This is a genomic window from Selenomonas sp. FC4001 (assembly GCF_000701565.1).
Classification (GTDB): domain Bacteria; phylum Bacillota; class Negativicutes; order Selenomonadales; family Selenomonadaceae; genus Selenomonas_A; species Selenomonas_A ruminantium_B.
This window is the reverse complement of the sequence record NZ_JNJF01000005.1, coordinates 1-115,343: the sequence shown is the minus strand read 5'-3', so window position 1 is coordinate 115,343 and position 115,343 is coordinate 1. Positions and strand designations below refer to the sequence as shown.

Here is a 115,343-nt window from a genome sequence, read left to right as displayed (position 1 = left end):
TTGCCAGGGCTGCTTATTATATGACTAATGGCGAAAGTGGTGTATTGCCTGTTGAGCTGTATGGTGAAAAATACATGCTGGCGTTTGCGCCACTTCCTACGATGAAATGGAGTCTGGGGATTCTGGTGTCACAGGACGAACTCTCATCTTCCTTGCAGGAAAGCCACAACTATTTCATGGGGCAGATGGAATCATTCAGTGATAATTTGCAGCGTGAGTCGCTGTTGCTTTTGCAGGTGGCTGTGCTGGCATTCATCACCATGGTGGTTATTATGATATTTACGTCGAAGGCGCTTTCTGACCGGTTTGTAAAGCCGATAAAGCAAATGACTGATGGCGTGCGTGAAATTGCCAGTGGCAATCTTGACAAGAAACTTGATATAACTACCGGCGACGAAATCGAACATTTAGCCATATGCTTTAATTCTATGACTGATGAGCTGAAAGCCTATATTGATAATTTGTCTAAGGCAACAGCTGAGAGGGAAAAGGCGGCAGCGGAGCTTTCGGTGGCCCGTAATATTCAGCTGGGCGCATTGCCGCAGGATTTTTTGACCGCTTATCAGGAATTTCAAATAAATGCGGCCATGGATGCAGCCAAAGGGGTAGGCGGCGATTTTTATGATTTTTATATGACGGATGAAAATCATCTGGTGATAACGATTGCTGACGTGTCAGGGAAAGGGATTCCGGCAGCCCTTTATATGATGCGCGCCAAAACTACGTTAAAGAATATGGTCTTAAGGGCGAAAAATGCTGCTGATTTTGCCGATTGTATGAAGATGGCGAATCGAGAACTTTGCCGGGAAAATGAAGAAATGATGTTTGTGACGGTGTTTATGGCCAGGCTGGATTTAACAACAGGAGAACTTGTTTATGTAAATGGCGGTCATAATCCACCGCTGGTGCAGGCGGATGGCAAGTTCTGTTATTTGCAGCAGGCCAGAAAACATATGATGCTGGGCATAAATGAGGACGAAATGTATGAGGCGCATAGTTTGGCTATGCAGCCGGGGGATATTATTTTCCTGTATACAGATGGCGTGACAGAGGCTATGAATGAGGCTGAAGAACTATATTCCGAAGAGCGTTTGCAGGCGACATTAAATAGGCAGACTTCAAAAGATGTAAAGGAAATACTCGCAGCTGTTCGTCAGGATGTTAATACCTATGCGGGGGACGCGGAGCAATCCGATGACATAACCATGTTGGGGCTGAAATTTTGTGGCAGCTTGGATGATGTGTAGAACTGCTTAGTAAAATGTCCGGTAATGAAAGCACGGGAGCTGCCAAATGATATGTAAAAGAGTTCCATGCATGGAGTGCTACCGTTATGGACATCACCATTCAAATCTCAGCGTGAATATGCAGCCTACAATATATGGAGAAGATAAATATATGCGAACACCAATATATACTGTTTCTGAAGAAAATTATCATCAATTAGTAGAGTGGCTAGAAAAAACTTTTTCCGAACTGGGACTATCCCGAGAAGAAATATATAATGGCGAATTATTGCTAGAGGAGAATTTTTTTCACTTTGCCACAGCTTCTGGTGATGAAAATAAATTTCAAGCAAAAGTAGAGGTTACAAAGCACTTTGGTGAGGTCAGCCTTCGACTGATTGCCCCAGGAAAAGCCTATAATCCACTTAATGACATAGAGGAAATTCCAGACGATGAGCAAAAACAATACAGCTTGGGTATATTAAAAGCGCATAAGGATGACATAAGTTATGCACGAAAAAATGATGTAAATATTATTTCTATCCGTGTACATCGTTCAGGCAATAAAATTGCCATTTATACACTTATTGGCCTCGTGGTGGGCATCGTTGTAGGGATAGGAGCTAAAAGTGTACTTGCTCCGGATATACTTATATGGTTAGTTGACAACATATTTGATACGGTTGAAAAATTGTTCATGAGTGCGTTGATGATGGTCATAGCACCATTGGTTTTTTTCTCGGTTATCGAGGGCATAACGAGCATGTCGGATGCAGCAGATATCGGGCGTATGGGTGGAAAACTTATACTTTTATCTATTGTTAAACTATCTGTAATTCTGGTCATGTCAATAGGATTAGGATTTTGGTTAGGCGCTATGCCTGACCTTATTTCAATGCTGAATGAGGAAAGCAATTCCGCAGTAATCATGTCTTTAAAGGACGTAATGATAAGCATTGTTCCACCCAATATTATTGCTCCTTTTTTTAACAATAATCTTCTACAAGTATTGTTCCTAGCTTGCTTTTTGGGCTTTATTTTAGCTAAGTCAGGTGACAGAGGGCTGCCTGTTCGTGAGGTAATCGTATTTGGTAAGCGCTTTGCTATGGATGCTGTGAGGGCAATTATGCCGGCTATGCCTATTGTAGTTGCAGCTTCTATGGCAAAAATGATGATAATTGTCGATATTTCAGTCTTTTGGCCGTTTAGCAAAATTGTCATTTCTGCGTTTATCGAATTTTTAATAATCATTTTGAGCGAAGCCGTTTTTTTGGCAATTATTGGTAGGGTTTCGCCGTTGCCGTTTGTAAAAAAATTTCTTAGCTTTAGTGTTTTACCATTTTCTGTCCGCAGTTCGAATGTATGTTTGCCTGCTACGCTGGAATATTGTTCCGATAAGCTGGGTGTTGATGAGAAATTAGCACTTTTTTCTGTTCCTATCGGCATTCAATTTAATATGCTAGGAGGCTGTGCTTATGTAACAGCTATTGCTATTTTATTACGGGTAACAATAGGGTTACCTTTTGATTTTGAATTTTTAATCACCTTCTTCTTTGCAGCGCTTATGATGTCGTTTACTTTTCCTAGCGTACCAGGCGCAACGGTTATTGTTATGACTTCAATTTTTGGTATGGCTGGAGTGCCAACAGCAGCAGTTACCTTATTTTTTGGCATTGACCCTTTGGTAGATGGCATTAGAACAGTAAGTAATATGGTCGGAAATTTATCCTCATCATTTCTTTTAGCACGATTGGAAGGAAAGCTGGATAAACATATTTATTATGAATAATAATGTAACTGTGAAATAATGCGTTGGATATCCCTAGCGAATGCTCACCGTGGTTACGGATTAATTCAATCATCCGTGGAGGAAGATGGAATGAATTCCCATAACAAACTGACGAAAAAAGGAGCATGAAAGATGTTCAAGAAACTTTGGCCAAAAGCTATCGCCGCCTGCCTGCTGGCTGGTGCGCTGAGTATGGGAACAGCGTTTGCTGCCAATACGGATGAGGTGCGTGTAATTCCCTATCCTGCGGGATTGAATACCAAGACGGAAGGCGCATCTTCGGCGCCAACAGAGATAAATCATGCCGATTCTCCATACTTCAAGCATGTGGATATCTATGAAATGAAAACCATTATTGGCCGGCGTCTTGTACTGCCGCATTATCCGACCTATCAACAGGCTAGAGAATATACCTGCGGGCCGGCAGCTGCCCTTACCGTGCTTTACTGGTATGGCAATAAGGATTATGACGAAATGTCCTTGGCAAAAGCGATGAAAACACAGGGCTATCCTATTGGCACAAGTTTGGAAAATATGGTGAACTTTTTCCAGAATATTGGCTGGAATGTAAAAAGCGGTTTGAACACAGATAAAATCAGTCGCTTTGAAGATTTTAGGATTTTTTTGATGGAACCACTATCACATGGGCGTCCGGTTTTGGTAGAAAATGTGGAGTGGGGTGGTCATTGGCGTGTGATTATCGGCTATGACAACATGGGGACAGAATCGTCTTTGGATGACATGCTCATCTTTGTTGACCCCTACGATACCTGTGACCATTATCAGGATGGCTATACTGTAGGAAATGCCGTAAAATTCTTCTCCATGTGGTTTGACCATTCCATGCTCCCCGAAAAAGAACGCTATCAGCCATGGATTATTGCTTATCCGAGTGAAGGGGGAGTATAGTTATGCAAAGAAAGATTTTACCAGTTGGCCTGATAGGTCTGCTTCTGATGGCAGTGCTGATGTTGCCTGTGATACGTGCGGAGGCTGGGCATCTTGAGGATATTTCTGCCAAAGGTGTGATTCGGATTGGTACCACCGGGGATTACATTCCCATGTCATACTTAAACCCGCAAACCGGAGAATACGAAGGAATTGATGCTGAGCTGTCACAGTTTATTGCTGATTCCCTGGGGGTAAAAATCCAGTATGTGCCAACTACATGGCCGACGCTTGCCGCTGATATACAGGCCGGGAAATTTGACATTGCCCTTTGCGGCATTTCGCGCAATTATAACCGGGCAAGAACCATGGCTATGTCGGATGCCTATGGGGAAGGACTTTTTGGCAAGACCATACTCTGTCGTGCCAAGGATGCAAAACGGTTCCAAAGCCTGACAGATATTGACAGACCGGAAGTGCGTGTGATGATAAATCCGGGCGGTACAAATGAAAAGTTTGCCCAGGCAAATCTCAAACACGCGAAGATTATCGTCTATAACGACAATGCGGATATCCCTCGTCAAATTGCAGAGGGGAAGGCAGATATCATGATTACAGAAACGGTAGAGGCTGCTCACTATGTTCGCATGGACAAGCGGCTGGCCGCACCTCTAAAGGATAGTCCATTTACCCATCATTCCTGTGGCATTCTGATGAAAAAAGGCGATCAGGAATGGCTGAATTACATCAATTTTGTACTGGCAGAACTGAAGATGGACGGCACTCTGGGGAAATTGGAAAAAAAGTATCTGAAATAGAAATAAGCCGCTGATGGACTGTGTGCCCAGTTCAGCGGCTTTTCTATGTCCTTGTGAACCTTTTTGGGGTTCACAAAAGGAATGGCAAGGAATAAGGGCAGGATTTTAGCTGATTTTATAGAATAGTTAAATGCATATCGACAAAAAACGCAATTTAAGGATTTTGCTCCTGGTAACGAATAACATAATAAGGAAACGCTGTTTTCCGTATATAAGAGAAAGAAAATGTGGATAGTGATTAGAAGATGAGAGAGAATGTAATGGAAAAAATGTTTGCAAACTTGCAGCGCATCGGCAGGGCGTTGATGCTGCCGATTATGGTACTTCCAGCTGCGGCCCTGTTGCTTCGGTTCGGTGCGCCGGATGTCCTGGATATACCGTTTGTTACCAGAGCAGGTGGCGCAGTCTTTGATAACCTTCCTCTGCTCTTTTCCATCGGTATTGCCGTGGGGCTTGCCAAGGACAGCAATGGCGCTGCAGGACTTGCGGGCTGCATCGGCTATCTCATCCTGACCACGGCACTTACGGCCATTGATGCGACGCTTAACATGAGTGTGTTTGCCGGTATCATCAGTGGTATAGAGGGAGGCATTTTATATAACCGCTTTCATACCGTAAAATTGCCGGAGTTTCTGGGAGCCTTTTCCGGCAGCAGGTTCGTCCCTATTGTGACGGCGGGGGTGTCCATCCTGTTGGCGGCGATTTTCGGCGTTATCTGGGGGCCGTGCCAGGAGATTATCCGCGCTGTCGGTGAATGGATAGCCAGTGCGGGAGTGCTTGGCACATTTATCTTCGGCGTATTGAACCGGCTGCTCATTCCCGTAGGGCTTCATCATATCATCGGCAGTTATATTGGGTATATGTTCGGCGAGTACATTAATCCAGTTTCCGGCGTGGTGGTGACGGGGGATATCAATCGCTTCTTTGCCGGAGATCCTACGGCGGGAATGTTCATGGCGGGCTTTTACCCCATGATGATGTTCGGCCTGCCGGCGGTGGCTCTTGCCATATATCATGCCGCCAAGGCGGAAAACCGTCCCAAGATTGGCGGCATGCTCGCCTCAGTGGCCTTCACCTCCTTTTTGACCGGGATTACCGAGCCTATTGAATTTTTGTTTATGTTCGTGGCTCCTTCCCTTTATGTCATACATGCCCTGCTTACCGGCCTGTCCCTGTCGGTCACCTACTCCTTGGGGGTCCTGGATGCAGGGGCTTTTTCACCTGGCTTCATAGACTATGTCCTTAGCTGGGGACTGGCTACTAAACCCTGGCTGATCATTCCCATCGGGCTTGGTGTTGGCGCAGTGTACTATGTGATTTTCAGTTGGATGATTCGCCGCTTTGATATACCTACCGTCGGACGCTATGATGAAGGCATAGAAGCGAGCGTTGCTACTGAAAAGCTCAGTGACTTTCCAGGGCAAATTATTGTCGCGCTCGGAGGTACTGCCAATCTGGCAGAAGTGTCCAACTGCATAACGCGGTTGCGCATTGTAGTAAGCGACATCGCCAAAGTCGACTATCAGACGCTGAAATCCATAACCGGGGTAAAAGGAGTCATCAGCAAGGGCAAGGCTGTGCAAGTGGTCATTGGCCTGCAGGCAGAGCACGTTGCCGATGAAATCAAGGGGGAAATAAAAAGATGAAAGGTCTTTTGTCAGCAAGGAAAAATTGGGTCTGGCTCGGTCTATTTATCTGCCTGCTCTTGAATCTTTTGTGTTTGTCCCCGGCTCAAGCGGCAGAAATCCTTAGGGAAACCATCCCTTTGGCGCGAAATGAAGTGCCGCTGCATTTGGAGCGTTATATAGAGCAGGACGGCAAGACAAAGCGTCCCCTCTTGTTTGTGCACGGCGTGACCTTTTCTTCCCATGAATTTGATGTTGATTACAAGGATTACAGTTTGGCGCGATATTTTGCCAAGCACGGATTTGAGGTTTGGCTGCTGGATATTGCAGGCTTTGGAAATTCTGGCAGCGTCAAGGACGGCTTTATGCCGGATTCGGATTATGCTTCGGAAGATATCGCAGCTGCTGTGAAGCTCATATTGGAACGAAATAATCTTGCGTCCCTGGATATTTTGGGCTGGAGTTGGGGAACTGTGACCAGTGGTCGCTTTGCTGCCAAGCATCCGGAGATGGTGCATCGCCTTGTGCTTTATGCGCCTATAGTAGCCGGGCTTGGTGAGCAAGAGGTGAAGGAGCCTTTTAATAAAAATACCTGGGAAGGTGCAGCCTCGGATTTTCAGAGGAAAGCTGACGGAAGCATAGATTTTGACATCGTGGAAAAGCCTGTGGCAAGCACCTATATTGATAATGCCTGGCACTACGATAAGGATACAAGTCCCAATGGTGGTAGACGGGATTTGCTTGTCGGTAGGAGTGCGCGACTTATTCCGACAGAGAGCATAAAAGCTCCTGTGCTGATTATAGTCGGCTCCAAAGATCCGTATGTGTCACCTGATTTATGCGACGAAGCGTATAGGACACTTCCCAATAGAACAGATTCGGAGTTGATAATTTTGGATGGAGCCGCACATGCAATGTTGATGGAGCGTCCGTATTACAAGCTGTTTCGGGAAAGAGTATTAAATTTTTTGAATAAAGGCTGATGTGCGTTTCTGAAAGCCCAGGGATATACTGTGTTTGCGCCAAGACTTCCGAGGCATGGAACAACCGCAGAAGATATGCTCATCTTTGCTGATCCTTATGATACCAGTGACCATTATCAGGATGGCTATACTGTAGGAAATGCCATAAAATTTTTCTCCATGTGGTTTGACCATTCCATGCTTCCCGAAAAAGAACGCTATCAACCATGGATTATTGCTTATCCGAAATAATAAAGGTATTTCCAAAAATCAGGAAGGATTAAGAGAATGAGAATAGGAAAAAATAGTATTTTTGCAAGCGCGGTGGCAGCAGGCCTGTTTGTAGTCAGCAGTCATGGCTATGCAGCCAGTCTGACCCAGGCACCGGAACCTGTGGCAGGTGCCTATGTGGATATGTATCGGCAGTCGGTCCCGAAAGGAACACCAGCTGCCGGTAATCCCGTGGGAAGGATTTTATTGCATTTCCTTGATTATTGGCAGCCAGGAGAAAATGGGCAGCGGGGAAAAGAACTGGCTCCAAAAGTTCTGCAATATGATTTGGCGCGCATACGCTGGTTCAGCAGCCATCGCACAGCGGAACAGGAGCAAGAGGATGTGTATTATGCCCATAATCCAACGGATTCGGTTAGAGTGAAGGGGCTTGGAAGTGATGAAGCGGCTTACCAGGCTGCCGGTGAAAAGGTGGCACATATTGCGCAGCTGGGCGAGTTGATGGCGAAGTTTGACACGGAAGGATTGGCTCGGACGAAGAAGGCTTTCCGTTATCTGCGGCCTTTCCGCCTGGATGATTGCATCCTACTGAATCCGCAATTGGCAGAAAAAGCAAGAGCGCACAAACCGGAAACGGATTTTGGCTTTTCGAGTGGTCATACCTTCCGGGGCTATATGGCGGCTTTGGGCTATGCCTACGCATTTCCTGAACGCTATCAGGCTTTTCTGAAGGTGGCATCGGATATTGGCTTCAGCCGCAACCGGGCGGGGATGCATAACTGTCTGGATGTTATGGGCGGTCGAATGGTAGGGACGGCAACTGCGGCAGCCATGTTCTGTGATCCGGAAAACCGCCAACTGTTACTGGAGGCGCGGACTGAAGGAGATGTGTTTCTGCGGTCACTGGAGAACAAAAATAAAACGGTCGTGACTGATGCGGACGAACGCGCTTATGAGGAGCGTCTGACCTACGGATTCGCACCAGTGGGAGCTGTAAATCAGCCCATGCGGGTGCCGAAAGGCGCCGAGGTTCTGCTTGAGACACGTTTCCCGTATCTTTCAGCGGAGGCGCGGCGGTTAGTGCTGGCAACTACCGGCCTGCCTTCCGGTTACCCGTTGCTCGATGATGAAGAAGGCTGGGGGCGGCTTAACCTTTGGCGGGCAGCCGATGGCTTTGGAGCACTGCCGTCCGATGTTCGGGTTACGATGAGGGCTGAAAATCAGGGTTTTTCTGCGCGCGATTGCTGGCGCAATGATATCCATGGCGAGGGACAGTTGGTCAAAGCCGGTGATGGTGTGCTGGTACTGTCCGGAGCTAATAGCTATACGGGGGGCACCCGGATTGAAGGTGGCTCCATCTGGGCAGAAAACCGTACAGCGCTGGGAGCTGGCAAGGCCGAGGTTTTGGCAGGCAAATTATATGAGAACACGGAAGGTCCGTTAGAACTAGCTGGTCTGCATATGGAGAAGAAAAGCGAGTTGGTATTAACTGTCCGTAAGCCGGCAGATATCGTTTGCATAAATGGAGCGGCAAAATTCACCGGTACATTGCTGGTAAAACTCGCAGCTGACTGGAAACCACAGACACAGCCGCTGATTCAATGTAACGATTCGCATAGGGGAGATTTTGTCCAGGTAAGATTGGAAGGCGTACCTGACGGGGTGAAGGTGCGGACGTTATGGCAGGGCAAACAGTTCTTGCTTAAAGTGGATTAAGTTTTTTAGAGGAAAGGAACTTCTGTCGCTTTATGCGTACTGTGGCGAAAGGATGTACATAATGAGAAAACATTGTTTGTGTATGTTGTTTATCATCGTATGTTTCTTGCTAGGTCATAGTACCTTGGCAATCGGTGCTGCCGTTATTTCCAGGGATGCTCGGTCAGAGGAATATTTGCCACTGCTCGCAGGCAAGCGGGTGGCGTTATTTTGTAACCATACAGCCAAAATCGGCGAAGAACATCTTTTAGATTTGCTCTTGAAGGATGGCCAGCAGGTGACAGCCATTTAGGAGCTGACCATCAATAAAAAAGCAGGATTAAAGTCATAAATAGCGAAATATACCAACAGGTGATTTATATAACAAGTCGTTAAAAGGCAAGGAGGATATTGGCATGCAAAAGAAGATTATGATGGCAGCAGCTTTGGCAGCTTTTGGTTTTAGTTTTGGCTTCGGTGGTATGGCGCAGGCAGCGGTTAGTAAGGCGCCGCAGACAGCTGTGCAAAAAGCGGTACCCGGTCAGGATTCGAGTGAAGATAAGAAGCTGGCCTCGCAGCGTTTTGTCAGCTCAGAACTCATTCAGTCAAAACTTGACTATCAGATTTGCCTGCCGCGCTGGTATGATTCCGGCAAAAGCTATCCGCTGATTATTGTCATTAATGATGTGAATGGGGAAACCGACGGCAAGGCTTTACTGAAACAGCCGGATGGTGTCAGCGCCTGGGTGGATGAACTGGAAAGGAAGCAGCAGTATGCTATCGTTCTGACGGTTCAATCAACGAAAGACTTTGAGGCGCGTGTCGGTCGTCTTTCCAATACTGAGGGTATGAATATTCTGCGCTCATTGCTGCAGGATGTGCGTCAGAACTATGCGGTCAACAAGAATGCCATTTATGGCATTGGCGAGAATAGAGGGGCCTGGGTCATACAGCTTATTAGCGAGGAGCTGCCCGGCTATTTCAAAGCAACCTATCTCGACGAAAAGACCGCCGACGGGAAAGCAGATAACAAAGCTATTCATGACTGGTTGATGAAAGAAATGGCAGCACAAGCCAAATAAGCAAACAAGCCGCTGAATTAACGGGCTGTATGCCCGGTTCAGCGGCTTTTCTATGTCCTTGTGAACCTTTTGGTTGGGGTTCACAAAAGCAGATATTAAGTTTTATTTGCGAACAAACACATTGCGGCAAATAGCATCGCCAATGGTTTCTTCCCAGATGTAGTTGTTGCTGAATTTACCAGCGCTGCGTGCATCTTCGTCCTCTTCAATGGCTTCGCCGTTCATGATGTAGACAAAGCCATCTTTGGTGTTCGGACGGATGGCCAGCATGGAGAGCAGACCGAAAGCCTCACCGGTGTGTCCCACCAGGTCAATCTCCGTGTCTTTGCAGAAGCGGGCTGTACTCTTGCCGTCCATCTGGTAAATGCCCAAACCGTAGGAGAGAATCGTGCCGCCATAGGTGTTGCCGTTCTTGGTTTTGTCGTCATAAATCCATTCGCGGCCAAGCATGGTCTTAACCGAAGCCGGAGAGAGAACCTGTTTGCCCTTGTAGGTGCCACCGTTAAGCAGCATGGAAAGCGCATGCGAAAGTTCCTCACAGGAAATCCGCAGACCGCCTGCCGGGGAAAAGACCGTAGCATTGGTGCCGGGAACATAATCTTTTAGGCTGTAGGTATCCTGGAAGTTTTCGGCATAAGGATTTTGCAGGGCAACAGTATCTTTGGCCGGCTGCCCCTGTGGATATCCATCCTGTGTAGCACGCCATGGACCTTTTTCATTCCAGACGCCGGCGCTATCTTTTTTCTGGTAAACTGCGCCGAGTTTCTTAAATTCCTTCTGGCTGAAATTGCTGGGCAGATAGTCAGCTTTTATATCCAGCTGTTTTAAGATATGGTTCTTTTGATACTGGTCAAAGCGTTCGCCTGTAACTTTTTCGATAATGGTTCCTAAAAGCCCATAATTGAGATTACTGTAGGCAAAGTATTTGCCCGGTTCCTGGCCAGCAGGGGCAAAGTGGGCGCCATTTTCGTAGAACTTGCCGTCTTTGCGGAAGAATTCTTGCAGCCCCATCTGTGGCGGAATGCTATAAATCTTGCCATCACGCAGGGAGGATTGGTGAGAGGCCAGCATTCTCACGGTAATGGGCGTATTCGGATAATGGGGATTTCTGAGCGTGAATCCCAAATATTTGCTCACATCGTCATCCAGGTTGAGTTTTCCCTGTTCGACCAGCTGCATAATCGTGAACACAGTAAACATCTTGGAGACGGAAGCTACGCGAAAACGGCTTTTGCGGGTAAAGGGGTGATTTTTTTGTGGATTCTGGCTGTCGATAATAGCTGAACCTTGAAAGCTGCTGTAAATTTCTTTGCCATCCTTAAAGGCGATTACCCCTAGCCCTGGCACTTTCGTGCCGGTATCCCCAACCATTTGGGCAAGCTCGTTGTCCAAATCGGCCTTGCTTTCCTTACTCATAGCCAGACAGCTACTCATGAGCAGGCAGAACATCGCCAGTATAATCGCGGTGATTCTTTTCTTCATCCAATTCAACTCCTTTTACGATTTTCATGCAAATGGCCTTGGGCCTTGACAATACCACAAAGGTGTTATTCGTTCTGAACAGCGCCTTTTCCTGCTATTCCCTGCAAATGACCGTGCTTATTTCGCAGGGAATAGCAGGAAAATATTAACGGATTAGCGAATTTTTTGATAATCAATTATAACGAACTTGCAACAAGCTGTCTGTACTGGAAAAATAATCTGCAATAAGCTATAATATATATTGTTTGTAATTCTATTTTAGGAGGCAGAACAATGGCGACATTTAAGTTTGCGCATAACAATTTCAATGTGCTGGATTTGGAACGCAGCATGAAGTTTTATGAAGAAGCTTTGGGGCTCAAAGAAGTGCGCCGTATTAACGGTGAGGGCTTTAAGATTGTCTTTCTCGGGGACGAACTGGGCAGCGAACATCAGCTGGAACTGACCTGGCTGGCTGACCGCAAGGAGCCTTACAACCTCGGCGACAATGAATTCCATCTGGCCCTGCGGACGGACGATTATGAAGCGGCGCACGCCAAGCATGAGAAGATGGGCTGCATCTGCTATGAGAATACGGCCATGGGCATCTACTTTATCGTAGACCCGGACGGCTACTGGGTGGAAATCCTGCCGCCGGTGGTAGAAGAAAAATACTAAATGAGTTTTTACAGACCTGTGAGAGTGGCGTACTCTTGCAGGTTTTTTTCGTTTATCGTCCAGTTTGTTATTTGTTTCACAATATAAAGAAAATTTTATGCAATTTCTTGAAGGAGATTTGAATCATATGACGAATTAGTAGAGTCAAGGAGGGTGAATAGCGATGAATATTTTGGTTTGTATCAAGCAAGTTCCAGGTTCTAACAAAGTTGAAGTAGACCCGGTTACGGGGGTGCTCAAGCGTAATGGGGCGGATGCCAAGATGAATCCGTATGACCTTTACGCTTTGGAGACGGGCCTGCGGCTCAAGGAGCAGTATGGCGGCACCTTAAACGTGCTGACCATGGGGCCGCCGCCGGCGAAAAAGATTCTCTATGAAGCCTTTGCCATGGGGGCCGATAAGGGCGCTCTGATTACGGACAGAAAGTTTGGTGGTGCCGATGTGCTTTCCACCAGCTATACCTTGTCCCAGGGAATCAAGCGCTTTGGGAACTTTGACTTGATTATCTGCGGTTTGCAGACCACGGATGGAGACACGGCTCAGGTGGGGCCGGAGGTTTCCGAGCAGCTGGGCATTCCCTGTGTCTGCAATGTGAAACAGGTAGAAGGTGTCGAAGACAATGCCATTGTGGTGAATATGGAAATGTCTGAGGATGTGGAACGGCTGAAAGTGTCCTTCCCCTGCCTGCTTACCGTACAAAAAGATATTTGCGAACCGCGTTTGCCATCCTATAAAAAATCCAAGGAAACTGCCACGCGGGAAATTGAAACCTATACCTTGAGCGATATGGAAGATACCGACGAGCACCATTATGGCTTGAATGGCTCGCCTACGCAGGTACAGCGTATTTTTCCGCCAGAGTCCCACAAATCCCGGGAAACCTGGGAGGGGTCTGGTGAGGAACAGGCTGGCCGCATCTACAGTATGCTCAAGAGCAAGAAGTTTATTGCATGATTCGTTTCCTAAGCGCGAGGAGGTTTCATAATGGGTAAATTAGTTGTTCATCAGGATAAGATAACGGATATCAAGGCCCTAATGGCGATTTGTCCCTTCGGTGCCATGACAGAAAAGAATGGCACAGTTGAAATATCAGCCGCCTGCCGCCTTTGCAAACTCTGCGTGAAAAAAGGCAATGGTGCCATGGAATTTGTGGAAGATGAGCCAAAAGCACAGATTGACAAGAGTAAATGGCAGGGGATTGCCGTTTATATCGACCACGTGGAAGGCCATATTCATCCTGTTTCCTTTGAGTTATTGGGCAAGGCCCGCGAACTTGCCGACAAGATTCATCAGCAGGTTTATGCTCTGTTTATGGGGCATGATATTAGCGGCGCAGCCAAAGAACTGCGTCACTATGGCGCAGATAAGATTTTTGTCTGCGATAAGAAGAGTCTGGGCGGGTTTAATATTGAAGCCTATACCAAGGTGTTTGAACATTTCATCAAGCAGGTGAAACCGGCAGCCATTCTCGTGGGGGCAACGCCTGTAGGCCGTCAGTTGGCACCAAGGGTAGCCGCCCGCTTCCATACGGGGCTTACCGCTGACTGCACGGTGCTGGATATCCATGAGAATACTGACTTAGTGCAGATTCGTCCGGCCTTTGGCGGTAACATCATGGCGGAGATTCTGACGCCCAATACCCGTCCGCAGATGGCTACGGTGCGTTATAAGATTATGGATGCTCCCCAGCGCAGCAAAGAGGCCAAGGGCACCATTGAACAGCTCGTGGTACCAGAAAACGAACTGGCCTCCCGCATTACGGTGCTCGGCATCACGAAAAAGCCTAAGGAAAAGAGCATTGAACATGCAGATGTGCTGGTGGTCGCTGGTCGCGGTATCAAGAAAAAAGAGGATTTGGAGCTGGTCTATCAGCTGGCAGAAGCCTTGGGCGGCGACTATGCCTGCACGCGTCCGCTTATTGAAGCGGGCTGGATGGACCCGCGGCGGCAGATTGGCTTGTCAGGCCGTACTGTAAGACCGAAGCTCATCATCACCTGCGGTGTTTCCGGTGCCATTCAGTTCGTAGCCGGCATGGAACACAGCGATGAGATTTTTGCCATTAATTCAGACCCCAAGGCCGCCATTTTCAAGGTAGCCAATTATGCCGTTGTAGGGGATTTGTACGAGATTATACCGCAGCTGCTTGCCCGGATTCAGCAGGGGAGGAAAATCGCATGATGGAATACAATCAGATTACAGAAAAAGACTTAGCAGAAATTGCCACCTTTATGGACAGGGAACGGCTGTTGTTCGGCAAAGAAATCAACGAGGAATACAGCCATGATGAACTGGCCAGCGTGCGTACCTATCCAACGCTGGTAGCCCGCGTGACCTCCACGGAGGAAGTTTCTAAACTCATGGCTTATGCCAATAAGCATCATATTGCGGTAACCCCGCGCGGAGCTGGTACGGGCCTTGTGGGCGCCTCTGTGGCAGTCGAGCAGGGCATCATGATTGATACCACGCTGATGAATCACATTCTGGAACTGGATGATAAAAATCTGACCCTGACGGTGGAGCCAGGAGTCCTGCTGATGGAACTCAAAAGCTATGTGGAAGAACAGGGCTTTTACTATCCTCCTGACCCGGGCGAAAAGTCGGCGACCATCGGCGGCAATATCAGCACGAATGCGGGCGGCATGACAGCCGTAAAATACGGCGTAACCCGTGATTATGTACGCGCGCTCGAAGTGGTGTTGGCGGACGGCACCATCATGCAGCTCGGCGGCAAAGTGGTGAAGAATAGTTCCGGCTACGATTTGAAGGATATGATTATCGGCTCGGAAGGCACGTTGGCTTTTGTGACCAAGGCCGTGCTGAAACTTTTGCCCCTGCCCAAGAAGAATGTTACCCTGCTGGTTCCGTTCCCCACATTGGAACAGGCTATTGGCACCGTGCCGCTGATCATTCAGGCAAAATCCGTGCCCACGGCCATTGAGTTTATGGAGCGCGAGGTCATCTTAGATGCGGAAGAATATCTGGGCCGCAAGTTCCCAGACAATCAGGCGGACGCCTATCTGCTGCTGAAATTTGACGGCAATACCATGGAAGAAATCGCTTCCTACTATGATGAAACGGCGCAGATTTGTTTGGACCAGGGAGCCATTGACATTCTGATTGCCGATACAGAGGAACGCAGTCTGCCGGTTTGGAAGACGCGCGGTGCATTCCTCGAAGCGATTAAATCCTCCACCAGCATGATGGACGAAGTGGATGTGGTGGTGCCGCGCAGTCGGGTCAATGAATTTGTGGAATTTGTCCATGAGCTGCGCAAGGAAATCGGCATCCGCATCAAATCCTTCGGCCATGCCGGAGACGGCAATCTGCATGTTTACATTCTGAAGGATGACCTGCCGGATAAGAAATGGGAAAAACTCTTGAGCATTGCCATGGAGCGCATGTATGCTAAAGCCCATGAATTGCGGGGGCAGGTTTCCGGTGAGCACGGCATTGGCCTGGTAAAACGTCCCTATCTGCAGGAATCTCTGCCGGAATCTAGCCTTGTTTTGATGCGGGGCATTAAGAAGGCCTTTGACCCCAATAATATTTTGAATCCCCATAAGGTTTGCCAAGCATAAACCCCTATATTGGGCTTGACCGGTCAAAAAATTGACTGGTCAGGCTCTTTTTTATTGACGCTGCCCGGCCTGCGTGCTATAATTTTTATAGAACAAATGAACAGTTATTCATATGTTATTAATTGACAGGTCAGATTGACAAGTCAAATTTGACTTGTCAGCGGGGAGGCGCTTTATGAACAAGAAACAGAAGAAAAATCTCCTGCGCATTATTGTGGCAGCGGTGTTGTTGGTGGTGCTGGCTTATGCGCCGCTGACGGGAGGGCCGCGCTTTGTGGCCTATCTGCTTCCGTATCTGATTGTAGGCTATGACATTCTGCTGAAGGCGGGCAAGGGCATCAAAAACCGCAAGGCCTTTGACGAATGTCTGCTGATGGCCATTGCGACCATCGGCGCCATGGCTTTGGCTATCTATGAGGATGGAGATTATACCGAGGCTATCGCCGTTATGCTCTTTTATCAGGTGGGCGAGTGGTTCCAGTCCTATGCAGTTGGCCGCAGCCGCCGGGATATCAGCGCGTTGATGGATATTCGCCCTGACTACGCCAATTTGGAGGGGGAAGACGGCCAGCTCAAAAGAGTGGACCCCGACGAAGTGGAAATCGGTGCAATCATTGTGGTAAAGCCCGGTGAGAAGATTCCCCTCGATGGCGTAGTGGTGGAAGGTGTGTCCAGTCTGAACACAGTGGCACTTACCGGGGAATCCCTGCCGCGGGACATCAAGGCAGGGGACGAAGTGCTCTCGGGCTGTATCAACATCAACGGCCTTTTGAAAATCAAAACGACTAAGGAATTTGACGAGTCAACGGCATCGAGGATTTTGGAGATGGTGGAAGATGCCAGCTCCCGCAAGTCTAAGTCGGAAAACTTTATCGCCAAATTCGCCCGTGTCTATACGCCGATTGTGGTCTATGCGGCTATCGCTTTGGCTCTGTTACCGCCGCTGGTGCGCCTGCTCTTTATGGGACTGACTCCTGAATGGGGCACCTGGGTGTACCGCGCGTTGGTTTTCCTCGTTATCAGCTGTCCCTGTGCCTTGGTGGTCAGCATTCCGCTGTCTTTCTTTGCGGGCATTGGCGGTGCCAGCCGTCAGGGTGTCCTCGTGAAGGGCTCGAATTACCTCGAAACCTTGGCCGAAGTGGATACGGTGGTCTTTGATAAGACTGGTACACTGACCAAAGGTGTCTTTGAGGTCAGCGCCATCCATACGGATAAATTAGACGCGGACCAGCTGCTGCATTTGGCGGCGCATGTGGAGCGTTATTCCACCCATCCCATTGCAGAATCCCTGCGGGCGGCTTTCGGCCATGAAGCCGATGGCTGCAGTGTGGAGCAGGTGGAGGAGATTCCCGGTCAGGGTATCCGCGCTATGGTCAATGGCCGTCAGGTTCATGTGGGCAATGAAAAACTTATGGAAACTATCGGTGCCTCGTGGCATGAATGCAGCCATGGTTTGCCGGGGACGACTATTCATGTGGCGCTGGACGGTGAGTACGCCGGTCATATCATCATTGCCGACGTGCTGAAGGAACATGCTAAGGAAGCCATCACGGCCTTAAAGAAAAATGGTATCCGCCAGACGGTGATGCTCACCGGGGATGCCATGAAGGTCGCGGACAAAGTTGCCGCTGATTTGCAGTTGGATACGGTTTACAGCCAGCTGTTGCCGCAGGATAAGGTAGCCAAGGTAGAAGAACTGCTGGCCGCGCAAAAGACCGGCAAACTGGCCTTTGTGGGAGATGGCATCAATGATGCGCCTGTGCTCTCGCGGGCTGATGTGGGCATTGCCATGGGGGCTATGGGCTCCGATGCTGCCATTGAAGCAGCTGATATCGTGCTCATGGATGATGACCCGCTGAAAATTTCCGTTGCCCAGCGCGTGGCGCGCAAGACGCTGCGGATTGTCAAGCAGAATATCTATTTCTCCATTGGCGTTAAGGTGCTCGTAATGATTGGCGGTGCCTTGGGCTTTGCCAATATGTGGGCGGCCATCTTCGCAGATGTGGGCGTAATGGTGCTGGCGGTGCTTAACGCCGTGCGGGCTATGTTCGTGTCACGCTAATCAGGTATTGCTAAGGCCTAAGCTTTCCAGCATGGCCAAATCTTCTTTGATGGTGGTGCCGGAGGTCGTCAGCATATTGCCGGTGATGGAAGCAGAGGCTCCCTGCGTGAAGGCTGCGGCACCGTTTTCCGGCAAGAGTTTTCGTCCGGCGGCCAGACGGATATTGGCTTCGGGATTGATGAAGCGGAAGATGGCAATGGTGCGCATAATTTCCTCTGGCGTAAGGCGGGGCTGGTTTTCCAGCCCCGTTCCTTTTATGGGCATCAGGGCGTTGATGGGGATGGAGGTGATATGAAGCTCCGCCAAACTTATGGCCATATCCAGACGGTCCTCCCAGGTTTCGCCCATGCCGATAATGCCGCCGGAGCAGACGCAGAGTCCTTCTTCCTGGGCGATTTTGATGGTTTTGATTCTGTCCTCGTAGGTATGACTCGTGCAGATTTGCGGGAAATAGCGGCGGGAAGTTTCGATATTATGATGATAACTCGTGACGCCTGCGGCCCGCAGACGGCGGAACTGCTCCCGGCTGATGATGCCATGGGAAGCGCAGAGGTCGATGGTCAGGGTGTCTCGCATCTTTTCATAGGCGGCAATGGCCTGGTCAAATTCTGCGCCGCCCAGTGCCCGTCCGGAGGTGACGATGGCAAAGCGGTTGACACCGGCTTCCTGATTGGCCCGGGCGTTGGCGATAATTTCTTCCTGCGGCAGGAAGGGATATTCGTCAATGCCTGTATGATGGCAGGCGGCTTGCGCACAGTATTTGCAGTTTTCGCTGCATCGCCCGCTGCGCCCGTTGATGATGGTGCAGAGGTCAACATGCTGGCCGCAGAAATGCTTTTGCAGCCGTCCAGCTTCGGCGGAAAGTTCCTCCAAGGGCGTGTCAAAGAGCAGGGAAAAGTCATCTCCTCGCTGCAGGCGGAAACCCGCCATGATTTTGTCGGCTAGGGCGTGAATTTTGCTGGTCATATTATCAAAACTCCTTCGTTTTATGTTAACTGCTTACTAAAATAAAGATAACCATAAGAAAAAGTTTTGTCAACAATAAATAGAATTAAAGTTGACTTAAGCGCGAAAAAATGACAAAACTCTTGCCAGTTTATGAAATGCAGGGTATAATAAAACTAACGAATGAACACATACTCATATATGAAGAAAGAGGGATTGATTTATGAAGAAAACCTATAAAATCGAAGTGGACTGTGCCAACTGCGCTAACCTGATGGAAGAAGCCGCCAAGAATACCCCGGGTGTAGCAGATGCCACGGTAAACTTCATGGCCCTCAAGATGAAGGTGGAGTTTGAAGATGGCGCAGAAGTCAGCGAGGTAATGGAAAATGTGCTGGCTAACTGCAAAAAAGTAGAAGACGACTGCGAAATCTTCTTCTAAGGACAAAACTTTACAATAGAATGTATATTTCTTGACATAAAGCCTCTGAAATGGTAACTTCTTGTATAAGAGTGTTAGCAAAGGAGGCTTTTTGTGTGAAGTTTTTTCCTGAATATACGGACATCGAGAATTTGACTGGTCAATTTGACATTGCACCGGTAAGTTGCGAGATACTGGCGGATTTCATCACGCCCATGGAGGCTCTGCGTATATTGAAGAACACCAGTGAGCATTGCTATCTGCTGGAGTCGGCCCAGGCCAGCGACAAGTGGGGGCGTTATACGTTTTTGGGCTTTGAGCCCCGCATGGAAATCACCTGCCTCAATGGGGCGTTTAAGGCAGGCGGGCGAACTGTTGCGGGGGCTGACCCGGCTGCGGAAATTCGTAAGGTTTTGTCAGGTTATCGCAGTCCACGCTTTGCAGGGCTGCCACCCTTTACCGGCGGGCTCGTGGGTTATTTTGCCTATGACTTTATCGGCTACAGCGAGCCCAAGGCCAAAGTGGAAGTGGAGGACACGGAAAACTTCCGGGACGTTGACCTCATGCTCTTTGATAAGGTCATTGCCTTTGACCATGTGCGGCAGAAAATCGTGCTGATGGTGAACATGAAGCTGGCCGATGGTGAGGCCGGTTATCAAAAAGCCACTGCAGAGCTTAGCCGCATGGTGAAACTTTTGCGCACTGGCGAAAAGAAGGTGGATGAGGACGGCAAACTGCTGGGAGAAGTCGCTCCCCTGTTCGCAAAGGACGAATTTTGCGCCATGGTGGAGAAGGCCAAGCACCATATCCACGAGGGGGACATTTTCCAGATTGTGCTGTCCAATCGTTTGTCAGCACCCTTTCAGGGCAGTCTCTTAAATACCTATCGCGTTCTGCGCACCATCAATCCGTCACCCTATATGTTCTACTTCTCGGGGCTGGATGTGGAAGTGGCCGGCGCTTCGCCGGAAACGCTGGTGAAATTGGAGGATGGTATTCTCCATACCTTTCCACTGGCTGGCACCCGTCCCTGCGGCAGGACAGCGGCGGAGGACAGGGCCTTGGAGCAGGAACTGCTGGCGGACGAAAAGGAGCTGGCCGAACACAATATGCTGGTGGATTTGGGCCGCAACGATTTGGGCAAAATCAGCGAGTTTGGTTCCGTGGAGGTGGAAAAGCTGCATTCCATTGAGCGTTTTTCCCATGTGATGCATATCGGCTCCACGGTGCGGGGAAAAATCCGTGCCGATAAAGATGCGCTGGATGCCATTGCCGCGGTACTGCCTGCAGGTACCCTTTCCGGGGCACCGAAAATCCGCGCCTGTCAGTTGATTGGAGAACTGGAGGGCAACAAGCGGGGCATTTACGGCGGCGCCATCGGCTATATCGACTTTACCGGCAATATGGATACCTGCATTGCCATCCGCATTGCCTACAAGAAGAACGGTCAGGTCTTTGTGCGCAGCGGTGCCGGTATCGTCGCGGACTCCAATCCCGAGAAGGAATATCAGGAATGTATCAACAAGGCCAAGGCCGTGGTGCGCTCCCTGGAATATGCGGAGGATGATGACTTATGATTTTGCTGGTGGATAATTACGACAGCTTTTCCTACAATTTGTATCAGCTTATCGGCAGCATTGAGCCGGATATCCGCGTCATCCGCAATGATGAAATGACGGTGGCAGAGATTGAGGCCTTGCAGCCAGACCGCATTATCCTGTCTCCGGGGCCGGGCAGGCCCGAAGATGCGGGCAATATCATGGAGATTGCGGCCGTTTTGGGCAAAAAGATTCCGACCCTGGGTGTATGTCTGGGCCATCAGGCCATCTGCGCCGCGTTTGGCGGCGTGGTGACCTATGCCAAGGAACTCATGCACGGCAAACAGTCGGCCATTCAGTTCCGCGACGACTGTCCGCTTTTTCAGCACTGCTCATCGAATATGCTCGTGGCCCGCTATCACTCCTTAGCGGCAGAGGCAGATACCCTGCCGGAATGCCTGGAGGTTACGGCGCAGACCACTGATGGTGAGGTTATGGCGGTACAGCATCGGGATTATCCCATCTACGGCGTGCAGTTCCATCCCGAGTCGATTATGACGCCGGAAGGCAGAACCATGCTGCAGAATTTTATCGCTCTTTCCTGAGTAAATTATCGCTAATATTGCTAAATTTCGCCAAAATCGTTATAATAGAGAGGAAACAATAGTTTTCCAAAGTAAACCAGGAGGCGATACTTATGAGCACTATTCTTTCCTACAAGGGGAAAACGCCTGTCATTGGCAAAGACGTATTCATGGCTCCTTCCGCTACGGTTGTTGGCGATGTGGAAATCGGTGAAGGCAGCAGAATATGGTTTAACGCTGTAGTACGCGGTGATTTTCAGAAGCTGACCATTGGCAAGAACTGTGATATTCAGGATAACAGCACCCTGCATGTGATGTTGGACGAACCGACAGAGATAGGCGATAATGTCATTATAGGTCACAATGCCGTAGTGCACGCCAGGAAAATCGGCAGCAACTGCCTGATTGGTATGGGCTCGATTATCTTGGGACATACGGAAATTGGCGATAATGTGGTTATTGGTGCTGGTACCAAACTGACGCAGCATAAAAAGATTCCGTCGAATTCATTGGTTTATGGCAACCCGGCAGAGATTATCCGTGCCTTGCGGGAAGATGAAATCGAAGCTCTGCGCGCATCTGGGGAAAACTATCAGAAGGTCGCAGCCATCTATCAGGAAGAATTGGACAAAATAAAAGATAAATAAGCAAGGAGACATAGCAAATTATGGAAAAAACTTTGGTACTGATTAAGCCGGACGCCTTTGCCCTGCATTACAGCGGCGATATCATCAAGCGTTACGAGCAGGAGGGCTTCCGCATTGTGGCCATGAAGCTCTTGAAGATGGATGAGCGTCTGGCTTCCATCCACTATGCCGAGCATATCGGTCGTCCGTATTACGGGGATTTGGTGGGCTTTATGACGTCTGCGCCGCTGATTGCGCTGGTATTGGAAGGCGAAAATGCCATTGCCCGCATCCGTGAGCTCCATGGCAAGACCAATCCGGCAGAAGCTGCTGACGGCACCATCCGCAAGCTCTATGCCACCAATGGCCGCCGCAATGCCGTACATGCTTCGGACAGCCCGGAAAGCGCCGCGCGGGAAATTCACATTTTCTTCAATGAAACGGAAATTCTCGATGGCGAGTACCATGTAATGGAATAATTTTACACCGGCCCCCATACGGGGGCCATTTTATTTGCTTAAATGCGCATTTCCGTTTGAAATTCCCCCGTCAGTTGTGGTATTATGGACAGTGACGGAATAAAGGGGGAGTGGGATTTTGCTGGTACTCACGCGGAAAGCAAATGAAGAAATCATGATTGGCGATCATATCGTAGTCAATATCGTCAAAGTCAGCGGAGGTAAAATCAAACTCGGCATCACCGCACCGCCGGAAATTTCCATAAAGCGGGAAGAAGACCCGCAGAAATTTGACGAGCGCGCTAAGAGGCGTGCAGCAGGGGAACCCCAGCATGGCGAGGCCATGAAGGTGGGCGGACAGAATTATAACAAGCAGGCGGTCAAAGCCGCTTTAATATGAGGAGGAATTTTTCTTTATGAAGAGCGCAAAACCTATTTATACGATTGGTCATCGTAATCCGGATACGGATTCTATTTGTTCGGCAATTGGCTACGCGCATTTGAAGCAGGCCATGGGTGAAAATGTTGTTCCGGCCCGGGCTGGCAAGGTCAATGCAGAAACCAAATATGCGTTGGAGCATTTCAAGGTAGAAAAACCGGTACTGCTGACTGATTTGTATCCTCGGGTAAAGGATGTTATGCTGGACAGCAAGATTGTGGTACGCCAGCATGATACCCTGCGCCGTCTGGGTGAGGTTATGCGTGAGCATGATTTGCGCTCCGTACCCGTTACGGACAGCAAGGGCGTAATGGTCGGCATCGTGACGGTTTCCGATTTGGCGAAGCGCTATTTCCAGGAACTGGGCATGCAGAACCTGGCCGATATGCGCGTTCGCTATCGTGATGTCATTGCCGCTACGGACAGTAAGGTGCTGGTTTCCGGCGAAGAAGGCGACTTCATCAAGGGCAACGTGCGCATTGCCGCAGGTTCCATCAGCATGATTAAAAACATCATCAATGAAAATGATGTGGTGCTCGTAGGTGACCGCCATGACGAAACCCTTATCGATATCGTAAATCAGGGCATTTCCTGCCTCGTGGTTACGGGCAATGGCCGCGTATCGGCTGATGTTATCGAAGCTGCGGAAGCCAAGGGCATGTTCGTACTGTCCACGCCGTATGACACTTATACGGTTGCCCGCCTGATTAATCAGTGCGTGCCCATCCGCCGCATCATGCACGAAAATCCGGTATGCTTCAAGCCGCTCGATATGCTCTCCGATATCAAGGGCACCATGGACGAAACCAACTACCGCAACTATCCGGTTGTAGAAAACGGCAAGCTCGTTGGCGTTGTCAGCCGTGATAATCTGATGGTTCCGGAACGCGAACAGGTCATCCTCGTTGACCATAACGAACGCGGTCAGGCTGTAGAAGGTATCGAAGAAGCCAAGATTGTGGAAATCGTTGACCATCACCGTCTGGGCGGTATTCAGACCAGCGAACCGATTTTCACCCATGCGGAACCGGTTGGCTGCACGGCAACCATCGTGGCTAACATGCACTGGCAGAAGGATATCGATATCCCGGCATCCATTGCAGGCCTCCTGCTTTCCGCCATCATCTCCGATACGGTGCTCTTTAAGTCTCCGACCTGCACGGAATACGATAAGAAGACGGCACAGCGTTTGGCTGAAATCGCTGGCGTTGACATCAACGAATACGGCATGGAAATGCTCAAGGCCGGTTCCGGCATTGGCGATATGACGCCGTCGGAAATTGCCAAGAATGACCTCAAGGAATTCCAGATTGGCGACTACCGCATTATCGTCAGCCAGATTTCCGTAATGGACACCAAGGAAGTTATGGACCTCGAACCGCAGCTTATCGATGCTATGCAGAAAATCTGCGACCATGACGGCTTTGACATGAGCCTCGTAATGGTTACGGATATCCTCGAAGAAGCAACGTATCTGCTCTTCACGGGCTCGCCCAAGACGCTTATCGGCGAAGCCTTCAAGAAGGATGCCAGCGGCACCCATGTATATCTGCCTGGCGTCATGAGCCGCAAGAAGCAGATTATCCCGCCTCTTTCCGAAGCGGTTAAATGCATCAGCAAATAATTGTCGTGTGATTTTTAATCATAAAAGCACCGCCCCTAACTTTTGTTGGGGCGGGCTTTCTGTCTTAAATGTCAAATGTGAGTGAATGAGAGTATTTTGGAGGTTATTTTGGATATATTTGCAGGACTGAATCCCGCCCAGAAAGAGGCAGTGGAGCATACGGACGGACCTTTGCTTATCATGGCTGGCGCCGGTTCCGGTAAGACCAAGGTGCTGACGTGCAAGGTGGCCAATCTCTTGGCCAAAGGCGTTGCCCCCTGGAGCATCCTGGCCATCACCTTTACCAACAAGGCGGCTACGGAAATGCGGGAACGTGTTGACCGCATGATAGGCGAGGGGGCCAAGGACGTATGGCTCTCGACCTTCCATTCTTTCTGTGCCAAATTCCTGCGGCGGGAAGTGGAAGCTACGGGGATGTACAAGCGCAACTTTGTCATCTACGACAGCAGCGACAGCCAGGTGGTCATCAAGGAATGCCTCAAAGAGCTGAACCTTGACCCCAAGCAGTATGCGCCTAGCTCCATCCAGAATGCCATTTCCAATGCCAAAAACCAGCTGATGGGCCCCAAGGCAGTAGCAAGAGATGCGGATAATTTCTTCCAGCAGAAGGTGGCAGAAGTCTATGCCCTTTACGCTAAGAAACTGCGCACGAATAACGCCATGGACTTTGACGATTTGCTCATGGTATCGGTGCTGCTGCTCGAAGAGCATGAGGAAATCCGCGTCAAGTACCAGAACCGCTTCAAGTACATTTTGGTGGACGAGTATCAGGATACCAACGGCGCTCAGTACCAGCTGACCAAAATTCTCGCGGCCAAGCATCACAATCTCTGCGTCGTGGGCGATGCGGACCAGTCCATCTACGGCTGGCGCGGTGCGGATATCCGCAACATCATGGATTTTGAGGAAGACTATCCCGAAGCCCGCACCATCAAGCTGGAGCAGAACTACCGTTCGACCAAGAATATTCTGGCGGCAGCCAATGCGGTCATTGAAAACAATATCAACCGCAAGAAGAAGGAACTCTGGACGGAAAATGCCACGGGTGAAAAGCTCACCATCTACGAAGCAAGGGACGAGCGTGACGAAGCGGAATTTATTGCCACAACCGTGATGAAGCAGAAGACCATCTTCAATGCTTCTTATGGTGATATGGCCGTGCTTTACCGCACCAATGCCCAGTCCCGCGTAGTCGAAGAAACCTTTATGCGCCGTGGTATTCCCTATACGATGGTCGGCGGCCTCAAGTTCTACGACCGCAAGGAAATCAAGGATATTCTGGCCTACTTGCGGGTTATCTACAATCCGCTGGACACCGTGAGCCTGTTGCGCATCATCAATGTGCCGAAGCGTGGTTTAGGCGCTACTACCATTGCCAAGCTGGCTGACTTTGCCGAAAACAACGGTCTGACGCTCTTTGATGTGATTTCCAGCGAGGACACCTTGAGCCAGATTCCGGGCATTACGGCCAGAGTTAAAAAGCCGTTGGAGCTTTTCTCCACCTTTATCTTCCAGTTTATGGGCTATCAGTCCAACATGCGCATTGATGACCTGATTGAGAAGGTGCTCGAAGAGTCTGGTTACCTGCGGGAATTGCAGGAGGAAAAGAAGCCGGAGAACGAAAGCCGCATCGAAAACCTCAAGGAATTCGTAGGTGTGGCACGCGACTTCCAAAAGACCGAGGATAACCCCACGCTGGAAAACTTCCTGTCTACCTTGTCGCTTGTGTCCGATATCGACAATGCGGAGCTTGAAGACGACCGCATTACGCTGATGACCTTGCATTCGGCCAAAGGCTTGGAATTCCCTACGGTGTTTATGGTGGGCATGGAGGAAGGTCTCTTCCCGCATTCCCGCACATTGATGGATGAAAACGAAATCGAAGAGGAGCGCCGCACCTGCTACGTGGGTATTACCCGCGCCCAGCGCAAGCTCTATCTGACCTGCGCCCAGCAGCGCACAATCTATGGCAAGACCAGCATGTCTACGCCATCCCGCTTCTTAGGGGAAATCCCCGAAGAATACACGGAACGCCTCGTGCCCCGCGTCAATGCCTATGGCTTTGCTAATGCCAACCATTACGGTGCCCAGCAGCGCAGCGGCACCATGACTTTCCGTCCGTCTGCTAATCAGATGGGCAGCGGGGCAAACTTCTCCGATAAGGCGAAGTCGGCGCTCGAAGTCATGAATGCTATGCAGAAACGCGGCGTTAATGTCCAGCCTAAGACCGGTGTAATTCGTCCCGACACCTCCGTTGAGTGGAAGGTCGGCGATAAAGCCCAGCATGGCAAATGGGGCGTTGGTACTGTCGTGTCCGTTAAGGGCGAAGGGGAAGAAGTCGAGCTCAAGATTGCGTTCCCGGGACAGGGCGTCAAGGGGCTTATGCAGAAGTATGCGCCGATTAGTAAGGTTTGATTTACAACTTCAATAGATAACATCGATGTGCAAAGGCGCCCGGCGCGTGGGGATAACTTTTCTTCGCTTAGACAGGCTTGTCAAACGCTACGGAAAGCCATCCCCACGCGCCGGGCTTTTGTATTTTATACGTAGCTCAATTTGCACAATATCGCTGACGAGTCAAAAGATTTGTTCTCATAGGAAAAGTATTTTATAATTACTCCTAAGCATAGTGCTTTCGTAAAGATTAGTGAATTTGACTATTTCAAAGCAAGAACATATTCAGAGTGGTATTTTTAGAGGATGAATATAATGTCGGATATAAAACTGTTCGAAACCGTAGGCAGTGTTAAAGAGTTGCTTTCTTCAAAGGTTCATTTGGAAAAAGAACTACAGAACTTAATAGAAGATAATATGGAACTGTTTTTTGGTGTTCGTTTTTTAAAAAGTGAATATGCTATCACTAACGGGCGAATGGATAGCATAGGGATAGATGAAAATAACAGTCCTGTTATTTTTGAATATAAACGTAGCAGCAATGAAAATGTAATTAATCAGGGGTTGTTTTATTTAGACTGGTTGCTTGACCATAAAGGTGATTTCCAAATGCTTGTTATAGAAAAAATGGGTATGGATGTTGCAAATGCGATAGATTGGTCAGTACCAAGTGTTATTTGTATTGCCAGCGATTTTACTAAGTATGATATTCATGCTGTAAATCAAATGCAGAGGAATATCAAACTGGTCAAATATCGAAAATACTCAAACGGTCAAATATTGTTTGAGCATTTGAATACACCTATAGTAAAACAGGTGGAACAGGATACCGTTTTAGGTGCGGAGAAGAAGGGGAGTAAGACACATCAAGAAAAATTGAAGGAAGCACCACAAAATATAAGAAATATTTATTATGAGTTATGTAATTACATTGAATCGTTAGGTGACGATATATCAGCTAATCAGTTAAAATTGTATTTGGCATATAAAACAACGCAGAATTTAGCTTGTATTGAAATATACAAAAAGCATGTTACTGTATATTTAAAACTGTCTCCGGATTTAGTAGATTTGGAGGCGGGCTTTTCCAAAGATATGCGTGGCATAGGTCATTATGGCACGGGAGATTTGCAGTTGACGCTAAAAACTGTAGAAGATCTTAATAAGGCAAAAGCATTGATTGACCGTGCATATAATGAGGCGTAATGGAGGGTCGTATAGTGATAAAGATAATGACACGAGAGGAACATTTAGCAGCTATAAAGAAGGCTGACCGCGAGTATTATGAATTAGACGACCCTACGCTGGCAGATGAGGAATATGATGCTCTGCGGCGGGATTATATTGATAAATACGGTGCCGAGGATTTGAATTATGTGCCCGGTGCCGCAACTGGTGATTTTGATAAGTTTACCCACCCGACACCTGTCACGTCCTTGAGCAAGTGGACGAAGGGTGTGGATGATGAAGTTGACTTGTCAAAAAAAATCGAGGAACTTTGGCCTGTTGTCATGCAGCCAAAGTTTGACGGGCTTACGGTGGTCGCTTATCCCAATGCAGACGGTTCCTGCCGTTTTGTAACCCGTGGTTTGGGCGGGCGGATTGGGGAGGTTTTGCCTCATTTCATCAGCAAATACGAAGGCAAAGGCGTTAACAACAGCGGCTTTGCCATTCGAGGTGAAGTGTACATTACGCCGGAAAACTTCGCGAAGATGAACGAAGCACTGCTGGCGGATGGTATCGAGCCCATGAAAAATATGCGCAATGCGGCGGCCGGGATTCTGCGCCGCAAGGAGCGCAGTCCCTTTGTGGATTACTTGAGCTATGTCTGCTATGAGATTCCCGGTGAGGATATCACGCCGCTGGCGGCGCGGGAAATCATCATGAGTCAGACCGCATTCACCGCTACGGAGATGGTAGAACTTTCGGCAGTCGATACGGCGCTGGCGGATATTGAAGCCTTCTATGAAAAGCTCAAGCAGGATAATGATGTGCCCATTGATGGCATTGTCATCAAAAGCGGTCAGGAAAACAGTTTGGAAAAGTTCGGGTTCACTGCGCATCATCCGCGCAATGGTTTTGCCTATAAAGCGTTATCGGAGAAGTTTGTCACCGTGGTGCGGGATGTTATCTGGCAGATGGGCCGCCGCAAGGCAACGCCTGTGGCCATTGTAGACCCCGTAGAAATTGACGGCACTACTGTGACCAAGGCCTCCTTGCACAATGCGGCCATGATTGAAGAACTGGGACTTAAAATCGGCGCCACCGTGGAAATCCACAAGGCCAATGAAATCATCCCCCAGATTACCCGCGTATTGGAACCGGGCACAGGAGAAATCACTTTGGCGGTTTGCCCTTCCTGTGGGGAACCGTTGGAAGAAGTCAACGGACAACAGTTCTGCAACAATCCGGCCTGTGATGAGCGCATTGCCCAGGACATTGCCTTTGTGGGCGGCAAGGAAGTGCTGAATATCGAAGGTCTGTCCATAGAAACGGCCCGCAAGATGGTGGCCTATTGGAAGAATCAGTATGCTGCGGTAAAACCCACCTATACGATAATCTTTTCCTTTACGGCAGATATGCTGGCGACCTTGGAAGGTTTTGCGGAAAAATCCGCCGAGAAGCTCTATGCCAACATTCAGGCCGCCAGCCAGAATGTGGAACTGCCGCGCTTTATCAAAGCCCTGTGCCTGCCCGGTATCGGTACGGATGTGGGCAAGATTTTGGCTGATGAATTCGGCAGTCTGGAAAAACTCTTTCAGGAAATGGATGCCGTGCCAGAGCCGCAGGAAATGCTCCAGCAGATTAACGGCATTGGCCCCAAGACGGCGGAGATGGTTTCTTCCAACCGCTTTGCTGTAGCGGTAAGTGAGCTGCAGCGCCATGTGACCATCGCCCCCTATGAAAAGCAGGAAGCTCCTGCGGGCGATTATGCGGGCAAGATTTTCGTCCTGACCGGCAAGATGGCCCAGCCCCGCAGCTATTATGTGGAGCTTATCGAAAAGGCCGGCGGCAAGGAAGGAAAATCCGTCACCGGCAAGACCGATTACCTGGTGATTCAGGATGTCAACAGTACCAGCTCCAAAGCCATCAAAGCCCGGGAAGTCGGCACAAAGCTCGTAAGCCCGGAAGAATTGGTGGAAATGTTGGGCTAAAGGAAATATTTCTCAGGGTATTGCCATGCAGTAATACTGCATGGTAAAATTACCTTGTAAATGTCATTTTTTCAACTGAATATAGAAGCGGATTTGCGGTTCGTGTGACTATGAGATAGTTGCTCCGGAAATAATGTCGCTGGTTTTGTGAGAAATCCTGAGTACCCCTGTTTTTCAGGAAGCATAACGTGTGGATACATTGTGCTCAAGGAAAAGGATTGGAAACAAAACGAAGGAGTGATTGTTATGAAAACTTCGCAGCGCATTATGTTTTTTCTGGTTATGGCCGCGATTCTCGTTGTAACATCTCCTGCTTTTGCTTCCGATATTCGGACTGAGGTACAGTACTACGTGAATATTGAACGTATAAACGCTGGGCTGACGCCTGTTGTATTGGATGATAGCATTGGGCGTGGCGCTGTTGTGCGAGCAGCAGAAGCTCAGGTGAGCTTTGCTCATCAGCGTCCTGATGGCAGGGATGTGAAGTCAGTTTTGGAAAATGGCACTTGCGGCTGGTTTGGTGAAAACCTGGCAGTCAGCGAGGTTAAGGATGCTCGGAGAATTGTGCGTGCGTGGATGGGTTCGCCTACTCATCGTGCAAACATTCTCGGTCGTCACTACGTGCGCATGGGCGTTGAGTGCATACGCAACAAGGCGGACGGGCACTATTATTGGGCACTGCTCTTTGCAGGGGAGTGACCAACAACCAAATCAGAAAGTAGAGAGGTGTGGAAACGCACCTCTTTATTTGTGTTTTATTAATGATATGTGTTATCGTTTGTCATACTTTTTGACAAAGATATTTAAGCATCGCAGGCACTCTTTGCCGCCTTTAAGGAAATGGGCATTATGCTAGATGATTTGGATGGCGTATACACCCATTTTGACAGAAAAAATTAAGAGGTAGTTCTTTCGTCACGAATACGAAAAACGCGACAAGCGAATTTTAATTTCAAAAGGCAAGTTGCCCTTTGCGGGCGGCTTGCTTTTTGATGTGTAAAAATGCCTAAATGAAAGTAGGGACTTTGGTCTTATTACTGTACTATTGTTCTAGTCAACTTTGCTTAAAAAGATGCGGATTTGAAATAGTTACACCGCAATATGACGTTTTTCACTAGAGTTTAGTCCTATGTTATGCTATACTTTTTGATAGTTTGTTTCTTAAGAGAATATTAGAAGGAGTGAGGGGATTAATGAGATGGATCACCAAGTATAGGAAACAACGTATGGGGGCGTTGGCTGCAGCCATTGCGGTGACGGCGTGGATGCCGACGGCGATGGGGGAGCCAGAAGCGAATACAGTACCAACAGGAGCGAATGTTACTAATGGAACAGCAACCGTTCCTGACAATCCTACGATAAGTCAACAGGATAATAAGAAAGAACTTAATATTACTGTTAATAGCCCAAAAGCTGCTATAGACTGGGATTCCTTTGATATCGGTTCAAATGCTAGAGTCAACTTTAATGGTGATAATGGCTTCGTGATATTAAACCGTGTGCCGAATGCAACAAAGGCTTCTGAAATATACGGTGAGCTAAATGGCAGAGGTGGCACAGTATACCTTATTAATCCACAAGGTATAACCTTTGGCGGCTCTGCTCGTGTGGAAGTCGGCAGTTTAGTAGCATCGACTTTGGATATTAAGCAGGCTGATTTTTTGGCGGATGCAAATGCAGATATAAATATTGTTACTGCGCAGGGAGGAAATGGGAAAATAAAAGTAGAAAATGCTGCTAATATTAAGGCAAGTGAAGGCTATGTGGCGCTTCTAGCACATAAGATTGAAAATGCTGGTACAATTGAAGCGCCAGACATAGCGATGGCTGCAGGGCAGCAGATAGAAATTAGTTATGATAATAAAATCAATTTAGTGGTAAATGTATCCAAAGATGAAAAGAAACCGGCTGTGATTGATCTTGCGCATAACTATGTTCTTATGCGCAGCAGTGATGTTAACAGCATTATAAGCGAAAGTCTTATAAAGAATACGGGGACTATTCAAGCAACACGTATTACATTGGATTCGGATGGGAAGCCTGTGCTATGTGGTAGCGGTAGTGTAAACATGATTGCGGCTAATGTGGAGTTGAATGGTAAAATTACCGCAGAAAACAATATTAATACTACTGGATATGAGAGCTTGCAGGTACGGGACAGTACGGATGTTCATGCAACGTCAGATGCAGGTGCTTGGAATATTCAGGCTAAGAATATCACAATTACTGAGAATCCGAGTGATGGGAAAGGTGATAATTCAAATCCTAACAAGATAAGCCATAGGGTTTTGAGTAATACGTTGACGGATACAAATGTAAACATTGTGGCAAGTCCTGATCAGACAAAATATTATTCTGACATAACGGTAACAAAACCGATTGAGAAGAGTGGCACAAAAGCAACTTCTCTATCCCTTACTGCTGGACGAAATATCAGTGTGGATGCGGATATTAAGTCTACTGGGGGAGCGTTGGATCTCACGTTAAATTCTAGAAATATGGAAAGAACAAATTCGAAACGTGAGGATGGAGCTACCATTATTAGGGCTGATATTAGTACTAATGGAGGCAATTTTACTACAACAGGCAAGCATGGTACTTATTTTGGCGTAAAAGTAGATGGTAAAGATGGAACCAATATAGGAACATCTAGAAATATTGAAACCAAAGGTGGAAAAATTAGTCTTTTTGGTGATGAGGTTTTGCTAGCAACAGGTGGCGTTGTTAAACTTAATGCTGGTGATGCGGGGGACGTATTCATTGAGGGAAATGTGAATTCAGCTAATGCTTATTACAATGTGGAGAATAATAAAGTCCTATCTTGGGCGGATGCTAGAGAAAAGGCAAAGCAAACTAATGTGGAGTCTTTGAAGGGGAAAATACATCTCGCGGTGATTACGAGTGCGTTGGAAGATGCTGTGGCGACTTCCGCAATTACTAAAAGCAATGCGTCTACGAAAGAGGCATTTGTAGGTGGCCATGTTGTAAAAGTGAAAATAAATGAAGCTGGCCGTCCTGTTGATGCAGAAGGCAAAGAAATTGAATACGCTATAGATGAGAATGGAAATCCAGAAATAAAAGGGACACCAGTGATTGATGAGGCTTCTGTGCAAAGAGACGCTAGCAAGAAGGTCGTTGGCGTCACGGTTATGGAAGCAACTGATAATAAAGGGTGGTATATAATAAAAGATAAGGATGGGCATGACCATAATGCTCGCTTTTGGGGGTGGACTGAAGGGGCAGAAGCTGGCAATATTTTTTATGTACAAACCACAGGCGAGACGGTTTTAGGCAAAGATATGGAATCGTCTACGGATAAGGCTTGGTTGAAGAACCATGGTGCTGCTGTGTATAATGCAAAGGAAGCAAGAGAGGCATATGTAAACTTTGCTCCCAAAGAACCCAATGATGATATGGGGCAAGATACTACTAATGCTACGCAAATGGCACTAGCAATTAACTATGACACGCATAAGGATAATGAGAGAAAGGAGATCCTTTATTCACAGTGGGATGATATTGGTGCTAGTGCAACTCAGATTAAGAATTATGTAGTTGAGGCTGAATTAGGAAACACAGCAATGAGCATCGATGGCAAAAATGTGAAATTAGCCGGTGAAGTAGGCAATCTTACTAAATTAAAGAACGTTGCTGTTAATGCTTCGGGGAACATTGATGTTCAAAGAACTATTAATGTTGAGAATAAAGTTAAACTAGCGGGTACGAATATTGCGATAGGCGGTAACATTACAGCTGATGCCAAGAATGCAGATGATGCTGTTGTAATTCAAGCGCAAAGAACCTTCTCGAATTCCAATAATGCGGATATTTCCTTGGGGGATATGAGCAGTTGGAAGATTTATTCAGATAATCCAAAGGATGATGATTTTGGTGGATTAAATAGTGGAAGCTTTGCAATCTGGGGATGGAAAGGACAAAATACTTATTCAAGTGATAGAAATCTGTACATTTTCAAATATCATCCTACCCTTACAATTACGGCTAATAATGCTACAAAGAAGTTTGGAGAGGTCCTTAGCGATACGGGGTATACTCTAAACAGTGAGTTAAGTGGTCAATATTTAGATTATTTCCTTGATGGTTATGAGGATAAGTTAAAAGTTGCGTATATGCTGGATGACGTAGGGACAAAATCTTATGGGTACCCTGCTAGTGCCCCTTTGGGAACTTACCTTATCGATTTAAAGAATACGGATGATGGTGTAGCTGCACTTATGGATAACGGTTATAACGCATACGTAAAGCCGGGAATATTGACCGTAACGGGAAATAATCCCGAAGATGTCAAACCCCAGCTTGACCCGCATGATACCACAAATGTGGATGGTTCTGCTTCCTACACCACGGCTCCGCGTACTGCTCCGGGGACTGACCGCGTATTAGGTTTGCAGAGTGCGGAACTGCCGTTCTTCCGTGAAGAAAATGGCCAGACCAAGCTCTATGGCACTTATGATGTTTCCATCGACCCGGACAAGGTAAAGATGGAACCGACGGCTAAAGTTTTGCCGGAACCTGACCAGCCGAAGAATCAGTATCGTGAGTACGATAAGGAAATCACGACGAAGGTTGGTACGGCGAAGTTCAAGCTGACTTACAATGGTTCGACCTTTGATATCTATCCGGTGGATATCTTTGGCAAGAAAGTTTTGAAGGCGGGCGATGCGGCTAAGAACGTGGAAGTTGAGTCGCAGGCGCTGTTTGCCGCCTTCAAGGAAATGGGCATCACCTTGGATGATTTGGATGGTGTATATACCCATTTTGATAATAAAAAAGAGGTGCAGTCCTTTCGCAAGTAATGCGAAAGCTGCCGCTGGGATTATCAAAGATTTACAGGGGAGAAGTGGCAAGATAAAGGTGGCCGAGTGTGATGATGGTATCGTTCTCGATGCCGAAGCACTGACCGTTGCCCCTCCTGAAGGTTAAATACAACAGGGAAGGAAGAATAGTAGATTGTTAATAAATACGAGAAGAGGCAGTATCAAAAATATTTCTAAAGCTGTTTTGCTGGCGACGGTCATGGGAAGTTTCCCCCTGACCGGTGCGGAAGCTGCATTGCCGCCTGGTGTGGAAAGTCCGGATACTACGGCAGGTCAGCTGGCTGAAGATCTAAATGAGAAACGGCAGGCCGCTATGGCTGGGGAACAGAAGGGAAAAGCTTCTGTTTCCCAGCCGGATTCCCGTCCGGCACTGGATTTGCCGGACGAACTCAAAGTGGAAGTCAAAGGCTTCAAGGTTTCCGGGCAGGATATTTTCCCCGAGGAAAAACTGCTGGCAGTTCTTGATAAGCGCAAGAATCAGCTTCTGTCCTTCCGGGATTTGGAAGCGGGAGCAGATGATTTGTCGGCGTATTTTCGTGACCGTGGCTATGTGGCTGTACGTGTTTATCTGCCGGTGCAGAAGATTACCAACGGTATTGTGGAGTATGCTGTGGAAGTCGGCCGGTTTGATAAGCTCACCGTCCGCAACCATACATCCATCCATGATTCGGCTGTGGAACGGGAAGTGCGTTGCTTAAAGCAGGGCGAATACCTGACCAAGGCAAAACTGCAGCGTGCTATCTGGCTGCTCTCGGATTTGGCAGGCGCAGATGCCAAGGCTGTGTTGTCGCAGGGGTCCGAGCCGGGCACAGTTCATGTGGAGATTGACCTCAACAAGCACAAGGGCAAGCAGGGCCTTGTTACGGTGGATAACTATGGCAACCGCCATACGGGCTATTATGAATTGGGTGTGGATTACGATTTTCTGAATCTGGCCCATGAAGGTGACCATTTTGCCGTGGGCGGTCTGCTTACGGGCAGCCACCTCTATAACTACGGGTTCAACTATACCATTCCCGTTGCCACGGACGGTTTGAAGGCTTCTGTGGGTTACAATTCTTTGAGCTATAGCATGGGCAAGGAATTTGAAAATCTGGATGCTGTGGGTACGGCGCGCATTACGAATGTGGGTCTTGACTATGCTATCCGCCGCAGCCAGAAGAACAATCTCTATGTAGGCGCACGTTATGAGTACAGCAGTTTGAAGGATGAGTACAGAGCATTTCCGGATACTGTGGATGATAAGCACGGTCATGCAGGTATTCTGGCATTCTATGGTGATGAAACCGACCATTACGGCAGCACCTTCTGGCGTGTGGAAAACAAGTGGGGTTCGGTTGGCTTTTCGCATCATAGTTTGGCCACAGGCTCTCCAGAAGGCGGCTATTGGAAGATTAAGGGGAACATTCTGCGCCGTCAGGATTTGACCCCGCGCCTCTATCTGCTGCTTTCGGCCAGAGGGCAGTATGCAAAGGACAGTCTCGATTCTTCCGAGCGTATGAGCTTGGGCGGTATTAACGGTGTCCGGGCATATCCTGCCAGTGAAGCATCCGGTGACCGCGGCTATATTACGCGGGCGGAGCTGCGCTATCTGATTCCGCTCAAGGAACAGGACAAGCAGCTGCAGCTGGCCGCCTATTTCGACCATGGCGGCGTGTTGCGTATGTCTCCGGGCGGTGACTATTACCGTCATCTGGAAGGGGCAGGCCTTGGCCTGATTTTCTCCCGCTACCAAGATTGGTTTATCCGCGCCGATTACGCTTGGCGGCTTAGCAATGACCTTCCGACTTCTGATACCAGCAGTCCGAATGGTCACTTCTGGATTCGCGGCGGCGTATATTTCTAATCTGCAAAAGAAAAGCGATTTGACTTGTCAGATTTTTGACATGTCAAATCGCTTTTTTGCTGTCAATTATTTGCGGAAAACATCTTTGTGCTGATTGATGATTTCACCCATCAGCATTTTGCCCCGCACATCCGGGTGGAGGCCGTCAATGGAAAAGCTGGTGTCCATAACCTGACGGCTCTTGTCGTAGAAGTAGGGCTCCAGGTCGATGAAGTAGGGCTGATTGCGTACCCAGTTGTTGACCTGCTGGAGTTTTGCCTTCCATTGTTTATCCGTAGCCGTGTGGAAGGCGAATTGGATATTGGCCGGATTTACGGGCATCAGGGTCAGGAAAATGGGGCGGATATCGTTGGCCTCGCATTTTGCTTTGATGGCGTTCAGGTCATTGATGATGATATCCGGGTTGATGCTGCCTGCCCGCAGACTGTTGGTGCCGGTGAGAATCAAGAGATTCAGCGGCTTATAGGGCAGTACATCCTGGTCAAAACGCTGGAGGGTCATGGTGGAGGTATCGCCGCTGCGGCCGAGATTCAGGCAAGGGAAATCAAAGTAGGTGGTGTAGCTGTATTCCAGCGCCGCCGGTGAGTTGGAAACCGCGCCACCGCCGTGGGTGATGCTGTCGCCTAATACGGCCACAGGCACCCGCTCGGGCTGCTGTTTGACCACGAAGTGGGCAGCGTCTGACCAGACGCCGACGGGATTGCCTGACTTGTCAATTCCCCGTACCCGCCAGTAGTAATCACCGGCGTATGGGCGCGGGTATTCGTCGTAGCAGGCCGTGGCAGAATTGACCACCTTGCGCCATGCGGCATCAGCTGTCGGCACATTGTCGTTTTCCTTGGCGGGAGGATGAATCATCAGCTCGACTTCGTAACGCTCAACCCCGTTTAAGGGAATCCACTGGTAGACGGGATAGATGGGCATCTCGAAGTTCGGCATCTGGTCGAATTCGTTTAAGAGGGGATGGTCAGGCTGTGGAAGATTGGGGTCAATGTAGAGTTCTTCCGCTGGCGAAAATTCCCCGATGGGCTGATGGTGAATATCCAGCGCGCGTACCCGCCAGTAGATGAATTTGCGATTGGCATATTTCTTGAGGTTGGCCTGCCAGCCATTGGTGAAAATCAGCTGGGTGCTTTCCAAATGATTGGCTTTGTCCGGGGCGGTGCCACCTTCCTGCGCGGGTTTGCCTGCCAAAAGTTCCACCTCATAGCATACGGCGTTGGGCACCGAATGCCAAACCAAAAAAGGCATGAGGCTGGCAGGGGAATCTTCCTTGTAGTGATAAATTATGCTGGGGCTTACCGGATTTTTACTGTGGATGGGATTAGTTATGGGCGTAGACGGGTCCGTGAGCTGACCGAACATGCCGTAGGCCGTTACGCGGTAGCTCATGGGAATGGCGCTGCTGGGCAGTTCCAGCGAAGCCTTCATGGTGATGTTGCTGCCCCAGAACTTTGACTCCGGCTCGCCTTCGACCAGACCCGTGGTGGGGCTGTAGGTTTCCACCTTGTAGAAGCAGGGATAGGGCAGCGGGTCCCAGGACAGGGTCAGCTTGCCATCCTTCGTCTCGTCAAAGGAGGCGGAAAGCGTCATATTCCGCAAGCCCAAGACGTCGGTTTTTTCTGCCATGAAGGCCGATAAGATGGTAAAACCTAATATGATAAGAGTAAATAGTAAAAATTTCTTCATAAAATAACACCAACATTAACAGGATTTTTTCTTTTATCGTATAATTATAGTAATTAGTATAGCATATTTTTGAGGTGATGTGGAAATGAAAAAGCAAGGTTTGGTAATTGTACATACGGGCAACGGCAAAGGCAAGACAACCGCGGCATTGGGCTTGGCTATCCGCGCCTGGGGTGATGGTTTTCGGGTGCTTATCCTGCAGTTCATCAAAGGCGGCTGCACCTATGGGGAGCTCAAGACCATTGAGACGCTGAAAAACGTGGATGACCGCATCGAGATTGACCAAGGGGGCTTGGGCTTTACCAATAAGGGGCCGACGACGCAGGAGGAACATAAGGCTGCGGCACAGGAAACGCTGAAGCGGGCCAAAGAAGAAATCCAGAGCGGTAAGTGGGATTTGATTATTCTCGATGAAATCAACTATGCCGTGAAGTACGAGCTGATTGCTGAACAGGATATGCTGGAACTTCTCGATATGCGGCCGGAGGATTTGCATCTGGTGATGACGGGGCGGGATGCCTGTGATTCTCTGATTGAGCGAGCGGATTTGGTCACAGAGATGAAGGAGATTAAGCATCCGTATCAAAAGGGCATTAAGGCACAAAAAGGAATTGAATTTTAACATCTTGCTTGCAAATTGGTTTGTAAAGTTGTAAACTTGTAACTATATTTGTATCTTGGTACTTAGGAGAGTGGAAGAATGATTAGCGATAATGTAAAAAAAGGCGCTACCCGCTGCGCCCACCGTTCCCTGTTTCATGCCAATGGCTATGGCCCGGAGGATCTCAACAAGCCGCTTATTGGTATTTGCAATTCCTTCAATGAAATTATTCCCGGACATATTCATCTGCGGGAGATTGCGGAAGCAGCAAAGCTCGGTGTAGCAGCTGCTGGCGGTACGCCCATTGAATTTCCGGCCATCGGTGTCTGCGATGGTATCGCCATGGGCCATACGGGCATGAAATACTCGCTGGCCAGCCGGGAACTTATCGCTGATTCTGTGGAAGCGGTGACCATGGCTTCCGGTTTCGATGCGCTGATTCTGATTCCGAACTGCGACAAGGTTGTGCCCGGAATGCTGATGGCGGCTGCCCGCCTCAACATTCCTGCGGTTGTGGTTTCCGGCGGCCCCATGCTGCCCGGCCGTTATAAGGGGCGCGATGTCAGTGTCAGTCAGGCCTTTGAAGCAGCCGGTAAATTTGCGGCTGGCGATATGACGGCTGAAGAAATGGAAGATTTGGAAGCAAAATGCTGCCCGGGCTGCGGCTCCTGCGCAGGGCTCTTCACGGCTAACACCATGAACTCCCTGTCGGAAGTGCTGGGGATGGCACTGCCGGGCAACGGTACGATTCCGGCAGCTTACACCGGCGGCCGCCGTCTGCTGGCTAAACGTGCTGGTGCAGTGGTGATGGAACTCTTGAAGAACAACGTCCGTCCCCGTGATATTTTGACCAAGAAGGCCTTTGAAAATGCCATCACGGTGGATATGGCGATTGGCGGTTCTTCCAATACGGTGCTGCACCTCACGGCGATTGCCCGTGAAGCAGGCATTGAGATTCCGGCACCGCTCTTTGATGAGATTTCCCGCCGCACGCCGTACATTGCCAAACTCAGCCCGGCGGGCAAGCACCATATGGTAGACCTCAACGAAGCAGGCGGCATTTCGGCCGTGATGAACGAATTGTCCAAGAAGAATCTGATTCATCTCGATGCCCTGACGGTGACGGGCACGATGGGCGATAGAATCAAGAATACGCCGGTGGAAGATAATACGGTGATTCATTCGGTGGAGGCGCCTTACCGTCCGGAAGGTGGCATTGCCGTGCTCAAGGGTAATCTGGCACCGGACTATGCCGTGGTCAAGGCTTCGGCTGTGGCAGAGGATATGCTGACTTATACCGGCAAGGCCAAGTGCTACGATTCAGAACCTGCGGCCTGCGATGCCATTATGAATGGCGAAATCCATGACGGTGATGTGGTGGTTATCCGCTACGAAGGCCCCAAGGGCGGCCCCGGCATGCAGGAAATGCTCAATCCGACGGCGGTTATCACGGGCCGCGGCCTCAAAGTCGGCCTGATTACGGACGGCCGTTTCAGTGGTGCCAGCCAGGGTGCCTGCGTCGGTCATGTTTCTCCCGAAGCGATGGAGGGCGGCCCCATTGCGCTCATCGAAGATGGGGATGAAATCACCATTGACATTCCGAACCGCAAGCTCGAACTCAATGTCAGCGATGAAGAACTGGCGAAGCGCCGTGCCAACTGGCAGAAGCCGGAGCCGAAAATCAAGCACGGTTATCTGGCACGCTATGCGCGTATGACCACTTCGGCAAGCACCGGGGCTGTGGTAAAATAAGTACAAGAAAAGCAGGGCTGAAAAGGCCCTGCTTTTTCAAATGCGCTATTATCCATGGCTTTTTAACCGCCGTAATTCCAAGAGCAAATAGTGATTTTTCCGCTGATAATCTTTAGCCAGACTGAGCGTCACCCAGACCAGACACAGCAAAATAAAGACGACATACCCCAGTAATATTTCATGTAATGACAATTTTATATCCCCCTATCCCCAATTACATCAATGTCAAAATTTGTAACCATTTATAATATACGATGGAGCAGCGAATGTATTACAAAAAAATTCATATTCCCTGCGGTTGACAGGAGTGGGCACCCGTCTTATAATGAATTAGTTACTATATAGATAAAATGCAAAGGGGCGTTTAACATGGCAGATAAAAAGGTCATGCTGACCGAAGATGGTTATAATAAACTGGTAGAGAAACTGAACTACTTGAAAAGTGTCCGCCGTATTGAGGTGGCTGAGCGTCTGAAAGCCGCTATCGCACTGGGTGACCTTTCGGAAAACTCCGAGTATGATGATGCGAAAAACGAGCAGGCATTCCTCGAAGGCGAAATTCAGGATTTGGAAGTCAAAATCCGCAACTCCGACATCATCAAGGCTGGTTCCAGTGATGTGGTGCAGATGGGTTCCAAGGTTTCTGTAGTGGATTTGGAATTTGCTGAAGACGGCCCCGAAACCTTTATGATTGTTGGTTCCACGGAAGCTGACCCGGATGAAGGCAAGATTTCCAACGAATCCCCGCTGGGTCAGGCACTCTTAGGCCAGAAGGTTGGCGCTGTGGTAGACGTTCACGCTCCGGCTGGTATCATCAAGTACGAAATCAAGGAAATTTTGAGCTAATCATTAGCTGACATAGATGGGAGAATTTGCATAAATGGCAGAAAATAAGCAGAATCAGCAGGCTCCTGTAGAGGACCTGAATGAGATGATGAAGGTTCGCCGTGAAAAGATGGAAGCCTTCAAGGAAATGGGCGTGGCACCCTTTGGCCATCGCTATGAAGTGACGGCTTACGCGGCAGATATCAAGAAGGACAATGACCACCTCGAAGGGGACGAAGAAGGCCCCGAAGTATTCATTGCCGGCCGTCTCATGGCTATCCGTGGTCACGGTAAAGCATCTTTCTGCACGCTGAATGACCGCACGGGCAACATTCAGGTGTACTTCAAGATTGATGTTCTGGGCGAAGAAAAGTACAAAGGTCAGTTCCGCCGTCTCGATATCGGTGATATCATCGGCATCCGCGGCGTGGTATTCAAGACCCATCGCGGCGAAGTTACCGTACGCGTAGAAGATTTCGACCTGCTTTCCAAGTCCCTGCGTCCGCTGCCGGAAAAATTCCATGGTCTGCAGGATGTGGATATCCGCTATCGTCAGCGTTATCTCGACCTCATTGTCAATCAGGATGTGCGTGAAACCTTCCGCCGCCGCACCAAGACCATCAACTCCATCCGTGAGTATCTCGATGAGCGCGGCTATCTGGAAGTGGAAACGCCGGTTCTGTCCACTATTGCCGGTGGCGCAGCTGCCCGTCCGTTCATCACCCATCACAATACGCTGGATATCGACCTCTACCTGCGTATCGCTACGGAACTCAACCTCAAGCGTCTGATTGTCGGCGGCCTTGACCGCGTATATGAAATCGGCCGTATCTTCCGCAACGAAGGCATGGACGTACGTCACAATCCGGAATTCACCTCCATTGAATTCTATCAGGCTTTCGCTGATTACACGGACATGATGGACTTGACCGAGGGGATTGTGGTCAACGCTGCACAGAAAGTGCTCGGCACCACGGTTATCAACTACCAGGGTGTGGAAATTGACCTCGCCAAGGTTAAGCGCATCAGCATGAATGATGCAGTTAAGGAAGCTACGGGCAAGGATTTCATGTCCTGCGAAACCGTAGAAGAAGCTCGCAAAATGGCTGACGAGATCGGCGTTCCCTATGAGCAGCGTCATGGTATCGGCGGTATTTTGAATCAGGCTTTCGAGGAAAAGGTTGAAGAAACGCTGATGCAGCCGACCTTCATCACGGGCCATCCGACGGAGATTTCTCCGCTGGCAAAGCGCAACCCGGAAGACCCGCGCATTACCGACCGCTTCGAGTTCTTTATCTATGGCCGCGAACTCGCCAACGGCTTTACCGAGCTTAACGACCCCATCGACCAGAAGGGCCGTTTTGAAGACCAGCTCAAACAGCGTGAAGCCGGTGATGATGAAGCCCATGGCATGGACGAAGATTTCGTCATGGCTCTGGAATACGGCCTCCCGCCGACGGGCGGCGTAGGTATCGGCATTGACCGTCTGGTTATGTTCCTGACGGACGCTGCTTCCATCCGCGATGTACTCTTATTCCCGACCATGAAACCGCTGGCTGACTAATAGTTAACCAAATAGAAAATAAAGTTGACGCTTTTTATGAATACGTCTATAATGGGGATGTATTCATAAAAAGCGTTTTTTATTGGGGGAATCATTATGCTAAGAGAGAATGCCTTAGACATGCCGAAGGCGGGTTTTACAGTGCAGGATATGACCCGCATGGCTATCTGTTTGGCTTTTTGTTGTGCGACGGCGTTTATTTCCTTTCCATTGCCCTTTACGCCGGGACTGGTCACGGCGTTGACTATCGGCATTGGTTTGACGGCTTTGGTACTGCCGCCGAAACTAGCCTTTATCACGCTGGCTTCTTATGTGTTCCTGGGGGCCATTGGGCTGCCGATTTTCCCGGGCGGAGTAGGGGGCATGGGGCGTCTGTTAGGCCCCACGGCTGGTTTCTACTTCGGTTGGCCGCTGGTGTGCTTCCTGCAGAGTTATTTCAAGGGGCAGGCGGTAAGTTTCCGCCGCTATGCGCTGGTGACGGTGCTGATTGGCGTTCCCTTCACCTATGTTGGCGGGCTGATTTCCATGGTGACGGTGCTGCAGGTGGGCTGGTATGAAGGCTTTATGATGGCTGTGGCCCCCTTCGTATTTGGAGATGTGCTCAAGGCGCTCCTGGCGGCATTCCTCGGTGTGCGGATTAATAAAATGCTGCAGCGTTGAGGAGTTCGTGGTAAAGGTATCTTGTTCATACGTAGTTTGGGGTCAGACGGGGGAGTAATTTTTCTGTTTTCCGCTAAACGACCCCCTCGTAAAAGAGAGATGTACAGTTACCTGCGCCGGGCAGGCCAACGGCGCTGCTTTCAGCGTATTTGCTTAGCAGGGGACTACATGGGGCCGGCCTTCACTTTGTTCAGGCAGTCGCTCCCTACAGAAAAATCACTCCCCCGTCCGACCCAAGTTACGGCCTATACGATTGCCACGAACTCGTTGCTCCCGTAACAAGAACATCGATGTATTTGTTACTTATCACCGAGAAAAGAAGATTTTTGTGTCACCGTAACTTAGGGCAGAGGTGGTGATGCTTTTCGCCGTGGAACGACTGTTCGAACGCAGTGAGGACTGGCCCACAAACGGCACAAACTAAATACTGGGCTGAACATACGCGCCGCCGGTCTTGCCCGGCGCAGGTGGCTAAAAAGCTCATACATTTACTTGTGGGTCATTCAGTGCAACGGCGAAAAGTATTACCACCTCCGCCCAAACTGAGCTGTAACAAATAAAAGTAATCTCGCAGTAACATTGACAAATTGCAATTTACGCAAAAATCCGCTGACATGTTTTGTCAGCGGATTTTTGTAAGTTAAAGGGGCATGTCCCCTTTATTCTTTTGTGTGACGTAGTTTCAATGCCCAGAAGGCGATAAAGGCGAGCGTGAAGCCGATGGCGCTGGTGGTTTGGCCGCTGGTCATAAAGCCCAGCACTTTTTCGGCGTAGTCGCCGCGCAGAAATTCCAATGCGAAGCGGGCGGCGCAGTAGAGCATGACATAGAGGGCGAAGCATTGTCCTTTGGCATGCTTGAACGTGGCGCGATAGATAAGCAGCAGTGCGAAGATAACCATATCGAGCTGGCCTTCCCAGACTTCCGCTGGCCATAGCGGTTGGCTGCCGTAAGTATGAGCGGCGAGCGTCGTAGCCGGATAGACAATGCCGAAGCTGCTGCCGGTCGGAGCGCCGAAGGCATCCCCGTTCAGGAGATTGGCACAGCGGCCCAGAGCCTGACCGAGAATGATGGCTGGCGCCAGTACATCCATCAGATGCAAAGTGTCGAGCTTGTGGTAACGGCAGTAGGCGACACCGGTGAGCACGCCTAAGAGCACGCCGCCCTGAATGGCCATGCCGCCCTGCCAGACGTTCAGAATTTCAGTGAGGTGATGGGAGTAGTAATCCCAATCGAAGAAGAACACATCCCAGAGCCGGGCCCCCAAGAGTCCGGCCAGCCCGCAATAAATTCCCAAATCCACGATATGTTTTTCCGCGCCCCGGCCGTCTGACTTTGCCAGAAAGTATCCAACGCCGGTGGCCAGCATGATGGACAGGGAGATGACGAGTCCGTAAGCACGCACGGGAAAATCCCCGATGAAAAATAAATACTGATGCATAAGAAGTCTCCTAATATGATATATGACCATCATTATTATAAACCATGAAGGGCTTTTTTACTATAGCCACTTATGCTATAATGATAAGATGTATGAAACGAACAAATTTTATTCGAGGTGTTTTTCATGGAATTAAGCATGGATATTTTGGTGAAACGGTTTAAGGATTATGTGAGCTTTGATACGCAGTCCGATGAGGATAACGACAAGGCTTGCCCCAGCACGCCGGGACAGTTGGTGCTGGCAAAGCACTTGGCCGAGGAGCTGAAAGAAATCGGGCTTAGCGAAGTGGAACTCGATAACCATGGTTATGTGATGGCAACGCTGCCGGCTAATGGCATGGAAGATGCGCCCACCGTCGGCTTTATCGCCCATGTGGATACGAGCCCGTCTGCTTCGGGCAAGGATATCAAGCCGCAGATTGTGAAGAATTATGACGGCAAGGATATCGTGCTCAATGCGGAGAAAAATATCATTTTCTCCACGAAGGCTTTCCCGGAAGTGCTCAAGTACAAAGGGCAGGACATCATGTTCACGGATGGCACGACGCTCTTGGGCGCCGATGACAAGGCAGGTGTGACGGCGATTGTCAGTGCCATGGAATATTTGGTACAGCATCCGGAAGTGAAGCATGGCAAGATTCGCATTGGCTTTACGCCGGATGAGGAAACGGGCCGCAGTGCTGACCGTTTCGATGTGGAGAAGTTTGCAGCTGACTTTGCCTATACTATTGATGGCGGCGAGCTGGGCGGCTTGGAGTATGAAAACTTTAACGCAGCCAATCCGACCATCACGTTCCACGGCGTCAGCGTGCATACCGGTGATGGTAAGGGCAAGATGATTAACGCCCTGTCCATGGCCTGCGAATGGCAGCAGATGCTGCCGGCTGGTGAGAAGCCAGAGTATACGGAAGGCCACGAAGGTTTCTTCCATGTCTACAAGATGAGCGGTGATGTGGAAACCTGCACGATGAGCATGCTGATTCGTGACCATAACCGTGAGAAGTTCGAGGAGCGCAAGGCATATCTCGACACCATGGCTGCTTTCTTCAACAAAAAGTATGGCGAAGGCCGCGTGGAAGTAAAACATCACGATGTGTACTTCAATATGCTGGAAAAGATTGAAGACGGCAATATGTACGTAGTGGAACTGGCCAAAGAGGCCATGAAGGCTGCCGGTATCGAGCCGGATGTACAGCCGATTCGCGGTGGCACGGATGGTGCCCGCCTGTCCTTTATGGGACTGCCCTGCCCGAACATCTTTACCGGCGGTGCCAACTTCCATGGCCGTTTCGAATATCTGCCGCTGGAATCCCTTAAGAAAGCAGGGGAAACGGTACTGCAAATCGCCGTGGGCGCAGGCAAATTGAACAAGAAATAAGGAGAATATATGGCATTATTAGAAGTATTAAAGGCGGGCAATCCCGTCCTGAAGCAGGTTTCCGTACCTGTGGAACGCATAGATAAAAAGCTCAAGAAGCTCATGGACGATATGGCTGAGACCATGTACGAAAATGATGGTGTCGGTCTGGCCGCTCCGCAGATTGGGCAGAACATTCGTCTGGTGGTCATTGACTGTCAGGACGAGCATGGCCTGTTGGAACTCATCAATCCGGTGATTACCTTCAAGGAAGGCGAGGTGGTCGATACGGAAGGCTGCCTGTCTGTGCCGGATATTTATGGCGAAGTGACGCGGGCTGCCAAGGTCAAGGTGGAATTTATGAACCGCCGGGGCAAGCGTCAGCATTTAACGGCCACGGGACTCTTGGCCCGCTGCATTCAGCATGAACTCGACCATCTAGAAGGTCAGCTCTTTATTGACATTGCCACGAGTGTTCATAGGGGGAATCAGTCGTGAAGAAATTTCGCGTAGTATTTATGGGCACGCCGGAATTTGCGGTACCCTGTCTGGCTGCCCTGCATGAGCAGTGCGAGGTCATGGCGGTTATCACCCAGCCGGATAAGCCCAGAGGGCGCGGGCAGAAAATGATGCCGTCGCCAGTAAAAGCTTGGGCTGTAGAGCATGACCTGCCAGTGTACCAGCCGGAAAAAATCAAGACGGAAGAATTCACCGCCAAACTTGAGGAAATGAAACCGGATTTAATGGTGGTTGTGGCCTTTGGTCAGATTCTTTCGCAGCGTATTCTCGATATTCCCGAATACGGCTGCATCAATGTCCATGCGTCGCTCCTGCCGCGTTATCGCGGGGCTGCGCCCATGCAGTGGTGCGTGATTAACGGCGAGGAAAAGACCGGTGTTACCACGATGTTTATGGATGCGGGCCTTGACACGGGGGATATGCTCTTAAAGGCAGAATTCCCCATTGGCAAGGATACGACGCTTGAGGAAGTCCATGACGGATTGATGGGCATGGGCGCCAAGGTCCTTATGGACACGTTGGAAAAACTCTCGGACGGCACGCTTACGCGCACGCCGCAGCCGGCTGAATCCAATTATGCGCCAATGCTCACGAAAACCACCGGTCAAATTGACTGGTCAAAAACCGCGCAGGAAGTGCATAATCTCGTGCGCGGCCTCAATTCCTGGCCCGGGGCTTACACGAGCCTCGATGGTGCTAAATATAAGATTTGGCGTACCCGCCGCACGGGAGAACGGGCAACGGTACCAGCCGGGACCGTTGTGCGGGCTGACAAAAAGACCGGCCTCTTTGTGGCTGCCGGTGATGAAGTGCTGGAGATTTTGGAACTGCAGGCTCCTGGTAAGAAGAAAATGGGAGCTGCTGATTATCTGAATGGTCACGGCTTTGCTGCTGGGGCAAAGTTTGACTGACCGTATATGGGAAGTAAAATGACAGATTCGACCCAAAAGAAAACCTATACATTGCCGGGCAGGGCCAAGAAACGGCTGTTTATCGGCGTGCTTGCCCTGACTACGGTGCTGGCATCGGCTCTGCTCTATGTCATCTGGTACATTGCCCGTTTGGGACTGGCCGAGATTGCGGCAATGCTGCCGATGATTGTGGGCGGCGTGTTTATCCTGCTGAGTGCAGGGGCCTTGCTCGCTATATTGAATATGGTACTAGCGGTAAAGGGCTGGTTTTATCTGCCCTTTTTACAGCGGCAGACCTATGAGCTTATCAATATGCTCTTTCCGGTGGCGGTTTATGTGGCCAAAATATTTGGCATCCGCAAGCGCCAGCTGGAGGGCTCCTTCATTGCTACGAGCAATCTCATGTTTAACCGCATGGGCATCAAAGTGCCGGCGGACAAGCTGCTCGTGGTAACGCCGCACTGTCTGCAGCTGGCGACCTGTCCGCATAAAATCACTCGGGACCCCAATAATTGCAAACGTTGCGGTGGCTGCGATATCGGTTCGCTCGTGAACTTGTCCGAGGAAATGGGCTTCCATTTCTTTGTGGCTACAGGGGGGACTTTGGCCCGTCAGGTTGTCTACAACACCCGGCCGAAGGCGGTGCTGGCCATTGCCTGTGAGCGGGACCTCATGAGCGGCATTCAGGATGTCTATCCTCTGCCGGCGGTGGGCGTCTTAAATATCCGTCCTAACGGTCCTTGCTACAATACCCATGTGGACATGGCGGAAGTTCGTGCCCAGTTGGAAAAAATCATCATTCCCAAGGAGCAAGATAATGGATAAAGCGCGGGAAATCGCGATTAAGATATTAAATGAAGTGCATGAAGAAGGCGCTTATGCCAATGTGGCCCTGGCCCGCCATCTGCGCAAGGCTGACCTTAGCGACCAGGACCGTCGCTTTGTGACGGAACTGGTGTACGGAGCCGTAAAGGCCGGGGATACCCTCGACTGGATTCTGCGCCGCTATGTGAACCGACCGCTAAAGAAAATTCCGCCGATGGTGCGGGAAATCCTGCGGCTGGGGCTTTACCAGATTTTCTATCTGGACAAGGTGCCGGCTTCGGCGGCCTGCAATACGGCGGTGGAACTCACCAAGAAGTATAGCCATGCAGGCACGGTAAAGTTTGTGAATGCTGTATTGCGTACCGCTGTGCGGGAGCCGGAAAAAGCGGCTTTCCCCGAAGGCAAGGGCAAGGCAACGGAAGGACTGGCACTAAAGAGCCAACATCCTTACTGGCTTGTGAAGCGCTGGGTTAAGCAGTTTGGCTTTGAAGAAGCGGAAACGCTCTGCGCCTTTGATAACGGCCAACCGGTTCTTTCAGTGCGTACCAACACGCTAAAGAGCAACCGCGAGGACTTGTTAAAAGCATTGCAGGCGGCAGGGGCAGAAGTGCAGGAAAGCCAGTGGACGCCGGAGGGCATACTCGTTACGGCCCATGGTGCTTTGGATAACCTTGCGCCGTTGCAGGAAGGCCTCTGTCAGGTACAGGACGAAAGCTCCATGCTGGTTGCTCATGTCGTTGACCCGCAGCCTGGTGAACTTATTATCGACTGCTGCAGTGCTCCGGGGGGCAAGACCACTCATATGGCGGCACTGATGAAGAACGAGGGCCGCATTGTGGCCGGAGATATCTATGAGCATAAGCTGGAACGCATTGAAGAAAATGCGCAGCGTCTGGGTATTACCATTATTGAACCTACCTTGCTCGATGCCCGTGAAGTGGGCGAGGAGTATGAGGATATGGCCGACCGCGTGCTCGTGGATGCACCCTGCTCTGGCTTGGGCGTTCTGCGGCGCAAGCCGGATGCCCGCTGGAATAAGAGTGCTGAGGAGATTGCGGCCTTGCCGACTCTGCAGGGGGAAATCCTCGATAGTGCTGCCAAGGCTCTAAAAGCCGGCGGTGTACTGGTCTACAGTACCTGCACCATTGACCCGTCAGAAAATGACGAAGTGGTAGAGGCCTTTTTGACCCGTCATCCGGAATTTACATTGGAACAAACTGGGGATTTCCTGCCGGTGAAGCGTCCGGATAAGATGGTACAGCTCTATCCGCAGCGGGATGGTACCGACGGTTTCTTTATTGCACGTATGCGCAAAGCGAAAGGATAAGACATTGACAAATATATTTGGGTTGACTTTAGCAGAGCTGCAGGAAGTCTTGGCGCCCTTGAAGGTGCAGAAGTTCCGCGCCAAACAGATTGCCGAATGGCTCTATCAGCGCGGGGCGGTGGATTTTTCCGCCATGACCAACCTGTCGAAGGCTTTGCGTGAGCAGCTGGCGGAGAATTTTACCATTGGCCGTCCCAAGATTAAGGCGCGGCTCGATTCACAGGATGAAAAGACCACTAAATTCCTGCTGGAGTTTGCGGATGGCACCGCTATTGAGACGGTGCTGATGCGTCAGCCTTATGGCAACAGCATCTGCGTATCCACGCAGGCCGGCTGCAATATGGGCTGCGCTTTCTGCGCTTCCACCCTTCATGGTCTGGCCCGTGATTTGACCTGTGGGGAAATTTTGGCGCAGGCGGTAACCATCAATGATATGCTGCGGGAGGAGTCCGGCAGCAAGGTGGATACCATGGTGATTATGGGCAGCGGGGAACCCCTGATGAACTACGACGAGGTCGTGAAGTTCCTGCGCCTTATCCATGAGCCCTATACTTTGGGCTTGGGATACCGCAATATCACGCTCTCCACTTCGGGGATTGTGCCCAACATGTACAAGCTGGCAGAAGAAGGCATGCCCATTTCCCTGTCGGTGTCCCTGCATGCGCCGAATCAGGAGCTGCGCTCGGAAATCATGCCCATCAACCGCAAATACCCCTTGAAAGATGTGGTGGCAGCGGCAAAGAATTATGCCGACAAGACCAAGCGGCGGGTAACCTATGAGTACATCCTGATTGACCAGTTAAATGACGGCGAGCAGCAGGCAAAAGAGCTTACGGCGCTTATGCATGGCCAGCTGGCCAGTGTCAATCTCATCCCCATCAATCCCGTGGTGGAACGCAATCTTCTGCGTCCGTCCAAGGCACGGATTGACTGGTTTGAAGGGTATCTGGCGAGCCATCACGTAAACGTGACTGTGCGCCGCGAGATGGGCACGGATATTCAGGCGGCCTGCGGTCAGCTGCGCAACAAGCATTTGCAGGATTAGAGGTGAATTCTATGGGCATTGGCAAGTTAGAGTCCTTTTTGGAAAATCATATTGAAGGCTTCTTCAACAAGAAGTTCAGCAGTGATTTGGAACCGGTGGAACTAAGTAAGGCACTGGAGAAGGAAATCGCTCGTCAGGGCAAGGGCAAGCCGCGGCGCAAGGTGCCCAATCAGTATGTATTCTTCCTGGCCAAGGAGGATTATCAGCGGCTCTGCGCCAGACGGATTATGGATGAACTTTATGCCGTGGCAGAAAAACAGGTCATTTTGCAGGACTATATCATGCCGGGGAAGTTGACGGTGCTATGTCAGGCCGATGGCGAAAAGCAGCGCGGAACCTTCGAGCTAAAGGCGCGCTTCACCGAGGAAGAAACACCGGCTGAGACTTGTGAAGAACCCCATACCCTGGTGCTTGCCAAGCCCAAACTGGGCAGCCAGCAGCCGCTGAACCTGCCGCAGGAAGTGAAGATTACTTCACTGAAGGTGGTGGAAGGCCCGGATATGGATGCATATCTGGAATTTGGCGAAGGGCAGATATATATCGGCCGCCGGGAGAAAAACGATTTTATTCTCACCGACACCAAGGCATCCCGGCTCCATGCCTGGATTGCCTATGAAAATCACCGGCACGTGCTCTATGATGCGCAAAGTACCAATGGTACCTATGTGAACGGTGAGCCGGTGGAGTCCCTATGTCTGTGTTCCGGGGATGAAATCCAAATCGGAACGACGGTATTACTATACGAGGTGATTTGATGCAAGGTGCGGCAATGGCCATTAAGGTGGCCAGGGTAGCGCTGGAATATGGCATGCTCCTGTGGCTGATTTATTTTACCGTCAGCCTGTCCCGCAAGATGTTCGGCGAGGTCAAGAAGGAAATGAAGCGCCAGCACAAGCCCGCAGTAAGGCAGAATGAGGCTTTGCTCACGGTGGTGGAAGCCAGCGAGGAGGAACTGCAGGGACGGCGGTTTGCATTCCAGGAGGAAATAACCATTGGCCGGGGTGCGGAAAATGATATACGCATTCCCGAAAATTTTGTTTCCCACCGCCATGCCACGATTTTTCTCCATGGTGCCCAATATGTCATTGAGGATTTGGGCAGCGTGAACCATACTTATGTAAATGGTCAGCCATTGGAGGGCCGGGCTTATCTGAAACCCGGTGATGAAATCCGTATTGGCATGGTTACCCTAAGGTTCGAGAGGTGAACGAATTGCAGCAAGTATATGAAGCCACCGATGTGGGCTTAGTGCGCAAAGGCAATGAGGACAATCTGGCGGTTTTGGAAAATGTCCATGTCTATGCCGTAGCTGACGGCATGGGCGGCGAAGCAGCAGGCGATGTGGCCAGTCAGATGCTGGTGGACACAGTCCGGGAAATGTTATCTGGCCGGGAAAGCGTCGGGGAAGACGATTTGTGTCAGGCCGTGATACAGGCCAATCGTGCCATCCGTCAGTATGTGGTGGAACATCCCGGCTGTGAGGGCATGGGCACTACGGCAACCCTGCTCCATATTGATGACCAGTCCGACAGCGGCAGCTGGGCCCATGTAGGGGACAGCCGCCTGTATGTGCTCAGACAGGGCAGTATGGTGTTGGAGCAGATTACCCGGGACCATTCCTATGTGGAAGATTTGGTGCGGGAAGGCACCATCACGCCTGAGGAGGCCAAGACGCATCCGCAGCGCAATATGCTAACGAGAGCCGTAGGCGCTTTGGAGAATCTGCCCGTGGACAGCGGCCAGATTGCGGTACATGGTGGCGATATCTTCCTGTTGGCTACGGACGGCCTCATGAAGCATGTGCCCGATGAGGAAATTGTCCGGCTGCTCCGGGCAGGTACGGAGAATCCCGCTAGAGCTTTGGTAGATGCCGCGCTTTCCGGCGGAGGCACCGATAATGTTACCGCTGTGGTGGTGAGCCTCCTATGAGAAACTGGGGACTTCTAACGGCACCTTTGGGGATTTTCCTCTGTGGTATGACGGTGTTATACTTAAAGATGCAGGGCGCTATGCAAAAGGTGACGACTAACACTTTGCAGGACCCTTTGACTTATGTACCGTATTTACTTGTGGCCATCTTTTTGACCATCGTCATTCAGATGGTGGTTATCCGCCGCAAGCTCGATACCTTTATCCTGCCAATTATCCTGATGCTCGTGAGCATTGGCCTCGTGGAAATTGCCCGGCTGAAACCGGCACTGCTTTTACGGCAGATGCAGTGGCTCTGCATTGCCATGCTCGTGATGTTCTTCGTTATCCGGCTCTGGCCCAAAATCCGGCGCATGCTTAACTATCCCTATCTATTGGGCATAGGCTGTGTGTTCCTGCTGGGGCTGCCACTGCTGTTCGGTACGGAAATCGGCGGCAGCAAGAACTGGCTGGTACTCGGGCCGGTATCTCTGCAGCCGTCCGAATTTGGCAAGATTATTCTCTTGTTCTTTTTGGCCTCGTACCTGTCCGACCATCGCAGGGTTCTGACTTTGCCTGCCCACAAAATCCTGTTCCTGCGGTTGCCGCCTTTGCGGTTTATCGCACCCCTCATTTGCATCTGGGGCATGGCGGTACTAATGTTCGTCGTGGAAAAGGATTTGGGCTCGGCCCTGCTGTTCTTCGGCATGGCGGTGCTTATGACCTATATGGCTACAGGCAGCAAGTCTTATGTGTTCTTGGCCCTGGCCTTTATGGGCATAGCGGCAGCAGCCAGCTATGCGATGTTTGGTCATGTGCGTGTGCGCTTTGATATCTGGCTTGACCCGTGGGCTGACCCCAACGGCATGGCCTATCAGGTAGTGCAGTCGCTCTTTGCCATCGGCACAGGCGGCCTTTGGGGCACGGGCTTTGGCTTCGGTCATCCTGGCTTTATCCCCGAAGTGCACACGGACTTTATCTTCTCGGCCATTGTGGAGGAGATGGGCCTTACGGCAGGACTTATGCTTATCATCTGTTACGCCCTGCTCTTCTGGCGGGGCATCAAGGGTGCTTTGAAGTTAAAGAACACCACGGAAGCGCTTTTGATGGCAGGCTGTGGTGTGTTGATTCTGTTGCAGATGTTTATCATTATTGCCGGTGTGACGAAATTCCTGCCGCTGACAGGCATTACCTTGCCCTTTGTCAGTTACGGTGGCAGTTCTATGGTGTCCAGCTTTATCCTGCTGGCGCTGTTGTTATCATTAACCAAGGAGCAGAAAAATGTCTGACTGGAAATTAAAACGGCAAATATTGCAGGTCGGTGCCTTTCTGCTCGTGATGGTGGCGGTGCTTTCCCTCTATATCGGCTATCTGGCTGTTTGGGAAGGGCAGGAGCTGGCGGAAAATCCGCTGAATATGCGGGCGGCAGCGGCCAAGGCCGATATCCGCCGAGGGACCATCTTCGATGCGCATGGGCGGGTTATGGCCCAGACCCAGAATGATGGCACCCGCAGCTATCCGCAGGGAGAAGTAATGGCCCATATTACCGGCTATAACGGCGAGAATATCGGCAGCGCTGGGCTGGAAGGCCATGCCAATCGGGAGCTTTTGGGGCTTACCGCCGATATGAGCAAGCTGGGCCCATTATCCCAGCTGTTGCAGACCGACCGCGGCAATGACCTCAAGACCACGATTGAAGCCGATGCCCAGCAGGCCGCTTATGATGGTCTGGACGGGCGCAAGGGTGCCGTCGTGGTGCTCGATGTGGATACTGGGGCGGTGCTGGCTATGGTCAGCTCGCCGGCCTATGACCCCAACAATGTGGAGGCCAACTGGAAGGCCATGTCCCAGGAAGCGGGCGGGCCGTTATTGAACCGCACGGTACAGGGACTCTACCCGCCGGGATCTACCATTAAGCCCATGATTGCGGATGCCGCGCTGACGGAAGAGGTGACCAACGAGCAGGAAACGTTTGACTGCCCCGGCGTTCTGGATGTAGGCGGCGGTCACAGCATTCAGGAAAGTCATGGGGAAATTCACAATCGGGTGAATTTGCGCAAGGCCCTGACGGAATCCTGTAATGTGACCTTTGGTACCTTGGGCATGCGCCTGGGGGATGCCAAACTCAAGAAGGCCTTTGAGCGCTTTGGCTTTGACAAGTCAATTGGCGGGGAAATCGTCATGACGGCCTCCCATCTGCCGGAGTTTGGCAAGCTGGGGACTGGCGATCAGGCCCAGACGGCTATCGGTCAGAGTACCCTGCTCGTAACACCCATGCATATGGCCATGATGGCTGCAGCTTATGCTCACGGCGGCACGGTGATGAAGCCGTACCTCGTGCAGGAGGTCATCACGCCTGGCGGTCTGGTGGTACATCGGGCCAGCCCCGAAAAATGGTTGACGGTAACGACTGAAGCCATGGCCGATAAAATCCACAGCTATATGGAAGATGTAGTGACCAAGGGCACGGGCAAGGCCGCCCAGGTCAGCGGCGTGGAAGTGGCTGGCAAGACCGGCACGGCAGAGAATCCTCACGGTGAGGACCATGCCTGGTTTATCGGCTCGGCAAAACTGCGCAACCGCAACATCGCCTTTGCCATCATTGTGGAAAACGGCGGCGGTGGCGGCAAAGTAGCGGCACCTATTGCCCGGAAAATAATCCTGAGTTTACAAAATTAATCATAGAAAGCCTTGGGGAAGGAGAAATTCAATGAACCAGCGTGTCTTGGATAATCGATATGAATTGCAGGAGCTCATTGGCGGCGGCGGCATGGCTGATGTGTATAAGGCCAGAGATATACTGCTTGACCGCACAGTAGCGGTCAAAATCCTCCATGAACAGTTTAAGCGGGATACGGAATTCATTCAGAAATTCCATCGGGAAGCCCAGGCGGCAGCCAAACTCTCGCATCCGAATATTGTCAACATCTATGACGTCGGCGTAAATGGCGACGACCACTATATCGTCATGGAATACGTGCCGGGGAGCACCTTGAAGGACCGCATCAAACAGGAAGGCCATCTTAGCGTGGCCGATGCCCTCCATGTGGCCCGGGATATTGCCAGCGCGCTGGCTCATGCTCATGCCAACAATCTCGTGCACTGCGACATCAAGCCGCATAACATTCTGATGATGGCTGACGGCAGTGCCAAGGTGGCAGACTTTGGCATTGCCCGGGCGGTGACGGAATCCACCATGACCTATACGGGCAATGTGGTAGGCTCTGTTCATTACTTCTCCCCGGAACAGGCCAAGGGAACCATGATTACGCCTCGTTCGGATGTCTATGCGCTCGGTGTCGTCATGTATGAAATGCTGACGGGGCAGTTGCCCTTCACGGGCGAAACGCCGGTTAGCATTGCCATGAAGCATTTGCAGGAGCAGCCACGCTCGGTGCGCCAGCTCGATGAATCCATCCCGCCGGTGGTAGAAGCCATTGTGGCCCGTGCAATGCAGAAGGATGCTAACATGCGTCCGAGCAGCAGCGAGCTCGTGCAGGATATCACGCAGGCACAGCAGATGCTGGGCGGTTATAGTGCCGGTGTTACGGACCCCTATGCTACGCAGGTACTGCCCCGCGTGCAGGAATCGCCGCTGGCAGTCCGCAGTGAGCGTTATGCGCAGCCGGCTTATGACGAGGAAGAAGAGGAAGATAAATCCATCTTCAAGTCCAAGAAGTTCGTCGCCGGTCTGGTCATGGTGCTGATGATGGGCTTCTTTGTGGGGGCCTTCCTGAGCTTCGGCAAGTTCTGGAGCACGGCCGAAGTGGAAGTGCCGGATGTTACCGGCAAGCAGATGACACTGGCCAAGCAGATTCTGGAGGACAAGCGCCTGCGGGTCAAGGTGGATGAAGAATTCAGCGCCGAAGTTCCTGCGGGGATGGTCATTTCCCAGAATCCTGAAGGCGGGGCCAAGGTTAAGGAAGAACGCCTGATTACCATTAAGGTCAGCAAGGGCGGCGAAAATATCGAGATGCCCGATATCCGTGGCCTTAAGAAAGCAGATGCCATTGCCAAACTCGAAAAGATGGGCCTTAAAATTGGCCTGATAACGGAAAAGGCTTCCGATACGGAAGAAGCTGGTGTAGTTATCAGCACGGACCCGCGGGTAGGTACCCGGGTGACCCGTGGCGAAACCATCGATTTGGTTATCAGCAAGGGCAAAAAGGAACAGAAATCCTCTGTACCGGATGTGACGGGCTTGCCACTTGAATCGGCCCGCAAAGCACTGACCAGCGCCGGATTCAAGGTCGGTAGTGTGGAACGCAAGGCCAGCAAACAGGCGGAAGGCACGGTCATCAGCCAGAGTCCTGGCGGCGGCGCCGAAGCCCTCACGGGTGAATCCATCCATCTCGTGGTAGCCGAAGCAGGCAAGACCACGGAGGAGAAAATGGACAAGTCAACCAAGAAGGACAGCGGCAAACAGGAAACTGTGGCACCAAAGCCAAATGAAAGCAGCAAGAGCCGCTGAGATGGTGTTTATTGATTAGGGAGGAGCATTTATGCAATTAGAGGAAGGCCGGGTAATCAAGGCCTATAACAGCTTCTTCTATGTCCAGACCAATACAGACAGCGAACTGGTGGCCTGCAAGCTGCGGGGCAAGTTCAAGAAAACGCGCAGAAGCCAGGGCGTAGTGCCCGGCGACAAGGTGCTTATCGGCAGGCTGCCGGACGGCACCGGCGTGGTAGAAGAACAACTGCCCCGCGAAAGCATGCTGCGCCGTCCTGCTGTCGCTAACGTAACGCAGGTCATTCTGACCTTTGCGGCGGCACAGCCGGATTTACATCCGCTGCTCTTGAATCGTTTCTTGGTGCTGGCGGAATGGTCTGGCCTTAAGAACATCCTTATCTGTGTCAATAAGGCGGATTTGCATGACGGTGATATCGCCAACTTCCTTAACCTCTACGAGCAGGCCGGTTACCGTGTCCTGCGTGTGTCCGCCAAGGAAAAGCAGGGCATGGCAGAACTCAAGGAGGCGCTGGCAGGTGAAACCACCGTTTTTGCCGGTCCCTCTGGTGTCGGCAAATCCTCCCTGCTCAATGCCATAGATGACAGCCTTTCTTTAGCGACGGGGCAGGTCAGCGACAAGATTAAGCGGGGCAAACATACGACCCGCGTGGCGGAGCTTTTGCCCTATGAGCAGGGTTTTATCGTGGATACGCCGGGATTCAGCGCCATGGAACTGGGGGAGATTCCCTTGGAAGAATTGGCAAACTTTTTCCCCGAGTTCCGCCCGTATCTGGGCAAGTGCCGCTTTGCTCCCTGCAGCCACACTCATGAACCGGACTGCGGTGTAAAGACTGCATTAGCAGCTGGAGAAATCTCCCAGGAACGTTATGAGGCCTACGAGGCCATCTATAAAGAAATTCAGGAAGCGCAACAGTTGAAACGAAAGAAGGAATATAAATGATTAAAATTGCACCCTCCATTTTGTCGGCGGATTTTGCTCATCTGGCGGATGATGTCAAGAAAGTAACCGATGCCGGTGCGGAGTATATTCATATTGATGTAATGGATGGCACTTTCGTGCCTAATATCACGTTAGGTTCTCTGGTGGTAAAGAGTCTGCGTCCGACCAGCAAGGCCGTTTTTGATGTACATCTTATGGTGGAACATCCGGAAACGCATATTGAAACTTTCGCCGAAGCTGGTGCAGATATCATTACCTTCCATTGGGAGGCTGCCCGCCATCATCACCGCATCATTCAGCAGATTAAGGCTGCCGGCTGCAAGGCTGGTATCGCGCTGAATCCCGGCACGCCGCTTTCGATGATTGAAGAAATCCTGCCGGATGTGGATATGGTGCTGATTATGACGGTAAACCCTGGCTTTGGCGGCCAGAAGTTTATCGCATCCCAGCTCGAGAAGATTCATATGCTCTACCATACGATTAAGGATATGGGCTTTACCTGCGACATCGAAGTGGATGGCGGCATCAATGCCGAAACCAGCAAACTCGTGCAGGAAGCCGGGGCCAATGTGCTGGTAGCTGGTTCGGCCATCTATGGTGCCGAGGATGTGGCCACAGCCATCAAGGCCATTCGTGGTTAATGGAGGAGATGTAACAATGGCAAAAGAAAAAGCAGTCGTGCTGCTCTCAGGTGGCCTTGACAGTTGTACCTGTATGGCTGTGGCCAAGGAAGCAGGCTATGAAGTATATCCCATCAGCTTCAACTATCATCAGCGCCATAGCATCGAGCTCGAAGGTGCCAAGAAAATCGCGGAATTCTACAATGTGCCCAAACATCTGATTATCGAAACCAATATGGAGGCCATTGGCGGTTCCGCACTGACCGACAGTCATATCGATGTGCCGGAGGGAGATGTCAACCGGGAAGATGTGCCCATCACCTATGTCCCTGCCCGCAATCTGATTTTCCTGTCCTATGCCATGGGCTATGCCGAGGTAGTGGGGGCAACTCATGTCTATATCGGCGTGAACTCCGTGGATTACTCCGGCTATCCGGATTGCCGCCCGGAATTTATTCAGAAGTTCCAGGAACTAGCTAACTATGCTACCACGGCTACGGCGGTCAACGGCACGAAAATCACGATTGAAACGCCGCTGCAGGATTTGTCCAAGAAGGAAATCGTGCAGCTTGGCTCGAAACTGGGAGCACCTCTGCAGTTTACCCATAGCTGCTATAAGGGCGGCGAGAAGGCTTGCGGCGTCTGCGATAGCTGCAAGCTGCGCCTGCAGGGCTTTGCCGAAGCCGGCGTGGAAGACCCGGTAGAATACGAAACGAGGAACTAAGATGCAGGACGTACAAAACCGCCAGGATAAACGCGGCATTGCCATCCAGAAAGTGGGCATTAAGGAAGCGCATCTGCCCTTTCTGATTAAGGCCAAAGATGGCAGCTATCAGCAGGTGCTGGCCCGTGTGCGCTTTACCGTGGCTTTGCCCAGTCAGTACAAGGGCACGCATATGAGCCGCTTCTTGGAAATCCTGATGCCCTGGAGCAGAAAGCCGCTGGCTGAACCGGAAATGGAAGCCATGCTGGCAGAAGCTCTGGAAAAACTCGAAGCCCATGCAGCGGAGGTCGAGCTTTCCTTCAAGTATTTCGTGGACAAGGTAGCTCCAGTCAGCCGACGTACTTCCGTACTGGATTTGGATTGCTGCTTCACGGGCCGCAAGGAAAAGGATAAGCCCATGGAATTCCAGCTGGGCGTGGAGGTGCCCTTTACCTCCCTGTGTCCCTGCAGCAAGGAGATTTCCAGCTATGGCGCGCACAATCAGCGCTCGGTGGCCCGCATTCAGCTGCGCTTCAAGGATGGCTATGACTGCATCTATATTGAAGACTTGGCCGAGCTTGTGGAAAAGCAGGGCTCTTCGCCCATTTATCCGCTGCTTAAGCGCGAGGATGAAAAATTCGTCACGGAAGCCGCTTATGAAAATCCCAAGTTCGTAGAGGACATTTTGCGGGATACGGTGCTGGCTCTGCGTGAGCTTGAAGGGCTGGGCTGGTTCTCCGTAGAATGCGAGAACTACGAGTCCATTCATAATCACAGTGCCTATGCGGCGCATGAGGAAGAACTGTAAGAAAATAACTATCCCAAGGGACGGTTTGCATGAGTAAAGTTTACAAACGGTTTATGGCTTTAATCCTGCTGGTGGTTGTTATCTCCGGCGTGGTTATCTATACAACCGTTGATATAAATACCCTGAAAAATCTAAATCGCTTTCAACCCTGGTCCATTGTGTTGGCCATTCTGGCCGTGGGGCTGGGCATGTTCTTTGACGGCAGCCGCCTGATGCATATGGTCAAGATTTCCAATGAGAAAATCAGCCTTTATCAGGCGGTGCAGGTGGTGTTCGGCAATTACTTCCTGGCACTCTTAACACCGGGCGCAACCGGCGGGGCAGTGGCCCAGCTGATGTTCCTGCGCCATGCGGGTGTGCCGACAGGCAAGGCTACGGTGCTCGTTATCGTCCGCACGCTGTTGTCCATCTTCTTTTTGGTGCTCTGCATGCCCTTTATCTTTATGCATGATGAAGGCATTTTGCCGGGCATATCCAATCAGACGCTGATGGCCATTACCCTTACGGCCTTTGTGGTCATTATCGCCATCGTGGTGGGAGCAAGGAAGGGAACGCTGGATTATTTTGTCATCCGCTTCACCCGCCATATGAAAAATGCCCGCCGCCGCAAGGTCTTTGCCTTTTACCGCGATACCAAATGCGCCATCGCCCTGCTCTTGCAGTCGCCGTGGAAAATGCTGCTGGTTTTTGTGGAGTCCGGGCTGAACCTCCTGTGCATCTATGCCATTGTCCCCTGCCTGCTCTTGGGGCTGGGGGTAACGGATGCGGACTGGTATACAGTGATGGGCCGCATGATTTTCCTCAACATGCTGCTCTACTTCACACCGACACCAGGCGGTTCCGGCATTGCCGAGGGCGGCTTCGTACTGCTCTTCAGCGAAACGGTGCCTGCCGGTACTGTCGGCATCATCGCCGTCTGCTGGCGCCTGATTGCCGAATATATCCCGTTCCTGATTGGATTGTACTACACGTTAACGGTATTTGGCCGCGACTTCCTGAGCCGTCAGCTGAATAAGTAAAGCCTTCTCCTTGAGGGGGCGGCGTAGCCGCGGGTGTCCAGTGGACACCCCGGGCAAGGGCCCCGTAAGGGGTGGATGAGGTGTCTTATGAAACAATTACGAAGCGGCTACACCACCGGTGCCTGTGCGGCTGCCGGTGTCAAAGCCGCGCTGCTCTATGAACAGGGCGAGGATTGGGATAGCATAGAACTCCGTGCCTTGGATGGCACGGAGCTTCTTATACCCGTCAAAAATATCGTCAAAGATGAACGCGGGATTACCGCCGAAGTGGTGAAATTTTCCGGTGATGACCCGGATATTACGAATGGCGTTTCCGTCTTTACCACTGTCCGCCATTTGCCTGAGGGCGAGGCGGAAGTCAGCTTCAAGGCAGGCGAAGGCATTGGCACTGTAACCAAGCCCGGCCTGTCAGTTCCTGTGGGTGAGCCATCCATAAATCCCGGCCCGCGGCAGTTAATCCGCAATGTTGTGGCGGAAGTGTTCGGGACGGATAAAATCTCTTTGGAAGTTACGATTTCCATTCCGGCAGGCGTGGAGCTGGCGAAACAAACCCTCAATCCCATCTTAGGGGTCGAGGGCGGAATATCGGTTATCGGCACGACGGGTGTTTTGCGGCCCATGTCCGAGGAAGGATTCAAAAACTCCCTCGTGCCGCAGATTGATGTGGCAAAAGCGGCAGGCTTTGATGCATTGATTTTTGTGCCCGGCAAGATTGGCGAACGGCTGGCGGGCAAATGGCAGCTGCCTGCGCAGGCCATGGTGCAGACGAGCAACTTTATCGGCTTTATGCTCGAAGCGGCGCAGCAGCGGGAAATCAAACGCGTGCTGTTGTTCGGCCATATCGGCAAGCTGATTAAGGTGGCGGCAGGCTGCTTCTACACCCATAACCGCATTGCTGACGGCCGTCTGGAAACCATGGCGGCCTATGGGGCGGCAGAAGGGTTGAGTACCAGTGATGTGCAGGCTGTGCTAAGTGCCAATACCACAGAGGATGCTTTGGCGGTACTCGAACGAGCCGGACTAAAGAGCCGTGTATGTCAGCGCCTGGCCGAGCGGGCCAGCCTGCGAGCCCAGCGTTATCTGTTTCAAAAGATGCAGGTAGGCACCGTGATGGTCACCATGACGGGCGAACTTTTGGGCATGGACGAGACAGCGCAGGCGATTTGCAAAGAATTAGGCGGGGAGGTGCCGGTTGGAAATGCAGAATAAAATTATCGTCGTGGGCATCGGCCCCGGTAATCCGGACTATATCGTACCCAAGGGGCTAAACGCTATCAGACAGGCGAAGTTCCTCGTGGGCGGCAGACGGGCCCTGTCCCAGTTTGCCGTGGATGGGCAGGAAACCTGTCCGATAACAGCCGATATTCAAGGTGTAATGGATTTTATCCGTGTCAAGTTGCAGCAGGCTGATGTGGTGGCTATGGTATCCGGTGACCCCGGCTATTATTCCCTGTTGGATGCCCTGCGGCGTGAATTTCCCGCAGAGCAGATAACGGTAATCCCGGGCATCAGCGCTATGCAGTATGCCTTTTCCCGCCTGGCTTTGCCCTGGCATGATGCCACGCTGGCCAGCTTCCATGGCCGTACACCCACAGCGGAGGAAATCGCCTACAAGCCGGGAAAAATTCTGGGCTTGCTAACCGACAGCCAGCATAATTCCCAGACCATTGCTCAAATTCTGATGAAAGCAGGCTGGCCATCCGAGCAGCCTTTGCATATCTGCAGCCGTCTGTCCTATGAGGATGAGGAAATCATCACCACTACCTTGCAGGAGGCGGAAACACTGCCCTTATACAATCACTGTATTTTGATTGCAGGAAAAATGTCATAATGCCCATGAGATGACAAAGGGGGATATCCAAGATGAAAAGATTTACTGTTTTGGCAACGCTGCTATTAACCTTGTGCCTGCTGACAGGTATTGCCTTTGCTAGCAGCAAGGATGTGGACAAGGAGCGGACAGAGATTGACCATCTGTCCCAGAATGCGCTGCACAATCTCTATACGCAGAAGCCCAATGCCCGCAGCATTATCAAAAATTGCTATGCCTATGCGACTCTGAGCAATTCTTCCGTGAAGGTCTTGCTCTTTGGCAGTGCCCATGGCCGCGGCGTGGCTGTCAACCATAAGACCGGAGAAAAATATTATCTGCGCATGCAGCAGGTCGGTGCCGGCGTTGGCATTGGGGCCAAGGAATATGAGCTGATTTTCCTCATCACCAATGAAGATGCCTGGAAATCCTTTATCGCCGGCAACACGCATTTTGTAGGCAGTGCATCGGCAACTGCTAAGGACGGCGGTGTAGCTTATGACGGTGCAACCTATGTGGCCGACGGTGTATGGATGTATCAAAATACTTCCAAAGGTTTGGCGCTGGAGGCTTTCATCAACGGCACCAAAATCTATGCTGACAAGAAACTGAACCGTAAATAACAAACAGCTTTGCGCCTTGCTTATGGGGAAAAAACATGATATGGTAGGTGTCGTAAATGTTTCGTGAATGGTGGTGGAATTTATGCTGACAGCCAATGTCTTTGTCAATATTCCCGTAAAGAGCATAGCCAGGGCTTATACCTACAGCGTGCCAGCCGAGCTTTCCTATCTGGAAGCAGGCTGGCGCGTTTTTGTGCCCTTTGGCGGGCGCAAGGTGGAAGGCTTTATCGTATCGGTGGCGGAAAAAACTGCTACAGAGCTTGGGGATATGGCCGGCAAACTCAAAACCATTGAAGCAGCCGTGGACGAGGAGCCGTGGTTTTCGGACAAAATGCTGCAGGCTGCGCAATGGCTCGCGGATTTTTACCTGTGCTCTCTGGCAGAGATGATGCGGCTCTTTATGCCCGGGAAAAGCGGCATCAAGATAACGGTCATCTATCAAGCGGTGTCGGAACAGGAAAAACACCTGCTGCTCGCCATGCCTGCGTACCGGGCTGTTTATGACTGCCTGTCAGATGGTGAAGGCTTGAGCCGCGGCGAAATCGGCAAGGCTCTGCCGGAGTATAAAGCGGATTTGCACCAGATTTTGGATAAACTCTGCCAGTATGGCATTCTGGCCAAGGAATATCAGGCAGGCAAGCGGGAAAAAGCTCGCTATGAAAAATTTGCCCAGCTGCTTGCCGAGGTTACGCCGGAACTATTGGCGGAGTTCCGGCGCAAGAAGGCCCAGCAGCATTTGCTGGAGGTGCTGTCGGCAGCGGAACAGGGACAGATGGCTTTTGCCGCGTTAAAGGCACAGAAGATTACAACTGCTACCATCCATAATTTGGCCGAAGCCGGACTTATCCAAATCCGTCAGCGGCGGGTACTCAGGGACAGTTACAAAGATACGGAATTGACATGTCAACCGCACATAAATTTGACCCTTGACCAGAATAAAGCCATTGATGCCATGTCGCCGTTCCTCAGCGAAGCGAAACATCACGGTTTTCTGCTCAAAGGGGTCACGGGCAGTGGCAAGACGCAGGTCTATATCGAAATGGCCAAAAAGGTCCGGGCTTTGGGGCGTCAGGTAGTGGTTCTGGTGCCGGAAATCGCCTTGACCGGTCAAGTGGTGATGGCCTTTAAGGCCTACTTCCCGGATGACATTGTGGTGATGCATAGCCGCCTGTCCCTGTCCGAGCGCAATGATGCGGTGGTGCGGGTACGCCGCGGAGAAGCTGGTATCGTTATCGGTGCCCGGTCGGCACTCTTTACGCCGCTGGATAATATCGGCCTGATTATCATGGACGAGGAGCAGGATATGTCCTATAAGCAGGACGAATCGCCCCGCTACCATGCCAAGGTCGTGGCAGAAGAACTGGCAAAAATCCATCAGGCGGTACTGCTGTTGGGCAGTGCTACACCTTCTCTGGAAAGCTATTACCGCACCCAACAGGGGGAGTTGACCCTGCTGACCATGCCCAAGCGTATCGGCGACATGCCTCTGCCAGTGGTGCAATGTGTGGATATGCGGCAGGAGCTCAGGATGGGAAACCGTCATATCCTTTCGCGTCCCTTGCAGCTGTTGATTGAACAGACTATGGCCAAGGGACAGCAGATTATCATCATGCTGAACCGGCGGGGATTTTCGACTTTTGTCATGTGCCGTTCCTGCGGAGAGGTTATCAAGTGCAAGCTCTGTGGCCTGCCATTGGTCTATCATAAGAATGGCAAGCTGTCCTGCCATCACTGCGATGTGACCGAGCCGGTGCCCGATGTCTGCCCAAAGTGCAGCAGCCGCTATATCAAGTACTTCGGCTCCGGCACGGAGAAGCTGGAACAGGAACTTCATCAGATTGTGCCTTCAGCCCGCGTTATCCGCATGGACAGGGATACGACCAATACAAAATTTGCCCATCAGGAAATTTTGCAGAAGTTCCGCGAGAAACAATACGATATCCTCTTGGGCACGCAGATGGTGGCCAAGGGACACGATATTCCCGATGTGACGGCGGTAGGCATTATCAGTGCCGATTCCAGCTTGAACCTGCCGGACTTCCGCGCGGCAGAGCGCTGCTTTATGCTGATTACCCAGACGGCAGGACGGGCAGGGCGCCATGAACATCAAGGCAGAGTGGTGATTCAGACATACAATCCGGAACATTATGCCGTGACCTGCGGCATTGCCCAGGATTATGAGGGCTTTTACGAGCAGGAAATGAAACTGCGGCAGGGCTTGTTCTATCCGCCCTTTAGCCGTTTGGTCAAACTGCTGTTCCAACACGAAGATGAAAATACCGCCAAGGGCAATGCAAAAAGTTTGGTGACGGCCTTTAACGAGCACTTTAATGGTATCCAAGGCCAGCAGATTATTGGCCCGTCCCCCGCAGTAATCGCCAGATTACGCGGTATCTACCGTTTTGTTGTGCTGATTAAGACAACCGATTTGCCAGTCGTGCAGGCCTTCCTGCGGAAACAGAACCTGCACCTGCGGGCGGATGTGGCAATTGATATAGACCCCATAACCATGCTTTGAGTGTTCTACCATGGTTATGCCAAAAGTGAGGAGGGAGGGGGCGGCAATATCTTTCGGGAGCGTTAGGCAAGCCTGCATAAGCGGACGAAAGTTATTGCTGCCCCCTCCCTCCGTCTGTATATCTCGAACAACTTCGGCCTTTTAGTATGCCTCTTTTTGTGCTATAATATCGAAGTATGTTTTTACGCTAACAACTAACATCTATGGATGGTGAGAAAATGAAAGTTACCAAAGAAGATTTGCAAAATGTAGCGGTTCTTTCCCGTTTGGCAATTCCTGCCGACCAGGAGGACAAGTACATTGACCAGATGGATAAAATCCTGACCTATATGGACAATCTATCCGAGCTGGATACGGAAAATGTTAAGCCGACCACTTACGCCCTGCCCATGCAGAACGTGTTCCGCAAGGACGAAGTGAAAGAGTCCCTTGACCGTGAAGCAGCGCTCGCGAACGCTCCGCTCAAGGAAGACGGCTACTTCAAAGTACCGAAGGTTCTGGAAGACTAAGGCAGGAGGATTGAACGTGAGATTATATGAAAAACCGGCTCATGTGCTCCATGACATGCTGGTGAATAAAGATATTACAAGTGTAGAGCTCACCGAAGATGTGCTGGCGCGCATTGACGAGGTGGAAGGCGACGTTAAAGCCTATTTGACTATAACCCGCGACGAGGCTTTGGCACAGGCTAAGGCTGTGGACGAAAAGATTGCCAAGGGCGAAAAGATTTCCTTCCTCGAAGGTATCCCCGGCGCCATCAAGGACAATATCTGCACCAAGGGCGTAAAGACGACCTGCGCCTCCAAGATTTTGGAAAACTTCGTGCCGCCTTATGATGCTACGGTAATGACCAAGCTCAAAGCCGAAAATCCCGTTATCCTGGGCAAGCTCAACATGGATGAGTTCGCCATGGGCGGTTCTACGGAAAATTCTGCGTACCATCCGACCTGCAACCCCTGGAATACGGAATGCGTACCGGGCGGTTCTTCGGGCGGCAGCGCTGCATCTGTTGCTGCTGGTACGGCTATTTGGTCGCTGGGCTCCGATACGGGCGGCTCCATCCGTCAGCCGGCATCCTTCTGCGGCGTGGTAGGCCTCAAGCCGACTTATGGCCGTGTTTCCCGTTATGGCCTTGTGGCGTATGGTTCTTCTTTGGACCAGATTGGCCCTGTGACCCGTGATGTGACGGACTGCGCGAACATCCTCAACATCATCGCCGGTCATGATGATATGGACTCCACTTCCAGCGCTGCAGAAGTGCCGGACTTCACCAAGGCTTTGGTGGAAGATGTGAAGGGCCTTAAAATCGGTCTGCCGAAGGAATACTTTGTCAAGGGCATGGACCCCGAAGTGGAAAAGGCCATTCGCACGGCTATCGAAAAGTACAAGGAAATGGGCGCTGAAATCGTTGAGATTTCTCTGCCGCATACGGATTATGCGATTTCTGCCTATTACCTCATTGCTCCGGCTGAAGCTGCCACCAACCTGCAGCGTTATGACGGTGTAAGCTATGGTGAACGCGTAGAAGGTGAAGACCTCGTCGCTATGATGACCAACACCCGTACGGAAAAATTTGGTGAGGAAGTAAAACGCCGTATCGTTATTGGCAACTACGCTCTGTCTGCTGGTTACTATGATGCTTACTACCTCAAAGCCATGAAAGTGCGTACGCTCGTAGCGGAAGACTATGCCAAGGCCTTTGAGCAGGTGGATGTAATTCTGGCGCCGGTTGCCCCGACGACAGCCTTCAAGATTGGCGAAATGGCTGGCGACCCGCTGCAGATGTACCTGCAGGATGCCTGCACTGTACCTTTGAACTTGGCTGGCCTGCCGGGCATCTCCATCCCCTGCGGCATGAGCAGCAAGGGAATGCCTATCGGCATGCAGCTTATCGGCAAGGCGCTCGATGAAGAAACCATTATCCGTGCGGCTTACACCTATGAACAGAGCCAGGAGTATCACACGAAAATGCCGCAGCTGGGAGGTAACAACGAATGAAGTACGAAGCCGTCATTGGCCTGGAAATACATTGCGAATTAAAGACGAAAACCAAGATTTTCTGCGGTTGCGCCACGGAATTTGGTGCTGACCAGAACACCCATGTATGCCCGGTATGCTTGGGTATGCCCGGTGTACTGCCCACGGTAAATCAGCGGGTAGTGGAGTTCGGTATTAAAGCTGGCCTTGCCACGAACTGCGAAATCAACAAGTACAGCAAGTTCGACCGCAAGAACTATTACTATCCTGACCTGCCGAAAAACTGGCAGACGTCCCAGTATGACCTGCCGATTGCTGAACATGGCTGGGTAGATATTGACGTGGACGGCGAAAAGAAACGCATTCGCCTGACCCGTATCCATATGGAAGAAGATGCCGGCAAGCTCGTGCACTCCGGCACGACCATCAAGGATTCTGCTTCCAGTAATGTTGACTACAACCGTACCGGCGTGCCACTCCTCGAAATCGTATCCGAACCGGATATGAGCTCGGCTGAAGAAGCCCGCGCCTATATGGAAAAAATCAAGGCCATCATGGAATACATTGATGTGTCCAACTGCCGCATGGAAGAAGGCAACCTGCGCGCCGATATCAACGTATCCCTGCGCCCGGTGGGCACGAAGGAACTCGGCACCCGTACCGAGATGAAGAACATCAACTCCTTCAAGAACCTCGAAGATGCCATCAATTACGAAATCGAGCGTCAGACGGAAGTTCTCGAAGACGGCGGCCATATCGTGCAGGAAACTCGTACCTATGACCCCGCCCGCGGCATTACGCTGTCCATGCGCAGCAAGGAAAATGCCCATGACTACCGCTACATGCCGGAACCGGACCTGCCGCCTATTGTGACGAGCGAAGAAACCATCGAAAAGTACCGCAGCGAACTGCCGGAACTGCCCGATGCCCGTCGCGCACGTTTGGAAAAAGACTTCGGCCTGTCCGATTACGATGCCGGTATCATCACGAGCTCCCGCGCTATGGCAGAATACTTCGATGCTGTAGTGGCTACGGGCGCTGATGCCAAGCTGGCTGCCAACTGGATGATGGGCGATTTGGCCAAGAACCTCAACGAGGAAGGTCTCGACATCAGCAAATCACCGGTGGACGCTCAGCGCCTCGGCGAAATGATTCAGCTTATCATGAAGGACACCATTTCCGGCAAGATTGCCAAGAAGGTCTTCAAGGAAATGTGGACGAATACCGACAGCCCGGAAAAAATCGTCAAGGACAAGGGCCTTGTACAGATTACCGATACTAAAGCCATCGAAGGCATTGTGGACGAAGTAATCGCCAACAATCAGAAAGCCGTTGACGACTACAAGGGCGGCAATAAGAAGGCCATCGGCGCCCTCGTAGGTCAGGTGATGAAGGCCTCCAAGGGTAAAGCCAACCCGCAGATGGTCAACAAGCTTTTGGCTGAAAAATTAGGCTGATTTTTATAGAATACAGGAAGGGGATGCCAAACGGCATCCCTGTATTCTCTTTTAGGGAGGAAATTATGCAGTATAAAGCAGCCATCTTTGATTTGGATGGCACATTGATTGACTCTTTGGCCGACCTGGCCGACAGCGCCAATGAAATGCTCACAAGCTATGGCTATCCCACTCACGATATCGATAAATACCGTTACTTCGTGGGCAATGGTTCCCGTAAGCTCATTGAACGCTGCCTGCCCGCTGACAAAGCTGCAGATGCGGCCTTTGTGGATGAAGCTTTGGCGAAATACAAAGAATGCTATGACCGCAATCTTACCCATAAGACCGCTTGCTATGCCGGCATTATGGATATGCTGCAGACTTTGCAGGCCAGGAATATCCCCTTGGGCATCTGCACCAATAAGCATCAGTCGGCTGCGGATATCATTGTGGCAAAGCTGTTTCCGCAGGATATGTTTGTGTCAGTGATTGGTGACTGTAAGGAACTGCCGCGCAAGCCTGATCCGCAAAAGGTTTTGCTGATTGCCGAGAAGATGGGCGTAAAGCCGGAAGAAGTTGCCTACTTTGGCGATACCAGCGTGGATATGGATACGGCAAAGAATGCCGGCATGCTGTCTATTGGTGTTACCTGGGGATTCCGCCCCAAAGAGGAATTAGTGGAGTATGGGGCGAAAGTATTGTTAGACAGTCCGTTGGAGCTGTTTGACAAAGTGGAGTTTTAATGAAAGAGGAAAGACAATGAGCAAAAAAGTTCCCGTCGAAAAAGGAAAAGCTTATGAAATCGTAATCAATACGCTGGGGACCAGCGGTGAAGGTGTAGGCCGCTATGAAGAGTTTACGGTATTTGTGCCCTATGCCCTGCCGGGCGAAACGGTGGAAACCGTCATTGATGAAGTGAAAAAGACCTATGCCAAGGGGCATGTCAAAAAAATCATCAAGCAAAGTGCAGACAGAGTGGAGCCGATTTGCGGCATCTACGATAAATGCGGCGGCTGTCAGCTGCAGCACCTTGACTATATGGCTCAGCTGAACGCTAAGCGTCAGCAGGTTATCGACGCGGTGACGCGTATCGGCAAACGGCCGGACTTGTATGTTGAACCCACTATTGGCGCTGCTACGCCGTGGAATTACCGCAATAAAATGCAGTTTCCCATCGGTAGGGAAAAGGGCAAGACCATTATCGGCTGTTTTGCCCAGGGGAGTCATGCCATCATTGACACCACTGACTGTCATATCCAAAAGGAAGGCAACAACGAAGTCGTCAACGCCGTGCGCGAAATTGTCACCAAGCTGAATATTCCCGTCTATAACGAGGATAAGCATACCGGTGTTCTGCGTCATGTGGTGGGACGCGTGGGCAAGAATGGCGATATTATGGTTGTCATCGTTACTGCCACCAAGACCATGCCAAAGGAAAAGGAATTTGTCAAAATGCTGCGGAGTAAGCTGCCCAAGGTGGTCAGCGTTCATCAGAATATCCAGACCTACCATAACAACGTCATTATGGGCCGTGATACGAAACTCCTCTGGGGGCGTCCGACTATTCAGGACAGCATTGGCCGCCTGAACTTCCATATTTCCCCGCGCTCTTTTTTCCAGGTCAACACAAGTCAGGCAGAAGTCCTCTATAACAAGGCGCTGGAATATGCCAACCTGAGCGGTCAGGAAACGGTTATTGACGCTTACTGTGGTACAGGTACGATTACCCTGTTCCTCGCACAGAAAGCGCATAGCGTTATCGGTATCGAAATCGTGAAGCCGGCGATTCTCGATGCGCAAAAAAATGCCCGCGACAACAATGTGCGTAATGCTGAATTTATCGTCGGCGATGCCACTAAGGTTATGCCGCGTCTCTATAAGCAGGGCGTCCGGGCAGATGTAGTGGTCGTAGACCCGCCACGGGCAGGCTGTACGCCGACGGTTCTCGAAACTTTTGCCAATATGCAGCCAGAACGCATTGTCTACGTTTCCTGCAATCCGGCAAGCCTTGCCCGCGATATTGCCATCCTTGACGAACTGGGGTATAAAGCAGTAAAGGTACAGCCTGTGGATATGTTCCCGTGTACTTCGCACGTGGAGACTGTGACGTTGCTACAACAGACAAAACCGTGAAGCTCTTTGAGTTTACTTGCTTCTGGCCATTTTTCGAGTTCAAGACAAAGCCTGATGGAAGCCGTGAAAAAGTGCATTATTCGGGCTTCAAGGTGGAACTACGATTACATGTGGTATGCGGAAACACATTAAAATAAAACGCATGGTTTGCTATGAAAGCAGCCGACTGATATCAAGTGCTGATATTGGTCGGCTGCTTTTTTTACGGTGGGAGGGATGCTTATGAGCGTAAAGAAATAGACCAGCATTTGCCCCTGCTGGTCTCAAAAGAAATCTACTACATCGCGAAATTTCAATTTCTTATATTATAACAGATTTTATTCGCTTTGTCCTTATTATTTTTGAAATTGAAACCGCGATAATAACAAAAATTATTAAAAAGAAAAGGACAAATTAATTATGGAAAATAAAGATAAGCTGAAAATATTTCCTAATACGGTATTGGAGAGTGGCTATGGATTAGTGGGAAAGATTGTTATGAAGGATCGCAGGATTAAAGCAGGTAGTAAAGCATTATATGCCTATCTTTGTACGCATGCAAGATTTCAAGATGGAAGTTATGATAGTGCATATCCAAGCCGTGCTGTAATTTGTGAAGATCTTGGCATAACGAAAGATACATATTATCGGTATCTCAATCCGTTGATTGAGATAGGCTATATTTCGGTTCAGAAACATTTGTCTGAAAGACATGTATTTCAGCATAACACTTTTATTATTGAAATTGTACCATGTCCGAAAAATAAGGATATGGGTAATGACGGTATAAATGAACCGTGTCCTAAAAAAGAGGACATGGAAGATACGACCGTAATTTATCCATGTCCCGAAAAAAAGGATACGGCAGAACCGTGTCCGGATAATCGGGATAAAGAAAAACCGGACACGGAAAATGTGGATACTAACAATAATAACACAAACAATAACAACTATATCAATAACACAACAACATATAAACATCGAGTTAGTGAACTGAATGAACAAGCCCGTAGAATTGTTGTACAATTTGCAATTCCTGAAATTACGATTCTTCGCTTTATGGAAAACTACAAAGTTGAAACAGTGGAAAAAAATTTATTGTTGATGTCTGTAGTCTCAGAAAAAAAACGAATTAATAACCCTCCTGGGTGGCTACACGCTGCTTTGAGGGATGGATATGCAGATAATGTTGAGGCATATCATAAGCAGCAGGAAGATATACGGAGAGAACAACATATCCAGAATGAAAAAATCCAACAGGCTATGCAAAAGCAGATTACCCAAGAGATGATTGATAAACTGGCTAACAGCAAGACCATTGAGAAATATGGCTCTGGATATGATGCAGCTAAGAATTTTCTTGCGTCCTTGAAGGGGGATTTAGCGAATGCTTGATAAAGAGAAGGCGAACAAGCAGAAGTATCCAGAGGCAGAGCCTAAAGTTATCCGTGTACAGGAGATTCCGTCAGCGGAATATATGGCAATAAAGCAGCGGTATAAGGAGAATGTGCAGCGGGTTGAAGAGCTGGAGGAAAAGTGCAGAATGCTTGAGGATGCATTGAAATACGGCGAAATAACCACATTGTCCCGGATGATTATGGAGTACCAGGCTATGTCTGTAAGCTATCTGGAGCATATTTCCAAGGAAATGCAGATATATCGTTACAGCTATGAGGAACGTCAGCAAGGGATGGAGTTCATCAAATACCTGAGACAGGTAGCATCTGAGATGGAAGGCCTGTTATGGCCAGGAGGCGTTAATGCCTGATTTTGGAGACCGTATAAGGCATCTTCGCAAAAAACGGGGACTAACCATCATGGATGTGGAGAACGCCACAGGTATTGGGCATAGCACCATATCAAGATGGGAAAGAGGAGAAAGTGTCCCAAATTCCTCAGATATCTATCGAATCCTGATGGATTACTTCAAAGTGGATATGTGCTATCTGCTGGGAGTAACAGATGGTGTTCTGCGGGAATCTGAGGTTATCAAGGAGATTGTCACGAGATTAGAAGTATTGGAAGAACGTGCCGGTTATGAAGTGCAGGAGGAGGAGTCAAAATGAGGATTATATCGTTTATCAATAAAAAGGGCGGCGTAGGCAAATCGACGATTGTGGCCAATATGGCATATGTTCTGAATGACCGTTATGGGGCTAGAGTGCTGGTGGTAGATAACGATGAGCAGGGTAACGTATCCCAGTTCTTTGAAGGCCAGGGGAAGTATTCCATAGCAGATGTCCTTCTGGAACGCGTAGAGGCCGGAGAAGCCGTGGAAAACACGCGTTATAAGGGGATTGACCTTATTCGTGCAGATTTTGGCCTGGCAGACGCAAATGTGGAACTAAGGGAAATGGATAAATCGGGAAAGGAATGGCAGCTGAAGAACGCCTTAGACTGCGTGGCAGAAAACTACGATGTGTGCCTTATCGATAACCCGCCACAGATAAATGCATCCATGGTAAACAGTCTGGTAGCTTCAGATGAGGTAGTGGTAGTAAGCACAACGGATATGTTCAGCCTCTACGGTGTAAGACAGATGCTTTCTTGTATTGAAGAAGCGCAGAAACTGAATCCCCATATGAGTTACCGGGGAACGGTAATCAACATGTTTGCCGGTGATGGCGATTCCCTAGCCGCTATCGCAAAGCTTCGGGAAGAGACGGAGGTTTTGCCAGTCAGGCTCCATAAGACCGATGGCAGGATAAGGGTGAAATCAGCCACGAACCGCTTGCAGACCATATTTGAGTATTCCCCAAGATGCATGTTTGCGCGGGACATGATTGATTTTGTGGATTATCTGTTGGGAGCGTGATGACGGTGAAAAAACAACCAGCAGGGCTTTTGGAAAAGCTTTTGAAAAATCGGGAAGATGAGGCTGTATTCGTGGAACGGCATATAGACATAGACGTACATGATTTGGAGCCGAATCCCAAAAATTTCTACAGTATGTCGAATATTGACCGGCTGAAGAATCTTATCAAGACCACTGGCAAGGTGGAAGAGCTAACCGTAAAACCTATTGGCAAGGGTAAGTACATGGTGGTAGCTGGTCATAGAAGGCGGAAAGCCGTTTTGGATCTTATTAGGGATGGGGAAAAAATACCGCATAAAGTGCCTTGTTCCGTGGTAACCTTCAAAGCAGTGGGGAATAAGAGCGCAGAAGATATGGAACTTCTGTGGCTTAGCTCATCGAATCTGGGGCAACGGGAATACCGGACGATGTTTGAGAAGATACTGGAGGTTGAAACCATCAGCAGGCTTCTGCGCAAAGATTATGATGCGGATTATGCTGGGGGCTTTGTCACAGGGCCTTTTCGGAGTTATCTGGCAAAGTTCCTGTGCATGACAGAAAGCCGATTACAGAGGCTTATGGCCATGAAGAACGTCATTCCCAAGTATTTGGCTATGGTGGATAGTGGCGAGATGAAAGAAACAGCTGCTTATGAACTGACTAACCTTACGGATGAAGAGCAGAAGAAACTGATGGATGCCATGCAGGGGCAGGAAATAACGGTAAAGGGGATAAAGGATAAGAAAGAAGAATTGTTTGGCTCATCCATGGATGAAAAGAAATTGGAAGTATTGCCTGTTAATTTTATGGATGCTGGTGGTGAGCGCACTGAAACCGAGATTTCTCCGGCAGAAGAAGATGCTGCGGAAGCGTCGGCTGAAGTAGATGTGCCTAAGGGTTCTATGGCTGCTGAGCAGGTAAGCACAACTGATATAGAGCTATCGGAAATAGGGAGTGAATTGAAGGTTCGCAAAGCCTCAGAGAAGAGTCAGTTGATGACCAGCATAGATATGCTGATGACTTACTGCGAGGGCAGACATGATGCCAGCAATACTCCCTGCCGGGGCTGCATGATGGAAGAGCGTGAGAATAAATGCCGTATGGGGACTAAGCCATGTAAGTGGCATATTGAAAGCACGGCACGGAAGATGATGTTTAGCAAATAGAATGGACAGTGATGGAGCGGAGGATGTTAATAATTAACATCCTCTGCTGGAAAGGATTGTTATGAGAAAAGCTACACCAAAGGTAAGGCTGTATCTGGCCAGGCAGGCACTGGAACGGTATTATCGGGAGGATGAACTAAGCGAAGAACAGAAAGAATGGATGAATAAGCTATATGGGGATAATCCAGACAGCATAGGCATTAAGAAGATGCGGATGCGTCTGCTATCAAGGGAGTGCTGCGATATTATCGTGGGAGCAGTCATTGCTGAGGCCAGCCATGAAGAAAAGATATTCCTGAGGGATAAGTATAAGCTCAGACGTAATTTCACTGCCATTAGCTGCAAGCTCCATGTACATATCAATGGCCTGCAACGTTGGCGCGATAAATTCCTCAAAGAGATTGCCCTGCTGATGAACTATGAATTGCCGGAGCGGGATGTATGGTCATATCGGAAGGTGGGGGCACTTCTCAAGGTGCTGGAGCGTAATATTGAGTTTTGGGAGCAAAATGAGGAACGCGACAATGAATCCTTACGGCGCCTGTGCGGGCTTCGGGATAAATATCGAACAATGTATGAGGGGATGGAGGAATATCTAAAGTCCAATGACGAGTCTTCACATGTAAAGATAGTCAGGGAGCGCTTGCTTCATGTGGAGATGGGGACGGGAGAATTGGCTGCTCATGTGGGATATTCGCATACTACGGTGGATTTGTGTCTGGCGGAGTTTCTGAAAAAGTATTATTATCCGCCAGTCGCAGGCTCGCTATCCAGCTGATGGAGGATGGAGCGAAGACCGTATGAGAAGCCGTTTTAGGGAACTTTATAGTAACGAAGATTTGTGGTATAATGCAGGCAAGAGAGAGGAGCCGTTGTAAAATGCAACAAAATCAGACGCCAGCCGAAGAATTACTGGGTTTCAACAACCCGCAATATGATTTGGCAGCCAAGAGAATTTTGTCAGAGAGAGCAGTGGCAGCATATCTGCTGAAGGGGACAGTGCCGGAATTTAAGGAGGCCAGTCTTGCTGACATAGCAGATAAGTATATTGAAGGTGAGATTAAGGTAAGCTCTGTGCCGGTGAATCCCGGCAAGACCAATGCAGCGTCGAAGCCGCAGAAGATTAAAGGCCTGCGGAATGAGGCCGGTGATCCTACAGAGGGTTGGATAACCTTTGATGTTGTATTTCATGCGGTGGCACCGAAAACAGGTGAGCGTATCCGCTTGATTATCAACCTTGAAGCTCAGAAGACATTCTCAGAGTCTAAACTGAAGTATCTCCTCATGAAAAGAGCAGTATTCTATGCTAGCAGGCTTATTTCCTCACAGAAGGAAACAGAATTCAGTGGCTCAGATTACAGCGGTATCAAGAAAGTCTATACGATTTGGATATGCATGGAATCACCCATAGAAAAAAGCGTGATTAATCATTACAGATTGACTGAGCGTCAGGTGTTTGGCAAATATAAGGAGCCACAGGAAAATTACGACTTGCTCAATATAATCATGGTGTATTTGGGGCAGGGGCCAGTGAGAAATCGAATGCTGTCGATGCTGCAGGTGATATTCCAGGAAACGACAAAATCTGCAGAAGAGAAAAGTGAAATCCTCAAGAAGAAGTTCGATATCGAGGTTACATCCGAGATGGAGGAGGAGTTGAGAACAATGTGCAATTTGAGCGAAGGCATTTATGAGCGCGGAATGGCTAGTGGTGCAGAAAACAAATTGATAGAAGTGATTATGAATTTGTGGAATGCCGGCACAGATATAACTACTATCAAGATTGCCAGTGGCTGGACAGAAGAGCAGATTATGAAAGTAGTCAAGAAGGATAAATAACAATGTGCAATTTGAGCGAAGGCATCTATGAGCAGGGAATGGTTCGTGGTGCAGAAATGAAAACCATAGAGGTTATAAGAAATCTATGGAAAAAAGCATGAGTATTGAATTCATAAAAGATGTTACAAGTTGGACAGAAGAACAAATTATAAAGGTAGTCAAGAAAAATAAATAATGAAGTGCAATGTACGTTCCTTCATACAAACTGATAAAAACAAATCTGTTGGCTAATCCACAATCAAGCACCTATGCAGTAGCAGGGTGCTTTTCTTATGCAAGAAATGGGAGAGGCATTGAAAAAGAGGCAAAATAATAGAGCCTCCTGCAATTTCTATAAGCCTTTTTTCTATAAAAATCTACAGTAATTTCGACAAACAATATAATAAATAATTTTATCATTTAATTGCATGATGTTAACCTTTTGACATAAATATCGCTTACTGTTATACTAAAATTAGAAAACAATTAGAAGGCGATGATTCTTATGACGAACAAAATTTACATTCAATGCCAGAATTGTGGACACCATCAGAAGATTGACCGAAAGATGATTGCAGATGTCTTAGGCGCAGCTACGGCAGGCTTTGGTTACTTTGCGTGGGTGTCTTTCTTGTTTGCGGGGACAGGATTGGCGATGCCTATATGCATTGCAATTATGGTAGGTGGCGCAGCAATGCTAAAGTATTCAAATGAAATTGCCGAATGGCTAGGTAAAACTTATCCTTGTCCTAAATGTGGATATAGAGTATGGAAGACAGTAACCGAGGATGGTCTTGTATTGGAAGATGTTCGTAAGAAAGCTGTTACCATAGAAAGCTATAATGAAATCAGTGTGTTTCCGGTGATGCGGAAGATGTATGAAGATGCTGAGGAGTATCTTTACCTGTCTTTTCCGTGGTATAACATAAAGTATGTACAAGATGATTTTCCAATGCTAAGAGATGCCTTGTCCAGAGGAGTAAAAATCTTCATTTATTATGGCATAAAGCCAAGAGGCGGGAAATTAGCGTCTTCTGATGAGGCCTCAGCCCGTAGAACGCTTCGTGCTATTGACTGGTTGAAAGAAAACCTTGGAGAACGGAATGTCACATACTGTCCGGTTGATTGTCATAAGAAGATAATGGTATGTGAAAAATATTCGCTTCAAGGCAGTCATAACCTATTTACTTACCGACCAGAACAGAGGGACAGGGGCGAGTTAATGACTAAGATGGCGGGTAAGAAAGCGGTTGAGGATGCCCGCAAGGCCATAATATCACAGCCTAAACTCATCCAATTTGATGAACTTTCCAACAGAAGGAAAAAGCGCCCATTCTTTACCAATGAATTAATAAAAGAAGGGTGCGAGATGACCGAAAAAGATGCCGTAAATCTAGCACATTCTTTAGGAATGTCTTTATCTTTTGAGGCAGAGAAGATTATAGTAAAGGATGCTGAACAAATTCGGTCATTTGACTGTAAGGAAGAATTTCTTTACTGGATGGTATATATTGAAGAAGTAAATAATTCCGTGTTTAAATACGGATATGGAAAAAATCCATATATAGAGTGGGATGGTGAAAAATGGGTGCCTTCGGACTTCTCTCAAAAACGTGCAAACGAATTATTAAATGAAGGAATACGAAAGCATAAATGTTGCTAGATGTACAATGCCTATGGGGATTGTTGCCAATGGGGAGCTGTATACGTGCGTTTTCTCCGGGACACTGGAAATCGTGGCGGTGAAAAATTCGTATGCCTTTCTCATTGGGACGCAGCAGTCGTTTTGGATGGTACATCCCTGGGGATTTTTGCTGGGCAAGTCCTGGGGGAATGCAGGTTTATCTAAGCCTTTTGCTGTGATTGTAGGGAAGGAGCCTAGTCACTTTATGGTCAGTCAGCTGAAGGTGGTTCTGTTGGGAAAGGAATTATAGGGAGGTGCGTCAATGGCTTATGCGCCAGTGAAGATGAAGGAGGCGCGGAATTCAACCGCGCCTTTTTTCGTGGAGCTTTATGTGTTGGAACTGCGGATGGGAGTTACGTAAATCGCCGCTTGTGATGAGGATATTGAGTATAACGGGAATATTTATATTGTCCTTTTTCTTTACGGAGCTGCCGAAGGTGTTGACTGGGAGGCCGGGTCTGGGCATACCATGGCCCCAATTGTGTTTGCTACGCCTTATGGGAACTTTGATGGGATTGTGTTCGTCTCGGCGTGGAAGAAGGAGAAGTATTACGACAGATACCGTGGGGGGCAGAAAGGGATTAATGTGGTGCAGGGGGGAGCTATGAGTTCATTCGGAGTCCGAAGGGAATTATCGTGGATGCACGGCAGGTGATGGCATGAAAATAAGCAGGGAGGCGAGTACCCCTGCTTATTCTTATGCGTACATCTGACGAAACTGTATAAAATATGACTAGCTCAACTAAAATAAGAAAGTTTTTTAAAAGAAATATATTGACCGATATTGCGATATAGGCTATAATCAAATTAACAGGAGGAGGGTACCTCTTCTCCATAAAGGAATTTGGGATTGGAAAATGTAGGCGAGTTTATCCAAAGGAGGTAAATGTCATGTTAGAAAAAGTAATTGGCGGTGGGGCTGGATTTGTAGCTGGTAGGCTCATAGGGGGTATCGGTATCGCAGCTATGGGTGGTGCTATAGGTATCCCAGCGCTGGCTGTTACGGGAATTTGCACAGTGGCCGGAGCAGCAATAGGAAATGCAGTTGGTAACGCTCTAAAGAAATAAGCTCATACGGGGAGAAGGGGGACCCTCTCCCTCAAAGGAAATTGGGACTGGAAAGTGTAGTGGTGTTTATCTAAGAGGAGGCGCTTGAAATGAACGAAAAATACTATGATATTCATGATATTAAGATGACGGGGGGGGATTGGTTATATTTAGCTGGAGTAGGAATCTTTTGTGTGTTAGGTGCATACGTAGTAAAAGTAATTAGAGATGATAAAAAAGATAGAGAAAAAAAAGAGAAAGCTCTATGGAATGATGGAATATGTCCTAAATGTGGAAACAAATGGCATTATAGGCATTTCTATCCAGCTGGTTCAAGAGGGCAATACCAACATGTGAATATAAAATGTCACAAATGTAAAGTTGAAGCTACACTTGAGGAGATAGATATCCCCAATAAATATTCAGCAATCTATCTATAAATTTATGACATTAAATGTGGTGGCTACTGTCATTTATGACAGTGGCCACTCTCTAAATTATGCATTTTAAAATTAATAGATAATTATTAAATATATTCTGATAGAAGGGTGGCATTAACTTTGGCTAATGATATTGCAAGATATAAAAAAGATGAATTGATTCTAAAAATGCAAGGTACCCAAAAAAGCACCTTATTAAAAAAAGTGAGACAAGATTTATTAGGGATAAAAAGAGCGACGGAATTAGCAGAAATCCTTGATATTAGTCAGCAAACATTAAGTAAATTAGAGCGAGGGATAAACAAGTTAAGTGGCGCTCAATACTTAGCGATATGTTCTTTGTTAGATAAAGAAAAAAATGAATTATTAAACGAATTAAACATCAAAGATAAGAATGAAAATGTAATAAATCATCTTGTCGATATGTCTGCGTTTTACAATAATTCATTTGTGTTTGATTTAGTTGAACTTATACTTTTTTATCAAATGGATTATACATCTGCGGTAAATAAGCAAGAATTTTTCAACGATATTATTCATGGTTTATTGAAAAGGACTTGTTTTGAAAATTGGCTATCATGCGTAAAATGTAAGGAGACAATATCTAAAGAAAAAGAGAAGAGAATAATTAATAACGGAATTGTTATTATGTCTTTAGTATGTAAAGATGACTTGCTTCTTGCGATAGAAATAATGGATAAGCATCTGAAAAAAAATAACAAAGGAATACTGTTTTTTGATTATGATGATATTATCCCACTTTTCCGAAATATCAAAGACCAAATAGATAATAACGATAAGATGTCAAGGACGGATGATAATGATGATACAGATGATGTAATAGAAGATGATGTAATAATAAACTTTTTGGTTAAATTTTCGATACTTAAAAATAAAGGTAAAATTAAGTTCATGAATATTTCATCTGGTAATATTTTCAATATTATTGAATACATACAAGGTAGAAATATTTCATTTATATCTCAGGATATAGAAAGGGCACATCGATACAAATTTTTTAAATATGAGATACAGAAAATTGGATATAATCAAAAAACAAATAATTATATTACTCAAAAATTAGGATGTGCATTTTTTGAAACCGGTGATATTTATAAATATGAACTAGGTTCTTTTAAGATATGGAATTTTGATAATGATTTTATTGAGTCTTGCATCGATTATTTATTTGATAACACTAGCGACATAATAGAGTATACGCCGGAAGCAAGTAAAGTAATATCTTCGGTTGATAGCTTTATGAACAATAAAGGTGAAAAATTAGAGGAACGGCTTGATAACTTAAAAGGGTCTATGAATGAATATGCTGATACATACAAGAGGTTAGACCAAGAAATGAATAAAGAAATGGATGATTTATTAGATAAAATATTGAGTTATTTAAAACCAAATAATTAATTTTATGCTTTGTTTTGAGGTATGTATCATGAAAATTAATAATATATGTTAATTACGGTGATAAGATTCGTGAATCACTAGCTTAGGCTTATGATGTGTAATCTACCTATGATGGTTATGTACTCAATGGTTGACTAAAGGGAAAGAATGACTCATGGGGAATTTTTATGAATGCTAATAGAAGGATTTTTTATTATAATTATGAAGATGATATATGGCAAGAAAGTAAATGTAATGAAAATAATGTTGAATATCGTTTAAAAAAATTAAATGTTTATGATAATGATTATTCAACTGTATACCTGCCAATGATTTGGAGTGTCGAATTACGCGAAAATAGAATAGTTGAACTGATTTTGTATACAAAAGCATTAACTATTGAAAATGGTAGTATTTCTAATACTCAGTATAAAGAATGGACTATAGATTGCGATTTTGATAATCATATAATGCAAGGATGGCCTGTGTCATTGATTCGCAATACGAAAAGAAATTGGCGTAATGGCTATGTATGCGGTGCTAATATAGCATTTCCTGAATTATTAGCGACAACGTATGTAGATATTCCTGTAACGGTTATAGATGTTGCTATTGAATATTTAAGAGATGTTGCAAAAGATAGGTTTGGATTTAGACCTAGTTACTTAGGAAATGCTCACGGTCTAAATAATTTAATTGCTTTTTTCGAAAGCCCTTTAGACCCTAACCTTTATATGTTAAAAGATGTTATAGGAGAAAAAAACTATACAAACATGTTGAGGAGTGGATGTTTTGATACTTATCGAGAGTTATGTAAATTATTTGGAATCGAGAAGCCACCATCCAGCTTGCGAAAAGCCTATGTAATGAAACCTGAAAATCTAGTGATTTATATTTTCCTTCGAAATTGTGGCTTTGCAGATATAAACATTATAAGGCGTTTTTTTTATAGAGAAGAAATATTTGGTTATCCTCTATTAAAACTTCATTATGATGATATTACTGGACAGATAACACAAAATAGTCATTCAGGATATGCAATAAGCTATTTTCAACGATTTTGTCGTTGGTTATTAAGCCATCGTTCAGAAAAAGCTATTGCTTCACGTATATTGAGATGGAGTAATGAAAAATTCAGTCATGCAGCTATTGATACGTTGAGAATGTTCATAGCGGCGGAATTATACGAAAATGAAGAATTAATAAACATTACAATAGTTCACCGTCTTATTAATGAGGGACTCACACAAGAAGTTCATGATGCTTTGTTTGAAGATTTGTATATCATTCGACCAGATATTGCTGACCCTTTTCACAATAGAAAAAAATTAGAATACAAAAACACTACATACAGTTACAATGATAAGGAAATATCTCTTGAGACCACGATAGAAGGATATGATTTTTTCTTACCTAAAGATACAAAGGAATTGCAAAAATGGAGCAATAAATTTCATAACTGCGTTGCATGCTATGATTCAATGATTATAAATGGTAATTCATTAATCGTAGCAATGCAAAAAGAAGACAAATATGTTGCTTGTATTGAAATACAACAGAGGAAAATCACACAGGCATTAGGGGTATGTAATACGAACTTGTCCAAAGAGTATAAGTTTATAATAAATATATGGGCAAAGGTAAACAATATATTGTATGTATACAAATAGCTTCGGAAAGCGGTCCTTTTTCGGGGCTTAATTATCTGACTAATAAAGAGGTTATCAAAACAGCTATTTCTTGCCATTTTTTCCCAAAATTGCCAGGCCAACAAATGTTAGAACGGAACCAAGGGCAGTGAACCCCAAATCCCTCCATAGTGAAGGTTTATTAGACTGGCTTGAATCATTTTGGAGAGGATTATGATTTCTGTCAATTCTAGCTGATGAGAAATACTGCGGAGTGTGATTGGTATTATAACGCTGGTCTATCCATTGAACGATATCAAATAAATCTCTCAATGATTCTATGGCAACATCTTCAGTGTATGCTATGCCATTATGAAGGCCTTTATTTCCTTTTTTACGTATTTTATGCATTTTGTCTTGGATGGGGAGTGGTATCAATTTACGAAACTCGTAATTAGACAACATTGCAGATAGCTTCATGTGATTATAGTCATATATCATTAAATATCGTTCTTTTGAATATATAAACTTTATACATTTTTCAAGTGCAACACGACATTGAATGACACATGGGCTATATGAAGGCATATTAATAGTATTTTCGGCTTGAATACATAAATCGGCAAATGAAGTAAATTCGGGAATGTCTTGGAGATAATTAAAGTTTGACATTTTATCACTCCTAAAATAACTTATTATGCATAATAAAAAAATACAAATGTATAATTGTATAATCCCCTAATTTATAATTAAGATTGCTGATTGACACGTTCTAAATAAAATCTCCCTTGATATAGGCCTGCTATAGCAGATTTTTTATAATACTCTATTGCTTTATCTATATGTCCTAATTTTTCATATGAAAGACCAATATATAACTGTGCAATAGATGAGTTGTTTTTTTCGGCAGCATGAAGATAATTTAAGGCAGTAATATAATTTTGTGCATTATAATATAAACATCCTAATTCTAGTTGTGCGTAATAATCTCCAGATTTAGCCAAATCGTTTAGTTTGGAATATGTGTTATTTATTACATAAACTGCATTATTTGTTGAGCTATCGTAAATTGAAGTGGCATAACATAAGATATCATTGAGTTCTGTTCCTTTTTTACGCCAATAATTAGCTCGTGTAATATTTTTTTTACCTGTACATAATAACCATGAATATATTTCTCCAAGAAAATACATTGCTCTTGTGACACCGATAGCAGCGAGTTCTTCTAATATTGGTATAGCTTCTTCAAACTTGTTACTGAGGTATAATTCTTCGGCTATATGTAATTTTTCGTATTTTTCATAATCTGATATAGAATGTATAGTTTTGATGGCATATAATAGATTATGAAAGAAATTTAGGTTATCAACATCTGTATCTATAAAGCAACCTTTCTTACTTAAATAATTGATTATGATATTGTCTTTTATGTTATCAATAGAATTAGAGGACAAAGTATCTTTTATTTCTTGATAAATACCATCTAAAATATATGCCTCTTCATGCTCTATAGCATACATTTTTCGTAATGCCATAATTATGCCAGAATTTGTTACGCTAGCATTCGTCAATATATCACTATTTCCAATTAATTCATCTAAAAGCTTTTGGCTATTAAATAGGTCTCTTATTATCCTATAGAGGTTTATTTTATTTTCTGGAGGAAGTCCAATACTATTCATAACTCTCTTTAACAGATCAATATGTTCTTCTTTATATAACCTCCCAACCTTTTTATATATACGCATTGTTAATGTCATGAATTTAGTTATATCAGACATTTTTTTGTATTCTTCTTTATTAAATATTATATCTTTTTCTATGTTGTCTAAGTCCCTATCGATTTCTAGCATTGTTGTTCTTCTATCCAAAAAAGTAACTTTCTCTTCTAATGCGGATAATCTATCTGAAAGTTTATTGTTTGAATCAAGGATTAAGGTACGTGCCATCCCAATTATGCATGTATCTAACATATGTTTTTCCACTATCTTATTCATAATCAATAGCGATAATTCTTGTGCTCGTGAATCGATTTCGTTTATTTTTACTTGTTTCTTGTGATTACTACCTGTTATACCACCCCAAATTCGGTTTAGAATACCATTTGGTTTTAGTTCGTAGTTTGTTTCCTTCTTTTCTACATTCAGCTTTATTGATTCGGACATTAACGTAGTTATATCCTCAAAATAAATTTCCCCTTTAGTAATGAGACCATCAATTTCATGCTCTATAAAATCTTTATTCATAGTTATTTCTCTCCTTGTTGGTATGTCATTAATTTTTAAGAGTAATTTTAATGATTGAAATTGCATTAAGTTTATTTGTTTTTGTCTTTTAATATATATAGCTTTTTTTTCGCCTAGCGAAATATGATGCTTGTTTGTATTTGATAAGGGGTTGATAGGTGAGGCGCTTTGATGATTATTAAAATCAATATCTTTAGTTGTTGTGGCAATAATTTCTGGATTGATTTTTATTTTACTGCGCCAGCTAATTAATTGTTCAATTATTTCTATTAGGATATTTCGAGCATATTCATTGCGATTATTGCTTTCATACATTTTAAACATAGTTTCTGGCGTTAATGCTAGGTGCAACTCATCGATAATAATATCTGTTTCTTCTTTTGTAAGTAAATATTCATCGTTAAGTTTTATGAGTTCATCATTAAAAATCCGCAACATAAAATCAACATCATCTTCGACAATCTTTGAGATTAATATATTAGTTCCCTGACCTATTGCTGTAGCACCAATTATTCCACCTACAATTGAACCTGCTGTAATTCCAGCAGGTCCTAAAGGTGCCCCTATTGCTCCACCTGCAGCAGCTCCGGTATATCCGCCACTTAATCCGGCAAATAATGTTGTTATGTTTTTGAACAGCTGTTTGGCAGATATTCTGCCTCGAAATGCGTTAGTAATATCTTCTGCTGACAAAGCTATCATTGTCACTCCGGCAGCTATAAGATTACCGCGTAATAATTTTGCCAAGTCTCGTGTAACTTCTTCACTGCAAGTAATGGAACCGTTTTTTAATGATTGTGCCAATATTTTTCTAGCTTTTCTTGGAAGTAATTTAACAATTTTAATAGAAGGCTTTAATAATGCATTGTTAAGTGATGTTCTAGTTAATTGAGCTGTAGCAATAGAACAAATAAACGCATATCCACCTGATTTAATTCCATTATATATTGCTATATCTATAGCCTCGTTTATTTTCTTACCCGACCATAGACATTGTGCAAAGCTGATGATACCAGATATGCCAAAAACACCAGAGGCTATAATCGAACCGTTAGCTGCATCATATAACAATGAGTCAATATTTCCCGCTTTGGCAATACGACATGCTGTTTGATAGTCTATATTTCCTTGGCGAATAATCTTATCAGCCTGGTCGGGGTCTGTGATACCAGGAACTTCCCCCTTGGCAATTCGCTGTCTCATGTATTTGAGTGCTTCTTCATATTGGTCTTTGGGTACCTCTAATTGCATTGGCATACCATTAGAGTCGATATACCTGTATTCGCCATGACGAAAGGCTGCACTTACGGAATCAGCTGCTGTTCGACAATATTTTGTTTGAATAAGCTGCCCATCAGAAATTCTGTCAGGGCCATTTTTTTTATTGTCATTTCCAATAACTTTGGCATCTCTAAACCTGAACCTATCTATTAGATTGTTTCCATCTTCTGCAGCAAATCCTTGACCTTGCCTGGCATTATACTTAGTTGCTTTTAACGAACGGAAACTGTTCTCGTGAATGCTTTGATACAATACACTCGTATCCTCAGATGGCTTATCTTTAGTGGGGTACAATAAATCATCATTCGATATTGTATCTTTATTCTTCATTCTTCTTTACCTCATTTCCGTTATGATAATATATGTGCCATATCATTTTTTATGGTACTATTTAAACCTTTTGATAAAAGCATTAAAGCTACCATTTATTTCTTTGTTTATATCTGTATATTTCCATTTCTTGGCATACTCATTACAAAATCCTTCATAATCTCCTAAGCGAGTTGACAGGTGTTTTTTTTGTGTTATTTCAAGCTGATTGTCTTTTTTAAATAAAGCGAAGCCATCGGAATTATATACGATATATAATCCTTCGGCTTCATTCTGTGGTTGACGAGTAGTGTGCCCAAAATCTTTTCTTAACTCGTTTATATAATCTATAAACATGTGAATTTTCGTATATAATGATTGGTCTTGAATGAATAATAGTTTATTGGATGATATTAATTCTGTTACTTTGACATCATTTTTTATATCAAAAAAAACAGCCAAACCCTCGTCGTTTTTATTAGCAATTATCTGTGTTGCATTTATTAAGTTCCTTGAGGGCAAGTATATTATAGAATTTATGCAATAATTAATATGAGCAATAAACTTTATAGGGATAAATAGTCTTTGTTTATTGATATGTAGGTCTGGTAAAGCTGTTAAAGCTTCACCTAATTTCTCAATATTCTCATAAAAGAACACAAAATCATCATATTCGCTCATTAGAGACTCAATATTTATACTTTTCTGCATATCTAACTCCTATTAATCCCTTCAATCAGTGTCTGGCCTGTGATTATGGCCATATCGTTCTTAGCAAGAGAATAGCACAGTCTTTCGCAGAAGTCAATAAAATATTGTTACTGCCTAAAATCTTGACAAAAGCAATACTGCGGACATTGTACATATATTTACCACACTATAATATTGTGATATACTTGATGAAGAGGTGATAGTAATGGCTATATCGGAAAATGACAAAGCCATGATAAAAAGACTACAGGACAACCTTAGTACCATTAGAAATTTGGGTGGCTGGTCTATTCGAGAGTTTGCGGATATGTGTAATGTCTCCCCGCAGACTATATCTAATTGGGAAGCTAAGGATTCATCTAATCCCATGTATATGGGGAACTACTGGATGATTGTTGCCGCATTGGGGGCTGAAATGACCAAACGTGGCGATGATGATGTTTTCACCAAGTTGGTTACATATATCCTCTCAGGTGAAGATAATGAAAAATCTTATGAAGAAAATACAAAAAAAATTGCAACTTTAGGCCAAACTGCTAAGGGGGGGGCTAGTTCAGAGGTAATAGGGGCTTTGGCCGCCACTTTAGGGGTAGCTGTTCCGATTGTAGGGTCTATCCTTATAGGCAAGAGTCACATCCCCCAAGTGATTGGTGGTCTTTTAGTCAGTTATTTCGCAAGCAAGAAATAAAATGATAATTCAGTCAAATTTGCGGTGATACTTTTGCTGTTTATTACTTTCAATATTTCTTTTTGAGGGCTTTTTTTCCTGCTTTTAGTGTTTGATTATATAATTATACCTGTATAACGGTGTCCTAGTATAATTGTACAGGAGGAATGGGGATGGGAACAGCTGTTTTCGGAATAGGCGTGGCTACGTTCGGACTGATTGCATTAGCATTCCTGGCCGGAGCGGCGTGGGAGGTTATCAAGCTGATTTTCAAATTGATTGCAGGATTCTTCTCTAAATGATAGGACAGGGGAGCTGACAGGCTGTTTCGGCCAATCAGATCCCCTTTTTGTGATTATAGGACTCATTTAAATATTAATTTTAGGTTGTCTGATACTGCGGTTTGCGTTGCTGAGTGGCCACTCAGCAACGCAAACCGCACTTGACTAATAAAGAAATAGCCCGCCAAGGCTATATAATCTTGACGAGCTATTACGTGCAAGTATGTGAAAACTAGAGAACCACCGTGTACCGAACGGTACGCACGGTGGTGTGAGAGGTCGGGCTGGTCAAATAATGGCTCGTCTTCTATTCGATGCTGAGAGGGAAGGCAAAATGGTACCATAATAAGGGGAATAAATTACAGATTTAACGGTATACCATTATACATTTATACAGTTAAAACATTATAATGGCGTACAAATGGATTTATGGATGCGGGGGATGTGAATGATAACCGATGATATTGCAAGGGAAATCGAGAAGATTCAGTTACGGGAACATCGTTCCGTGCCGGAGATTATGAGCTATGTGCCGTCCGAAGTGGCGGAAAGCAGAAACTGCCTGTTCCGATTCCAAACTGCCTGGAGCAGTATGGGGAATGTGCCAAGTCCTGCTTTTGAGGTGTGAGCGTGATGGCTGAAGCAGAGGATTTGGTTTCCCATCCCAAATGGGGAAATTGAAACTTTAGTAGAATGTTGTATGGTGCCAGTAGAGATGTGGGCTGATGCAGCGGAATATTCACCTGTCAGTAAGAAGGAGATTGGTTATTGACACGGAATTGTTAAAAGAGGGGTGAAAAAGTCGAGGCGCGTAAAGGGATTGAATGTTGACAAATGGTTATGAAGAAGTAGGAGGATATAATGAGCAGACTAAAAGAACTTAGAAAAGTAGTTGGTGACAAATTACGTGAAAGCATAACGGACGCAGAAAAGCTGGAAAAAGCCTATGCGCATTTATACGGTGTTTCTCTTGCAGCCACGGTGATAGCAGAAAAGCGTGGTGAGAATTCAGAACTTGCCAGCATGTCAGCTATGTTGCATGATATCGCGGCTTATGTCAGTGGAACTTATGATGACCATGCACATAGAGGCGCAGACTTGGCAAGAGAAATTCTGCTGAGAAATGCCTTGGCCAATCCAAGGGAAATTGATTGGATTTGCTCGGCTATATACCATCATGATGACAAACTGGTGAAAGATGAGCCATTTGATGAATTGCTGAAGGACGCTGATGTCATGCATCACACCTTCGATGATCTGAGCAAACCGGTCAAAGAAAAGGAACTAGCACGCTATCGGGCACTTAGAGAGGAATTTGGGCTGCCCGTACAGGAGCAATCATCATGAGACTTTTCATAAGTGTTCAGTTTACGGAACCAATGATAAAGGCTTTGGAGGCTTTTCAGTCACGGCTAAAAGCATCCGGTGTGGAAGGTTATTTTGCTGTCCGGGAAAATCTGCATTTAACGCTGGCGTTTATCGGAGAGTACGGAGCACCAGATGATGTCATGGACATTATTGATTTTGTTCCGTTTGATCCTATGCCCATGAAACTCAATGGTATGGGGAATTTCGGAGATTTATATTGGGCCGGGATAGAAGAGAACACCGGCCTGGATAATTATGTCAAGAGGCTGCGCAGGGCTCTTGCTGAGCACAAAATTCCCTATGACCGCAAGCGGTTCTCTCCGCATATTACAGTAGTTCGCAAGGCAATCTATCATGGCAAGACGATTTTGCCTGAGGTTGAGCCGCCACAGGGAAAGATGGTTATCGAACATATTTCCTTAATGCGGTCAGAACGCGGCAAGCATGGTATGATTTATACGGAGATTGGAAGAACTGAGAGATAATTGGGAGGACAACATGTTACACGCTGAATTTTCAGAGCACCTGCTTGAGGATGAGGAAAAAATCCGTCAGGAAGTGTTTGTATCTGAGCAGGGCTTTGAAAATGAATTTGATGATATAGACAACATTGCAACGCATATGACGCTTTATAACGATGCCGATGCAGTAGGCTGCTGCAGATTCTTTCCGGGAGAAGAACCCGGTGAATATATCATTGGCCGTATGGCTGTGCGAAAAGCCTATCGGGGGCAGTCTATGGGACGTCGTATTTTGGAAATGGCCATCCAGCACCTAAAGGATGCTGGAGCATCTAAAATATCGCTATCGGCACAGGTTCAAGCGAAAGGCTTTTATGAGACTTTAGGATTCCAGGCCAAAGGAAATGTATATATGGACGAGCATTGCCCGCATATACATATGGAGAAGCTTCTGCAATATGGATGTTAATTATTAACATCCATATCTTGGGCATCCGCGCTGAATAATCCCTTATAAATTCCTACATTCCTACGATATAGATAATAGAGCTGTCTACGTTGGAGGTGATTTCATGGAAATCAAATCGCTGCAGGGAATAACTGCCTGGAATGACAAGGGAAAGGCGGCTGACAGCAAAGACAATACCCTGCAAGCTAAAGAAAAGTTCAGCAGCATGCTACGGCAGTTGGAAACAGGGGGAGCCATCACCGATACTGGGGAAAAGCCGGGTGAGGATACTACCACAGTGACGCGTGTTATGTCGGATGGCTCTGTATTGATTACCGTGTACGAGAAAGACAAGATTATTTCCCAGACTAAGACCCATTCTCCCCATCCGGAGAAAATACCTACCATCCTCAGCACCAGAACGGAGCACTCCTTGCCGGATGATCCGGAGGAGCAGCAGGTTTCCGGTATGGTTGACACGCAGATGCTGAACATCTTGATGCAGAAGTAAATCATCTGAATATAAAGCAGGGGTTGTTGCATAAGTGATATCACTTGAGCAACAGCCCCATTTGCGCGTGATGGAATACCTATTGAAGGATGGTTATATAGTGAAGAGGATAAGACCACCTTTGCGTTCATGGCCGGTATTCCATAGCATATCGAAGTCTAACCAACGCCAGCTTCCGTAGCTGACCGCTTTGACAATGAAGGCGTCCTGAAAAGCTTCGTAGCCATTAAGGATGTACCAGTGCCAGACGTAATCATCCATGGCAGGATGCTCGTGCAAAAGGGTAAGGCAGGGGATAGGCCAGCCATTATTTATCTGCTGCTGGATGACAGTTTTGGTGTCATTCAAGCTATTGTTGCCGCTCCAAGGGGAGAGGGTGATGTCGGTAACATTGTGGTCATGAAGAAATTCGGTAAAACCATCAATGTATATGTCCAAAGTGTCTATACCGCCTTCGCGGGGACGCAGGTATGGCTCCATGAGATAGGCAAAGTCTACATAGGCATCTCTGGTTATTGCTGTTTTGTCATGGGGATATAGCCCGGTTTTTCCCTTGTAAAGTTCAAAGTAGAGGCAGCAATCGCAGGCAGTGATAGCACCGCAGCCGCCAATGTTCATCCAATAGGTGGGGCACCATTCCTGGGCACCGCCATAGGCTGAACCAATGTTAAAGTGAGGAAGTTCTTTTTTCATGGAAGTACCCTTTCAAGTATCCGGTTCATTAGCGGGGGCAGATTCACCGTCCAACTGGCGAATGAGTGGAGCAAAGTACGTTTCCTCGGCAGTAAGGCGGGCCGCTTTTGCTTCTTCCAATGTTGGGAAATGTCCTATATAGTGGTACTGACCCTGGCTGGTAATGGATACTTCATAGGCATTATGGGCAAGGCGTTTCCGCATGTGGATGCCCTTTAGCCCCGTATTGCTGTTTGCTTTATGGTAGCGGATGGAATCATTGGTTTTTAGCTTTTGTGCATTGGTGAGCCAATGACGAACGGTTTTAGGGCGCGGACGCTTCTTCAGGTCACATCCGCAGCTTCGTTTGTAGCCATAAGTAAGTTCGGCAGTATCGGCAAGGGTGTATTCACCGCAGTCGCAGAGGCAGAGCAGCCTGAATAGTCCCGATTCCACTTCAACGATGCGTTCAACTGTCAGATGGGAGAAATGCTTGCCAATCATGTCCTCTTTGGTGCGTAAATGGCGATACTTGCATTTGCCGCAACTGGTGTATTTGCCGTTTAAGAGGCCGGAGGAATAGATTTGTACTTCTTCACCGCAGTCACAGATACAAAGCCATAGGTTTTGGTTCTTCGGATTTTTGCTGCGGGCAACAACGGTCAGGTGGCCAAAGTGTCTGCCGGTTAAATCATCATAAGGGTGCTTGGCAGCATGATGGACACAGCCACAGCTGGTCTTTTTGCCAGACAATATTGATGAAGCGGGAAGTTCAATCGTATTGCCACAATCACAGCGGCATAGCCAGCTTGACTTGCGCCTAAGATTAGGACTGCGAGAAATGACGGTTAGATGGCCGATTTGTCTGCCGGTGAGGTCAGCCATGCTGTTGCGTTTGGTATGGTCAGTACAACCGCAGCTGCGATGCTTTCCACTTATCAGCCTGCTGGTGCAGGTGTATATTTCCTTGCCGCAGTCGCAACGGCAAAGCCATCTGGCTTTATGCCGGGGGCGATTATCTTTATCTATGACAATAAGGTGGCCAAAACGGTCACCGATATGAATGGTCTTGTCCATATTAGCCTCCTGAATACTGAAAGGGAGCTATCTGCGAAAAGATTCTGTATCTGCTTTGATTATACCATGATTGAGAGAGATGTATAAGCAGATTTATGCGATGAATTTGAGTAAAAAGCATCTTGGCATACATTATAAAATGTGAAAAAATGTCTATTGTATACGGAATAATCTCATAGCTGTGGTATAATAAAAGAAAAAGGCTAAATGTAAGATGTTAGTCACGTAGAGAAATGAAGGTATCAACTGGTGAAGGGAAAAATGTATGAATATAAGGGTGAGCTTTGCCCGGTAATAAAGATTTCAAAAATGACAGGGGTTCCATATGGTGCATTGCTTCGCAGGCTGAATGAGAAGCATTGGTCACTGGAGAAGGCAATCGAGACACCGATTCGTAAACAAAAGCATCCTGAACACCATACATGTATACTGGATGGTAAAATAGTAGGCGTGGAGAAAGTTGCAAGACGATTCAACCTTAACAGCCAGAGTGTGCGCAGACGAATAAATCGAGGCGAGACGTTGCAGGATGTAGTTAACAATCCAGTACGCCGTCGTACAGGTGGAAAGCCTAGAATCCACCTAGAATATAAAGGTCGCATATATAGTGTGCGTGAACTCTCTGAACAATATAATATCTCGATTGCAACGATAAGAACACGGCTTAGCAAGGGCTGGTCTGTGGAAAAAATAGTAGAGACCCCCGTAAAGCATACCAAGTTGTATGATTATGAAGGAAAAAAATATACTGCGCGTGAGTTATATGATATGCTGGGAAGTAAGGTGAGTTGGGATATATGTAAAAATCGGCTTCGCTATGGCTGGAGTATTGAGCGTGCAATAAGTAAACCTTGTTGCAGACGGAGGCGTAAACAAAATACGGTGGTAGATATAGACAGACATTTTGGATGTTAATAATTAACATCCAAAATGCCATATTTGAGCAGCTGAAAGACGAATAGTAGGTTTTCAAGATATGGGAGGGCTGGAAATGAGCAAAATTGTGGTTTTGGTGGGGAGTAACCGAAAAGGTGGCAATACAGATTTATTGGCACAGGCTTTTGCAGAAGGGGCTGGTGAGCGTCACCAAGTTGAGCTGATATCTGTAGCAGACTATAAGGTTAGCCCTTGCATTGGCTGTAACAGCTGTTTCAAAAAAGAAGGAAATCCTTGCTTTCAGCAGGATGATATGCAGCAGATTTATGACAAGCTCAAAGTGGCAGATATCTTGGTTATCGCATCCCCGGTGTATTTCTATGGACTTAGTGCCCAACTGAAGGCAATTATTGACCGGCTGCATAATCCGAGACGTGATACATTTAACATTAAAAAATTGGCAATGATTCTGGTGGGTGCGGCTACGCTGCCTGAACTTTTTGATGCGATACTTATGCAGTATAAGCTAGTCTTGAATTTCTTCAAATTGGAGGATGGTGGTACTGTGCTGGTGCGCGGTGCTAAGGAAAAAGGAGATGTAAGGCAGGGCGACAGTTTGCAGAGAGCCTTTCAGCTGGGAAAGACCATTTCGGTATGAGAAGACTTCGGCTATGATGCAAAAGTGTAATATACGCAATATCTTATGGAGGGATGGATGCCTGTGTATCGTGCATTGCTGTTGCTCTGCCTACTGTGGGGCTTTAATTGGGTGGTAATGAAGGTGGCCAATGACTTTTTTTCGCCAACTTTTTTTGCGATGCTGCGTTTTTCGTCTGGAGCAGCTATATTATTGGTGATAACGCAGGTCAAAAGGATTCCATTGCCGGATAGAAGATACTGGCCATGGATTGCTTTTACGGGAGCCACTCAGATTGCTTTTTGCAATGCAGCAATGCAAACCTCTTTGCAGACTTTGGGAGCTGGGCTTGCCGCTATGCTTAATTATACTATGCCTATATGGGTGGCAATCCTGGCGAAAATATTTTTGAAGGAAAGGCTCAGTGGACGGAAACTTGCGGGAATAGCACTTAGCCTATCCGGTTTGGGATTGCTGCTTAATGTGGATGTTTCCGGCGATTGGTCAGCCATACTGCTGGCCTTATCTGCTGCAATGGTCTGGGCAGCAGGAAATGTGGCTATGAAAGGAAAGCTCATGGGTTGTGACCTCACAGCGCTGACGGCATGGCAGATGACGGTGGGAGCAGTTGTTTTAGCAATATATACAGCCGTTATAGGGGACTGGAGAGCTGAGTGGAATGGGCTTTCCATTGCTTGTGTGGCCTATAACGGGGCCTTGGCCTCTGCAGTAGCCTTTATCCTGTGGTGTTACCTGATAAAACATATGGAAGCCAGTAAGGCAGCCATTTCCTCACTGGCTGTGCCAGTGGTTGGTGTTGTATCCGGAATCATCTTCTTGGGAGAAAGCCTTACGTTGGCTATGGGGGCAGGGATGCTGCTGGTTTTTGCAGGTATTGTCCTAGCGCAAAAAGGGTAAAGGGATGTTAATAATTAACATATGTAATGGTATGTAATGGTTTTGCTGGCTGTATCTGTAGAAGAATATAAAAAAATGCCCTGACTGGTATTACTTGGGGAAGTGCCAGTCAGGGCATTTTGAATTTCGCGAACTGGGGAAGCTCACTAACGGTGCTGCCCAATGGGGATTGGGGAGAGGGCAGTTCCTATAAATGTTATGTGTGTTATTATACGGCATAACATTGCATGCTATACTGTAACTTTTTACATAGTTCATGAGGGGTGACTGTGGAAATGCACAGTCCGGTCAGAATTGGGAAAAATGACCTTGCAGGTTAAGCTGAGTATATGATATGTTATTAGGGCTGTTATAACGAAAAAGATGTTAAGGAGTTGCAAGAGAATGTGTTTGGCAAGGTTTGAAGTAAAGCCCAAAAAATTTAATGAAGGAAGTGATGTTCGGCTTATTGATGTACTGAGAAATCAGAACGTAAATGATATTGCGCTGGAAAAGCCGGATATGCAGAAGGAAGAGCAGCGCGTTTAATGGTCTTGCGAGTAGGCAGGGATACATACTCCAAGACAGGCTGCGTGTGTCAAAATATGGCCCGGACAGGTGCAGAATGGGAAATTGGCAGTTGTTCCGGATAGAGAAAAGATAGGTTTTATATGGGCATGGAAAAGATGACAATTCGTTTTGACGGGATAGATTATCCGGCAAGATTGCTTGAGATAAATTTACCCAACATCAGTGGAACGCATATGATATCCGTGGACAGACTGGACGTAGCGTTAATGACAAAAGATGGCCATTATGTCTCAGAGGAGGCGCGTGCTATCGATGAGGGAATTTTCCTATATGTTCCGGATAAACTGATAGATGTAGATGAAAAACAGCTTATGCAGGTCGTGAAGGATTTTGCTGCATAACGAATAAAATCATAAGAGAGCCTGTGTGGAAAATGTTTGTTAGTAATCCTACATCATGATTTTTTTATTCAAGAATCAGAAAAAATCATTTTATAAAGCAGGAAAAAATTCATGGATAGTCGAATTACTCCGTATAGTAATTCATATACTTTTAGGAGGAATTTGACTTATGGCTAGAAAAGCAAACTATGAAGAAAAGATTAGCGCAATCGAAGCAAAAATTGAAAAGAAACAGGAAGAACTCAAAAAATTGAAGGCCCAGCTTAGCAGCCTGAAAACCAAGAAGGCTGACGGTGATTATAAAGAACTCACTGAGTACATGCTGGCAAACAATATCAGTGCCGGAGATGTTCTGGCAAAAATCAAGAAATAAGCATATGAAAAAATGAGGCTGATGCAATGCATAGCCTCATTTTTCATACTTGTGAATAGTGTTAGTGACTCCAGACCAGTTCTGCGATTTCTTTTACCAGTGCCAGTTTTGCCCATTGTTCTTCTTCTGTTAGTTTATTGCCAATCTCGCAAGAGGCAAAACCACACTGTGGGCTAAGATATAACCGCTCTAGTGGTACATACTTCGCCGCCTCATGAATGCGGGCAATGACGGCATCCTTATCTTCAAGTTCCGGCGTTTTGGTCGTAATTAGGCCAAGTACCACTTTTTTATCTGGTGAGATTTTTGCCAGTGGAGCAAAGCTTCCAGAACGTTCATCGTCGTACTCAAGATAAAGTGCATCGACATGCTCCTGAGCGAAAACATAATCAGCTACCGAATCGTAAGACCCACTTGTAAAGAAAGTCGAATGATAATTACCACGACAAATATGGGAGTTAATAACCATATCTGCTGGTTTTCCATCTAGCGCAAGATTATTAACTTTGAGAAGCTGCTGTTTGACCGACTCAAGGTCAAGTCCTAATGCTTTATAGCGCTGCTTGGCAGCATCACCAACAACTGCTCCCCAGGTACAATCATCAAACTGAAGATTACGGCAGCCTGCAGTATAAAACTGTCCAATAACCTCCTGATAAGCCGTAGCGATATCGGCGATAAGCTCATCATCCGTGGTATATATTTGACGCGTCGTTTTCAAATTCTGTGGAATAATAAACTGTTGATACATCTGCGCAGGAGCCGGAATCGTGTATTTAGCCACTGTCTCATCATCTTCAAACTGCTTGAGGAACCGGAAATACTCGACGAAAGGATGTGTCTTGGCCTTGATTTTGCCGACAAGCCATGTATCATCGAGCTCCGCTACCTCACCATGAAATTCGACACCGCCACCTGCTTTATGTGCAACTCCCTCAAAGCCCCACATGAAATCGAGATGCCAATATGCTCGACGGAATTCACCGTCCGTTATTACATGGAAGCCTACTGCTTTTTGCTTGGCTACAACATCGCGTACGGCATCATCCGTTATTGCATTAAGCTCCTCTTGACTGATTTTGCCCTCCTTAAACAAGGCGCGTGCCTCTTTTAGTTTGGCTGGCCGCAGGAAACTTCCTACAAAATCGTAGCGGCATGGTGTATAAATTGTCTGCATTATCCATCATCCTCCAGTAGTTTGCTTGGTGCTATTTCTGTTCTTATGATAAGGATTTCATGTTTTTCTGTAAAATACATAAAATATGGCATTGTTCATAGAAAAAATCTATGGTAAATGGTATAATACCACCCAATGATACAATGCACAGGAGGAACACTATGACACTAAAGCAGCTTCTTTATGCCGTAACGATTGCGGAAACCGGCAATATTACCGAGGCGGCAAAAAAATTATTCATCGCGCAGCCAAGCCTTACCGCCGCGATTCAGTCTCTTGAACAGGAATATGGCATCACGATTTTTTCCCGCTCTAATAAGGGCATAGAGGTTACTGCAGCTGGTGATGAACTATTAGGTTATGCACGGCAGGTTTTAGAGCAGGCCGACCTTATGCATGAACGGTACCTTGGCCAGTCAGCACTCAAGCAGCATTTTTGCGTTTCCTCACAGCATTACTCTTTTGCCGTTGAAGCCTTTGTCGAGCTGATCCGTCGCTTTGATGGGCCTAAATACGAATTCCATATGCGTGAAACGCAAACCTATGACATCATTGATGATGTCGCCCATCGCCGCAGTGAGACTGGTCTGCTTTACCTTAATACCTTTAATCGCTCCATCATATTGAAGACATTAAAGGAAAACAATCTAGCCTTTGAGCCACTATTTACGGCCAAGCCACATGTTTTCATCAGCAAATACAGTCCTCTTGCCAGTAAAGAACAAATCACTTTAGAAGACCTAGCTCCGTACCCGCGGCTCTCCTACGAACAAGGCAATCATAATTCCTTTTACTTTTCCGAAGAAATCCTCAGCACCGAAACAGTGGATAAGGAAATTGTCGTTTGTGATCGGGCAACACTCTTTAATATGCTGATTGGCCTCAACGGTTACACCATATGCAGCGGCGTTATCAGTGAAGAGCTCAATGGCTCTAACATCATTGCCCGGCCGTTGGCTGTTGATGACTATATGGAAATTGGCTATATCCTGCCTAAAAGTATTCGCCCTTCTCGCCTGACCCAGAGCTATATTGCCATTCTAAAAGAAATCATCCGCTCCTAACAGTGACACAGGTCGTGCAAGCTTTATCGAAAATGTAATGTCCAAATGGTTGTAATGCTTTTGTAATGGTTCCTGTAATGCGGTGGCGCAGCAATAGGGCAGGCATGATTGCCTGCCTTGTTTGGTTATTTTATGAGGTCTTTTTCCTTCATGCTCAGGTATTTTTGCTGAGCGATGATTACATGGTCTATAATGGGAATATCCATGATTTTGCCTGCCTTGACCAGCCTTTCTGTAACCGCAATATCTTCCTTGCTGGGGTTTGGGTCGCCGCTAGGGTGATTGTGGACAAGGATAATACCGGCGCAAGGGTATTTTATGGCCTCTTTGAATATTTCCCTGGGATGAACCACCGACGCCGATAAAGAGCCTATGGAAATGGTAGGGGCAGCGATGATACGATTCTTGGTATTAAGCACGGCAATCATAAAGTGCTCCTTGGTTTCGTGAAGCAGTTTGGGCATGAAAAATTTGGATACATCTTCGGGGCCGTGAATAACTGGGTTATCATTGGGGGTCTCCTCCATAATGCGGCGGATGACTTCCTTGATAACATAAAGCTTGTCTGCTTTTTTGACACCAACGCCTTTTATGGTCAAGGGCGCCGTTAATACCTCAGAAATTTTTTTGCAGGCAAGGTTTTCGGCTGGAATATCCAGCAGGGACGAAAGCAGAGAAGCATTGGATTCATAATGCAGATTCTTGTTCATGGTGATTTCCTCCGTTATAGCGGGCTGGCCGTGGCCAGCCCTGCCACAAAACAAGATGCTTTAAGCCGATTTTTTGGCCTTGGTTTTCTTTGATTCCGTATATTCACTGGCTTCACCTTGGCGCTTGGGCTTGGCACCGAATTTAACCTTTTCAGCGATAATTTCGGTTACATAGTGTTTTTCGCCATCTTTTTCGTAGCTGCGGTGCTGGAGCCTGCCTTCAATCTCTACATGCTGGCCTTTTATAAGGTTAGCGGCGCAGGTTTCAGCCTGTTTGCCCCATACGGTCACAGGGATAAATTCGGCCTTTGGTTCTTCGCCAGCCTTGTAGTATTCGGATTGTACGGCAAGATGAATAGTGGTAACGCTGTTGTCGTTGCCCGTGGTGTGAAGTTCGATATCCTGAGAGATATTGCCAGTGAGTGCTACATGATTCATGATAGTTTCCTCCTCGTAAATAAGCAGTTGATATTCTTGCAGGCTTCTCTGCCCTCCCTTTGCCGCCTGCCCGCCGGAATTTTTTGTTTTTGACGCCCATTATAAACGGGCGAAGCCGGTAAAGCGCAAGGGCGCAGAGCGGCGAAGCGAACCCTTGCACTTTACTGGCGCAGCCCGTATAATGCGGCAGACAAAAACAAAATCTGTAATAGATTAAGCCCGGATGGCTGCCGCCATCTGATAATGTCTGTTATATTATTGGCGGCAGGATACCTGCCGCCGTGTAATGGTTTGTAATGCATTGTGAGGAGGAGCAGCCGATGTTAATAATTAACATCGGGCTGATGAATGCGTTACTTGATATATCCCAGCATTTTCATGTTGCAGAATCTTTTAAACAGGAAAGTTATGCGCCATGAAACGGCGTGATTTTGCCGAGAAAGTGAGTGGGGGAGTATGAGTAAAATGAAGATCAAGGCGGTAAAACTCTATGAGAATGGTTTTATGACCCAGCCCTTTGCTATGGGGCTGGAAGATGGCGAGGATAAATTTGACAAAAATGTCAAATATCGCTCTACTTTGCAGAACTTCCTCATTGATACCGGCGATGAGGTCATTCTGGTGGATACGGGGATGCCGTTGGAATCGCCGGATATGGCGGTCGATGTGGATGCGCCCATTTATATCGGCTCCCGCATTGACGATTATGTGACGGCTTTGGAAAAACTGGGGTACAAAAAGGAACAGGTGACGAAAATCCTCGTTACCCATAAGCATCCAGACCATGTTGGGGAACTGCGGAGTTTCCCAAATGCCAAGATTTATATATCCGGCGTCGAGGCGGATGCCATGGAACTGACGGGCGATAATGTGGTGCGGGCAGACTTTAACGACGGCGCATACGAGAACTTTGACAAGAGCATGAAAATCGCCGAGGGGATTCATTATATTTTTGCTCCCGGTCATACCACTGGTACCAGCATTGTTATCGTAGAAAACGATGGTCTGTACTACATCATTCACGGCGATGTGACTTACACCGATGAAGCCTTGTACTGCAACAAACTTTCCATAGCCACCGAGGATAAAGTGGCCGCTCGCGATACACTGAATAAGGTGCGGGAGTTTATCAAAAACCATAAAACCGTGTACTTGTCCACCCATACGCCTTTAGGCTATGAAAATCTGGACAACAAGAAGGTGGTGGATCTGGATAAAATGCCGGAGACTATCCCTCCAGCAATGAATTATGGTCAGCAGAAATTCACCGGCAAATATATCTGCTCCATCTGCGGTACGGTATACGACCCGGCTGTGGGCGACCCCGAACATGGCATTCCCGCAGGAACGGCCTTTGAGGACTTGCCCGCCGATTGGAAGTGCCCACGTTGCAAACAGGGCAAGGATAAGTTTAACAAGGCATAACAGTCTTAAAGAATAGCATCTATATATTTCTAGCATTGACTATACGAATCTAATAGATAATATAAAAAAGGTCTAGCCAAAGGTGTCTTTAGCTAGGCCTATTTTTATATTATATTGATGTTCTAGGAAAGCTTCTATTAATGGATATAATTCGAAGAGATTGTGTCCATTTATGACAAAGATAATTTTACTGAGTTTTTTTATTAAGTTGATAATATAATTAAATTCCTTGTATGCGTGTTCTGTCCTTGAATTGAATATCAACTTGGTATTCGGAAAAGCGAATAGTGGGGATAATTTGATATCCATTATTGGATATCTCTGCAATTTTAGATTCGTCAGGGTGCCCAAAAGTGTTAGATAATCCATAGCTTATGATTGCAACACTATCCGAGTTGGATTGAGGCTTGAATGGGAACGAACTCATCTTTGAGCCATGGTGAGAAACGACAACGCAGCCATAATCTTTTTCAATTAATGATTTTGGGATAACTGAATAATCACAATCGCCACATAATATTGCATTTTGATAAGAACCATGTAACATCATAATTAATCCGAAATTATTAGCACGATTAATGATATGGGTGTTTTTTGAACCGCTATTTTTTCGTATTCCGGTCCAGATTTCTATTGCAGAAGTATTGTTAGAATTTTTCTTATAGATACATGTTTGCTTAAGATCTTCACTGATTATATATACTTGATTGGTTTTTACTTGAATAAGTTTGAGGAAAATTCGAAAGGCATATGATGATACCTGCTTTGTTTTTCGTTCTTGTGGATTATTATTTGAATTGTTTTTTTTCTTATACCAAAGAGAATGTAAATCTGGAACAATCCATTTTCCGTTATATATTTCTTGGCCCCATAAGGATAATCCTAATATATGATCGGTATCCCAATGAGATAAGATGATGATGCTAGGAGTTCGTTCTTTTAGATTATTGATGCTCTTTATGATTTCGTTTTGGTTCCTTTCTGTTTTATACTTAGTTAATCCTACATCAAAAAAAATAGGTACATTATACGCATCGCCGATGATCTCTATGCAATTTCCTTGCCCAATGTTATAACATTTGATACCTTTTGCGGATATTGGAATATCTTTTTCAGTAAGTGGCATGTTATCATGGTAAAGCTTATCATAATAGTCGTCATAGTGATTTATTAATAATGCATTCAATTCAGCTTTGCTTTTAATATCTGTTGTTTCTTTTAGAATGTGAAGGGTGACTGTTTTTTCTGATATTGGACTAGCTACAAACATCAAATTTCCACTGATATAAAAAGGCAGGTCATCTATGGCATGCCTGGTATTGTTAGTGATAATCTCTCCGGTTAGCCAAAAGTTGCTTTTATCGTTGTCGAAATATACTTGTAGTATTTCGATAACTTTATGTAAGGGAATAGAATTACTATGAAAGCCAAGATAATATGGTCGTTCAAAATCTGGTTTCTCATTTAAAATAATATCAAACTCTATGTATACTTTTTGGGTGTAAAAGCGATGCTTACTAGATTTTTCAGTAATTCGATAATTCTTTTTTAGGAAATCTTTAAGACCGATAATATCATCGTTATCGATTAGAGTTTTGAATTTATCATATTTTGCTTCACCGAATAACTCACCCAATCTGCCCATAAATTCGTTGTTGAATATTGGGCGAGCATAAAAGGTTTCACCTGTATCAATTTGCTCAAAATAATTTCTGAATTCATCAAGTTTCATTGGTTACCTCCAAGGGGAAATATTACATCGTATTTTTTTCGCATTTTATATGATATCATAAAAATGTACATGTTTCAATTTATACCTACTGTAAATGGTTGCTTATTCAGTGAAATAAATATAGAGAGTTTTCTACTAGATGTTTAAAGTTTTGGTCGTTATATACTGAAGTTGATAGTAATAGCAACGGATTTGTTATATGAAAATGTGTGGTCGTACAAGAAACGCTATTATCCTAATACTTTTGGTTTGGGCAGCTGGTTAATTGTGCAAATATGGTATGCTGTACAATAAAGAGAACACCGGAAGAGATTGGCAAGATGTCCGGCATAGTACTTCCGGTAGATTATCCCAAATACAAGTGGATGGAAAAGTGGTACGTCCATACCGACCTTCTGCCTAGCAAAGGAAAATCGGGAAGAGTACAACCGGGAAATCGATGAAAATATAACGAAAAACACCCGGATGAAACGGTGGATGCAACTATGTATGGGGAAAAAGCAGGATTTTGACAATATGACGGCGAATATTTTATAATTGTCGTAACAATATCTTTTGGAAAGAGGTAATCAAATTGGCAGAAGTACTTAGCAAAACTGCATTAGTAGACAAAGTAGCAGAGGCTGCAGGCGTATCCAAGAAGGATACCAAGGCTGTAGTAGATGCCCTGCTGGAAACGGTTAAGGAATCCGTAGGAAAGGATGCAGAAATCCGTCTTATCGGCTTCGGTACCTTCAAGAAGGCACAGCGCGCAGCCCGCAAAGGCCGCAACCCGCAGACTGGCGAAGTAATTGATATCGCAGCCAGCGAAAGCCTTGCGTTCAAATCCAGCGTGAAATATTAATTCAGGCAAAATGGCCACCCTGCGGGGTGGCTTTTCCTTTAGGAGGCAAGGTGGATGGATAAACTATCCGGGGCTGAAGTAAAGCTCAGCAAGAAAATTGCCTGTGTACTCAGGCATAAGCCGGAATCAGCAGGCCTTAAAATGGATAAGCATGGCTGGGTGAGTGTTTTAGAATTAATAAAAGCTCTATCGATGGATATGGAAACGCTGGAAAAGATTGTGACACTCAATGACAAGAAACGGTTTATATTCAGCGAGGATAAGTCCAGAATAAGGGCTTGCCAAGGGCACAGCATCAAGGTGGATGTGGAGCTGAAAGAGTCTGTGCCGCCAAGATATCTGTATCATGGAACGCCAATCAAAAACAGGGAAAACATAGAAAAAGAAGGCCTGCGCCCCATGAAAAGGCTGTATGTCCACTTGTCCGCTGATATCGATACGGCTTGGCAGGTCGCCAAAAGGCGCAAGTCGTCAGAGGGTTATGTAATATACCGTATAGATACAGAAGCCATGATTAAAAGCGGCAGAAAGTACTATCAGGCAGAGAATGGTGTCTGGCTGACGAAGATAGTTCCAACGTCCTGCATGGAAGAGATAAGTTGTGAGTCTGCGGATATGGAGATGAAATAGATGGTCGATTTGCATATGCATACTAAGGCATCCGACGGTACAGATAATAGCCGTAGTTTGCTGGAAAACTTGCGGTCGAAGGGAATCCGAATATTTTCAGTTACTGACCATGATACGTTTGAAGGCATTTACGATATGGAATACGAAGTCCCAGCTGATATGGTATTTATCCGTGGCATAGAGGTCAGCTGTGTCACAGAGATTAGAAATTGTCACATCCTGGGCTATGGTTTTAATAAGGATGTGCGGGCCTTTGCAGCAATGGTGAATAAAGCCATGGCGAAAAGGCAGGAAGTCGTAGAAACACATCTTAACTTCATCAAGGATAAGTATGGGATTGAGATAAGTGAAGACCTGAAGCAGTATGCCAACAAGGATTGGAAGGCACGATTAGCCAAAATACTGGTTGCCATGGGAAAAGCTACGGATGAGAAGCAGGCAAGGGAAACGTATATCAAGCCCTGTAATACCAATGGCATCCGTATTGATGCCAGAGAGGCGATTGCCGGCATTTTAGCCGCCGGAGGCATCCCCGTGTGGGCACATCCTTATGGCGGCTATACCAAGCGTGATATGAATGATGAGGAATTTGAAAAGCAGCTAAAAATCCTGCTTGATGCAGGGCTGCAGGGGATAGAGTGCTATTATTCGGGATTTGATGAGGCTCAGGTAAAATCCCTGCTGAAGGTCGCTAAGGAACATAACCTTTTCATAAGCGGTGGCAGCGACTATCATGGTGAATGCAAAGACATTAAGCTGGGAACATTGGATAGCTATGGAAAAGAGGTCAGCGAGGAAGAATTGACCATACTGGCAGAGCTTTCCAAAAGGCAAAAAGAAAAGCCATTTCCCTTGATAGAGATTGAGGAATGGCATAATCCTGGCGCGTGTTTCTGGTTTGAGCCGGTAATGGTGAAGGATTTGAGTCAGAATACATATTCTCTGGATAACCTGCGTAGTATGGAAGAGGCAGAAATATCTATTTCCAGCAGTTCCTTTGAAGATTTTTTGTATCCGCTTTTTGAGCGCCACTTTGATAAAGATTTGCCTGAGAATAAAGGGCGATATGAAGAATGGCCGGAAGGCAGAAAGTACATGACTGAGTTTGAGTGGTACCTGACGGATAATTTCTATACCTACGATAAAATGGTTCTGGTACTCCATGACATAGAGCTCGTGGCAAACAGGCTGGAGAATAGCTATGAGGATACCAGACTGGATTTTCTGCGTGAAGGTTTAAGGCATTTGCCGGATTATATGCCGGAGTATTGGCATTTGGATACGAAACTCTCGGATTCCGAGGCAGATAAGATTACAAGTGCCAATAGAAGTCATATCGTAGATTTTTACCGGCGGTTCGTAAAATCAATCCGAGAAATGATGCAGGCCGGAGAAAAGGCTGGCTATAACCGGATTTCTGTGTGCGGGCCCTAATTCTGATGACTTTGAGGTAATGCACTGCAATGTTGTTGTGATGGTTTGTAATGCCTGTCGCGCAAAGGATGCCGGCCATCTGGCCGGACATCCCCCGCATTTTAGCAGGCTGATTTTACGCCGCCAAGAAGTCCCATATGTGCGGCCTTATTAAGCTTATCTATGCTGGACTGCATAAAAGAACCAAGCTCTTTAGCTTCGTCGGTGCTGATGCCGATAGTTTCGCCTTCTTCGTTGCATTTTGCTATAATAAAGTTACCGCAAATGACGTCGAAGTAATTCGGCTTCAGCTCACCGAGGAAAAGGGTGGGATAAAGAGGACCGTTTTTGAGCAGGAATTCATCATCGAACCATACATCGTACTCGGTGCCGTTATACTCAAAGGAGCGGCAGTCAACGCATCTGCAGCCTATGATTTTGTAGGCTTCCTCCAGAAAGTTCCCTTTGGTGATGTATCCAGTTCCTGATGTAAGGACAGTGCCCCGCTCACTCTTGATAAGTTCGGCGATGTAAACGTTCATCTTGTTGTTGTTCTTTTCCATTTTGCATTCTCCTTCCGAGGGAGCCTCTAGCCCCCTGCTGCGCAGTTTATTTTTTTGACGCGAAGGCTAAACAGCAGGCAGCGGGCGCAGGCAAGAGCGCTTCGCAGAAGCGGCGTCAGCTTCTCTTGCCGAAGCCCGCTTCCTGCTGTAGACTGAGGCGGCCAAAAAAATAGGAATGTAATGATGGAAAGGAAAATGGTTGAAATATGTTGTAATGGTTTGTAATGGTAAGGGGGCTTAGAATGTCAAAAAAGCTGGATAGGCGCAATTATATGAGAAATACGCTGCTGGCGCTGTCGGCAAAGGATAAGCCGTTTATCATACGCGGTTACTATGTGGCAAACCCAAATCTTGATTATGTCACATACACCGATATTCGGCCTTATGTTCCGCAGGGAGCTTCCACCAATCAGATATGTAATCATATCAATATCACGGCAGAACAGGTAGAACGGTATATTGATATACGCCCGGAACTGCATTATGTAAAAGATTTTCTTGTCTGCAGGGCACGGATATATCACGGACGGGGCGATGTGTGCCGTGGAGGAGTGGTTCTTACGGAAGAACTGGGGATTCCGCCAGTAATGCGGGTGGATTATCCTAAGTCGCGGGAAATTATTGCCCAGATTCCCAAGGAAAGATACATTGACTTTTTTACGTATGCAGAAGGAAGATATGCTTATTACGGCGAAAATCCATGGGTTAATGGGCATAAAGTAAAAATGTCCAAACCGCATATAGAGCGTCGCAAGGTTCAATATCAGGAACCGGAGGATATCACGCCGGAGCTCTTTATGGATATGTTTGCCCAGGCCAATCCGCTATGGATACCGCCACCAAGGAATAATTTGCGTTTTGATCCGATGGAGTTTATCAGTCAGTATATACCGCAGCGGGACTTGCAGGAATTGCTGTTCGAGCGGCCCAGGCTTCGTAAACAGGTGATAAGTGAGTTCAGGAGAAGAATGTGATATTGGAGGTTGATGGATTTGGAAAACAAACCTGATAAGCTTACTGGTATCCGATTGGCTAAGAATAACAATGTAAAGTCCCGCTGGAATAGTGGCATCTGTTCGCTCTGTGGCAAATGGGTCGAGATGATAACCCAGGAACATGCAAAAGAACATGGCTTTAAGAATGCCGATGAGATGGCCAAGGCTGGCGTGATAAAGTAAAGAAGAGGAGGATTTAGAGTGAAGAAAATTGGCTTGCTGATATGTATGCTGCTGCTCATGGGCATGAGCAGTGTATTTGCTAATGGGATGACGGATGGTGTGGACATCACCGGGAAACGCTATGATGCAAGTGTGGAATATAAAATGGTGCCGCAGCACCCACAGCCGGATATGTCCGAGCGAGGAAACTATCTCTACTTGAACCATAACATTCCCATATGTGGAGTGAGTGAAGCTGCGGTCTATTATTTGGATCTGACCAGTTGCAACTACTATGTGGAAGATGGCATTGCCTATGTAAGCTGCATTGTATATGCAGGCAGCGGCGGTGCAGATGGCCAGGGAAATCCCGGTAAGATAGCTAAAAAGACTTATCGGTTCAGTACGTTCAAAAATAATGGCCAGAGAAATATCCGACTGCTTAGCTGTGTAGATAAAAATGGCGAAAATGTGACAGCCCGTGAATATAAGTGGGATAACGGTTTCCTGTATTCCATTTTCTGGAAGGCTGCGGATAAAGTTGGTCTCAGCCAGTATCTGGACTGATGTAATGCGAGGGATTTTTCATGAATAAGGTATTGGTTGTCGGCAGTTTGAATATGGATTTTGCGGTCTATATGGATAGAAGGCCTAAGGCCGGGGAAACGGTCATGGCGCAGAGTATGAAGCTTGTGCCCGGCGGTAAGGGAGCCAATCAGGCTTATGCGCTGGGAAAACTGGGCGCAGATACTTCCATGATTGGTGCTGTAGGCACGGATACCTTTGGTGAGCAGATGCTGGCCAATCTGGAAAATGTGGGTGTGGCAACGGATGGCATTAAAAAAATTGCCGGTACGGAAACCGGCAAGGCATTTATCGAGATTGAAAAAACCGGCCAGAACAGCATCAGCGTGATTGCTGGTGCCAATGCCGCCGTTGATGAAGACTTGGTGAAGGCGCAGGAGGAAAAGTTTGCTAAGGCCGATGCTGTGGTCATGCAGCTGGAAATCCCCATGCCTGCCGTAGTAGCTGTCGCAAAGCTTGCAAAAAAACATGGCAAGACCGTAGTGCTTGATCCGGCTCCGGCACGGAACGATTTGCCGGATGAACTTTGGGCGCAGGTGGATATCACCAAACCCAATGAAACGGAACTTGCCCTGCTCACCGGCCTCCCTACTGGTACGGAGGAAGAAGTGGTGACAGCGGCAAAAGCGCTCATTGCCAAGGGTGTGAAAAACGTACTGGTGACTTTGGGCGGTGACGGCACTATGCACGTTTCAGCAGATAAGGTGGAAAAATTCCCGGCTTACAAGGTAAAGGCTGTCGATACCACCGCCGCTGGCGACTGCTTCCTGGCCGCATTTATGAGCCGCTTTGATGGCACCAATTTTGCCGAAGCTATCGACTTTGGGGCAAAGGCATCGGCTATCGCTGTAACTCGTCAGGGTGCGCAGACATCCATTCCTACGGTGGAAGAAGTAGAAAGCTTTAATTAAGCGTTAGCTATCCGGCTGATGATGTAAAAATTTTAATGAATATGGTAAAATAATAAGTGCTGGGAAACCAGCCGCATACTTGGAGTCGGCCATCCCCATGTGGCTGGCTCTTTTTTATGGCTTAATTTGTACAAGGAGATGCAGCTATGACACTTTATGAAAACAATATCGATTTCAGATTACTGGATAAGGTAACCGGCGGCTTTATCACTGCGCTGGCAATTCATGCGATGGATAACTTTGTTGAAGATGAGGAGAATGAAAAAGAATTCGGCGAAGAGGACTATAAGGCGTTATGCGATTATGATTTCACGGCAAAGAATTTAAGCCCGGAAGTGCTAGAGAAATGCTCTGCTATTCTGGAAGATTTTAGAAGCAACCTTAGCAGCGAACAGAAAGAAAGCATAAAAGGGATGGAAGAGGAAGAGCAGGTCAGCTGGGGATATGATTTATATAATACGCTTGTGCGTGGCCTTTTCTGCTTGGATGAGGAATATGAGCCGGTAGTAAAGGCAATGACAGCTGTTAATGCCATGCCTGGGATAGGAAAAGACGATACCGGAGCAGTTCGGATTTTCTTTAAATAAGCGGGAGGAAGAATGGTCAATAAAATAATTGGAAATTTCTTTATGCGCAGGCTGCCTGAGCTAAGAAGAGAGCGCGAACTTACAAGAAAAGAGATAGCAAAAGGCGTTGGCGTAACACTCGGAAAATACGATAAATGGGAAGCGGGAAAGGTTCTGCCTAAGTCTGAGGATATTGCAAGACTGGCAAAGTTTTATGAACTCAGTGTAGATGACTTCCTAGGCCTGACGGCTGAAGAAAGTGAAGCCATCCACCAGCGCCTTTTGGAAGATGCCGAAAAGCTGCTGCCAGAGGCGCGAAAAATAGTGCTGGAGGCTATGCAGTCTGAGAGCCATCGCTAAGGATGAAATTATGTGGTGCAAGAGTGCCGCATGATGGTGCTACTTTAAGAACATGATTATCAGAAATCCTATACCGCCTATAGCAGCGAGGACAAGAAAAAGCCCCAGAATTATTCCGCAATAAGCCAAGAGATTTTGCTTTTGCTTTTCCCGCTCTTCCGGAGTATCTGCAAGCTTCATTGCACATAAAATACTGGCACCAGCCCCGGCAAAGATGAGAAAAATGGCAAAAGCTAACGCTATTAATTCTATATTATCCCCGCGTTCCGTCGTTAGTGCCATGATTAGCATGGATAATGCCATAAAACATAGGAATACTGCGACGTTGTATTGCTTTTTATAAAAAAAGTAATAACCTGCTGAGGTCAGGAAAAAGACGCATCCTGACAGCATAAAGCGCGGGCCTGCAATACCGCTGCGGTGAAGCCATCTGCCTAAGCCGGTGCAAGATGTACATACAAGTGTGCGATGCTTTTCTAATTGTTCATCCAGATAGTTCAATAAATCTCTTATAGACACGGGCGTCATCTCCTAATATGTTCTGATGCAATCTTACCATCTGAATCTTAGCTGGAGATTAAAAACGAGCCGATGTCCATGCCTTGCCAAATAATACATCAGCCCCTATAATAGGGATATGCTATTTTAGGAGGAAGATTGAATAATGGCAAGAAAAGCAAATTATGAAGAAAAAATCAGCGCTCTGGAAGCAAAAATTGAAAAGAAGCAGAGCGAAATCAAAGCAATGAAGGCTAAGGCTGCTGAGCTGAAAGTCCAGAAGGCTAAATATGACTATCAGGAATTGACCGAATACATGCAGGCTAATGATCTGACTGCTGCGGAAGTCCTGGCTTGCATTAAGGACTAAATTTAATCATGAAGAATAGCAGGGCTGATATGGCCCTGTTTTTTGATGAAAAACGCCTCGGAGAACCTCCGGGGCGTTTGGCTATATGTGAATTTTTAACAGAAAACCAAGAAGGCTTTAACCATATGTTAAGAATATCGTGATATAATCTCTCAGTGTTTGTGTGGATACAGCTATTATAAACACCTGGCTATTTCCGTAAGCAGTAAAGAATCGATTTGACTGTGATGAGAAAAACTATGCAGGTTTAACGGAGGAATGGAAGATGAAAAAAATCGTAATGGCAGTTATAACCATACTGTTAATGAGCAATGTGGTATTTGCTATGCAACAGCGGGGTTCGGATGGGATTGTCTACTGGAATGGTGACAGAAATTATCCGATTTGGGATGCTGGCAACCATGGAGGTTCCTGCATAGACGTAAGTTCTGCCGTGATGAAGGTAAACAGTAAGAGTGAGTGCCTGATTGCGGTACTGGATTACTCCGTAAATTTTGATACGGACAGCATGGCTTCCAAGGGCGTTGTGCAATTCAAAGAGGATAAGAAAACCGGCCAGATTTACTTTTATGTACAAGGAAGCAAATGGGGCTGGCAGAAATTCGGTTCCAGCTCCCATCCGGAAGTATACTATCTTGTGAAGTCCCATTTGAATCAAAGATAGGATTAAGGACTGTGTAGGCAGGTATCCGCAGGTAAGACCGCGAATAAATGACGCAGAGCCAGCAGAACATTCATTGGGAGGCGTCATTTATGATAGCGGATAAGCATACCATACAGGTCAAAGGTATTGGCCGAGTAAGTAGAACACCGGATACCATCATCGTTTGGATGCATGTGGAATCCTGCGATACTGACTATAAGCAGGCAGTAGATAGTGCAGCACAGCAGCTGAATCTTATCCGGGCTAACCTTGGGACGATTGGTTTCACGAAAGAAGACCTGAAAACCACAAGCTTTGATATTCATGCAAGACATGATAACATCCACCGGGAAGACAATACCTACAAAGAGGTGTTTATAGGCTACGAAGTCAGACATGACCTCAGCCTGTCCTTCTCTAAGGATATGGCGAAGCTGGATGAGGTGATTTCTGTTTTGTCGATGTGTCTGGCAGACCCTGATGTCAGAATAGGCTTTGCCCTTTCGGATATTGATGGGGCTAAAAAGGAAATTTTGGAAAAGGCAACAAAAGATGCCTTGGAAAAAGCCAATATACTGTGCAATGCAGCTAATGTGAAACTGGGGCAGTTGTTGTCTATAGATTACAGCTGGGACGAAATAAGCTTTGAAGCACATGATAAGTTCAGGATGAGTGACCTGAGCATCGGCTGCGAGGAGGCGAGTTTCGATTTTGAGCCGGATGACATAAAGGCCAGCGATACCGTGGAGTTTACATGGGAAATTAAATGAGCAAAAAATCCCTCGGCTTTTGCCAGAGGGATTTTTAATAGCCAGTATCAAGAGGCCCCCGGAGCTGCGGGATAGTCTCCGGGGGCGGGGATTGGAATGTCAGGGCCATTCCAGGAAAGGTGTGATCACAAGAGAATTAACAAAGGGGATCACGTCTTTAAGTGTAGTACTCCTGTTCGTTAATGTCAAGAAATGTTCTAAAGATTTACTATAATTATACTATATAGTATTTCTCTGGTAGACTTTATGGTATAATAAATTTGTGTGTGCATCATTGCAGAAAGCGTAGGGGATTGCCATGAGAGCTAAGATTTGCAAGATTACCGATTTGTTTACAGCACTGAACGCAGAAGATGCAGGGGCTGATTTCCTTGGTTTTGTATTCGATGATAAAAGCGATGCCTATATCTCACCGCTAAGGGTAGAGGTGATTGCGCAGCAGATTAAGGCAGCTCGTCTTGTCGGTGTGTTCCGCGATGAAGATTTAAAGACAGTAAATCACTGGGCCAATAAAATCGATTCGGATTACGTACAGCTTGACGGCAATGAAGATGCTGAATATGCCAGAAAAGTAGACCGCCCCGTGATTAAGAGCTTTCGCTATGATGATAAATTTTCTGTGGAAAGAGCAATGGTGTATCCGGCGGAAATGATACGCCTGGATTTCGGGGGCCAGCTTATGCTTGGCTTTGACAGGAAGAAGGCCATAAGGGATATCTGTGCTGTTAACAAATCTGTGATACTGGCTGGCGATGTAGACCCGAAGAAGGTCAAAAAGCTATGCCTGAAGCTGCAGCCCTATGCTTTTGATACGCCTATTGGTATGAATGGTGCATATGGCATAAAGGATTTTCTGCGTCACCTCAAGGGAAATGTGCAGGATGAAGTTATACGCCACTACGGCTATAGCATGGCATAAATATAGAGCCGCTCCACTGACCGATTTGTAGTGACCCCATAAAGTTAGACTTTACCGGTAGTAGCAATTATTTGCTGCTACCGGTTTTTTTAGAGGGTGTGAATAAAAGTCTGTAAATAGGTCTTCTATGACTTTAGCATTTATGTATTTTACGGTTGTAATCTGTCAGGGTACATAATGGTCAACTCGCCCCTTACCTTACCCCAGTTCCGAATTGGCATAGTCCATTTCTTGGTAGCCTCAAACGTTGCCAGATACAATGCCTTCAGCAATGCCTGCTGGCTGGGGAAAACACTTCGCTGGCTGTTCAGACGGCGATATGAGGAATTCAGGCTCTCAATGGCGTTGGTCGTGTAAAAGGCTGTACGGACGTCTGTTGAGAACTTGAATATCGGCGTTATTACATCCCAGTTGTCAA

117 protein-coding genes (1 of these 117 running past the window's edge) are annotated in these 115,343 nt (G+C 47.2%); 100 read left to right on the top strand and 17 right to left on the bottom strand.

Annotation, left to right across the window (positions count from 1 at the left end; translation table 11 throughout):
* From T320_RS02425 to T320_RS02385, 10 genes are all read left to right on the top strand, one after another.
* Window positions 1-1,247: the 3' portion of a SpoIIE family protein phosphatase gene (locus T320_RS02425; protein WP_037352843.1), read on the top strand. It extends 973 nt beyond the left edge of the window; the window shows 1,247 of its 2,220 coding nt (coding positions 974-2,220); the start codon falls outside the window, past its left edge; its stop codon occupies window positions 1,245-1,247.
* Between the two features lie 70 nt (window positions 1,248-1,317).
* Entirely contained in the window at window positions 1,318-3,015 is a 1,698-nt protein-coding gene (locus T320_RS02420; protein ID WP_197019358.1) for a dicarboxylate/amino acid:cation symporter, read from the top strand.
* 132 nt (window positions 3,016-3,147) lie between these two features.
* Window positions 3,148-3,924, top strand: coding sequence for a C39 family peptidase (locus tag T320_RS02415; protein ID WP_051608558.1), 777 nt, complete (start codon window positions 3,148-3,150; stop codon window positions 3,922-3,924).
* A gap of 2 nt (window positions 3,925-3,926) precedes the next feature.
* Window positions 3,927-4,721, top strand: coding sequence for a transporter substrate-binding domain-containing protein (locus T320_RS02410; protein WP_037352839.1), 795 nt, complete (start codon window positions 3,927-3,929; stop codon window positions 4,719-4,721).
* Window positions 4,722-4,966: 245 nt separating this feature from the next.
* Window positions 4,967-6,367: a PTS transporter subunit EIIC gene (locus T320_RS02405; RefSeq protein WP_231465832.1), complete on the top strand. Its 1,401-nt coding sequence runs from the start codon at window positions 4,967-4,969 to the stop codon at window positions 6,365-6,367.
* A complete protein-coding gene (locus T320_RS02400; protein WP_037352834.1) occupies window positions 6,364-7,329 on the top strand; it encodes an alpha/beta fold hydrolase in 966 nt (321 codons plus the stop codon). Before T320_RS02405 ends, T320_RS02400 begins: the two co-directional genes overlap by 4 nt.
* A 75-nt stretch (window positions 7,330-7,404) precedes the next feature.
* Window positions 7,405-7,560 carry a hypothetical protein gene (locus tag T320_RS14535; protein WP_177188134.1) on the top strand — a complete coding sequence of 52 codons (156 nt, stop codon included), beginning with the start codon at window positions 7,405-7,407 and terminating at the stop codon, window positions 7,558-7,560.
* Between the two features lie 36 nt (window positions 7,561-7,596).
* Window positions 7,597-9,255: a phosphatase PAP2 family protein gene (locus tag T320_RS13830; protein ID WP_051608557.1), complete on the top strand. Its 1,659-nt coding sequence runs from the start codon at window positions 7,597-7,599 to the stop codon at window positions 9,253-9,255.
* Window positions 9,256-9,337: 82 nt separating this feature from the next.
* Window positions 9,338-9,547: a hypothetical protein gene (locus tag T320_RS02390; RefSeq protein WP_037352831.1), complete on the top strand. Its 210-nt coding sequence runs from the start codon at window positions 9,338-9,340 to the stop codon at window positions 9,545-9,547.
* Between the two features lie 103 nt (window positions 9,548-9,650).
* Window positions 9,651-10,316: a hypothetical protein gene (locus tag T320_RS02385; protein WP_037352829.1), complete on the top strand. Its 666-nt coding sequence runs from the start codon at window positions 9,651-9,653 to the stop codon at window positions 10,314-10,316.
* 102 nt (window positions 10,317-10,418) lie between these two features.
* Here the strand turns inward: T320_RS02385 and T320_RS02380 are convergent, their stop codons facing one another.
* Window positions 10,419-11,798, bottom strand: coding sequence for a serine hydrolase domain-containing protein (locus tag T320_RS02380; protein ID WP_037352827.1), 1,380 nt, complete (start codon window positions 11,796-11,798; stop codon window positions 10,419-10,421).
* A 273-nt stretch (window positions 11,799-12,071) separates the two neighbouring features.
* On the opposite strand from T320_RS02380, the gene T320_RS02375 reads away from it, so the two are divergent.
* The 5 genes from T320_RS02375 (at window position 12,072) to T320_RS02355 (ending at window position 18,096) form a co-directional block, all read left to right on the top strand.
* Window positions 12,072-12,455, top strand: coding sequence for a VOC family protein (locus T320_RS02375; RefSeq protein WP_037352824.1), 384 nt, complete (start codon window positions 12,072-12,074; stop codon window positions 12,453-12,455).
* A 163-nt stretch (window positions 12,456-12,618) separates the two neighbouring features.
* Entirely contained in the window at window positions 12,619-13,410 is a 792-nt protein-coding gene (locus T320_RS02370; protein WP_026760464.1) for an electron transfer flavoprotein subunit beta/FixA family protein, read from the top strand.
* 30 nt (window positions 13,411-13,440) lie between these two features.
* The gene (locus T320_RS02365) at window positions 13,441-14,634 is read left to right on the top strand and encodes an electron transfer flavoprotein subunit alpha/FixB family protein (protein ID WP_037352822.1); all 1,194 of its coding nucleotides are present in this window, start codon (window positions 13,441-13,443) and stop codon (window positions 14,632-14,634) included.
* Window positions 14,631-16,034 (top strand): FAD-binding oxidoreductase, encoded by a 1,404-nt coding sequence (locus T320_RS02360; RefSeq protein ID WP_037352820.1) that lies wholly within the window; start codon window positions 14,631-14,633, stop codon window positions 16,032-16,034. Before T320_RS02365 ends, T320_RS02360 begins: the two co-directional genes overlap by 4 nt.
* A gap of 175 nt (window positions 16,035-16,209) precedes the next feature.
* On the top strand, window positions 16,210-18,096 hold the full coding sequence (locus tag T320_RS02355) for a heavy metal translocating P-type ATPase (RefSeq protein ID WP_037352817.1): 1,887 nt from the start codon (window positions 16,210-16,212) through the stop codon (window positions 18,094-18,096).
* On the opposite strand, the gene bioB is transcribed toward T320_RS02355, so the two are convergent.
* Window positions 18,097-19,062 (bottom strand): biotin synthase BioB, encoded by a 966-nt coding sequence (gene bioB / locus T320_RS02350; RefSeq protein WP_037352815.1) that lies wholly within the window; start codon window positions 19,060-19,062, stop codon window positions 18,097-18,099. It lies immediately after the preceding gene.
* Window positions 19,063-19,264: 202 nt separating this feature from the next.
* Between bioB and T320_RS02345 the strand changes: the two genes are divergently transcribed.
* The 13 genes from T320_RS02345 to T320_RS02285 all read left to right on the top strand — a co-directional run bounded on the left by T320_RS02345 (window position 19,265) and on the right by T320_RS02285 (window position 36,964).
* Entirely contained in the window at window positions 19,265-19,483 is a 219-nt protein-coding gene (locus T320_RS02345) for a cation transporter (RefSeq protein ID WP_026760469.1), read from the top strand.
* A gap of 95 nt (window positions 19,484-19,578) precedes the next feature.
* On the top strand, window positions 19,579-21,039 hold the full coding sequence (gene trpE, locus T320_RS02340) for an anthranilate synthase component I (RefSeq protein ID WP_051608556.1): 1,461 nt from the start codon (window positions 19,579-19,581) through the stop codon (window positions 21,037-21,039).
* Entirely contained in the window at window positions 21,036-21,605 is a 570-nt protein-coding gene (locus T320_RS02335; RefSeq protein ID WP_037352813.1) for an anthranilate synthase component II, read from the top strand. The genes trpE and T320_RS02335 overlap by 4 nt, the downstream gene beginning before the upstream one ends.
* Window positions 21,606-21,697: 92 nt before the next feature.
* Window positions 21,698-22,231 (top strand): gamma carbonic anhydrase family protein, encoded by a 534-nt coding sequence (locus T320_RS02330; RefSeq protein WP_037352809.1) that lies wholly within the window; start codon window positions 21,698-21,700, stop codon window positions 22,229-22,231.
* Between the two features lie 20 nt (window positions 22,232-22,251).
* The gene (ndk, locus tag T320_RS02325; RefSeq protein WP_026760473.1) at window positions 22,252-22,689 is read left to right on the top strand and encodes a nucleoside-diphosphate kinase; all 438 of its coding nucleotides are present in this window, start codon (window positions 22,252-22,254) and stop codon (window positions 22,687-22,689) included.
* 118 nt (window positions 22,690-22,807) lie between these two features.
* Window positions 22,808-23,068 (top strand): carbon storage regulator, encoded by a 261-nt coding sequence (locus T320_RS02320; protein ID WP_051598544.1) that lies wholly within the window; start codon window positions 22,808-22,810, stop codon window positions 23,066-23,068.
* Between the two features lie 16 nt (window positions 23,069-23,084).
* Window positions 23,085-24,731: a putative manganese-dependent inorganic diphosphatase gene (locus T320_RS02315; protein ID WP_037352807.1), complete on the top strand. Its 1,647-nt coding sequence runs from the start codon at window positions 23,085-23,087 to the stop codon at window positions 24,729-24,731.
* Window positions 24,732-24,839: 108 nt separating this feature from the next.
* Window positions 24,840-27,146, top strand: a complete 2,307-nt coding sequence (gene pcrA, locus T320_RS02310) for a DNA helicase PcrA (RefSeq protein ID WP_037352804.1) — start codon at window positions 24,840-24,842, stop codon at window positions 27,144-27,146.
* Window positions 27,147-27,440: 294 nt separating this feature from the next.
* Complete coding sequence (locus T320_RS02305) at window positions 27,441-28,331, top strand: endonuclease NucS domain-containing protein (RefSeq protein ID WP_037352801.1); 891 nt, start codon at window positions 27,441-27,443, stop codon at window positions 28,329-28,331.
* A gap of 14 nt (window positions 28,332-28,345) precedes the next feature.
* A complete protein-coding gene (locus T320_RS02300; RefSeq protein ID WP_197019357.1) occupies window positions 28,346-30,280 on the top strand; it encodes a BRCT domain-containing protein in 1,935 nt (644 codons plus the stop codon).
* A 246-nt stretch (window positions 30,281-30,526) separates the two neighbouring features.
* Window positions 30,527-30,979: a CAP domain-containing protein gene (locus T320_RS02295; RefSeq protein ID WP_051608555.1), complete on the top strand. Its 453-nt coding sequence runs from the start codon at window positions 30,527-30,529 to the stop codon at window positions 30,977-30,979.
* 494 nt (window positions 30,980-31,473) lie between these two features.
* Entirely contained in the window at window positions 31,474-35,097 is a 3,624-nt protein-coding gene (locus tag T320_RS02290) for a two-partner secretion domain-containing protein (RefSeq protein WP_037352795.1), read from the top strand.
* A 154-nt stretch (window positions 35,098-35,251) separates the two neighbouring features.
* On the top strand, window positions 35,252-36,964 hold the full coding sequence (locus tag T320_RS02285) for a ShlB/FhaC/HecB family hemolysin secretion/activation protein (protein ID WP_037352792.1): 1,713 nt from the start codon (window positions 35,252-35,254) through the stop codon (window positions 36,962-36,964).
* A 66-nt stretch (window positions 36,965-37,030) separates the two neighbouring features.
* Here T320_RS02285 and T320_RS02280 read toward each other — a convergent pair whose 3' ends face one another.
* On the bottom strand, window positions 37,031-38,653 hold the full coding sequence (locus T320_RS02280) for an SGNH/GDSL hydrolase family protein (protein ID WP_037352790.1): 1,623 nt from the start codon (window positions 38,651-38,653) through the stop codon (window positions 37,031-37,033).
* An 85-nt stretch (window positions 38,654-38,738) separates the two neighbouring features.
* Here T320_RS02280 and cobO point away from each other — a divergent pair, with 85 nt between their 5' ends.
* Together cobO and ilvD are read left to right on the top strand one after the other, a co-directional pair.
* Window positions 38,739-39,275: a cob(I)yrinic acid a,c-diamide adenosyltransferase gene (gene cobO / locus T320_RS02275; RefSeq protein ID WP_037352788.1), complete on the top strand. Its 537-nt coding sequence runs from the start codon at window positions 38,739-38,741 to the stop codon at window positions 39,273-39,275.
* Between the two features lie 78 nt (window positions 39,276-39,353).
* A complete protein-coding gene (gene ilvD, locus T320_RS02270) occupies window positions 39,354-41,006 on the top strand; it encodes a dihydroxy-acid dehydratase (protein WP_037352785.1) in 1,653 nt (550 codons plus the stop codon).
* A 48-nt stretch (window positions 41,007-41,054) separates the two neighbouring features.
* Here the strand turns inward: ilvD and T320_RS14530 are convergent, their stop codons facing one another.
* A complete protein-coding gene (locus tag T320_RS14530) occupies window positions 41,055-41,198 on the bottom strand; it encodes a hypothetical protein (protein ID WP_155266717.1) in 144 nt (47 codons plus the stop codon).
* A gap of 177 nt (window positions 41,199-41,375) precedes the next feature.
* On the opposite strand from T320_RS14530, the gene greA reads away from it, so the two are divergent.
* From greA to T320_RS02255, 3 genes are all read left to right on the top strand, one after another.
* Window positions 41,376-41,852 carry a transcription elongation factor GreA gene (gene greA / locus T320_RS02265; protein WP_026760484.1) on the top strand — a complete coding sequence of 159 codons (477 nt, stop codon included), beginning with the start codon at window positions 41,376-41,378 and terminating at the stop codon, window positions 41,850-41,852.
* A gap of 34 nt (window positions 41,853-41,886) precedes the next feature.
* Window positions 41,887-43,395 (top strand): lysine--tRNA ligase, encoded by a 1,509-nt coding sequence (gene lysS, locus T320_RS02260; protein WP_026760485.1) that lies wholly within the window; start codon window positions 41,887-41,889, stop codon window positions 43,393-43,395.
* 96 nt (window positions 43,396-43,491) lie between these two features.
* Window positions 43,492-44,055: a biotin transporter BioY gene (locus tag T320_RS02255; protein ID WP_051608554.1), complete on the top strand. Its 564-nt coding sequence runs from the start codon at window positions 43,492-43,494 to the stop codon at window positions 44,053-44,055.
* Between the two features lie 659 nt (window positions 44,056-44,714).
* Here the strand turns inward: T320_RS02255 and lgt are convergent.
* Entirely contained in the window at window positions 44,715-45,494 is a 780-nt protein-coding gene (lgt, locus tag T320_RS02250) for a prolipoprotein diacylglyceryl transferase (RefSeq protein ID WP_037352783.1), read from the bottom strand.
* A 126-nt stretch (window positions 45,495-45,620) separates the two neighbouring features.
* Between lgt and pepT the strand changes: the two genes are divergently transcribed.
* From pepT to T320_RS02055, 39 genes are all read left to right on the top strand, one after another.
* A complete protein-coding gene (gene pepT, locus T320_RS02245; RefSeq protein ID WP_037352781.1) occupies window positions 45,621-46,874 on the top strand; it encodes a peptidase T in 1,254 nt (417 codons plus the stop codon).
* A gap of 9 nt (window positions 46,875-46,883) precedes the next feature.
* Window positions 46,884-47,351, top strand: coding sequence for a peptide deformylase (def, locus tag T320_RS02240; RefSeq protein ID WP_037352778.1), 468 nt, complete (start codon window positions 46,884-46,886; stop codon window positions 47,349-47,351).
* Window positions 47,348-48,283 (top strand): methionyl-tRNA formyltransferase, encoded by a 936-nt coding sequence (gene fmt / locus T320_RS02235; RefSeq protein ID WP_037352776.1) that lies wholly within the window; start codon window positions 47,348-47,350, stop codon window positions 48,281-48,283. The genes def and fmt overlap by 4 nt, the downstream gene beginning before the upstream one ends.
* A gap of 18 nt (window positions 48,284-48,301) precedes the next feature.
* Window positions 48,302-49,108 (top strand): DUF116 domain-containing protein, encoded by an 807-nt coding sequence (locus T320_RS02230; RefSeq protein ID WP_081824752.1) that lies wholly within the window; start codon window positions 48,302-48,304, stop codon window positions 49,106-49,108.
* Window positions 49,101-50,435 (top strand): 16S rRNA (cytosine(967)-C(5))-methyltransferase RsmB, encoded by a 1,335-nt coding sequence (gene rsmB / locus T320_RS02225; RefSeq protein WP_037352771.1) that lies wholly within the window; start codon window positions 49,101-49,103, stop codon window positions 50,433-50,435. Before T320_RS02230 ends, rsmB begins: the two co-directional genes overlap by 8 nt.
* A 4-nt stretch (window positions 50,436-50,439) precedes the next feature.
* Window positions 50,440-51,480, top strand: a complete 1,041-nt coding sequence (gene rlmN, locus T320_RS02220; protein WP_037352768.1) for a dual-specificity RNA methyltransferase RlmN — start codon at window positions 50,440-50,442, stop codon at window positions 51,478-51,480.
* A gap of 11 nt (window positions 51,481-51,491) precedes the next feature.
* Window positions 51,492-52,235 carry an FhaA domain-containing protein gene (locus T320_RS02215; protein ID WP_037352765.1) on the top strand — a complete coding sequence of 248 codons (744 nt, stop codon included), beginning with the start codon at window positions 51,492-51,494 and terminating at the stop codon, window positions 52,233-52,235.
* Window positions 52,235-52,687, top strand: coding sequence for an FHA domain-containing protein (locus T320_RS02210; protein ID WP_026760494.1), 453 nt, complete (start codon window positions 52,235-52,237; stop codon window positions 52,685-52,687). Before T320_RS02215 ends, T320_RS02210 begins: the two co-directional genes overlap by 1 nt.
* Entirely contained in the window at window positions 52,684-53,409 is a 726-nt protein-coding gene (locus tag T320_RS02205) for a Stp1/IreP family PP2C-type Ser/Thr phosphatase (RefSeq protein ID WP_231465831.1), read from the top strand. Before T320_RS02210 ends, T320_RS02205 begins: the two co-directional genes overlap by 4 nt.
* Window positions 53,406-54,677 (top strand): FtsW/RodA/SpoVE family cell cycle protein, encoded by a 1,272-nt coding sequence (locus T320_RS02200; RefSeq protein WP_026760496.1) that lies wholly within the window; start codon window positions 53,406-53,408, stop codon window positions 54,675-54,677. Before T320_RS02205 ends, T320_RS02200 begins: the two co-directional genes overlap by 4 nt.
* Window positions 54,670-56,067, top strand: coding sequence for a peptidoglycan D,D-transpeptidase FtsI family protein (locus T320_RS02195; protein WP_037352761.1), 1,398 nt, complete (start codon window positions 54,670-54,672; stop codon window positions 56,065-56,067). Before T320_RS02200 ends, T320_RS02195 begins: the two co-directional genes overlap by 8 nt.
* A 31-nt stretch (window positions 56,068-56,098) precedes the next feature.
* The gene (gene pknB / locus T320_RS02190; RefSeq protein WP_037352758.1) at window positions 56,099-57,859 is read left to right on the top strand and encodes a Stk1 family PASTA domain-containing Ser/Thr kinase; all 1,761 of its coding nucleotides are present in this window, start codon (window positions 56,099-56,101) and stop codon (window positions 57,857-57,859) included.
* Between the two features lie 31 nt (window positions 57,860-57,890).
* On the top strand, window positions 57,891-58,799 hold the full coding sequence (rsgA, locus tag T320_RS02185; protein ID WP_037352756.1) for a ribosome small subunit-dependent GTPase A: 909 nt from the start codon (window positions 57,891-57,893) through the stop codon (window positions 58,797-58,799).
* Window positions 58,796-59,440, top strand: a complete 645-nt coding sequence (gene rpe, locus T320_RS02180) for a ribulose-phosphate 3-epimerase (protein WP_037352754.1) — start codon at window positions 58,796-58,798, stop codon at window positions 59,438-59,440. The genes rsgA and rpe overlap by 4 nt, the downstream gene beginning before the upstream one ends.
* Before the next feature lie 16 nt (window positions 59,441-59,456).
* A complete protein-coding gene (gene queC / locus T320_RS02175) occupies window positions 59,457-60,143 on the top strand; it encodes a 7-cyano-7-deazaguanine synthase QueC (RefSeq protein ID WP_026760500.1) in 687 nt (228 codons plus the stop codon).
* Between the two features lies 1 nt (window position 60,144).
* Window positions 60,145-60,930 carry a GTP cyclohydrolase FolE2 gene (folE2, locus tag T320_RS02170; RefSeq protein ID WP_037352751.1) on the top strand — a complete coding sequence of 262 codons (786 nt, stop codon included), beginning with the start codon at window positions 60,145-60,147 and terminating at the stop codon, window positions 60,928-60,930.
* A gap of 29 nt (window positions 60,931-60,959) precedes the next feature.
* Window positions 60,960-61,949 carry a lysylphosphatidylglycerol synthase transmembrane domain-containing protein gene (locus T320_RS02165; protein ID WP_026760502.1) on the top strand — a complete coding sequence of 330 codons (990 nt, stop codon included), beginning with the start codon at window positions 60,960-60,962 and terminating at the stop codon, window positions 61,947-61,949.
* An 87-nt stretch (window positions 61,950-62,036) separates the two neighbouring features.
* Window positions 62,037-63,158 (top strand): cobalt-precorrin-5B (C(1))-methyltransferase CbiD, encoded by a 1,122-nt coding sequence (cbiD, locus tag T320_RS02160; protein WP_231465830.1) that lies wholly within the window; start codon window positions 62,037-62,039, stop codon window positions 63,156-63,158.
* Window positions 63,148-63,780 carry a precorrin-6y C5,15-methyltransferase (decarboxylating) subunit CbiE gene (cbiE, locus tag T320_RS02155; RefSeq protein ID WP_037352959.1) on the top strand — a complete coding sequence of 211 codons (633 nt, stop codon included), beginning with the start codon at window positions 63,148-63,150 and terminating at the stop codon, window positions 63,778-63,780. Before cbiD ends, cbiE begins: the two co-directional genes overlap by 11 nt.
* Window positions 63,781-63,812: 32 nt before the next feature.
* Window positions 63,813-64,382 (top strand): lipid-binding SYLF domain-containing protein, encoded by a 570-nt coding sequence (locus T320_RS02150; protein ID WP_037352747.1) that lies wholly within the window; start codon window positions 63,813-63,815, stop codon window positions 64,380-64,382.
* An 82-nt stretch (window positions 64,383-64,464) separates the two neighbouring features.
* On the top strand, window positions 64,465-66,900 hold the full coding sequence (gene priA, locus T320_RS02145) for a primosomal protein N' (RefSeq protein WP_037352957.1): 2,436 nt from the start codon (window positions 64,465-64,467) through the stop codon (window positions 66,898-66,900).
* A gap of 218 nt (window positions 66,901-67,118) precedes the next feature.
* Window positions 67,119-67,409, top strand: coding sequence for an Asp-tRNA(Asn)/Glu-tRNA(Gln) amidotransferase subunit GatC (gene gatC, locus T320_RS02140; protein ID WP_037352744.1), 291 nt, complete (start codon window positions 67,119-67,121; stop codon window positions 67,407-67,409).
* Between the two features lie 16 nt (window positions 67,410-67,425).
* Window positions 67,426-68,898, top strand: a complete 1,473-nt coding sequence (gene gatA / locus T320_RS02135; RefSeq protein ID WP_037352741.1) for an Asp-tRNA(Asn)/Glu-tRNA(Gln) amidotransferase subunit GatA — start codon at window positions 67,426-67,428, stop codon at window positions 68,896-68,898.
* The gene (gene gatB, locus T320_RS02130) at window positions 68,895-70,334 is read left to right on the top strand and encodes an Asp-tRNA(Asn)/Glu-tRNA(Gln) amidotransferase subunit GatB (protein ID WP_037352738.1); all 1,440 of its coding nucleotides are present in this window, start codon (window positions 68,895-68,897) and stop codon (window positions 70,332-70,334) included. The genes gatA and gatB overlap by 4 nt, the downstream gene beginning before the upstream one ends.
* A 65-nt stretch (window positions 70,335-70,399) precedes the next feature.
* Window positions 70,400-71,059 carry an HAD family hydrolase gene (locus T320_RS02125; RefSeq protein ID WP_037352735.1) on the top strand — a complete coding sequence of 220 codons (660 nt, stop codon included), beginning with the start codon at window positions 70,400-70,402 and terminating at the stop codon, window positions 71,057-71,059.
* Between the two features lie 16 nt (window positions 71,060-71,075).
* Entirely contained in the window at window positions 71,076-72,449 is a 1,374-nt protein-coding gene (gene rlmD / locus T320_RS02120) for a 23S rRNA (uracil(1939)-C(5))-methyltransferase RlmD (protein ID WP_037352732.1), read from the top strand.
* A 399-nt stretch (window positions 72,450-72,848) separates the two neighbouring features.
* On the top strand, window positions 72,849-73,823 hold the full coding sequence (locus tag T320_RS02115) for a helix-turn-helix domain-containing protein (protein WP_037352731.1): 975 nt from the start codon (window positions 72,849-72,851) through the stop codon (window positions 73,821-73,823).
* The gene (locus T320_RS02110) at window positions 73,816-74,196 is read left to right on the top strand and encodes a hypothetical protein (RefSeq protein ID WP_037352729.1); all 381 of its coding nucleotides are present in this window, start codon (window positions 73,816-73,818) and stop codon (window positions 74,194-74,196) included. Before T320_RS02115 ends, T320_RS02110 begins: the two co-directional genes overlap by 8 nt.
* A complete protein-coding gene (locus T320_RS02105) occupies window positions 74,189-74,494 on the top strand; it encodes a helix-turn-helix domain-containing protein (protein WP_051608553.1) in 306 nt (101 codons plus the stop codon). The genes T320_RS02110 and T320_RS02105 overlap by 8 nt, the downstream gene beginning before the upstream one ends.
* Window positions 74,491-75,243, top strand: a complete 753-nt coding sequence (locus tag T320_RS02100; protein ID WP_037352726.1) for a ParA family protein — start codon at window positions 74,491-74,493, stop codon at window positions 75,241-75,243. Before T320_RS02105 ends, T320_RS02100 begins: the two co-directional genes overlap by 4 nt.
* A 5-nt stretch (window positions 75,244-75,248) precedes the next feature.
* Window positions 75,249-76,388 carry a ParB/RepB/Spo0J family partition protein gene (locus tag T320_RS13825; protein ID WP_197019356.1) on the top strand — a complete coding sequence of 380 codons (1,140 nt, stop codon included), beginning with the start codon at window positions 75,249-75,251 and terminating at the stop codon, window positions 76,386-76,388.
* A 61-nt stretch (window positions 76,389-76,449) separates the two neighbouring features.
* Window positions 76,450-77,166, top strand: coding sequence for a hypothetical protein (locus T320_RS02090; RefSeq protein WP_037352722.1), 717 nt, complete (start codon window positions 76,450-76,452; stop codon window positions 77,164-77,166).
* A 101-nt stretch (window positions 77,167-77,267) separates the two neighbouring features.
* Window positions 77,268-78,227, top strand: a complete 960-nt coding sequence (locus T320_RS02085; RefSeq protein ID WP_037352720.1) for a hypothetical protein — start codon at window positions 77,268-77,270, stop codon at window positions 78,225-78,227.
* Between the two features lie 547 nt (window positions 78,228-78,774).
* On the top strand, window positions 78,775-79,869 hold the full coding sequence (locus T320_RS14790) for a phospholipase D-like domain-containing protein (protein WP_197019355.1): 1,095 nt from the start codon (window positions 78,775-78,777) through the stop codon (window positions 79,867-79,869).
* Window positions 79,838-80,140 carry a hypothetical protein gene (locus tag T320_RS14785; RefSeq protein ID WP_197019354.1) on the top strand — a complete coding sequence of 101 codons (303 nt, stop codon included), beginning with the start codon at window positions 79,838-79,840 and terminating at the stop codon, window positions 80,138-80,140. The genes T320_RS14790 and T320_RS14785 overlap by 32 nt, the downstream gene beginning before the upstream one ends.
* Window positions 80,141-80,781: 641 nt before the next feature.
* Window positions 80,782-80,958: a hypothetical protein gene (locus tag T320_RS14520; protein WP_156032714.1), complete on the top strand. Its 177-nt coding sequence runs from the start codon at window positions 80,782-80,784 to the stop codon at window positions 80,956-80,958.
* 89 nt (window positions 80,959-81,047) lie between these two features.
* A complete protein-coding gene (locus T320_RS02065) occupies window positions 81,048-81,377 on the top strand; it encodes a hypothetical protein (protein ID WP_037352713.1) in 330 nt (109 codons plus the stop codon).
* Between the two features lie 120 nt (window positions 81,378-81,497).
* On the top strand, window positions 81,498-82,796 hold the full coding sequence (locus T320_RS02060) for a helix-turn-helix domain-containing protein (RefSeq protein WP_037352711.1): 1,299 nt from the start codon (window positions 81,498-81,500) through the stop codon (window positions 82,794-82,796).
* 167 nt (window positions 82,797-82,963) lie between these two features.
* On the top strand, window positions 82,964-84,445 hold the full coding sequence (locus tag T320_RS02055) for a PcfJ domain-containing protein (RefSeq protein ID WP_037352709.1): 1,482 nt from the start codon (window positions 82,964-82,966) through the stop codon (window positions 84,443-84,445).
* Between the two features lie 63 nt (window positions 84,446-84,508).
* Here T320_RS02055 and T320_RS02050 read toward each other — a convergent pair whose 3' ends face one another.
* From T320_RS02050 to T320_RS02040, 3 genes are all read right to left on the bottom strand, one after another.
* Complete coding sequence (locus T320_RS02050; RefSeq protein ID WP_037352707.1) at window positions 84,509-85,075, bottom strand: DUF4145 domain-containing protein; 567 nt, start codon at window positions 85,073-85,075, stop codon at window positions 84,509-84,511.
* Between the two features lie 77 nt (window positions 85,076-85,152).
* A complete protein-coding gene (locus T320_RS13815) occupies window positions 85,153-88,260 on the bottom strand; it encodes a tetratricopeptide repeat protein (protein ID WP_051608550.1) in 3,108 nt (1,035 codons plus the stop codon).
* A gap of 57 nt (window positions 88,261-88,317) precedes the next feature.
* The gene (locus T320_RS02040; protein ID WP_197019353.1) at window positions 88,318-88,920 is read right to left on the bottom strand and encodes a hypothetical protein; all 603 of its coding nucleotides are present in this window, start codon (window positions 88,918-88,920) and stop codon (window positions 88,318-88,320) included.
* 235 nt (window positions 88,921-89,155) lie between these two features.
* On the opposite strand from T320_RS02040, the gene T320_RS02035 reads away from it, so the two are divergent.
* The 7 genes from T320_RS02035 to T320_RS13810 all read left to right on the top strand — a co-directional run bounded on the left by T320_RS02035 (window position 89,156) and on the right by T320_RS13810 (window position 92,686).
* Window positions 89,156-89,638: a helix-turn-helix transcriptional regulator gene (locus tag T320_RS02035; protein WP_037352701.1), complete on the top strand. Its 483-nt coding sequence runs from the start codon at window positions 89,156-89,158 to the stop codon at window positions 89,636-89,638.
* A gap of 152 nt (window positions 89,639-89,790) precedes the next feature.
* Window positions 89,791-89,919, top strand: coding sequence for a hypothetical protein (locus T320_RS15050; RefSeq protein ID WP_255327080.1), 129 nt, complete (start codon window positions 89,791-89,793; stop codon window positions 89,917-89,919).
* A gap of 427 nt (window positions 89,920-90,346) precedes the next feature.
* Complete coding sequence (locus T320_RS02030) at window positions 90,347-90,526, top strand: hypothetical protein (protein ID WP_037352698.1); 180 nt, start codon at window positions 90,347-90,349, stop codon at window positions 90,524-90,526.
* A gap of 233 nt (window positions 90,527-90,759) precedes the next feature.
* Window positions 90,760-91,245 (top strand): HD domain-containing protein, encoded by a 486-nt coding sequence (locus T320_RS02025; protein ID WP_037352695.1) that lies wholly within the window; start codon window positions 90,760-90,762, stop codon window positions 91,243-91,245.
* Window positions 91,242-91,751 carry an RNA 2',3'-cyclic phosphodiesterase gene (gene thpR, locus T320_RS02020; protein WP_037352693.1) on the top strand — a complete coding sequence of 170 codons (510 nt, stop codon included), beginning with the start codon at window positions 91,242-91,244 and terminating at the stop codon, window positions 91,749-91,751. Before T320_RS02025 ends, thpR begins: the two co-directional genes overlap by 4 nt.
* The gene (locus T320_RS02015) at window positions 91,732-92,196 is read left to right on the top strand and encodes a GNAT family N-acetyltransferase (protein WP_231465829.1); all 465 of its coding nucleotides are present in this window, start codon (window positions 91,732-91,734) and stop codon (window positions 92,194-92,196) included. Before thpR ends, T320_RS02015 begins: the two co-directional genes overlap by 20 nt.
* A 103-nt stretch (window positions 92,197-92,299) precedes the next feature.
* Window positions 92,300-92,686, top strand: a complete 387-nt coding sequence (locus T320_RS13810; RefSeq protein ID WP_051608549.1) for a hypothetical protein — start codon at window positions 92,300-92,302, stop codon at window positions 92,684-92,686.
* A gap of 93 nt (window positions 92,687-92,779) precedes the next feature.
* Here T320_RS13810 and T320_RS02005 read toward each other — a convergent pair whose 3' ends face one another.
* On the bottom strand, window positions 92,780-93,379 hold the full coding sequence (locus T320_RS02005) for a hypothetical protein (RefSeq protein ID WP_037352686.1): 600 nt from the start codon (window positions 93,377-93,379) through the stop codon (window positions 92,780-92,782).
* Between the two features lie 12 nt (window positions 93,380-93,391).
* On the bottom strand, window positions 93,392-94,435 hold the full coding sequence (locus T320_RS13805; protein WP_156032712.1) for a hypothetical protein: 1,044 nt from the start codon (window positions 94,433-94,435) through the stop codon (window positions 93,392-93,394).
* A gap of 249 nt (window positions 94,436-94,684) precedes the next feature.
* Between T320_RS13805 and T320_RS01995 the strand changes: the two genes are divergently transcribed.
* The 6 genes from T320_RS01995 to T320_RS01975 all read left to right on the top strand — a co-directional run bounded on the left by T320_RS01995 (window position 94,685) and on the right by T320_RS01975 (window position 98,150).
* Window positions 94,685-95,350 carry a hypothetical protein gene (locus tag T320_RS01995; RefSeq protein WP_037352683.1) on the top strand — a complete coding sequence of 222 codons (666 nt, stop codon included), beginning with the start codon at window positions 94,685-94,687 and terminating at the stop codon, window positions 95,348-95,350.
* A gap of 76 nt (window positions 95,351-95,426) precedes the next feature.
* Window positions 95,427-95,969: a flavodoxin family protein gene (locus T320_RS01990; RefSeq protein WP_037352680.1), complete on the top strand. Its 543-nt coding sequence runs from the start codon at window positions 95,427-95,429 to the stop codon at window positions 95,967-95,969.
* 45 nt (window positions 95,970-96,014) lie between these two features.
* Complete coding sequence (locus T320_RS01985) at window positions 96,015-96,866, top strand: DMT family transporter (RefSeq protein WP_081824751.1); 852 nt, start codon at window positions 96,015-96,017, stop codon at window positions 96,864-96,866.
* A 384-nt stretch (window positions 96,867-97,250) separates the two neighbouring features.
* Window positions 97,251-97,394, top strand: coding sequence for a hypothetical protein (locus T320_RS14515; RefSeq protein WP_156032710.1), 144 nt, complete (start codon window positions 97,251-97,253; stop codon window positions 97,392-97,394).
* 122 nt (window positions 97,395-97,516) lie between these two features.
* A complete protein-coding gene (locus T320_RS01980; RefSeq protein WP_037352675.1) occupies window positions 97,517-97,777 on the top strand; it encodes a hypothetical protein in 261 nt (86 codons plus the stop codon).
* Between the two features lie 169 nt (window positions 97,778-97,946).
* Window positions 97,947-98,150, top strand: a complete 204-nt coding sequence (locus T320_RS01975) for a hypothetical protein (protein WP_037352672.1) — start codon at window positions 97,947-97,949, stop codon at window positions 98,148-98,150.
* A gap of 61 nt (window positions 98,151-98,211) precedes the next feature.
* Here the strand turns inward: T320_RS01975 and T320_RS01970 are convergent, their stop codons facing one another.
* Entirely contained in the window at window positions 98,212-99,327 is a 1,116-nt protein-coding gene (locus tag T320_RS01970; protein WP_037352668.1) for a 5-methyltetrahydropteroyltriglutamate--homocysteine S-methyltransferase, read from the bottom strand.
* A 161-nt stretch (window positions 99,328-99,488) separates the two neighbouring features.
* On the opposite strand from T320_RS01970, the gene T320_RS01965 reads away from it, so the two are divergent.
* Complete coding sequence (locus T320_RS01965) at window positions 99,489-100,391, top strand: LysR family transcriptional regulator (RefSeq protein WP_037352664.1); 903 nt, start codon at window positions 99,489-99,491, stop codon at window positions 100,389-100,391.
* Between the two features lie 125 nt (window positions 100,392-100,516).
* On the opposite strand, the gene radC is transcribed toward T320_RS01965, so the two are convergent.
* Both radC and T320_RS01955 read right to left on the bottom strand, forming a co-directional pair.
* Window positions 100,517-101,101: a RadC family protein gene (gene radC, locus T320_RS01960; protein ID WP_037352660.1), complete on the bottom strand. Its 585-nt coding sequence runs from the start codon at window positions 101,099-101,101 to the stop codon at window positions 100,517-100,519.
* A gap of 60 nt (window positions 101,102-101,161) precedes the next feature.
* Window positions 101,162-101,539, bottom strand: coding sequence for a single-stranded DNA-binding protein (locus T320_RS01955; RefSeq protein WP_051608546.1), 378 nt, complete (start codon window positions 101,537-101,539; stop codon window positions 101,162-101,164).
* Between the two features lie 456 nt (window positions 101,540-101,995).
* Between T320_RS01955 and T320_RS14920 the strand changes: the two genes are divergently transcribed.
* Window positions 101,996-102,964 carry a rubredoxin gene (locus tag T320_RS14920; protein WP_197019351.1) on the top strand — a complete coding sequence of 323 codons (969 nt, stop codon included), beginning with the start codon at window positions 101,996-101,998 and terminating at the stop codon, window positions 102,962-102,964.
* 220 nt (window positions 102,965-103,184) lie between these two features.
* Here T320_RS14920 and T320_RS01945 read toward each other — a convergent pair whose 3' ends face one another.
* The gene (locus tag T320_RS01945; RefSeq protein WP_037352652.1) at window positions 103,185-104,696 is read right to left on the bottom strand and encodes a ComEC/Rec2 family competence protein; all 1,512 of its coding nucleotides are present in this window, start codon (window positions 104,694-104,696) and stop codon (window positions 103,185-103,187) included.
* 574 nt (window positions 104,697-105,270) lie between these two features.
* Here T320_RS01945 and T320_RS01940 point away from each other — a divergent pair.
* The 3 genes from T320_RS01940 to T320_RS01930 all read left to right on the top strand — a co-directional run bounded on the left by T320_RS01940 (window position 105,271) and on the right by T320_RS01930 (window position 107,604).
* Window positions 105,271-105,540: an HU family DNA-binding protein gene (locus T320_RS01940; RefSeq protein ID WP_037352650.1), complete on the top strand. Its 270-nt coding sequence runs from the start codon at window positions 105,271-105,273 to the stop codon at window positions 105,538-105,540.
* 54 nt (window positions 105,541-105,594) lie between these two features.
* Window positions 105,595-106,170 (top strand): RNA 2'-phosphotransferase, encoded by a 576-nt coding sequence (locus T320_RS01935; RefSeq protein ID WP_037352647.1) that lies wholly within the window; start codon window positions 105,595-105,597, stop codon window positions 106,168-106,170.
* Between the two features lie 135 nt (window positions 106,171-106,305).
* Window positions 106,306-107,604: a hypothetical protein gene (locus T320_RS01930; protein WP_156032708.1), complete on the top strand. Its 1,299-nt coding sequence runs from the start codon at window positions 106,306-106,308 to the stop codon at window positions 107,602-107,604.
* A gap of 101 nt (window positions 107,605-107,705) precedes the next feature.
* Here T320_RS01930 and T320_RS01925 read toward each other — a convergent pair whose 3' ends face one another.
* Window positions 107,706-108,146 carry a DUF3846 domain-containing protein gene (locus T320_RS01925; protein WP_037352641.1) on the bottom strand — a complete coding sequence of 147 codons (441 nt, stop codon included), beginning with the start codon at window positions 108,144-108,146 and terminating at the stop codon, window positions 107,706-107,708.
* Between the two features lie 242 nt (window positions 108,147-108,388).
* Here T320_RS01925 and T320_RS01920 point away from each other — a divergent pair, with 242 nt between their 5' ends.
* From T320_RS01920 to T320_RS13795, 6 genes are all read left to right on the top strand, one after another.
* A complete protein-coding gene (locus T320_RS01920; RefSeq protein WP_037352639.1) occupies window positions 108,389-109,120 on the top strand; it encodes a hypothetical protein in 732 nt (243 codons plus the stop codon).
* A gap of 18 nt (window positions 109,121-109,138) precedes the next feature.
* Window positions 109,139-109,324, top strand: a complete 186-nt coding sequence (locus tag T320_RS01915; RefSeq protein WP_143555455.1) for a hypothetical protein — start codon at window positions 109,139-109,141, stop codon at window positions 109,322-109,324.
* Between the two features lie 18 nt (window positions 109,325-109,342).
* Window positions 109,343-109,870 (top strand): hypothetical protein, encoded by a 528-nt coding sequence (locus T320_RS01910; RefSeq protein WP_037352633.1) that lies wholly within the window; start codon window positions 109,343-109,345, stop codon window positions 109,868-109,870.
* A 20-nt stretch (window positions 109,871-109,890) separates the two neighbouring features.
* Window positions 109,891-110,799, top strand: a complete 909-nt coding sequence (gene rbsK, locus T320_RS01905; protein WP_037352629.1) for a ribokinase — start codon at window positions 109,891-109,893, stop codon at window positions 110,797-110,799.
* Window positions 110,800-110,945: 146 nt separating this feature from the next.
* The gene (locus T320_RS01900) at window positions 110,946-111,386 is read left to right on the top strand and encodes a hypothetical protein (protein ID WP_037352628.1); all 441 of its coding nucleotides are present in this window, start codon (window positions 110,946-110,948) and stop codon (window positions 111,384-111,386) included.
* Between the two features lie 12 nt (window positions 111,387-111,398).
* Window positions 111,399-111,725: a helix-turn-helix domain-containing protein gene (locus T320_RS13795; RefSeq protein ID WP_051608545.1), complete on the top strand. Its 327-nt coding sequence runs from the start codon at window positions 111,399-111,401 to the stop codon at window positions 111,723-111,725.
* A 39-nt stretch (window positions 111,726-111,764) separates the two neighbouring features.
* Here the strand turns inward: T320_RS13795 and T320_RS01890 are convergent, their stop codons facing one another.
* Entirely contained in the window at window positions 111,765-112,244 is a 480-nt protein-coding gene (locus T320_RS01890) for a hypothetical protein (RefSeq protein WP_156032706.1), read from the bottom strand.
* Between the two features lie 145 nt (window positions 112,245-112,389).
* Between T320_RS01890 and T320_RS01885 the strand changes: the two genes are divergently transcribed.
* The 4 genes from T320_RS01885 to T320_RS01870 all read left to right on the top strand — a co-directional run bounded on the left by T320_RS01885 (window position 112,390) and on the right by T320_RS01870 (window position 114,925).
* Window positions 112,390-112,593 (top strand): hypothetical protein, encoded by a 204-nt coding sequence (locus tag T320_RS01885; RefSeq protein WP_037352624.1) that lies wholly within the window; start codon window positions 112,390-112,392, stop codon window positions 112,591-112,593.
* A 265-nt stretch (window positions 112,594-112,858) separates the two neighbouring features.
* Window positions 112,859-113,257 (top strand): hypothetical protein, encoded by a 399-nt coding sequence (locus T320_RS01880; protein ID WP_037352622.1) that lies wholly within the window; start codon window positions 112,859-112,861, stop codon window positions 113,255-113,257.
* Window positions 113,258-113,346: 89 nt separating this feature from the next.
* Window positions 113,347-114,006: an SIMPL domain-containing protein gene (locus tag T320_RS01875; protein ID WP_037352621.1), complete on the top strand. Its 660-nt coding sequence runs from the start codon at window positions 113,347-113,349 to the stop codon at window positions 114,004-114,006.
* 298 nt (window positions 114,007-114,304) lie between these two features.
* The gene (locus T320_RS01870) at window positions 114,305-114,925 is read left to right on the top strand and encodes a phosphoribosylanthranilate isomerase (protein WP_051608544.1); all 621 of its coding nucleotides are present in this window, start codon (window positions 114,305-114,307) and stop codon (window positions 114,923-114,925) included.
* Between the two features lie 149 nt (window positions 114,926-115,074).
* Here T320_RS01870 and T320_RS01865 read toward each other — a convergent pair.
* A partial coding sequence (locus T320_RS01865) for a transposase (RefSeq protein ID WP_037352618.1) occupies window positions 115,075-115,343 on the bottom strand: 269 nt, incomplete at its 5' end.

What these genes read in the sequence shown, in the direction of transcription:
- T320_RS02420 (WP_197019358.1), top strand. Translation starts at nt 1,318, where the DNA reads ATGGAGTGCTACCGTTATGGACATCACCATTCAAATCTCAGCGTGAAT.
- T320_RS02415 (WP_051608558.1), top strand. Translation starts at nt 3,148, where the DNA reads ATGTTCAAGAAACTTTGGCCAAAAGCTATCGCCGCCTGCCTGCTGGCT.
- T320_RS02410 (WP_037352839.1), top strand. Translation starts at nt 3,927, where the DNA reads ATGCAAAGAAAGATTTTACCAGTTGGCCTGATAGGTCTGCTTCTGATG.
- T320_RS02405 (WP_231465832.1), top strand. Translation starts at nt 4,967, where the DNA reads ATGAGAGAGAATGTAATGGAAAAAATGTTTGCAAACTTGCAGCGCATC.
- T320_RS02400 (WP_037352834.1), top strand. Translation starts at nt 6,364, where the DNA reads ATGAAAGGTCTTTTGTCAGCAAGGAAAAATTGGGTCTGGCTCGGTCTA.
- T320_RS14535 (WP_177188134.1), top strand. Translation starts at nt 7,405, where the DNA reads ATGCTCATCTTTGCTGATCCTTATGATACCAGTGACCATTATCAGGAT.
- T320_RS13830 (WP_051608557.1), top strand. Translation starts at nt 7,597, where the DNA reads ATGAGAATAGGAAAAAATAGTATTTTTGCAAGCGCGGTGGCAGCAGGC.
- T320_RS02390 (WP_037352831.1), top strand. Translation starts at nt 9,338, where the DNA reads ATGTTGTTTATCATCGTATGTTTCTTGCTAGGTCATAGTACCTTGGCA.
- T320_RS02385 (WP_037352829.1), top strand. Translation starts at nt 9,651, where the DNA reads ATGCAAAAGAAGATTATGATGGCAGCAGCTTTGGCAGCTTTTGGTTTT.
- T320_RS02380 (WP_037352827.1), bottom strand. Translation starts at nt 11,798, where the DNA reads ATGAAGAAAAGAATCACCGCGATTATACTGGCGATGTTCTGCCTGCTC.
- T320_RS02375 (WP_037352824.1), top strand. Translation starts at nt 12,072, where the DNA reads ATGGCGACATTTAAGTTTGCGCATAACAATTTCAATGTGCTGGATTTG.
- T320_RS02370 (WP_026760464.1), top strand. Translation starts at nt 12,619, where the DNA reads ATGAATATTTTGGTTTGTATCAAGCAAGTTCCAGGTTCTAACAAAGTT.
- T320_RS02365 (WP_037352822.1), top strand. Translation starts at nt 13,441, where the DNA reads ATGGGTAAATTAGTTGTTCATCAGGATAAGATAACGGATATCAAGGCC.
- T320_RS02360 (WP_037352820.1), top strand. Translation starts at nt 14,631, where the DNA reads ATGATGGAATACAATCAGATTACAGAAAAAGACTTAGCAGAAATTGCC.
- T320_RS02355 (WP_037352817.1), top strand. Translation starts at nt 16,210, where the DNA reads ATGAACAAGAAACAGAAGAAAAATCTCCTGCGCATTATTGTGGCAGCG.
- bioB (WP_037352815.1), bottom strand. Translation starts at nt 19,062, where the DNA reads ATGACCAGCAAAATTCACGCCCTAGCCGACAAAATCATGGCGGGTTTC.
- T320_RS02345 (WP_026760469.1), top strand. Translation starts at nt 19,265, where the DNA reads ATGAAGAAAACCTATAAAATCGAAGTGGACTGTGCCAACTGCGCTAAC.
- T320_RS02335 (WP_037352813.1), top strand. Translation starts at nt 21,036, where the DNA reads ATGATTTTGCTGGTGGATAATTACGACAGCTTTTCCTACAATTTGTAT.
- T320_RS02330 (WP_037352809.1), top strand. Translation starts at nt 21,698, where the DNA reads ATGAGCACTATTCTTTCCTACAAGGGGAAAACGCCTGTCATTGGCAAA.
- ndk (WP_026760473.1), top strand. Translation starts at nt 22,252, where the DNA reads ATGGAAAAAACTTTGGTACTGATTAAGCCGGACGCCTTTGCCCTGCAT.
- T320_RS02315 (WP_037352807.1), top strand. Translation starts at nt 23,085, where the DNA reads ATGAAGAGCGCAAAACCTATTTATACGATTGGTCATCGTAATCCGGAT.
- T320_RS02305 (WP_037352801.1), top strand. Translation starts at nt 27,441, where the DNA reads ATGTCGGATATAAAACTGTTCGAAACCGTAGGCAGTGTTAAAGAGTTG.
- T320_RS02295 (WP_051608555.1), top strand. Translation starts at nt 30,527, where the DNA reads ATGAAAACTTCGCAGCGCATTATGTTTTTTCTGGTTATGGCCGCGATT.
- T320_RS02290 (WP_037352795.1), top strand. Translation starts at nt 31,474, where the DNA reads ATGAGATGGATCACCAAGTATAGGAAACAACGTATGGGGGCGTTGGCT.
- T320_RS02280 (WP_037352790.1), bottom strand. Translation starts at nt 38,653, where the DNA reads ATGAAGAAATTTTTACTATTTACTCTTATCATATTAGGTTTTACCATC.
- cobO (WP_037352788.1), top strand. Translation starts at nt 38,739, where the DNA reads ATGAAAAAGCAAGGTTTGGTAATTGTACATACGGGCAACGGCAAAGGC.
- ilvD (WP_037352785.1), top strand. Translation starts at nt 39,354, where the DNA reads ATGATTAGCGATAATGTAAAAAAAGGCGCTACCCGCTGCGCCCACCGT.
- greA (WP_026760484.1), top strand. Translation starts at nt 41,376, where the DNA reads ATGGCAGATAAAAAGGTCATGCTGACCGAAGATGGTTATAATAAACTG.
- lysS (WP_026760485.1), top strand. Translation starts at nt 41,887, where the DNA reads ATGGCAGAAAATAAGCAGAATCAGCAGGCTCCTGTAGAGGACCTGAAT.
- T320_RS02255 (WP_051608554.1), top strand. Translation starts at nt 43,492, where the DNA reads ATGCTAAGAGAGAATGCCTTAGACATGCCGAAGGCGGGTTTTACAGTG.
- lgt (WP_037352783.1), bottom strand. Translation starts at nt 45,494, where the DNA reads ATGCATCAGTATTTATTTTTCATCGGGGATTTTCCCGTGCGTGCTTAC.
- pepT (WP_037352781.1), top strand. Translation starts at nt 45,621, where the DNA reads ATGGAATTAAGCATGGATATTTTGGTGAAACGGTTTAAGGATTATGTG.
- def (WP_037352778.1), top strand. Translation starts at nt 46,884, where the DNA reads ATGGCATTATTAGAAGTATTAAAGGCGGGCAATCCCGTCCTGAAGCAG.
- T320_RS02230 (WP_081824752.1), top strand. Translation starts at nt 48,302, where the DNA reads ATGACAGATTCGACCCAAAAGAAAACCTATACATTGCCGGGCAGGGCC.
- rsmB (WP_037352771.1), top strand. Translation starts at nt 49,101, where the DNA reads ATGGATAAAGCGCGGGAAATCGCGATTAAGATATTAAATGAAGTGCAT.
- T320_RS02215 (WP_037352765.1), top strand. Translation starts at nt 51,492, where the DNA reads ATGGGCATTGGCAAGTTAGAGTCCTTTTTGGAAAATCATATTGAAGGC.
- T320_RS02210 (WP_026760494.1), top strand. Translation starts at nt 52,235, where the DNA reads ATGCAAGGTGCGGCAATGGCCATTAAGGTGGCCAGGGTAGCGCTGGAA.
- T320_RS02200 (WP_026760496.1), top strand. Translation starts at nt 53,406, where the DNA reads ATGAGAAACTGGGGACTTCTAACGGCACCTTTGGGGATTTTCCTCTGT.
- T320_RS02195 (WP_037352761.1), top strand. Translation starts at nt 54,670, where the DNA reads ATGTCTGACTGGAAATTAAAACGGCAAATATTGCAGGTCGGTGCCTTT.
- pknB (WP_037352758.1), top strand. Translation starts at nt 56,099, where the DNA reads ATGAACCAGCGTGTCTTGGATAATCGATATGAATTGCAGGAGCTCATT.
- rsgA (WP_037352756.1), top strand. Translation starts at nt 57,891, where the DNA reads ATGCAATTAGAGGAAGGCCGGGTAATCAAGGCCTATAACAGCTTCTTC.
- rpe (WP_037352754.1), top strand. Translation starts at nt 58,796, where the DNA reads ATGATTAAAATTGCACCCTCCATTTTGTCGGCGGATTTTGCTCATCTG.
- queC (WP_026760500.1), top strand. Translation starts at nt 59,457, where the DNA reads ATGGCAAAAGAAAAAGCAGTCGTGCTGCTCTCAGGTGGCCTTGACAGT.
- folE2 (WP_037352751.1), top strand. Translation starts at nt 60,145, where the DNA reads ATGCAGGACGTACAAAACCGCCAGGATAAACGCGGCATTGCCATCCAG.
- T320_RS02165 (WP_026760502.1), top strand. Translation starts at nt 60,960, where the DNA reads ATGAGTAAAGTTTACAAACGGTTTATGGCTTTAATCCTGCTGGTGGTT.
- cbiD (WP_231465830.1), top strand. Translation starts at nt 62,037, where the DNA reads ATGAAACAATTACGAAGCGGCTACACCACCGGTGCCTGTGCGGCTGCC.
- cbiE (WP_037352959.1), top strand. Translation starts at nt 63,148, where the DNA reads ATGCAGAATAAAATTATCGTCGTGGGCATCGGCCCCGGTAATCCGGAC.
- T320_RS02150 (WP_037352747.1), top strand. Translation starts at nt 63,813, where the DNA reads ATGAAAAGATTTACTGTTTTGGCAACGCTGCTATTAACCTTGTGCCTG.
- priA (WP_037352957.1), top strand. Translation starts at nt 64,465, where the DNA reads ATGCTGACAGCCAATGTCTTTGTCAATATTCCCGTAAAGAGCATAGCC.
- gatC (WP_037352744.1), top strand. Translation starts at nt 67,119, where the DNA reads ATGAAAGTTACCAAAGAAGATTTGCAAAATGTAGCGGTTCTTTCCCGT.
- gatB (WP_037352738.1), top strand. Translation starts at nt 68,895, where the DNA reads ATGAAGTACGAAGCCGTCATTGGCCTGGAAATACATTGCGAATTAAAG.
- T320_RS02125 (WP_037352735.1), top strand. Translation starts at nt 70,400, where the DNA reads ATGCAGTATAAAGCAGCCATCTTTGATTTGGATGGCACATTGATTGAC.
- rlmD (WP_037352732.1), top strand. Translation starts at nt 71,076, where the DNA reads ATGAGCAAAAAAGTTCCCGTCGAAAAAGGAAAAGCTTATGAAATCGTA.
- T320_RS02115 (WP_037352731.1), top strand. Translation starts at nt 72,849, where the DNA reads ATGGAAAATAAAGATAAGCTGAAAATATTTCCTAATACGGTATTGGAG.
- T320_RS02110 (WP_037352729.1), top strand. Translation starts at nt 73,816, where the DNA reads ATGCTTGATAAAGAGAAGGCGAACAAGCAGAAGTATCCAGAGGCAGAG.
- T320_RS02105 (WP_051608553.1), top strand. Translation starts at nt 74,189, where the DNA reads ATGCCTGATTTTGGAGACCGTATAAGGCATCTTCGCAAAAAACGGGGA.
- T320_RS02100 (WP_037352726.1), top strand. Translation starts at nt 74,491, where the DNA reads ATGAGGATTATATCGTTTATCAATAAAAAGGGCGGCGTAGGCAAATCG.
- T320_RS02090 (WP_037352722.1), top strand. Translation starts at nt 76,450, where the DNA reads ATGAGAAAAGCTACACCAAAGGTAAGGCTGTATCTGGCCAGGCAGGCA.
- T320_RS02085 (WP_037352720.1), top strand. Translation starts at nt 77,268, where the DNA reads ATGCAACAAAATCAGACGCCAGCCGAAGAATTACTGGGTTTCAACAAC.
- T320_RS14790 (WP_197019355.1), top strand. Translation starts at nt 78,775, where the DNA reads ATGATTGCAGATGTCTTAGGCGCAGCTACGGCAGGCTTTGGTTACTTT.
- T320_RS14785 (WP_197019354.1), top strand. Translation starts at nt 79,838, where the DNA reads ATGAAGGAATACGAAAGCATAAATGTTGCTAGATGTACAATGCCTATG.
- T320_RS14520 (WP_156032714.1), top strand. Translation starts at nt 80,782, where the DNA reads ATGTTAGAAAAAGTAATTGGCGGTGGGGCTGGATTTGTAGCTGGTAGG.
- T320_RS02065 (WP_037352713.1), top strand. Translation starts at nt 81,048, where the DNA reads ATGAACGAAAAATACTATGATATTCATGATATTAAGATGACGGGGGGG.
- T320_RS02055 (WP_037352709.1), top strand. Translation starts at nt 82,964, where the DNA reads ATGAATGCTAATAGAAGGATTTTTTATTATAATTATGAAGATGATATA.
- T320_RS02050 (WP_037352707.1), bottom strand. Translation starts at nt 85,075, where the DNA reads ATGTCAAACTTTAATTATCTCCAAGACATTCCCGAATTTACTTCATTT.
- T320_RS13815 (WP_051608550.1), bottom strand. Translation starts at nt 88,260, where the DNA reads ATGAAGAATAAAGATACAATATCGAATGATGATTTATTGTACCCCACT.
- T320_RS02040 (WP_197019353.1), bottom strand. Translation starts at nt 88,920, where the DNA reads ATGAGCGAATATGATGATTTTGTGTTCTTTTATGAGAATATTGAGAAA.
- T320_RS02035 (WP_037352701.1), top strand. Translation starts at nt 89,156, where the DNA reads ATGGCTATATCGGAAAATGACAAAGCCATGATAAAAAGACTACAGGAC.
- T320_RS15050 (WP_255327080.1), top strand. Translation starts at nt 89,791, where the DNA reads ATGGGAACAGCTGTTTTCGGAATAGGCGTGGCTACGTTCGGACTGATT.
- T320_RS02030 (WP_037352698.1), top strand. Translation starts at nt 90,347, where the DNA reads ATGATAACCGATGATATTGCAAGGGAAATCGAGAAGATTCAGTTACGG.
- T320_RS02025 (WP_037352695.1), top strand. Translation starts at nt 90,760, where the DNA reads ATGAGCAGACTAAAAGAACTTAGAAAAGTAGTTGGTGACAAATTACGT.
- thpR (WP_037352693.1), top strand. Translation starts at nt 91,242, where the DNA reads ATGAGACTTTTCATAAGTGTTCAGTTTACGGAACCAATGATAAAGGCT.
- T320_RS13810 (WP_051608549.1), top strand. Translation starts at nt 92,300, where the DNA reads ATGGAAATCAAATCGCTGCAGGGAATAACTGCCTGGAATGACAAGGGA.
- T320_RS02005 (WP_037352686.1), bottom strand. Translation starts at nt 93,379, where the DNA reads ATGAAAAAAGAACTTCCTCACTTTAACATTGGTTCAGCCTATGGCGGT.
- T320_RS13805 (WP_156032712.1), bottom strand. Translation starts at nt 94,435, where the DNA reads ATGGACAAGACCATTCATATCGGTGACCGTTTTGGCCACCTTATTGTC.
- T320_RS01990 (WP_037352680.1), top strand. Translation starts at nt 95,427, where the DNA reads ATGAGCAAAATTGTGGTTTTGGTGGGGAGTAACCGAAAAGGTGGCAAT.
- T320_RS01985 (WP_081824751.1), top strand. Translation starts at nt 96,015, where the DNA reads ATGGAGGGATGGATGCCTGTGTATCGTGCATTGCTGTTGCTCTGCCTA.
- T320_RS14515 (WP_156032710.1), top strand. Translation starts at nt 97,251, where the DNA reads ATGTGTTTGGCAAGGTTTGAAGTAAAGCCCAAAAAATTTAATGAAGGA.
- T320_RS01980 (WP_037352675.1), top strand. Translation starts at nt 97,517, where the DNA reads ATGGGCATGGAAAAGATGACAATTCGTTTTGACGGGATAGATTATCCG.
- T320_RS01975 (WP_037352672.1), top strand. Translation starts at nt 97,947, where the DNA reads ATGGCTAGAAAAGCAAACTATGAAGAAAAGATTAGCGCAATCGAAGCA.
- T320_RS01970 (WP_037352668.1), bottom strand. Translation starts at nt 99,327, where the DNA reads ATGCAGACAATTTATACACCATGCCGCTACGATTTTGTAGGAAGTTTC.
- T320_RS01965 (WP_037352664.1), top strand. Translation starts at nt 99,489, where the DNA reads ATGACACTAAAGCAGCTTCTTTATGCCGTAACGATTGCGGAAACCGGC.
- radC (WP_037352660.1), bottom strand. Translation starts at nt 101,101, where the DNA reads ATGAACAAGAATCTGCATTATGAATCCAATGCTTCTCTGCTTTCGTCC.
- T320_RS01955 (WP_051608546.1), bottom strand. Translation starts at nt 101,539, where the DNA reads ATGAATCATGTAGCACTCACTGGCAATATCTCTCAGGATATCGAACTT.
- T320_RS14920 (WP_197019351.1), top strand. Translation starts at nt 101,996, where the DNA reads ATGAGTAAAATGAAGATCAAGGCGGTAAAACTCTATGAGAATGGTTTT.
- T320_RS01945 (WP_037352652.1), bottom strand. Translation starts at nt 104,696, where the DNA reads ATGAAACTTGATGAATTCAGAAATTATTTTGAGCAAATTGATACAGGT.
- T320_RS01935 (WP_037352647.1), top strand. Translation starts at nt 105,595, where the DNA reads ATGGATAAACTATCCGGGGCTGAAGTAAAGCTCAGCAAGAAAATTGCC.
- T320_RS01930 (WP_156032708.1), top strand. Translation starts at nt 106,306, where the DNA reads ATGGAATACGAAGTCCCAGCTGATATGGTATTTATCCGTGGCATAGAG.
- T320_RS01925 (WP_037352641.1), bottom strand. Translation starts at nt 108,146, where the DNA reads ATGGAAAAGAACAACAACAAGATGAACGTTTACATCGCCGAACTTATC.
- T320_RS01920 (WP_037352639.1), top strand. Translation starts at nt 108,389, where the DNA reads ATGTCAAAAAAGCTGGATAGGCGCAATTATATGAGAAATACGCTGCTG.
- rbsK (WP_037352629.1), top strand. Translation starts at nt 109,891, where the DNA reads ATGAATAAGGTATTGGTTGTCGGCAGTTTGAATATGGATTTTGCGGTC.
- T320_RS01900 (WP_037352628.1), top strand. Translation starts at nt 110,946, where the DNA reads ATGACACTTTATGAAAACAATATCGATTTCAGATTACTGGATAAGGTA.
- T320_RS13795 (WP_051608545.1), top strand. Translation starts at nt 111,399, where the DNA reads ATGGTCAATAAAATAATTGGAAATTTCTTTATGCGCAGGCTGCCTGAG.
- T320_RS01885 (WP_037352624.1), top strand. Translation starts at nt 112,390, where the DNA reads ATGGCAAGAAAAGCAAATTATGAAGAAAAAATCAGCGCTCTGGAAGCA.
- T320_RS01880 (WP_037352622.1), top strand. Translation starts at nt 112,859, where the DNA reads ATGAAAAAAATCGTAATGGCAGTTATAACCATACTGTTAATGAGCAAT.
- T320_RS01875 (WP_037352621.1), top strand. Translation starts at nt 113,347, where the DNA reads ATGATAGCGGATAAGCATACCATACAGGTCAAAGGTATTGGCCGAGTA.
- T320_RS01870 (WP_051608544.1), top strand. Translation starts at nt 114,305, where the DNA reads ATGAGAGCTAAGATTTGCAAGATTACCGATTTGTTTACAGCACTGAAC.